This is a genomic window from Mesorhizobium sp. ORM8.1 (assembly GCF_053005525.2).
In genome coordinates this window covers 1,109,462-1,218,088 of the sequence record NZ_CM132600.1, presented here as the reverse complement: position 1 = coordinate 1,218,088, position 108,627 = coordinate 1,109,462, and the positions used below count along the sequence as shown (strand labels likewise).

The window sequence follows — 108,627 nt, the reverse complement described above, 5'->3', positions numbered from 1 at the left end:
GCGTCGCGTCTACGGCCATGGCGTGCGCTACTCGACCATCTACCTCGCCAACCAGGACCAGATCCGCGATCCTGACCGCATCTGGCCGGGCCAGGTGTTCAAGGTGCCCTCCAAGTCCAAGGAAGGCGAGGACGCCGACATGAAGTCCATGGGCGAGCAGGCAACCGGGGCGCCGACGAAGACGGAGTAGCGCTGCCTGATCTCCCCCTCGAGGGGAGATGGCCGCGGAGCGGCCAGAGGGGGCCCTCGCGCATGAAGCGCCAACGCCCTTGCTCGCAGATGGGTCGGCGCTCTACGTGAGACGACCCCCTCTGTCGCCTTCGGCGACATCTGCCCCTCAAGGGGAGATTGTCCGCGCTACCCATCCGCCTAGCTTGCCCAATCCCGCTCCATCGTCTATCGGCGATGGACGATGACCGAATCCCCTGAAGCCCGCTGCGGCAGCGACAGTCACGCCATGGCGCTCCGCCTGGCCGCGCTCTCGCATCCCGCACGTATCGAAATCCTGAAGCGGTTGTCGGCCAGCCACTGCTGTTCCTGCCGTGAAGTGGTCGATCACCTCGATCTCGCCCAGTCGACCGTCTCGCAGCATCTGAAAGTGCTGGTCGATGCCGGGCTTGTCCGCTTCGAGGCCGATCGGCAGCGCTCGCGCTATGCCGTCGACCATGCAGCGCTTGCCGGCGTGTCGGCCTCGCTGACCCAACTCGTCGCTACCTGCTGCGCGACTCCCGGATAGAGCATGATGTCATCCGAAAACCGCTCCGCACTTTTCGGCATCATGCTCTGCTGCCGCTGACACTCTCACCCAAAAGGCAAGACTAGTGGCCGAAAAGACCGTATCCGCCGAAGCCGACACGCTGACCACATTGCGCAATCTCTGGCCCTATATGTGGCCGGCCGACCGCGCCGATCTCCGAGCCCGCGTCACCTGGGCGACCTTGCTCCTGGTCGTCGCCAAGGTGACGCTGGTCGCCGGTCCGTATTTCTTCAAATGGGCGACCGACGCGCTGGCCCACGCGTCGAAAACGCCGCCGCCGCTGCCGGCCTTCCTGCTGGCGCCGGTAGCGCTGGTCATCGCCTACAATGTGCTGCGTCTGATCCAGCTCGGCTTCAACCAGCTGCGCGACGCGCTGTTTGCCCGTGTCGGCCAGTATGCGGTGCGCCAGCTCGCCTTCCGCACCTTCGTCCATATGCACCAGCTGTCGCTGCGCTTCCATCTCGAGCGCCGCACCGGCGGCCTGTCGCGCATCATCGAGCGCGGCACCAAGGGCATCGAGACGATCGTGCGCTTCATCATGCTGAACACGGCGCCGACCATCCTCGAATTCGCGCTGACGGCCGGCATCTTCGCCTTCACCTATGGCTGGAGATACGTGGCCGTGGTCGCCGTTACCGTCGCGCTCTATGTCTGGTTCACCGTCAAGGCGAGCGACTGGCGCATCTCGATCCGCCGCGACATGAACGACAGCGACACCGACGCCAACACCAAGGCGATCGACTCGCTGCTCAATTTCGAGACGGTCAAATATTTCACCAACGAAGCCATGGAGGCCGCGCGCTTCGACCGCTCGATGGCGCGCTACGAGAGCGCCGCCACGAAGACCTGGACCTCGCTCGGCTGGCTGAACTTCGGCCAGGGCGTCATCTTCGGGGTGGGCACCGTCGTCGTCATGTGCATGTCGGCGCTGGAAGTGCAGGCCGGCACGCAGACGGTTGGCGATTTCGTCTTCATCAACGCCATGCTGATGCAGCTTTCGGTGCCGCTCAACTTCATCGGTTTCATCTATCGCGAAATCCGCCAGGGCCTGACCGATATCGAGCATATGTTCGACCTGCTCGACGTGCCCCAGGAGATCGTCGACAAGCCGGATGCCATGCCGTTGAAGGTGAGCGCCGGCAAGGTCGAGTTCCGCGACGTGCATTTCTCCTACGACGCGAACCGCAAGATCCTGAAAGGCGTCTCCTTCGAGGTGCCGGCCGGCAAGACGGTGGCGATCGTCGGCCCGTCCGGCGCCGGCAAGTCGACCATCTCCAGGCTTCTGTTCCGCTTCTACGACGTGCAGTCCGGCCATGTGCTGATCGACGGCCAGGATGTCCGCGATGTCACGCAGGCGAGCCTGCGCGCCGTGCTCGGCATGGTGCCGCAGGACACCGTGCTGTTCAACGACACGATTGCCTACAACATCCGCTACGGCCGCGTCGGCGCCAGCGAGGACGAGGTGCGCAAGGCGGCCGAGCTCGCCCAGATCGGGCCGTTCATCGACAAGCTGCCCGAAGGCTACCGTTCGATGGTCGGCGAGCGCGGCCTGAAACTGTCCGGCGGCGAGAAGCAGCGCGTGGCGATCGCCCGCACCATCCTCAAGGCGCCGCCGATCCTGATGCTGGACGAGGCGACCTCGGCGCTCGACAGCCACACCGAGCAGGAAATCCAGGCAGCCCTCGACCTCGTCAGCAAGGGCCGCACCACCATCGTCATCGCCCACCGGCTGTCGACGGTGATCTCGGCCGACGAGATCATCGTGCTGAAGGACGGCCAGATCGCCGAGCGCGGCACCCACGCCGCGCTGCTCGCCAGGCACGGCCTTTACGCCTCGATGTGGGACCGCCAGCGCGAAGCCACAGAAGCCGAAGAACGCCTGCGCATCGCGAGGAGGGCGACGAGCTGGGCGTTGTCGTACGGAGACGCACGTCGGAGGTGAGCTAGCGCTTCTTCCTTCTCCCTTGTGGGAGAAGGTGTCGCCGCAGGCGACGGATGAGGGGTGTTCCAGGGAACGCCAACGCCTCACTCCGCTGGAACACCCCTCATCCGTCTCGGCGCTAGCGCGCCGATCCACCTTCTCCCACAAGGGAAGAAGGAAGAGGCGCCCGCCAAAAATCCCCCTTGACCTCAACTTACCTTGAGCTTGCAAACCGACTCCGAGCCGCCTGCCAAGCAAGCAAAAATCGGAGATGAATGAAAATGACCACAAACAATCACCACAACGGCAGCGTCTTCCGGGTCGACAAGTTCGTCGTGCTTGCGCAGGCGCGCGACGAGATTCTCGCCAGGGTATTTCAGACGCATGAGCTGTTGCGCCGGCAGGAGGGCTTCGTGCGCGACTATTTGCTCGAGCAATTCTCCGGCCCGGGCGAGTTCAACCTCGTCACCATGGTCGAATGGGAAAGCCAGGAGGCGGTCGACAAGGTCGTGCCGATCGTCAAGGCCGCGCATGAGCGCATCGCCTTCAGTCCGCAGGAGACGCTCCAGCGCCTCGGCGTGAAAGCCGACATCGCCAACTATCAGCGTGTGCCGGAGGTATAAGAGGGCCATCCGGCTCCCGGCGAAGCCACCGCGACGCTCAGCACCTGGCCGGTGCGGGCGTCGCTCACCATGTGCTCGAAGCCACGCCATTCGGCTGCGAGGATGAACAGGGTGCGGCCGTCGGCGCCACCCAGCATACAGGCAAAGCAGCCGCGATCGACTTCGACCCGATCGACTTTCGCACCGCCCTCACGCACCCTCACGCAGTGCTTGTTGGGAACATCCGCGTACCAGACCGCCCCTTCGGCATCGAGACAGATGCCATCGGGATAATCGTTGCCGAGATCGGCCCACACGCGCCGGTTGGCCAGGGTGCCATCGCCAACGATGTCGAAAGCGGTCAGCCGGTTGGCATGGGATTCGGCAATGATCAGTGTCTTGTTGTCAGCACTCACCGCCATGCCGTTGGCAAACGCGATATCCTCGGCCACCTGCTGGACCCTGCCATCATGCGTGATCAGCACGATAGTGCCGGGGCCAAAATGTTCGCCCGACGCCGGTGCCGGCCCACCGCCATTGACATAGATGTTGCCGCGCCCATCGACGACGATCTCGTTCCATGGACTTTTCGATGATTGCCTAAGATCGGCATGTGTGACGAGCGTTCCGTCCGCTTCCTGCCTGAGCAGAAGGCCTTGCCGACCGCAGATCGCCAGCAGCCGCCCGTCGGGCAGCCAGTCGATCGAATAGGGCAGGACCGCCGGCGCCGTGAGCATGATCTTGCGGTTGCCGTCGGCATCGATCGCGATGATCTCGCCGGTACCCCAGTTGCAGACCCACAGGCGTCCGTCATGCCAGCGCGGCGATTCGCCGAAAGCAAGTCCCTCGGTGATGAGATTGGCTTTCTTGGCGCTGTTTGAGGACGACATTTGGCTGGCTCCGTGGGCGGTTGTCCAGCCTAGGACGGGTGAGACGGGCAGGTTCCTACATCCCGCACCGAAAGTCATGACTATCAGCAACGACACCGCCTCAGCCGTACCTCCCCATTGTTGCGTTGCGGGCAGGGGGCTTTCCGCTATTGAGGCGCAACCTGAAACAGGGACCTGCCCCAAGCCCTATGAGCCTTCTCGACTCGGTCAAGAATACCTTCGTTCCGATCCATCGCGAGGATATCCCTTCATCGCCGCCTTCGGCGCGGCGACGCTGTTTCTCGGTTATTTCTCCTCGGTCCTGTTCTGGATCGGCCTGATCCTGACCGCCTGGTGCGTCTATTTCTACCGCGATCCCGAGCGCGTCACACCGGTCGACGACCGGCTGGTGGTGAGCCCGGCCGACGGTGTGATCTCGGCGGTCGGTCCGGCCGTGCCGCCGAGCGAGCTCGGCCTGGGCTCTGGCGAGATGACCCGCATCTCGGTGTTCATGAACGTGTTTTCCTGCCACATCAACCGCGCCCCGGTGCGCGGCCGCATCACGCGCATCGAGCACAAGCCTGGCAAGTTCCTTAATGCCGAGCTCGACAAGGCAAGCTCTGAGAATGAGCGCAACGGCCTGGTCATCGACAGCCCGAACGGCACGATCGTCGCCGTGCAGATCGCCGGCCTGGTCGCGCGCCGCATCGTCTGCTGGGCCGAGCAAGGCGGCAACATCGCCATTGGCGAGCGCTTCGGCCTGATCCGCTTCGGCTCGCGCGTCGACGTCTTCCTGCCCAAGAATGCCGTGCCGCGCGTCGCGGTCGGCCAGACGGCGGTGGGCGGCGAGACCGTGCTGGCCGAATTCGGCGGCACTGCGGTCACGCCACTGGTCAGGGTTTCCTGAACGGTGGGCGCGCCCTTCAAGAAATTCGAGGCTCATGCCAGCGGCGGTCCGCGCATCCGCGAGATCCCGATGCGCATGGTGCTGCCCAATCTGGTCACGGTGCTTGCCATCTGCGCCGGTCTTTCCGGCATCCGCTTCGCCTTCGAGAACCGCTTCGAGACGGCGGTGGTCATGGTGCTGCTCGCCGCTTTCCTCGACGGCATCGACGGGCGGCTGGCGCGCATGCTGAAGGCCACCTCGAAATTCGGCGCGCAGATGGATTCGCTGGCCGACATCGTCAATTTCGGCGTGGCGCCGGCGCTGGTGCTCTATGCCTTCCTGCTCGACCGCGCCGGATCGCCGGGCTGGATCGCGGCACTTCTGTTCACCATCGCCTGCGGCATGCGGCTTGCCCGCTTCAATGTGCTGGCCGAAGATCATGACCAGCCGGCATGGCAGACCGAGTATTTCGTCGGCGTGCCGGCGCCGGCGGGCGCGGTGCTGGTCATGCTGCCACTCTATCTGTCGTTCCTGCGATTGGGCATCGAGCCAAGCCGTTCCGCCGCCTTCATCGCTACCGGTTTCACCGTGCTGGTCGCCTTCCTGCTGGTCAGCCGGTTGCCGGTCTATTCCGGCAAGAGCGTCAAGGTACCGGGTGACAGGGTATTGCCGATCATCCTTGGCGTCGTGCTCTACATCCTCTTGCTGATGACCTATCCCTGGTACACGCTGACGGCGTCGGTCGCCGGCTATCTCTTGTTCCTGCCGTTCTCGGTGCGCGCCTATTCCAAGCGGGCGAAGCTCGAAGGCGAGAAGGTACCGCCCTCGGATATCGGTTAGGGTTGCAGTCCGCGCAGCAGCAGATCGCTCCACGCCAACGCGAAGCGTTGGTCGCTGATATTGATCGCGCGCTCGCCCCAGATCGCTTCAAAGACGCGAAACATGGCGACGCTGCCGACGATGACGGCGGCCACGGCTTGGCTGTCATGCGGGCGTAGCGCGCCGCTCTCCTGATGCTCTCGCAGCCACTCCGCGACGGCGAGATAAGTCCTTTGCATGATCTCGCCCCGCGCCGTGGCTTTCAGGTCCGGGAAATGATCCAGATCGCGCCACAGGATCCTGAGCACGTCACGGTTGGCGCCGAGCCGCGCCAGCATGCCCTCGACGAGCTGCCGCGCTTTTTGGTCTATCGGCAACGATGTCTTATCAAGCTCCATCTGCCCCTCACGCGCGATGTCGACAAACTGGTCGATCGCCTCGGTGAGCAGCGCCTCTTTTGACGGGTAGTGCTTATAGAGAGCGCCGGAACCTCGCGACAGCCCCGCCGCGGCCTGTATCTCGGGAATGCTGGTGCGGTCGTATCCGCGATCGGCAAACAGCCGAATGGCCTCACGAAGGATCCGTTCGCGTCCGTTTGAGGGCGGCTTCATTGGCCTGTCCTTATCTTGCTCTGTCTCGCTGGACTCACGTCCGACGTTCGTGCTCTGAAAGCCAGTCCATCCAGCGTCTTTTGCCCAGGCGCTCGGCCGTCTCGACCAAACCCATGGCAAGACTCATCTTCCGGCTGACCGGTAGCGGCACGATGAGACGCCGGAGGCCCAGCGCATCTCGATATCGCCTGCCGAAGGTTGAGAACGGCATCACGTCAGGGCCTCCGATCTCCGGCCGCATACCGCGTTTCCCGTCATCGACGGCTTGGGCGATGTAGGTGGCGACATCGCGCGTATCGACCGGGTTCGACGGTGACGTCGGCAGTGGCCAAACCGGCAGCCATCTCAACCCACCGAGCATCTTTGCCAGAAGGTAGTAAAATGGCGTTGCCCGGATGACGGACCACGAAAGCGGCGACGCGCGCACCAAGCGCTCGCCCGCCAGCTTCACCTGGCTGTAGGGCAGGGTGCTGCCTTCCAGGCCGACGATCGACACGAAGATGAAATGGGCAACACCAGCTCGTTGCGAAGCGGCAAGCAGCTGCCGCGTCCCGTCGACATCGACATCGGGAGGACTGGAGAAGAAATCGACGAGCCGCATGCCTCGCTTGGCGATGGGCGACAGCGTCGCGGCATGCACGACGGTGTCTATGCCACGCAGCGCGTCCTCCAGACCGTCCCCGGTTGCCAGATCGCCGATTGCCCACTCGACGGACGTGTCTGGTTGCGCTTTTCTGACCAGCAGCCTGACGTCATGCCCCGAATTCGTCAGGGCCGGCACCAGATCACGCCCGAGGTGCCCGGTGCCACCGGTGACAAGGATCTTTGCCATAGCCTCTTCCTCGCGGTTGCAAGCTTGTTAGTGAGTAAATGGTCACTCACCTCATTTGTTCCTCGCGGTAGCATGCGGCATGGAGGCTTGGCCGAGGCCGCATCGGCTAGAGCAATTCCAGGAAAAGCGTGAGCGGTTAAGTTCGGCGGCTTCGCCCAGAATTGCGTAAAAACAAAGAGATAAAGCCGTTCGCCGTTTTCGTGAACGGTGAAACGCGCCAGGTATCCAAAACCCGGCGGCGAAATGGCGTGTCAGGCCGCCACCCCCAGCCCCAGGCGATCGATCGCCAGCTTGCGCGCCGAGACGTAATCCGTCTTGCCGGAGCCCAGCACCGGGATCTCGTCCACCTTGATGATGTCGTTGGGCACCATTAGTTCCGCAGCACCTGCTTTCTTGCCGAACTGGCGCAATTCCTCGGCGCTGGCATCGTCGGCGGTGGTGACCAGCACGATGCGCTCGCCGCGCCTTTTGTCGGGCACCGCAACCGCCGCGTGACGCTCTTCCGGCCACAGCGACTGGACAAGCATTTCGACCGCGCCCAGCGACACCATCTCGCCGGCGATCTTGGCGAAGCGTTTTGCCCGGCCGCGGATGGTGATGAAGCCGTCGCGGTCGACGGTGACGATGTCGCCGGTGTCGTGCCAGCCTTCCAGCGGCTGCAATTCGCCGGGACGGTCGGCGGTCATGTAACCCATCATCAGGTTCGGCCCGTCGAGCCATAGCCGGCCGCCTTCGCTGATGCCCTCGATCGGCTCGAGCTTCATGCGGATCGCCGGCAGCGGCCGTCCGACTGTGCCGTCGCGGCCATGAATGGCGGTGTTGACCGCCACCACGGGCGCGGCCTCGGTCAACCCGAAACCTTCGACGATCGAAGCCTGGAAGCGGTCGCGATAGGTGCGCCGCGTTTCTGGCTTCACGGCCTCGGCGCCCGCCACCACGAAGCGCAGGCTGGAGAAGTCGCCGTCCTTGGCGGTGCGGGCATAATTGGCGAGGAACGTGTCGGTGCCGAACATCACGGTCGGCTTCACCTTGCGAGCGATCTCGGGGATGATCTTGTAGTGCAGCGGCGAGGGGTAGAGGAACAGCTTTACCCCCAGCACCAGCGGCAGGATGGTGCCGCCGGTCAGGCCGAAGGAATGGAACGCCGGCAGCACGTTGAGCAGGATGTCGGCCGGTGAGACCGAAACACGCGCCTCCGCCTGCATGACGTTGGCAAGCAGGTTGCGGTTGGACAGCACCACCGCCTTCGGCGTGCCCTCCGAGCCCGAGGTGAACAGGATAACGGCCGGCTTCGAGGCCTGCTGCCGCTGCAGCGGCAAGCGCCAGAACAGCGCGGCCGCGACCTTGTCCAGGCTCGTCACGCCGGCGCGGATATCCTCCAGCCAGAGCATTTTTGCCCCGCCCGCCTCGACGGCGGCGACGATGTCGTCGATGGCCGCTTTCTCGATGAAGGCGCGGGAGGAGACAACCGTCCGGATGACGGCGGTGCGGACCGCGGCGGTCACGCTGGCCGGCCCGGCGGTGTAGTTGATCATCGCTGCCACGCGGCCCGCCGAGATCAGGCCGACGAAAGTCAGCACCACGCCATTGGCATTGGGCAACAGCACGCCGACCGCTTCGCCGGGCGCCGTCACGGCCTCGAAGCGGCGGCCAAGCACCCGCGCGCCGATGAACATCTTGCGATAGCTCAGCGAACCGGAGATCACGTCCTCGATGATCGGTCGCGACGGGCCGATGCGGTCGGCGGCGTCGCGCATGGCGAGGAACAGGCCGCGGTCGAGATTGGTGCCGAAAAGCCGCGCCTCGGCGATACGGTCGAACAGCGCGTTGGTGTTGGAGGCCATGTCGGGATTGCGCGCCACCAGTTCGGCGATCGTCATCGGCTCCAGCACGCTGATCGACAGGCGCTGGAACCAGTGGCGCGGTGCTTTCTCCTTCGGCGTCAGCGACATCGGCAGGTCGCGCGCGCCGGCAACGAAGATCGGCACGATACGGGCGTCGGCCTGCATGGCGATACGGGTGACGGCGCGAAACAGCCGGAACGACTTCACGTCGGGCTCGACGTCGTCGGGCAGATAGACGGCAAGACGGCCTTTGCCTTTCAGCACCCGGACCAGGCGGCGGCTGACGAAGACATGCTCGGCGTTGAAAGCGATGGTGCGGCCAAGCTCCCGCCACGGCTCCAGCCAGGGCGATCGGGCGGAAGCCTCGTCCAGGATGTGCAGCGTGTCGTCGGGCAGCAGCGACAGCATCAGTGCCGGCTCCAGCCGCGACTGGTGCGAAATGACATATATGACCGGCGTCTTTGCGCCGCGGGCGATGCGGATGCGGTTGTCGTCAATGCGGTAGGCGAGCTTGAACGGCACGTGGAGCAGCGCCTGGGTAAAGCGCAGGTCGAGCCGGAAGGTCTCGATCGCGCCGATCAGCAGCCAGGCAAAGACAAGGCCCGCCAGCAGCGCCAGGGTCAGGATCATGCCGCTCTCTCCCAGTCTCCTCGACGCGGCTCTTGCGCGGCCGCTTCGGCGAAGAGGGTAGCGGAAGTGAAGGGAAGGTCAATGCGGGGGCGCGATCGCAGCGAGCGTCGATTCCAGGGCGGGAAAGTGATGGGCCGAGAGATTCGCTGTCATCACTTGAAAATTGGCGACACATGTCGTAAATAATATGACACATGACGGAGACGTAACCGTGGCCAATATCCCAATGGGGTTTGCCGAGGCTCCACGTATGGAGCCGGAGTTCGAACGCGTGATCGATCTGTTTGGCGGGCCGAAAATTCTCGGATTTTCCGTTTCCAGTCCGCTTGAGGCACATGAAATGATCCTGCACGGAATTCCAGGCCGGGCCTTGGAAAGCCTTGTCGGGCATCTGACCGTTATTGATCTTGCCGATGCTTTCCAGACGGCATTCGGCATGAGCGAGCGCACATTTCAGCGGCATAAATCGGATCACTCCAAGATCCTCAATAAGGAGCAAGGTTCAAGAACCTGGAATTTCGCCAGGATTCTCACGAAGGCCACGTCCGTTCTTGGAACGCAGGAAGAGGCCGAGAAGTGGATGATCCAGCCCGCGATGGGCTTGGACAATCGGCGACCGATTGATCTCTTGGCCACGGCGGCGGGCACTGCGCTTGTGCAGGAGTTTCTCGAGAGGCTCGACTACGGTGTCTACGCGTGACGCCGTTGCCGGGCTCTCTCGGAACAGGAAATGTCCTGGGCTGGAGACTTGACCACAAGCGCTTCAAGGCAACTTGGGACAGCGGTGAGGGGGCCTTCAAACTCGGAGGAAGGTGGAACAGCAAAGGTGTCAGGGCTGTGTACGCGTCCGTTGACCCTTCGACCGCGATTCTCGAGGTGGCTGTTCACAAGGGATTTCGGACGCTCGATACCGTTCGTCATGTGCTGACGGCATTTGACATCACCGATCCGTCAGAAATTCATGTCGCGGAGATCAACGATATTCCAAACGCAAACTGGCTGCGCCCCGGCATTCCCAGCGCGGGGCAACAGCAGTTTGGCGACAGTCTGCTGGCAAAGCATCCCTTGTTTCTCATTCCAAGCGCTGTATCCCAACACAGTTGGAACTTGGTGTTCGATCCGGGCCGAGCGGCCGGCCTTTACAGATTGCACCTCCAAGAGGATTTCGCGCTGGACACAAGGCTTCATCCTCCCGCGAGCTAGGCCCGGCTAGGAATGTCCTTCACGCCGCCTTCAATCGCCCGCTGATGAACCGGAACTCCTGCGTCTTGCCGCCATAGCCATAGGCCGCGGCCGGCACTTCGTGGACGAAGGCGTAGCTTTCCTCATGCACGCCGCCGAGCAGCCGGCCGAAGGCCTCGAAGATCGCCTTGAGATAGGCTTCGAGCTCGAGCTTGGTGTTGGTGCCGTCGACTACCTTGATGTCCAGCCAGAAGGTATTGGTGCCATGCTCGGCCAGCGACTTGCCGCCGGCGAACCAGTGTTCCGGGTCGACATAGTTGACGGCGACGGCTGTGATCGTCGGGTCCTTGCGCAGCTCCCTGGCCGTGATTTGGGTGATGTCCTTGGCAATAGCCGCGGACAGCTTGGCGTCCGGCTTGCCGGTGACGGCGATGGTGATGATCGGCATTTTTCTCTCCTTTGGTTTGGCGCGTCGCGCCTTCGATGGGGAGACATATGGGCCCATGCACGCATCAATAAAATCGAATTGTTTTTGACAAATACTTCGATAACATCGAAGTATGGAAATGCTCGATCCCGACCTGCTGAAAACCTTCCTGGCCTTTGTCGATGGCGGCTCGCTGGCGAGCGCGGCGTCCACTGTCGGCCGCACGCCGTCGGCGGTGACCGCGCAGATGCAGCGGCTGGAGGAGATCGTTGGTGAGCCGCTGCTGACGCCGCAGGGCAGGGGGCGCGGCCTGACGCCGGCCGGTGAGGACCTTGTCGGTCACGCCCGCCGCATCCTTGCCGTCCACACCGAGGCCTGGCTGGCGCTGAAGGGCGCGCGCGCCGGGGGCCGCATCGCCATCGGCACCACGCAGGACTTTGCCGATCACGGCCTGCCGGAGCTTTTGCGGGCCTTTGCCGCCAGCCATCCGCGTGTGCGCATCGAATTGCGCGTCGGCCGCTCCCAGGAGCTCGGCTCGGCGCTGCAAGCGGCCCAGCTCGACATCGCCATTCTCATGCGCCAGGCGCCGTCGCCCGATGAAGTGGCGCTGATCAGCGAATCGATGCTGTGGCTTTGCTCGGAAAAAGGGTTGGCAACGCGACAAGAGGTGCTGCCGCTGGCGCTGCTCGATCCCTATTGCGGCTTCAGGGAGGCCGCGCTCATGGCGCTCGACGCCGCCGGCCGCCGCTATCGCATCGCCGCCGGCAGCGCCAGCCTTGCCGGCCTGCGCACCGCGGTCAATGCCGGCATCGCGCTGACGCCGCGCACGCGGCGCTTTGCCCATTCGGGCATTGTGGAGGCGCCATACGAGCTCGACCTGCCGCCGCTGCCGATGGCCAATTTCGCCATCCGCCTCGCCCGAGAGGCCGAAACTCCGGCACGCGACCTTGCGGACCTGCTCGGCGGCGGCCTGGCGCCGTCCTGAAGAAAAAGCCGACCTTATGGGTCGGCTTCTAGTCGGACGGGTCGAGGGGTTTGGGGGGACTTGGGGGTGACCCGTCGATGCAATAATGCCTGGGCCGGATGATGGTTCCGTGACTGGCAAAATATTTTTACGAACGCGCCGATTTCGCCTTCCACCAGTCGCGTCCGGCGTGCGCAAACACCGCGCAAAGCACGATCGCGCCGCCGATGACGCTGGCCACGGGCGGGACTTCGCCGAGGAAAACCAGCGCAAACAAGATGGCGAAGGGCACTTCGGCCGAGCCGAGCAGGCCGGCCTCGGCGGCGGGAATGAGCCGCGAGCCTTCCGTCCACAGGATCGAGGCCAGCGCGAACGAGCAGCCGAAGGCGCCAAGCAGCGCCGCGTCGCGGCCCGAGACCGCCAGCGGATCGGTGACGAACCAGCCGAGCACGAACAGCAGGAAGGCCGACACCGCGCTGGCCCAGACGACGGGCGAGTGACGGAAGGCGCGCACCATAATCATGTAGAGCGCGCTGCCGGCGGTCATCAAAAGCGCCAGTCCGTCGCCGAACAGATGGCCGCTGCCGAAGCCGGCGCCGACCATGATGGCGACGCCGCAGAGCGACACGGCCGCCGCCAGCATCGTCTGCAGCCGGAATTTCTCGCCCACCAGAGGGAAGGCGAGCACGGCCGCGATGAACGGCGAGGTGGCGTAGATCACCGCGACATTGGCGACATAGGTGAATTTGAAGGCCGAGATGAAGGCGATGCTGGCCGCCGCGCCCTCGATCGCCAGCAGCCAGCCGCGCCAGCCGAGTCGCAGGCTTTCGCGCCCGCCCGAGCGACGCCGGCGCCACAGCACATAGAGGCTGATCAGGATCGAGCCGACGAAGCCGCGCCAGCAGGTGATGGTCAGCGGATCGGCATGGATCGACTTGGTCAGCACGCCGGTGAGCGCGAAGGCGATGGCCGAGGTCGACACCAGGATGATGCCGAGCGTCCGCTCCGCCGCCACGTCGGCGACAGCACTTGGCGCAAGCTTCTCCGGCATGTCCAGCATATCGGTCATGGCGACAGACTACCGCGTTGCTGCTGACAACCTTGCGTCATGAGTGGCTAGACCCGTTTGCGGAAACGTTCGTTGCCGACGATGAGCAGGCCGGCGCCGACGATCAGCATCGCGCCGATGAAAACCTCCCGGCGCGGCACGTCGCCCCAGATGGCGTAGCCCAGCGCGAAGGCCCAGATCAGCGAGGTGTACTCGAACGGCGCCACGATCGACACCGGCGCCCGCCGCATGCCTTCGAACAGCATGTATTGCGCGACGCCGCCGAGCGCGCCGACGCTGATCAGAAGCAGGAGCTGGCCGCCATCGGGCATGCGCCACCACAAGAGCGCGGGTACCGCCGAAAACAGCAGGAAATAGAAATTGTTGAGCACGAGCTGGATCATGGTGCGCTCCTGCATGGCGGTCTTGCGCAACAGAACCACGGCGATGCCCCACAACACGGCGGCCGCCAGCACCAGAAGCACCGGCACGGAGACGCCGAGCCGGGTCGGGTCGCAGGCGACGAACACGCCGACGAAGCCGATGAACACCGCGGTCCAGTGCAGCAGCGGCACCCTCTCGCCCAGGATCAGCACCGACAGCACGGTGACGATGATGGGTGCCGCGTAATAGATGGTGGTGAGCTCGGCGAGCTGCAGCGAGCGCGCGGCGTTGTAGTAGCAGAGCCAGGCGGCGAGCGTGAAGGCGCTGCGCACCAGCATCGGCTTGACGATCGACGAGTTGACCGTATCGGTAAACAGCCGCCTGCCGCCGATCGCGCCGCAGGCGACGAGCACGGTGACCGAGCGGAAGAACATGATCTGCCACACGCTCATGCCGACGACCAGAAGCTTGATCGAGGCGTCCTGCGCCGAAAACAGGAAATAGGCGACGGCCGTGAACAGGATGCCGGCCAGCACCCTTTCGCGGCTATCGAGGACGACGACATCGACCATGCGGCTTGCTTTGCGTGGGGCGGGCTCCGCCCCTGCTGGAGCCGCTGTCCCTGCTATACGGGCGAAAGCTTGCCTGGCGCTGCTCCAGCGTGGCGCTTGCGTTGGCGCAGGGAAGGCAACGAGCTGATCAGACCTTACTGCGTTGCCCGGTAGAGCTCCGAGGCCGCGTCCTTCAGCGCGCGCCGTCCGTCCGGCCGCAGGTACATCATATGCCCGCCGTCGAGCACGTCGAGCCGGATCGGCTTGGCGCCGATGAGCGTCGGGATCTGGTTCACTAGGTAGCGCGTGCCGAGATAGGGCGTGACGAGGTCGGTATAGCCATTGACGATGACGACGCCGAGCGATGGATTGAGCGCGCGTGCCCGCTGCAGATCGTTCATCACGCCGGCATAGCCTTGTCCTGAAGTGCCGTAGTCCCAATTGTGGCCGACATCGCCGCTGAGCAGCCGGTAGCTGACATCGGTGTGGTAGTTCAATTCGTCGTGCGCATAGGTGACGAAGGCCGAGGTAAGCGCCGGCACGCTGCGGTCGAGCACCGGATCGGGGCCGACCTCGCGGGCGCTCTCGGGCTCGATGTCGGCGCCGCCGACGGTGGCGTCGTAGGGGCTGAGCACCTTGCCCTTGGCGCGCTGGAATTCTTTCGCGAACAGCCCGATCGGCACACGGGCGAAATTGCGCTGGACGAGATCGAGCGGCAGACCGGTGATCTCGGCCACGCGCTCGCTCGCCAGCTTGCCGCCTTGCTCCAGCCCGCTGTTCAGCGCGCCCAGATAGTCGCCAAGCGCGTAATGCTCGATATCGGCGAGTTTGTCGCGTAATGCATCGCCGCTGACACCGTCGTTGCGGAGTTTTGCCGCCGCCAGCGAGGGCAGTTCGAGCGCCCAGTGCAATTGGTCGAACTGGTCCGGCCGCACCAGCATGAACTCCAGCGCCGGCGAGATCAGCACGATGCCGCTTGGGCTGAGGCCGACATCCTCCTGCAGCGTGCGTGCCAGGAGTGCGGCGCGGAACCCGCCATAGCTTTCGCCAGCGAGGAACAGCGGCGATCCGGTGCGGCCGTTCTGCGCCAAATAAAGGCGGATGAAGGCGCCGACCGAGCTGGCGTCCGCGTCGACGCCCCAGAACTCCTTGCCCTCATGCCCTGGCGCCTCGCGGCTGTAGCCGGTGCCGACCGGATCGACGAAGACAAGATCGCTCATGTCGAGCCAGCTGTCGGGATTGTCGATCAGCCTTTGCGGCGGCGGCAGGAACTCGCCGTTGGCCGAGGTCTGGACGATGCGCGGTCCGATCGCGCCCAGATGCAGATAGGCCGAGGCAGCACCCGGCCCGCCATTGAAGACGAAGGTGATCGGCCGGTCCTTCGCCGGCTGGCCCGGCTGCTGGGTATAGGCGACATAAAAGATCTCGGCGCTGACATCGCCCTTGGCCGACAACAGCGACAGCGTGCCGGTCTTGGCCTGGTAATCGAGCTTGCGGCCGGCAAGCGTGATCGAATGGCTGGTGACCTGCGGCGCCGGCAACAGCGACAGCACGCCGCCCTCGGGCGCCGGGCGTTCCGGTGTTTCGGCGGTAAGGGCCGGCTGGGCGAAGGCGACGAGCGTGAGAAGAACGAGGGGGACGAATTTGGATCGCATGACGGCTCCGGGGAATGACACCCGCAAGGTATGGCCGGGGCGGCCGATGTCAAAGGGCATCTCAAGGCTTCAGTTCCTCTCCCCCGCCAAAGGCGGGGAGAGGTGCCCGCGAAGCGGACGGGGAGGGGCTTTCGTAGGGCGTTCCCCCTCTCCGTCTCGGCTTCGCCGAGCCACCTCTCCTCCACTTCGTAGGGGCGAGGAACCCAAGCTGGAATGTGCTATCAACCACTAAGACGGTATCGAAAGGAACCCAAACAATGGACGCGACCGCACTCAAGACCATGCAGGCGCCGCTGAAGGATGCCTATCGCGAGGACGCCGCCAAGGCGCTGATCACGCTGAAAGCCCGCGGCACGCTCGACGACCAGTCGATCGCCTGCAAGGTCGAGACGGGCAGGGCGCTTAGCGTGGCCGGCCTGCATCCGGCAACAGGCGGTTCCGGCCTCGAACTGTGCTCCGGCGACATGCTGCTGGAGGCGCTTGTCGCCTGCGCTGGCGTGACTTTGAAAGCGGTGGCCACCGCGCTGGAGTTCAAGCTGGGCAATGCGACGGTCGAGGCCGAAGGCGACCTCGATTTTCGCGGTACGCTGGGTGTGGCCAAGGACGCGCCGGTCGGCTTTCGCGAAATCCGGCTTAAATTCGGCCTCGACACCGACGAGCCGCAGGAGCGCATCGATTCGCTGATCAAGCTCACCGAGCGCTATTGCGTGGTGTTCCAGACGATCAACAACAAGCCGGTGTTGAGTGTGAGCGCGGAGCGTTGAAGTGCTGATCGCCCCCTCCGAGGGGCAGGGCAATCGCATATGAGTTTTTACGAAGAGGACCCCCACCCTAACCCTCCCCACAAGGGGAGGAAACGCTGCCGCACGCCACCCTTTTTGGCGTCGAACCTAGGCGATTTGCGGAGATCGGCGCCTACCAAGTCTCCCTCCCCCTTGTGGGGAGGGATTAAGGGTGGGGGTCCTCTTCGTAAAAACTCACGATTGCCCTGCCCACAAGGGGGAGATCAGCAGCTTCGGGGCAGCCCTATTGCGCCGACGGCGTCTCCGCGTCCCCTTCATCGGTGAACGGCGAGGCGCTTGGCACGCATTGCACCGCCCAGCCCTGCGGTGTCGGCTGCTTCTGGTATTCGGTGACGGCGTTGGTGCACTGTTCGCGGGTGTCGAAGGTGCTGGGCAGCACCACCATGCCGCCTTGCGGGCCGGCGATCACCAGATACCAGACCAACGCCACGCTGGGAGTAGCAGCCATGGGGAATTCCTCGCTTTGCTTGATGTCGAAGTCGGATCGATCCTAGCAATTCCCCATCTGCGGCGAAAGCTGGCCGCGAGGAACGCTTCCGCCGCGCCGTTCACAGACCCGTGAACGCGGGGGACGCTACTCGGGCTGCCGGTAGGCGACGAACCGGTTGTGCTTGGCCTGGAAGATCAGCCCGGTTTCCTTCAGCTCGGGGCTGGCCAGCGGCACGATGCGCCGGGCGATCTCCGAAGGGTGCGGCAGCGTTTCCGGATCCTCGCCGGGCATCGCCTGCGCGCGCATGGCGGTGCGGGTGGCGCCGGGGTCGGCGGCATTGATCCTGAGCGGCAGGCTCTCGGTCTCATGCGCCCAGGAACGCATCATCGTCTCGACCGCGGCCTTGGAAGCCGCGTAAGGCGCCCAGAAAGCGCGCGCCGAATGCGCCGCGTTTGACGACAGGATAATGGCGCGGCCGGCGTCGGAGAGCCTAAGCAGCGGATCGACCGAGCGGATCAGCCGCCAAGTCGAGGTGACATTGATGGTCATCACCTTGTCGAAGGTCTTTGCCTCGACATGGCCGATCGGCGAGATGACGCCGAGCACGCCGGCATTGGCGACCAGTATGTCGAGCTTGCCCCAGCGCTCATGGATGGCGCCGCCCAGCCGGTCGATGCCGGGCATGTCGGCGAGGTCGAGCGGCACCAGCGTCGCCTGACCGCGGCCATCGGCCTTGATCTGGTCGTCGAGTTCTTCCAGCCCGCCAACGGTGCGCGCCACCGCCACCACATGCGCGCCGGCCGCGGCCAGTTCCCTGGCGATGAAATAGCCGATGCCGCGCGAGGCGCCGGTAACGACCGCCACGCGGCCGGAAAGGTCGAGGGTCATGCTGGAATTTCCGTAAAGAGCGACCTACACCCCGTTGTTCGCCAGCAGCGACAGCGTGCGCACATTGTCGTGGCCTTCGAAGTCGAGCAGGCGGGTGGGGTACTGTCCAGTGAAGCAGGCGTCGCAGAATTGCGGCTGCTCGTTGTCACGGCCGGCCTCGCCGACGGCGCGGTAGAGCCCGTCGATCGACAGGAAGCCGAGCGAATCGACGCGGATGAACTCGGCCATCTCCTCGACCGACATGCGCGACGCAAGCAGCTTCGATTTTTCCGGCGTGTCGACGCCGTAGAAGCACGACGCGCTGGTCGGCGGCGAGGCGATGCGCATATGCACTTCCCTGGCGCCGGCGTCGCGCACCATCTGCACGATCTTCTGGCTGGTGGTGCCGCGCACGATGGAATCGTCGACCAGCACCACGCGCTTGCCCTCGATCATGCGGCGGTTGGCGTTGTGCTTGAGCTTCACGCCCATGTGGCGGATCGAATCGCCGGGCTGGATGAAGGTGCGGCCGACATAATGGTTGCGGATGATGCCGAGCTCGAAAGGAATGCCCGCGGCCTGGGAAAAGCCGATCGCCGCCGGCGTGCCGGAATCCGGCACTGGTACCACGATGTCGGCCTCGACCGGGTTTTCCTGCGCCAGCTCCGCGCCGATGCGCTTGCGCACTTCATAGACATTGCGGCCTTCGACCGAGGAATCCGGCCGCGCGAAATAGACATATTCGAAAATGCAGAAGCGGGTCTTCTGCGGCTCGAACGGGAACAGGCTCTCGATGCCCTTGGCGGTGATCACCACCATCTCGCCGGGCTTCAGATCGCGCACGAAGCGGGCGCCGATGATGTCGAGCGCACAAGTTTCGGAGGCGAGGATCCAGGCGCCGTCGAGATCGCCAAGCACCAGCGGCCGGATGCCGAGCGGATCGCGGCAGCCGATCATCTTCTTGGCCGTCATCGCCACCAGCGAGAAGGCGCCCTCGACCTGGCGCACCGCATCGATGAAGCGGGAATTCAGGTCGCGCTCCTTGCTGGTCGCGACCAGATGCAGCAACGTTTCGGTGTCGGACGTGGACGAAAAAATCGCGCCTTGCTTCTGCAGGGCACGCTGCACCGTCATGGCGTTCGTGAGATTGCCGTTATGGGCGACCGCGAAGCCGCCATCGGCAAGCTCGGCGAAGAAAGGCTGGATGTTGCGCATGCCGGCGCCGCCGGTCGTGGCGTAGCGTGTGTGGCCGATGGCGCGGTTGCCTTGCAGGCTGTCGATGACGCGCTGCTTGGTGAACGTGTCGCCGATCAGGCCGACATGGCGTTCGACATGGAACTGCGTGCCGTCATAAGAAACGATGCCGGCCGCTTCCTGGCCGCGATGCTGTAGCGCGTGCAGGCCGAGTGTGACGATCGCCGCCGCGTCCTGGCGGCCGAAGATGCCGAACACGCCGCATTCGTCATGGAAATGGTCGTCGGCCTCGGCGGAAAGGACTTGGCCTCTATCTGCCGTTGAGTCTGCCATCTGGTGCTCAAGCTCCGCTAAAGCCGCCATATAATGTGATCGCCCGCCGAACGCAACGCACGCTTTCTTGCATTCACAAATTGGCCCAGTCGCCGGCGGGCGACGGCGAAATCAGTTTGCCGGCGCTGGAGCAGGGGCGGGTGCCGGAGTAGGCGCCGGAGTGGCCGGTGCCGGCTCGTTGTCGGCCGGAGCAGCGCCCTCGCTGTCGTCGGGCGCCGGGGCGTTGTCGTCGCCGGCTGCCGGCGGCTCTGCCGCGGGCTGGTCGCCCGTTGCCGGCACGCCTGCCTGCGGCGCGCCTTTGTGCGTGTATTTGTTGACCAGCTCTTCGGTATTTTCGGGCAGCACGCTTTCGAGCTTGGCGCCAATCGTCTCGAGCAACGGCCGCGATTTGGCGTTGGCGATCCAGGCGGGCGCCTTGGCGCCGGCCAGCCAGTTGAAGAACAACAGCGCCACCGCGACGACCAGGATGCCGCGCGCCGCGCCGTAGAGGAAGCCGAGCGTGCGATCGAGGGCGCCGATGCGCGAATCGATGATCCAGTCGGCGAGCTTCATGGTGATGACGGAGACGACGATCAGCGCGATGAGGAAGACGGCGCCGGCCGACGCGGCCATCGCGATCTTGTCGTTGTCGACATAGGGCTTAATGTAGGGCAGCACCGGCTTGTAGAAGAAGAACGCCGCCGCGGCCGCCGCCGCCCAGGATACGACCGAAAGCACTTCGCGAGAAAAACCGCGCACCATGGCAAGCATTGCCGAGACCAGGGTGAAGCCGACCAGGATTCCGTCAAGCAGCGTAATCGGCATGTTTTCGGCCCCACTCCGATCTCGTTTTCACGGCTCGTCGAGCCGTATCAGTCCCCCTCGTCGGCGCGGCTGCGCCGCGAGCCGGCTATGCGCGCCACAAGGTCGGCAAGCTCGGTGGGCCGGAACGCGCCGGCCCCGATCCCCCCGGCAACTTCCTCGCTGCCGAGCGGCAGCACCGCGCTTCCAAAACCCAGCTTTTCGGCTTCTTTGAGGCGCTGCTGCGCATGCGCAACCGGCCTCACCGCGCCCGATAGGCTGATTTCGCCGAAATAGACGCAATCGGCGGGAAGGGCAAGACCGGTGAGCGACGAAACCAGTGCAGCGGCGACCGCGAGGTCGGCGGCCGGCTCGCTGATCCGGTAGCCGCCGGCGACGTTGAGGTAGACATCATGCTGGCCGAAGCGCACGCCGCAATGCGCTTCCAGCACCGCAAGCACCATCGACAGCCGCGCGCCGTCCCAGCCGACGACGGCGCGGCGCGGCGTGCCGAGGGAGGATTGCGCGACCAGCGCCTGGATCTCGACCAGCACCGGCCGGGTACCCTCCATGCCGGCGAAAACCGCGGCGCCTGGCGATTTCGCGTGGCGTTCGCCCAGGAACAGTTCGGACGGGTTGGCGACTTCGCGCAGGCCCTTGTCCGACATTTCGAACACGCCGATCTCGTCGGTCGGCCCGAAACGGTTCTTCACCGTGCGCAGGATGCGGAAGTGGTGATTGCCTTCGCCCTCGAAGTAGAGCACGCCGTCGACCATGTGCTCAACGACACGCGGTCCGGCGATCTGGCCTTCCTTGGTGACATGGCCGACCAGCACGATCGCCGCGCCTGTGGATTTCGCATAGCGGATCATCGCCTGCGCGGACGCGCGCACCTGGGTGACGGTGCCCGGCGCCGAATCGGCAAGGTCGGTCCACAGCGTCTGGATGGAATCGAGGATGACGAGATCGGGTCGCTTGCCATCGGCTATGGTGGCAAGGATGTCCTCGACATTGGTTTCGGCGGCAAGCTCCACCGGTGCCCCGGCGACGCCGAGGCGCTGGGCTCTGAGCCTGATCTGCGCGACGGCCTCTTCGCCCGAGACATAGACGATGCGATGGCCTTTCGAGGCAAGTGCCGCGGCCGCTTGCGTAAGCAGCGTCGACTTGCCGATGCCGGGATCGCCGCCGACCAGCAGCGCCGAGCCGCGCACGAAACCGCCGCCGGTGGCGCGGTCGAGCTCGCCGATGCCCGACACGATGCGCGGCGCGTCCTCGATGTCGCCGGCAAGGCTGGTCAGCACCACGGCGCGGCCCTTGCGGGCGTTGCGGGTGTTGGCCGGCCCCGAGCCGATGCCGCCGGATGTGCCTTCCTCGACCAGCGTATTCCACTCGCCGCAGGCATCGCATTTGCCGGCCCAGCGCTGATGCACCGAGCCGCAACTCTGGCAAATGAACTGAACGCGCGATTTGGCCATTAGTGGCGGCCCGATATTGGATGGGCTGGCGGGACAGCGCCCCCTCTGTCCTGCCGGACATCTCCCCTCTGGGGGAGATCAGCAGTTTCGACGCTGCCGTCCATCCTGCGACGCCGGCGATTGGCGAAAGCCAAAATGATAGCCAATCTCCCCCTTGAGGGGGAGATGTCCGGGAGGACAGAGAGGAGGGTGACGGAATGAGGCCTTTCTCAAGCTCTACTCAAACCTCTCCGCGATATGATGCTCTTCAGCCAAATCGGAGAACCGCGTGAACTCGCCGTGGAAGGCGAGGCTGACCGAGCCGGTCGGCCCGTGGCGCTGCTTGGCCACGATGCACTCGGCCTTGCCGCGCATCTCGTTCATCTCGTTTTCCCATTTGACGTATTCCTCGGTGCCGAGCTTCGGCTCGCGGTTCTTGAGGTAGTATTCCTCGCGATAGACGAACAGCACCACGTCGGCGTCCTGCTCGATGGAGCCTGATTCACGCAGGTCCGAGAGCTGCGGGCGCTTGTCTTCGCGGCTTTCGACCTGACGCGACAGCTGCGACAGCGCGATGATCGGCACGCCGAGCTCTTTGGCCAGGGCCTTCAGGCCGGTGGTGATCTCGGTGATTTCCTGCACGCGGTTCTGCGAAGCCTTGGCGCTCGAGCCCTGCATCAGCTGGATATAGTCGATGACGATGAGGTCGAGGCCGCGCTGCCGCTTCAGGCGCCGCGCGCGGGCCGAAAGCTGCGCGATCGAGATGCCGCCGGTCTGGTCGATGAACAGGGGGATCTTCTGCATGGTCTGCGAGCAGGCGACGAGTTTTTCGAAATCCATCTCGGTGATCTCGCCGCGGCGGATTTTTGATGACGAGATTTCGGTCTGCTCGGAGATGATACGGGTGGCGAGCTGTTCCGATGACATTTCCAGCGAAAAGAAGCCGACGACGCCGCCATTGGCCGCCTTGAAGGAGCCGTCGGCCTGCTGGGCCGGCACATAGGCCTCGGCGATGTTGAAGGCGATGTTGGTGGCCAGCGAGGTCTTGCCCATGCCGGGGCGGCCGGCGAGCACGATCAGGTCGGATGGCTGCAACCCGCCCATGCGGCGGTCGAGGTCGCGCAGGCCCGTGGCGATGCCCGACAGATGGCCGTCGCGCATAAAGGCGGCATTGGCCATGTCGACGGCGGTCTTGACCGCATCGTTGAAGCTTTCGAAGCCGCCGTCGTAGCGGCCGGTCTCGGCCAGCTCGAACAGCCGCCGCTCGGCATCCTCGATCTGGTCGGAAGGCGACATGTCGACCGGCGCGTCATAGGCGATGTTGACCATGTCCTCGCCGACGGTGATCAGCGCGCGGCGCGTGGCAAGGTCGTAGATGGCGCGGCCATAGTCGGTGGCGTTGACGACGGTAACCGCTTCGACGGCAAGCCGCACGACATACTGCGCCACCGTCATCTCGCCGACCTTCTCGTCGGCCGGCAGGAAGGTCTTCAGCGTGATCGGCGTCGCGATCTTGCCCATGCGGATAAGCTCGGCCGCGACCTCGAAGATCCGGCGATGCAGCGGTTCATGGAAATGCGCCGGCTTCAGAAAATCCGAGACACGGTAGAAGGCGTCGTTGTTGACGAGGATGGCGCCGAGCAGCGCCTGCTCGGCCTCGATGTTGTTCGGTGCCTCGCGATAAAGCGGCGTTTCCGCCGCGCCGAATTTCCGTGCCGCCTCTGCCATGATGTCCCCGATTTCGATCCCGCTTTCTCGATATCAGAACGAGACGATTGGATGCTGACCTTTCTGCAACAGTGGGTTTCGAACCGGCCTTGATGCTCGCGATTCACAGGCGAAATTTTTTCGTGGAAAGAATCGCAGTTGACTCGAGATCGAAGACGAGAAGTTAGCGGTTCTCGAACGAGAACAAAACAGGAAAATGACATCTGTTCCGCACCGCCTTTACCCTTCGCGCGAGGTCTCGAAATGGATCCTCGGGTCTGCGCTTCCGCTGCGCTCCTGCTCCGCCCGTGGATGACGAGTTCGGGCGCTTCAGCTAATCTCCAAAGTTGCGATCGGCCATCGATGGCACAGCCGTCCTCGATACTGACGTTGTTCGGGTATGCTGCCCTATCCCAGCGTGTCGCCCCAATCCACCCGTCGCGCTGCCTTGAACGTCTCGCCGTCGCGCTTGCTGAACAGGCTCTCGCCGGCGCTGCCGTCTGGCTGGCAAAGCTTGAGCACGACCTTTCCGGACCCTGCTTTCGGCGGCGCGATCACCCGCGCCAGGCGCGCCGGCGCTGGCTGCCGCGAGGCGGCCAGATAGATGAACTTCTCGTCTTCCCACGGCACGTCGGCATCCTTGACCAGGCGGTGCAGGCGCGAGCGGGCGACGCGCCGCGCGAAATGGCACCAGTCGGGCGGCGTCAGCGGGCAGGGCGCCTGGTGCGGGCAGGGCGCCAGGAGATGCGCGCCTGCCTCGATCAGCTGTTGGCGGGCGGCCAGCACGCGCCGCCAGCCGGCCGGCGTGCCGGGTTCGACGATGAGCAACGTGTCGGCCGTCAGCCGCCAGAGCCGATCGATGAGCTTCGGCAGCGAGGCCGGCGCGACCTCATCCAGGACATAGGCGATGCCGACGATATCGGCGGGCTGAAGGCCGTCGAGATCGATGGTGGCGTCGCCGGCGATCCATTCCGTGCGGGCGATGACCGTGCCGGCCGCAAGCGATTGTCCGACCTTGCGCACGGCCGCACTTGCCTCGACCAGCACAGCCTGTTCCAGTTCCGGCCAGGCGTCGGTGGTGGCCCAAAGCATTGTGCCAGGCCCGGCGCCGATATCGAGCAGCGACTTCGGCTGGAAGTCCGGACGCGCTTCGACCAGCGAACTCAGGCTGGCGCGCACGGCGGCATAGGTGGCGGGCAGCCTCGTCGCCAGATAGGCCTTGACCGCCATGTCCTCGCCCATATGCGGGCGGCCGTCACGCAGTTCCGCGCGGTAGCGTTCCGAAAGGGTGCGCGCCGCCTGCTTCAACGCCGCTAGCGGGACTTTTTCGAGCAGGCCGTCGACGCCTTGCCGGAGCGGGGCGGGGAGTTCCATGGCTCAGGCTCCCTTAGAACCGGATGATTTCAGGTCTGTTCGACCTTAAATCTGAATCCGGTTCTAAATCAAAGATAGAGCATGATGTCGTCCGAAAACCGCTTCACACTTTTCGGCATCATGCTCTGGGCGCAAGCAGAATGACGGAGGTGCCGGCAATGCACAGCGCCGCCCCCGCCATGTCCCAGCGGTCGGGGGCACACCCTCGACCAGCCACAGCCAGCCGAGCGAAGCGGCGATGTAGATGCCGCCATAGGCGGCGTAGGCACGGCCGGCGGCGTTCGTGTCGACCAGCGACAGCAGGAAGCCGAACAGCGCCAGCGATACCAGGCCCGGGACAAGCCAGAGCGGCGACTTCTCCAGCCGCCACCAGGCCCAGAACGAAAAGCAGCCGGCAATCTCGGCAAGTGCGGCTGCGCTGTAGATGAGGTAGGTCATGAAAAAGGTCTCGCGAACGAGACCTTTTTCGTGTCGTCAAGCCGCAATGGCAAGCGGCAATGCGTAAAACTTACTCCACCGACTTGCGGCGGCGGGTCGACTTGGCGGCGGCTGCGGGCACTGCAGCAGGCTCTTCATGGCCGCGGTCGCGCAGTTCCAGCGCCTTCTCGCATTTGGCCATGTAGTCGCGCGTCACCGGCAGCGTGTCGTTCACCTTGGCGATCTGGAACTGGAAGATCACCAGGTCCTGCCAGCGGAAGGCGGCTTCGGACGCGGCGAGGTAGAACTCCCACATGCGGCAGAAGCGCTCGTCGTAGATCGCCTTGGCCTTGTCGCGGTTGACGGCGAAGCGCTGGCCCCAATGCTTGAGCGTGTCGGCGTAATGCAGCCGCAGGATTTCGACGTCGGTGACGACGAGGCCCGACTTCTCGATCGCTGGCAGCACTTCCGACATCGCCGGAACATAGCCGCCCGGGAAGATGTATTTGCGGATGAAGGCGCTGGTCGCCCAAGGCACGCCGGAGCGGCCGATGGTGTGCAAGAGCATCACGCCGTCGGGTTTCAGAAGTGTCGCCGCCTTGTCGAAGAAGGTGCGGAAGTGGTTGACGCCGACATGCTCGAACATGCCGACCGAGACGATGCGGTCGAAACGCTCGTTGATGGCGCGATAATCCTTGAGGTCGAAATGCACGCGGTCCTGCAGGCCTTGCGCATGCGCACGGTCGGTGGCGACGCCATGCTGCTCGGTCGACAGCGTCACGCCCTGCACGTCGACGTCGAAGGCCTTGGCGAGATAGAGGCCGAGGCCGCCCCAGCCGGAGCCGATGTCGAGCACGGTCTGGCCGGCCTTGAGCCTGAGCTTGGCGGCGATATGGCGCTTCTTGGCGAGCTGCGCCTCGTCCAGCGTCATGTCCGGCTGTTCGAAATAGGCGCAGGAATACTGCATGTCCTCATCAAGGAAGAGCTTGTAGAGCTCGCCCGACAGGTCGTAGTGGCGCTGCACGTTGCGGCGCGAGCGCGCGGCGGTGTTGATCTGCTGCAGCCGCCGGAAGGCATGACGCAGGCCCTCGATCGCCTTCGACCAGGTCACGTCGATGCCGCTCGAGCCCATATTCTGGAAGGCGATGCGCATCAGACCGAGAACGCCGCCTTCGATCACATCCAGTTCGCCGTCCATATAAGCTTCCGGCACCGCCAGCATCGGGTCGAAGGTGATGGCGCGCTCGGCATGCGCGGTCTTGATGTGGATATGCACCGGCTCGCCGCTGCCATCGCCGAATTTGTGTGTCGAGCCCTTAGGCCCTGTCACCTTGAGATTGCCGACATGCACGAGGCGTTCGAGAACGTGGTTCAGCAGGATATTCATAACCAAATGTCCCCTCAGACGGACCATCCGGCGACCGGACTGGAGTGCTGGATCAAAAGTGCTGCAGCGCATCGCCCGCGTCCAATCGACGCGCCACGCTGCAATGTGCACCAAGATATAGGGGTTCGAAAAGTTCCATTTGGCACAAAAAAGCCCGGGTCGGAGACCCGGGCGTTGGTCCAGAATAACCTGGAGACTTGCCGACCGGAGCCTTGCCCCGGCGGCACGCCTGAAATCAGGCGTTTTCTTCGCCGCCTTCGAACTCGGCGTTCGGGTCGAAGAAATTCTCCGGCCGGGCGTTGTCGTTGATGTCGTCGCCATAGATGGCTTCCGCGGTGGTCAGTTCCTCGCCCTTGGCCTGACGCTCGGCCTCTTCCGTCGAGCGGGCGATGTTGAGCGTCACGGTGACCTCGACTTCCGGATGCAGCGCGATCGCCACATTGGTCAGGCCGATGGTCTTGATCGGCTGGTTGAGCTCGATCTGGGTGCGGCTGACCGAGAAGCCCTCGGCGGTCAGAAGGTCGGCGATGTCGCGCGTCGACACCGAGCCGTAGAGCTGACCGGTCTCGCCGGCCGAACGCACCACGATGAAGCTCTTGCCGTCGAGCTTCTCGGCGACCTGGGTGGCTTCCGACTTGCGCTCGAGGTTGCGGGCTTCAAGCTGGGCGCGCTGGCCCTCGAACTTCTTCTTGTTGCCTTCGTTGGCGCGCAGCGCCTTGCCCTGCGGCAACAGGAAATTGCGGGCGAACCCATCCTTGACCTTGACGGTATCGCCCATCTGGCCGAGGCGGGAAATGCGCTCGAGGAGAATGACTTCCATGGTTTCGTTCCTTCTTGTCAGTGCCGTCGATCATTCGATCGACATTGAATGAATTGGAACAGGTCAGGAAGCTCGGTAAGGGCATCGCCCTCATTGTCGCTGTCCTGCCTGTCGCGGCAGTTAGAGGCCATCCGGCCCCAACTCGGGATTTGATATCTGCCCAACGCGCCCGTCGCGTTGGTGAAAAGCGGGCGGCGAGCCGCCCGCTTTGAGCCTAGGCCTTAGCGAACCACGTAAGGCAACAGGCCGAGGAAGCGGGCGCGCTTGATCGCCTTGGCGAGCTCGCGCTGCTTCTTCTGGCTGACGGCGGTGATGCGCGACGGCACGATCTTGCCGCGCTCGGAAATGTAGCGCTGCAGCAGACGCACGTCCTTGTAGTCGATCTTGGGCGCGTTGGCGCCGGAGAACGGGCAGGTCTTGCGGCGGCGATGGAACGGGCGCCGGGTCGGGATCTGGTTGATGTCGACCATTATTCTGCACCCCCTTCAAAGCCTTCGCGCGGACGGCGCGGGCCACGGTCGCCGCCGCCATCGCGGTCGCCGAAAGAACGCGGGCCACGGTCGCCACGGTCGCGATCGCCGAACGAACGCGGGCCGCGATCGCGGTCGCCGAAACCGCCGCGCTCGGAGCGCTCTTCGCGCTTCTGCATCATCGCCGAAGCGCCTTCCTCATGCGCCTCGACCTTGATGGTGAGGAAGCGAAGGACGTCTTCCGACAGACCCATCTGGCGCTCCATTTCGTTGAGCGCGGCCGGCGGGCAGGTGATGTCCATCAGCGTATAGTAAGCCTTCCGGTTCTTCTTGACCCGGTAGGTGAGGGACTTCAGTCCCCAGTTCTCGATCCGGCCGATCGATCCGCCATTCGCCGATATGACGCCCTTGTACTGTTCGACAAGCGCGTCAACCTGCTGCTGCGACAGGTCCTGCCGGGCAAGAAACACATGTTCGTAAAGAGCCATAATGTTTAAGTGCCTTTCTTCGTTTCTCTTACCGGCCCTCGCGGCTAAGCCTCTGCAACTTGTCTGACCCGGTCGCGAACGAGCGGAGAAGAAAGGAGCATCACGAGACGGTCGAGAGCGGAGACACGGGAGGCTGGAAGCGCTTGTCGCTTCGTGTCGTGGCTTTTTAAAACCACGGCCCTCCGTTCAGCCCCCAGCAAGGACCGGCAGATTGCGCGGGTCTATACAGCAATTTCAGCCGAAGGCAAGGCCAGGAGGCCACCAGGCACGGCTCTAACATGTCGCAGCCAATGCATGTCGCCCAAAAGCGACCTCGGTTTGGGAGAACGACATGCATTAAACAAAGACCTAAAGCGCGTCGCATGAGCCTGTTTCAGCGCAGAGCGCTTTAGGGAAAAACGCCAACCCTTCCAAACCGTCGAATTTATCGATTTGCTGTCGCCGCAGCCGCCCTATACCGACGCTTCGCCTTACAAGACGCATGGCGTCACCAAGGTTGTGATGCTTCTGACCGATGGCGAGAACGTCGTCTATGGCGCCTCGAACACGCCGCAGAAATCGGACTACACATCCTACAGCTATCTCGCCAGCGGCCGCTTCGGCTCGGAAAACCAGGCGTCGGCGGCGCGCAATGTCGACGGCTGGACCAAGGATGTCTGCACGCAGCTGAAAAACCAGGGCGTCCAGATCTACACGATGGTTTTGCAGGCCGACACCGCGGCCAACCGCTCGCTCTACAGCGGCTGCGCCTCCGACCCGAGCGACTATTACGCCGTCGAGGACCCGGCCAAACTGCCAAACGTGTTCCAGACGATCGCCAACAAGTTCTCCAGGCTGCAGCTTACAAATTGACGCTGGCCGGGGCAGAGATCAGCAGCGTTGGTCGAATCTTACAAATCCGTATGAAGCCGGTGAGGCGCCGGTAAAGTTAGTCCTTCACTGAGGTGTGGATTGAGAAACCGCGCATCAGGTGGTCCCCGTGTCGCCCGATCATTTGACGGCTGCTTCCACCGACGCACTCGGCAGAAATAGCGAAGAACAGGTGTCACTGCCTCGGCGCAAGAGCCCGCCGTCGCATCTGCGGCGCAGGCTGAACCGTTGGGTTCATAGTGTGAAGTGGTTCGCTCTTCGCCAGCTCAATCGTTGGGATCTCACAACCGTCAGGCGCAAGCTCGACTGTGAACCCTTTGCCCAGATACTGAACCGATATCCAGACATGCCGCTCAAGATCGTTCGTCCCTATTTGACACTGGGATTGAGGCGCAGACATCGTGTCGCGGCGTTGTTGGGTCACTACGATGTTGCGAGCCGGTTGCTATCCGACACCGCATTGATCGAAAGCCATACCGACGGCCTGGAATTGTATGTCGCCACGACCGCTGCGGGGTCAGTTGCGGCGAAACTCACCGGTCAGGGCGGTCTCCATCGGGAAGGGGAGTGGCGCTTTGTCCTTTGTCTGGACGAACGGCCAATCGCTGAAATGGGTGTGGCAATCGTGCAGAAGTCGTTGCTGCACATCAAGGGCATTGGGGATATTCTGCTGATTGGGGCCCTTAAGGCTGCTTCACCCGCTGGAGAAGGCCTTCGCGATGCTCGCATTTTGACAAGCGCCATGGAGGGAATGCGGCCAAAAACGCTTCTTCTTCTGGTTGCGCAGGCAACGGCAAAATCCTTAGGCCTTTCCGGCCTGGCTGCTGTGTCGAACGCTGGCCATGTTTTTGCGGCCGACTACAGTTTGCGCCGCCGAATCTCCGCTGACTATGATGGGTTCTGGAAAGAGTCCGGGGGATATAGGATTAACCCCAAGATCTTCGCTTTGCCCATGGCAAAGGCGCAGCGTGATCCTGCCGAGTACAAGCCAAACAAGCGGTCACAGGTTCGCAGGCGGCAGTGCTTGGAGAATGAAATCACGCAAACAGTGCGGACCGCGGTGATGTCCTTGCGCCGGAAATAGTGGATTCGGCGATGCGAGCGCCTCGAACACGCCGGGCGTCCAGATCTACGCCATGGTGCTGCAGGCCGACACCGCGGCCAACCGCTCACTCTACAGCGGCTGCGCCTCCGACCCGAGCGACTATTACGCCGTCGAGGACCCGTCCAAACTGCCAAACGTGTTCCAGACGATCGCCAACAACTTCTCCAGGCTGCAGCTTGCCAACTGACGAGCGGCGGCTTTTGCAGCAGCCGCTGTCCGTTTGAAAGGGAGGCGGCGTGGCCGCCTCCGGGTTCAATTTCAGATGTGGCTGGGCCGGGCCGTCCAGGTGGATGGCGGGACGGCTCCGTCCTCGATGAGGATGTCCTTGCGGCGGGCAAAGGCGACGAAGACACCTCTTGCGGTCTCAGCGTCGATTTCTCCGACCAGGGCGGCCTTGCAGGCGCGGATGGCCGCTTTCTGTTCGGGGCTGTTGCCGCACCAGTCGATGGCGAACTGGTAAGCTTCGACGACGGTGTTCAATTGACGGGGAAAGCCCAGCCCGACCCAAACGCGGATGGGCTTTTCGAAGGGTTTGGAAAGCATCGCAACCTCCCTTGCCTCGCTGCCCTAGACAGTCGCTCCGCCGCCATGCCCGCCCTTGCCTATCATCCAGGGCAAGGTCGTGGTCACGTCCTCGAGGATGCGGGCTGCTTTCGCGAAACCGCTGAACGCATCCCTGGCCGCGGAAAGTGGATAGTCGCTGTCAAAGGCTCGCTGGCAGGCGCGCAATGCGGTTTGATGGATCGGGCCGCGTCTGTTCCTCGGCCATTCGTAAAGGAATTCCAGGGCGTCCTCGAGACACGCGATCTCCTGGATAAGGCTGTCGCCGCTTTTGATGAAGACAGGATTGTCGAACATCCGACCGTTCATAGGATCCTCCAAGTCGAACGAACTGTTGCGTTTCGGATTGGCAAGGAACCGGCAGCGGTTCCTGCCCGGCAGCGATATGGGTTTGTGGTTGCTGCTCGTCAAGACCCCACAGATAGCGACATCGGCGAGGTCGTCTCGCACCCGCAAAACAGGCGAGTTGCTATCTGATCTTGATGACGACCTTGCCCTTGGCACGTCCTGTTTCGACGTAAGCCAGAGCCTCGTTGGTCGCTTCGAAGGGAAAGATCCGATCCACGACCGGGCGGATCGCCCCGGATTCAATGAGGGCGGCGATCTTGCCCAACTGATCGCCCTGTGCCCACATCAACAGAAAAGAATAATGCACGCCGCGATGCTTTGCCTTGGTCCGAATCCTGCGGCTCAATAGCCGCAATATCAGCCTCAGCACCAGGTTCAGCCCCTGCTTCCTGCCGAATTCCGGGTCGGGCGGACCGGAGATGGAGATGAGCTTGCCGCCCGGCTTCAGCACGTTCAGCGACTTTTCAAGCGCCTTGGCGTCCTGGCTGTTCAGGACGACGTCGTAGCCCGACAGGACTTTTTCGAAGTCATCCTTCCTGTAGTCGACGACGACGTCGGCGCCGAGGCCCTTGACCAGACTGGCGCTTGCCGCGCTCGCCGTCGTCGCGACGGTCGCGCCGAGATGCTTTGCCAACTGGATGGCGAATGTCCCCACGCCGCCGGAGCCGGCTTGGACGAAGACCTTTTGCCCTTTCCTCAAACCCGCCCTTTCGATCAGCGCCTGCCAGGCGGTCAGCCCGACCAGCGGGATAGAGGCGGCCTCTTCCATGCTGAGGTTTTGAGGCTTCAAGGCGACATCGGCTTCATCGATGGCGATGAATTCGGCGAATGTCCCGATGCGGCCATCGCGCGGCCGCGCATAGACATTGTCGCCAGCTTTGAATTTGCGGACTTTCGATCCCACGCGCACAACCGTCCCGGCCACGTCGTGGCCCAGGATGAACGGTCTGCGATAGGGCAGGATGAGCTTGAACTCTCCGGCTCTGACCTTGGAATCGACCAGGTTCACCCCAGCGGCATGGACCTCGACCAGGACATCATTGTCCCCGACCTCCGGCTCCGGCATCTCGGCCAGGCGGAGCGGATCCTTCTTGCTATATTTATCGACGACGAATGCCTTCATGGCAGTGACTTTCTGAAACAGATCCTGGTGTGTCGCATATGTGTGGAAACCTCTGCCTCGCTGTTGTTCAGGCCGGTAACCGGAACTGTTTGCGCAAGCTCTTGTCGAATATCGCAGCTGGGGCAAAGCGGCGCAGGAGGCTGACCTGCCGCGCGGCCTTGCCGGCCGTGTAGCGCCGTCGCGGCTGGGCATCGGTCGCCGCCTTGACGACCACCTGCGCGACCACCTCCGGACGATCGGCTTTGGGCATCACATCGCTCAACAGCGCCTTGAACCCGGCTCGGGCCCGATCGTATTCCTTCAACAGAGCATCCGGTTCGATGCCGTTCTGGTCGAAGACGGTACGCACGAATGCCGGCTCAATGACCGAGACGCGAATATTGAAGGCACGAACCTCGTGATCGAGCGATTCCGAATAACCTTCGAGCGCGTGCTTGACCGCCGAATAGTAGGCTGAATACGGTGCGGGTACGAGGCCCAACACCGAGCCGATGTTGACGATGCGTCCCTCGCCACGCTGCCGCATCGACGGCAACACGGCATTGGTCATGCGGATGACGCCGAACAAATTGACGTCGAACAGGGCCTGCACCTGGGCAACCGACGATTCTTCCGCGCCGCCAAGCAGGCCGACACCGGCATTGTTGACCAGCAGATCGATCCGGCCGGTCTGCGAAAGCACCGTTGAAACGAGCGCGGCGACCGCCTCGCCGTCGGTTACGTCGCAAACCAGCATGATCACCCCGTCCGGGTCGTTGCCGACAGCGCGGCGGCTTGTCCCGAAGACGGTAAATCCTGCCCGCGCCAGTGCCTCGGCGCTGGCGCGGCCGATGCCCGAGGAGGCTCCGGTCACAATGGCGGTCTTGCCGGAATTCATGGTCATTTCGTGCTCCAAAATCGTGAGGGCTAGTTTTTTCGTTTCGGTTGAATTACACTCGTAATATCACATTATACTTATAATGCAATAGGCGAAAGGAAATGCCACCATGCGCTATGAAAAGGGCCGGAAGGACGCGTCACGCGGCCGGATCGTGGAGGTCGCCGCCGAGCACTTTCGCGGTGACGGCATAGCCGCGTCGGGGCTCGCAAAAATCATGAGCGACGCCGGGCTGACGAACGGAGCCTTCTATCCGCACTTTGAATCCAAGGCGGCACTTGTCCGCGAAACGGTGGCGTCGGCTCTGGAGGATCAATCGGACCAGATACGGGAAGCATTGGCCTCAGGCGGTCTGACGACGGCGATCGAAACTTATCTTTCGGCGGCGCACCGGGACGACCCCGGAAAGGGCTGTGCTTCGGCCGCGTTGCTCCCGGAAATCGCGCGTGAGCCCGTGGAAACGCGTCAGCTCTATACCGAGCGTTTGCTGACCCTGGTGCGCCAGGTGTCGGCGTATCTGCCGCCGCAAACCTCTGATCCGGACGGTGTTGCGTTCGGTGTATTTGCGACCCTCATCGGCGCGCTTCAAATGGCCCGCGCCGTTGAAGGGACGGAGTTGTCGGATCGCATACTGGCGGCGGGCAAATACGCGGCACAGACCTTGATCCAGTCGGTTGGGGGCGAGGCGTCCTCCTAAAGGCAGAGTTCCTGTTGACGACTGGAGCGGTTCACCGTTTCACGGAAACGGCGAACCGCTCTATCGCTTTGTTTTTAACGCAATCCCGGACGGAAAACCGTTTCATACTTTTCCTGGAATTGCCCTCGCGCTTTCGCTTCAGGCGGAAGCAGCGACTGCCGAGGCGAAGTCGCGATATGGGCGCAGTGGGCGGCCCAGGAGCGCAGTCAGGCGCTCGACGTCGCCGGCCTCGGGCAGCATGCCATCGATCAAGAAGCGCTCGCCCATCAGGCGCATGTCGTAGGCCATCCAGGCGGGCAGGAACTGCTTCAGATTTTGCTCAAAGCCCTCGGCGTTGTCGCCGCCATAATTGATCGGGCGGGCGAGCACGTCGGACCAGATGGCGGCGATATCCGTCCCGGTCAGTGTCTGTGGGCCGACGAGATTGATCCGGTCGAGCGCGAGCGGCTCCGCGGAGCGTTCGCGGCGCAGCAGCTCAAGGGCGGCGATCTCGGCGATATCACGGACGTCGATCATGGCGAGACCTTTGGCGCCGATCGGCATCGGGTAGGTGCCGTAGCCGGTGATGACGTCTTCGATCGTCAGATCGTTCTGCATGAAGTAGGCCGGGCGCAGGATCGTAGCTTTGAAATCCATCTGCTCGATCATTCGCTCGACGCCGAACTTGCCCGCGAAATGCGGCACGTTCACATAGACGTCGGCGTGGATCACCGACAGATAGACGATGCGCTCGATGCCGGCCGACCGGGCGACGTTCAGCGCGATCAATGCTTGGGTGAATTCGTCCGGCACCACGGCGTTCAAGAGGAACAGGGTGGAAATGCCGGACATGGCTTTGCGCAGTGAATCGACATCGAGAAAGTCGCCTTGCGCGACGGATACGCCTGCCGGGAAGCTGGCCTTCGAAGGATCGCGAACGAGCGCACGGACATCGGCCCCACGCCTGACGAGGTGTTCGACGACTTGGCGGCCGATATTGCCGGTGGCGCCGGTAACGAGAATGGTCATGAATTTCTCCTGTTGGGTTGCTTGACACGCCCAATATGTGTGGCTCACAAACAACCAAACAGACGGAAATTTTAGACGAGCCGTCTCACTGGTGGAACACTCATGGATCTTCTTGCCCTCGCCGATTTCAACCTCGTTGCCCGCCATGGTGGCTTCGGCAAAGCGGCAAGGGCCACTGGCCGGCCTAAGGCAACACTGTCCCGGCGCGTTGGAGAATTGGAAAGCAGCCTCGATCTGCGCCTGTTTGAACGGGGTGCGCGTAACCTGAAGCTTACCGAGGAAGGACGGGCGCTGTTCGAGCGGACGGGAGCGTTGCTTGCTGAACTGGACGAGACGGCTTCGGCGATTGCCTCGGGCGGTCAAAGACCCAAGGGCAGACTACGGATCAGCGCACCGTTGCATTTTTCGCAGACCGCAATGGGCAGGATCGCCGCGGGGTTTGCGCTCAAGTACCCGGAGGTGAGGCTGGAGGTTACGACCGAAGACCGGCATGTCGACATGATCGAGGAAGGCTACGACCTGGTGATCCGAGTCAATCCGGATCCCGACGAAAGCCTGGTCGGACGGGCGTTTCTCCGCGACCGCCTGGTCGTCGTGGCAAGCCCCGACCTTCCTCGCACGACCGGTGGTCGCGCCGCTCCTGGCGTTGCACTTGGTACAGGCGAGCGGCAAACGTGGCACGTGAAGACACAAGGTGGCCGGTCGACAATTACCGTCGAACCTGTCCTCGCTTTGTCAACGCTGATCATGGTGCGGGATGCCGTGCGAGCCGGCGTCGGTGCGGGGCGTCTTCCTATTTCGCTGGTGAGCCACGACCTGGCCGGCGGCACACTGGTGAATTGGGGGGATATTGACGCTCCCGAGATCGCTCTATGGACGCTCTATCCATCCCGGCGGCTGCTCAGCGCGCGCGTGTCGGCGTTCCTGGATTTTCTGAAACAGGCCTTCCCGACTGGAACGCCGGACGAACTGGCCGCCTATATTGGCAGGTGAGGCTCGATACGTGTCCAGCCCGTGCTCCGGGGCAGATGAACGACCTTGCGCAGAGCTTGAGCCGGAAGGTCTCGAAAAAGGCGAGGTGAGCGCTCAGTCGCCGGTGGACGGGCGAGCGGCCGACACCTGCTGAGCTGCCAGGAACATCAACGCTGAGGCGGCAGTCCGTCGATTCCAGCCGGCGGCTTCGGCCATGTCGAGCAGCCCTGCCAGCTTCGGCTGCAGCACGCTGCGGCATTCGTTTTCATAAGCCAAGAATTCCTTTGCCTGATGTGTTGGTGCCGGCAGGGGTGCGAGATCAGCCGTTGCATCCATGTTTACCTCCGCTCTATTCAAGTGAGGCCCGCTCCCCCGGGGAGCGGGCGGGTCTTGCCGTAGGTTCAGACAGTCAGTTCAGAAGTCCATGCCGGCGCCGGCGGGCATTGCCGGGGCGGCCTCCTTCTTCGGCTTCTCTGCCACCATTGCCTCGGTCGTCACCAGCAGGCCGGCGACGGAAGCTGCGTCCTGCAGCGCCGTGCGCACAACCTTGGCCGGGTCGATGACGCCCTGGCTGTAGAGATCGCCGAACTCATTGGTCTGGGCATTCCAGCCCCAGCCGAACTCATTCTTCTCGCGCAGCTTGCCGACGATGATCGAACCTTCGGCACCGGCATTCTCGGCGATCTGGCGCACCGGCGTTTCGATCGCGCGGCGCACGATCTCGATGCCGGTCTTCTGGTCGGCATTGTCAGTCTGGATGGCGTCGAGCGCCCTGGCGGCCCGAAGCAGCGCGACGCCGCCTCCGGGCAGCACGCCTTCCTCAACCGCCGCGCGGGTGGCATGAAGCGCGTCGTCGACGCGATCCTTGCGCTCCTTGACCTCGACTTCGGTCGAGCCGCCGACGCGGATCACCGCCACTCCGCCGGCAAGCTTGGCCAGCCGTTCCTGTAACTTCTCGCGATCGTAGTCGGAGGTGGTCTCCTCGATCTGCGCCTTGATCTGCGCGACCCGGCCCTGGATCTCTTCCTTGCGGCCTACACCATCGACAATGGTGGTGTTCTCCTTCTCGATCACCACTTTCTTGGCGCGGCCCAGCATCTGCAGCGTCACATTCTCCAGCTTGATGCCGAGATCTTCGGAGATCGCGGTGCCGCCGGTGAGGATGGCGATGTCTTCCAGCATGGCCTTGCGGCGGTCGCCAAAGCCGGGCGCCTTGACGGCCGCGACCTTGAGGCCGCCGCGCAGCTTGTTGACCACCAGCGTGGCGAGCGCCTCGCCTTCGACATCCTCGGCGATGATCAGCAGCGGCTTACCCGACTGTACCGCTGCTTCGAGCACCGGAAGCAGCGCCTGCAGGTTGGAGAGCTTCTTCTCGTGGATCAGCACATAGGGCTCGTCGAGCTCAACGCGCATCTTGTCCTGGTTGGTGACGAAATAGGGGCTGAGATAGCCGCGGTCGAACTGCATGCCCTCGACCACTTCAAGTTCGGTCTCGGCGGTCTTGGCCTCCTCGACTGTGATCACGCCCTCATTGCCGACCTTCTCCATCGCCTCGGCGAGGAAACGGCCGATCTCGGCGTCGCCATTGGCCGAGATGGTGCCGACCTGCGCAATCTCGTCGTTCCTGGTTACATCGCGGGCATTGGCCTTCAGCTCGGCCACCACCGCCTCGACCGCTCTGTCGATGCCGCGCTTCAGGTCCATCGGGTTCATGCCCGAGGCAACCGCCTTGGCGCCTTCCCTGACGATGGCCTGGGCAAGAACGGTCGCCGTCGTGGTGCCGTCGCCGGCAATGTCACTGGTCTTGGACGCCACTTCGCGCACCATCTGCGCGCCCATGTTCTCGAACTTGTCCTCGAGCTCGATCTCCTTGGCGACGGTGACGCCGTCCTTGGTGATGCGCGGCGCGCCGAACGACTTGTCGATCACCACGTTGCGCCCCTTGGGGCCGAGCGTCACCTTCACTGCGTTGGCGAGGATGTCGACGCCGCGCAGCATCTTCTCGCGCGCTTCGGTATGGAATTTCACCTCTTTGGCAGCCATGGATCACTCCTTCATCTAGGCAGCATTCGTTGACTGATTGGATTTCGAAGAAGCCGTCAGGCGGCTTTCCTCACCTGCGCGGTTTGCTCGATCACGCCCATCACGTCGCTTTCCTTCATGATGAGCAGATCCTGGCCGTCGAGTCGGATCTCGGTGCCCGACCACTTGCCGAACAGGATATGGTCGCCGACCTTGACGTCGAGTTCGGTCAGCTTGCCGCTGTCGTCGCGCGCGCCAGGCCCGACGGCGAGCACTTCGCCTTCCTGCGGTTTCTCCTTGGCGGTATCGGGAATGATAATGCCGCCCGAGGTCTTTTCCTCGGCTTCGACGCGGCGGACCAGGATACGGTCATGCAGTGGACGGAATGCCATTTCGTTCTCCTTGTGGACAAACATGTTTCCCTCCGCACCGGATCGGCGATATCGGGCCGGTGCGAACGCTGCGACCCTTGTTCAGGCATCGCGCGCGCATATCGAGCTAGTTTGCCCTTTTTCCGTTTCAAGAGCCCGGCCCAAAAATTTTAGCACTCACCCATCACGAGTGCCAAAAGCCTGTTAACGCAGGCCTATTTCGCCTGGCACGGGAGCTGCCGCTTGAATTTTCCGACACCATCCACGAAATTATCCTCTGCCGGCGCCATCGCGGGCGCCGGAACCGCTTGCCCTCTCAACTTGCCCTCTCAAGGAGTTGTTTGCAGACGGAGCACATCGATGGAACGACAGACTTTTACACCGATCACTTCCGCCCCGGCCGCCGACACATCAGACCTCTCAGACCTCGCGCTTGGCCGCCTGCTCCAGCCGGCCAGCCATTTCAACCATCCCGACGAGGTGCTGAGCGACGATATGCTCGACCTGCAGGAAAAGCGCGCCATCCTGTCATCCTGGGCGTCGGATGCCTGCGCCGTCTATTCCGTGCCGGCGCTACGCCAACCGCCGGGCGCCAGCCAGCCCGTGTCGTTCGACGAGATCATGGATGCTTTGTTCAAGCTCGACGGCGACGTCTCGGCGCCACGCCAGGCGGCCGGCGAGTTCCCCCACCTCTTCGACAGGCTTGTCGCCTGATACCTGACAGGAAGGAGAAACGAATGGTTGCGAGCGTCACCAAGGAATTCCGCCTCCAGATGGAAGGCTATGGTCTGACCACGGCGGAAATCCATTATCGTCTGCCCGACCATCCGAGCCTGCTTCAGCTCTATGTCTGGCAGGACTACGACCTTGCGCCCGACTTTCCCGAACTTTACGGGTTTCTCTCCTTCTGGGAACGCGAACTCGAAGGCCCGCTGCACTCGGTTCGCGTCGCCCACCATCGGCTGATCCGGCCTTCGGAATGGCGGGCCGTCGACGGTATCATATCGATCCACTAAGAAGACTTCCGGCTCGCCATGCGAATTGGTTTCACAGTCGACTTATGGCGCGAACTCGGCTTGGAGTTTTTAACAGCCAGCATTCTGAGGCCAGCCATATCCGCTTCCGACCGACGATTCAGAAACTGACACCGCGGTTCAACGGCGTCCGATGCCTGATCGTCTTGGGCGGTGGCCACAATGTCTACCGGCACCCGCCCTTGCTCAGCTCGTATGGGCGACGAGCTTGTCCACCGTCTCGGGGAAGAAATCCGGCGCCGAATTACGCTTGCCGAACATCATGTCGTACTGGATGAGCCGGAAATCGTTGATCTTCGGGTCGATCTGCTTTTGCCGCGCCCAGTCCGGCGTCGCTTCGCCTGTGGGCGACAGGAGAAGATTGCGGTCGACCACGCGGTAGTGTTCGCGCAGCGCGCCGAGGAAGCCGGTGTAGTAGGGGTGGGTGATCCCCGCCGTGGTCAGGATGTGGTAGGGCAGGAAGGCCGGGCTCACCGAGCCGATGTTCTCGACCGGACCGGAGCGGTTCGACCAGATGACCAGCGGCGTGTCGTGGTGATCGACGGCGGCCTCGGCCGTCGGCTCCTTGCGCGGCGCGACATTGTCCTTGAGGAAGCCGGTCTCGACATAGACCGGTCCGAGCGGCGGCAGGTGGTCGCCGAAGAAGGTGAGGATCGTCGGCCGCTGGCGCGCCTTCGCCCAGTCGATCAGCCGCTGCAGGCCATGGTCGGCGTCGGCCGAGCCTTCGGCGTAGGAGAGCAGCGATTCCCGCGCCCACGGGCTGATCGGCGCATCGACCGAATGCGTCGGATTGCTGTAGCGATAGGGCTCGTAAGGTCCGTGATTCTGCAGGCTGACTGCAAAAAGAACACCGGATCGTCGCTGGCATCGGCCTCGCGGATGATCTCGTCGGTCATCGCCGCGTCGGAGGCCAGCGGCCCGCGCTTTTCCATCGGCGGCAGCGTCTCTTCCGACTTGAAGTCCTTGAAGCCGAAATCGGCATAGACGGCGCCACGGTTCCAGAACCAGTTGGTGCCGGGATGAATGGCGCGCGCATTATAACCTTCGCTCTTCAGGAAGGTCGCCAGCGACGGCGTCGGCGTGCGCACATATTGCTGGTAGGGAATCGAGCCCGCTGGCAGGAAGGCGTTGGAAAAGCCGGTCAGCGCCTCGAATTCGATGTTGGCGGTCATGCCGCCGAATTCGGGCGAAAACATCGAGCCGGAGCGCAAGGCGCGCATCGTCGGGATCGGATCGGGCTTGATGGTGACGCCGGGAAGCTGCGTCGGGTCCCAGAAGGATCTCGCTCATCACCACGATGATGTCGGGCTTCTCGTCAGGCACTGATGCCACGACGTCCGGGCGTGCGATCGCGGCCATCGTCTTGTCGGAATAGCCGGGCGGCGCCGAGACATGCGCCATCGGCACGTTCATCGCGAAGGCCAGCGCAAAGCCGTTGGACGCGTAGTTCTCCTTCTGGTCCCACATGATCGGGATGATCTGCAGCCGGTCGCGCGTCCACGAGAAGGTGGCGTAGTCCATGATCGAGACGAAGAAGGCGAGCAGCGGCACGGCCAGCGCCAGCCGCGCCAGCCGGCCCTTGCGGCCGAGGATCGGCACGCGCCGGCGCCACAACCGCCAGCCATAAATGAGCAATATAAGGCCGCCGCCGATGCCCAAGACAAGCATCACCGCGGTCCAGGGCGCTCGCGCACCAGTAGCGGCATCAGCGCCATGATCTGGCGGGCAAACAGGAAGTCGGTCGGATAGAGCGGATCGCCGAGATAATGCGACTTTTGGTGGCCGACAAAAGCCAGTGCCAACGTCAGCGGCGCCACGATCATCAGGCTTTGATAGCTGCGGCCGAGAATGGCGTCGAGCCCGACCATGACCAGCGCGAAGACGATGATCGTGGTCCAGCCGGGCTTGAAGGGCTGCAGGAAGAAATCGACCGTGCCGAAGAAGTCGCCGCGCACGATCCATTCGACAGCAAACACAAGCAGCGCGGCGGCAAGAAGCGTCGCCAGGCCATAACGCACGGTCGGCCACGGCCGGCCAGGCAGATAGCCGGTGGACGGATCGTCTTCCAAAAACTGCGGCACGGGCTTGGCCGCGCCTTTCCTGATCCTTGCCACTCTACTCCCCGAGCCCCCGCTACGCGGCTTCCACTCGCGTCACGGTTCTGTCATCGAATTGTCACGCAAAGCTAGCGCCTGTTGCGGAAATAAGAAGAGCCAGCAAACGATTCGTGAGCGCTTTTCATCAGGTGTGATCGCCAAAAAGCCTTTTGGAACAGTAAGTCAGCCGGCTTTTGCGGGTTGAAATAGCGGCGGAATGGGCGCCTGCGGGCTTGACTTGGCCGTCCGCCTTGCGCCAGAGGCAATGAAAATCAGCCTCTGGAGAGACCAAAATGGCCGTCGCATTCACCTTTCCGGGCCAGGGCAGCCAGGCCGTCGGCATGGGCAAGGACCTTGCCGATGCGTTCCCCGAAGCACGCCGCGTCTTCGAGGAAGTCGATGCGGCTCTGGACGAAAACCTGTCGAAGCTGGTCTGGGCAGGGCCGGAAGAGACGCTGACGCTGACCGCCAATGCCCAGCCGGCGCTGATGGCGGTGTCGCTGGCGGCGATGCGGGCGCTGGAAGCGCGCGGCTTTTCGCTGAAGGACAAGGTCGCCTATGTCGCCGGACATTCGCTGGGCGAATATTCGGCGCTTGCCACGGCCGGCTTCGTTTCGGTCGGGGATGCGGCGAAACTGCTACGCACGCGCGGCAATGCCATGCAGGCCGCGGTGCCGGCTGGCGAGGGCGCCATGGCCGCGATCATCGGCCTTGAGCAGGCCGATGTCGAAGCCGCCTGCGCCGAGGCCGCCAAGGGCTTGGCCAACGGTTCAGTCTGCCAGGTCGCCAACGATAATGGCGGCGGCCAACTGGTGATTTCCGGCGCCAAGGCGGCGGTCGAGCTGGCGGCGAAGCTGTGCACCGAAAAGGGCGCCAAGCGCGCGTTGATGCTGCAGGTTTCGGCGCCTTTCCATTCGGCGCTGATGATGCCGGCCGCCGACATCATGCGCGAGGCTCTGGCCGGCGTGGCGAAGAGTGCGCCTGTGGTCCCGGTCGTTTCCAACGTCACCGTGACGCCGACCAGCGACCCGGACGAGATCGCCCGGCGCCTGGTCGATCAGATAACCGGCCGCGTGCGCTGGCGCGAGACGGTGGAGTGGTTCGGCGCCAGTGGGGTGTCGAGCCTCTACGAAGTCGGCGCCGGCAAGGTGCTGTCGGGCCTGGCGCGCCGCATCAACCGCGACATCGCCACCAGCGCCATCGGCACGGCGGCCGAAGTCGAGGCGGCGCTGGCCGCGCTTGGTTGACAGTCTAGGCTGACAGGCTGGCGATTTGACGGCACCTGTGGCAAGGGTGCGCTCTGAGATCAGGAGACAAAAATGTTCGAACTGACCGGCCGCAAGGCGCTCGTCACCGGCGCATCGGGAGGCATCGGCGAGGCGATCGCCAGGGTGTTGCACAGCCAGGGCGCCATCGTTGGCCTGCACGGCACGCGCGTCGAGAAGCTGGAAACGCTGGCCAATGAGCTTGGCGAGCGCGTAAAATTGTTTCCGGCGGATCTGACGAACCGCGACGCGGTCAAGGCGCTCGGCCAAAAGGCGGAAGCAGAGCTCGAAGGCGTCGACATTCTGGTCAACAATGCCGGCATCACCAAGGACGGCCTGTTCGTGCGCATGTCTGACGCCGACTGGGATTCCGTGATCGAGGTCAACCTGACCGCCGTTTTTCGCCTTACCCGCGAGCTGACCCATCCGATGATGCGCCGCCGCCATGGCCGCATCATCAACATCACTTCGGTGGTCGGCGTCACCGGCAATCCCGGCCAGACCAATTACTGCGCCTCCAAGGCCGGCATGATCGGCTTTTCCAAGTCGCTGGCGCAGGAGATCGCCACCCGCAACATCACCGTCAACTGCGTCGCCCCGGGCTTCATCGAATCGGCCATGACCGACAAGCTCAACGACAAGCAGAAGGACGCGATCATGGCCGCGATCCCGACCCGGCGCATGGGCACCAGCGTTGAAGTGGCGTCGGCGGTTGCCTATCTCGCCTCCAACGAAGCGGCCTATGTCACCGGCCAGACCATTCATGTGAACGGTGGCATGGCGATGATCTAGGGTATGCCGATATTCAGGTGATGCCGGCCTGCAAATGATGGATTTCTGCGCTTCCGGTGCTCACGGACCCAAATGTCCGCTCCGCTCCGGTTCTCGAAATCCACCATTTTCGACGCGGCCTGACCTGAATCTCGACACGCCCTGCCGACCAAGGCTGGGCGCCTGTGAAAACAGCCATTTCGGCTTGGACGCCCGGCTTTTTCGTGTAATGCGGCCCGCAACCCGGCGGTTCGGGCAAAAACCGGTCCTGTGGCGTTGCGTTTCCCGCAAGACCATCTTTCAGCTTGATTAGCGGCATTCCGCCCGCTAACGAAGATAGACAACATAAGACGAGGATTGCCCCAAATGAGTGACACCGCAGAGCGCGTCAAGAAGATCGTCATCGAGCATCTGGGCGTCGATGCCGACAAGGTGACGGAGCAGGCGAGCTTCATCGACGATCTGGGCGCGGACAGCCTCGACACGGTCGAACTCGTCATGGCGTTCGAAGAAGAGTTCGGCGTCGAGATTCCGGACGACGCCGCCGAGACCATTCTGACCGTCGGCGATGCCGTGAAGTACATCGACAAGGCCTCGGCCTGAGCCTTTCTGCAGGCATCACCGGGGAGCACCTGCGATGAGGCGTGTCGTCGTCACGGGCCTTGGCCTGCTTTCGCCATTTGGCATGGGCGTCGAGCACAGCTGGCGGGAACTTCTCTCCGGCCGCAGCGCCTGCCGTCGCATCACCGAATTCGAGGTGGACGATCTTGCCTGCAAGATCGCCCATATCATTCCACGCGGCGACGGCTCCAACGGCACCTTCAATCCGGAGGCCGTGCTCGAGCCGAAGGAACTGCGCAAGATCGGCGACTTCATCCTTTATGGCATCGCGGCGGCCGACGAGGCGATGGCCGATTCCGGCTGGAAGCCGCAGACGCATGAGGATCAATGCGCCACCGGCGTGCTGATCGGCTCCGGCATCGGCGGCATCGACGGCATTGCCGAAAACGCGATGATCCTGAAGGAGCGCGGCCCGCGCCGCATCAGCCCCTTCTTCATTCCCGGACAGATCATCAACCTGGTCTCCGGCCAGGTCTCCATCCGCCACGGGCTGAAAGGCCCGAACCATGCGGTCGTCACCGCCTGCTCGACCGGCGCGCATGCAATTGGCGATGCCGCCCGGCTGATCATGTGGGGCGACGCCGACGTCATGGTGGCTGGCGGCGCCGAAGCGCCGGTCACCCGGCTGTCGATCGCCGGCTTTGCCGCCTGCCGGGCGCTTTCGACCGACCGCAACGACACGCCCGAGACCGCTTCGCGTCCCTATGACCGCGACCGCGACGGCTTCGTCATGGGCGAGGGCGCGGGCGTGGTTGTCCTGGAAGAACTGGAACACGCCAAGGCGCGCGGCGCCAAGATCTATGCCGAGGTCACCGGCTATGGCCTGACCGGCGACGCCTATCACATCACCGCTCCGGCCGAGGACGGCGACGGCGCGTTCCGCTGCATGACGGCGGCGCTGAACCGCGCCAAGCTTACGGCCGCCGACATCGACTACATCAACGCGCACGGCACCTCGACCATGGCCGACACGATCGAGCTCGGCGCCGTCGAGCGGCTGGCCGGCAATGCGGCCTCGAAGATATCGATGTCGTCGACCAAGTCGTCGATCGGCCATCTCCTGGGTGCGGCGGGTGCGGCGGAAGCGATCTTCTCGATCCTCGCCATCCGCGACAACATCGCGCCTGCCACCATCAATCTCGACAATCCAGAACGCGAGACGGCAATCGATCTCGTGCCGAACAAGCCACGCCAGCGCCAGATCGATGTCGCGCTGTCGAACTCCTTCGGCTTTGGCGGCACCAACGCATCGCTCGTGTTCCAGCGTTACAGTGGCTGAGCAGCCAGGCAGGGCATCCCGGCAAAATTGCGCAGCGGTTTTCCGCCCGGGATTGCCCAGAAACAGACAGCCGACCGGCAGTCCGCCAACTGCCGTCATTTTTGCCAAATTCGCCCCTAGCTTTGCCGCGGGGGATTCGTTGCAAGATCAGACGGTAGGGCCATGAACACAAATCCAGGCGGCGGCGGGGATTTCGGACGGCAAGGCACAAAGGGGCCTATCGTGCCCAAGACCGCGGCCGAGGCGCTGCGTCCGGAGGCCGGCACGCCACCGCCGCCGTCAAAGCGCTCGCGTGCTTCGCGCAGCCAGGTCGTCGTGTTCCTGAACTTCTTCCTCTCGGTGGTCATCCTGCTCGTGCTCGCCTCGGGCGCCGCGCTCTATTTCGGCATGCAGGCCTTCACCGAGGCCGGTCCGTCCGCCAATGGCGACACCTTCATGATCAAGCCGAACACCGGCGTGCAGGAGATCGCCGACCAGCTCGAGCGCCGCAACCTGATCAGCGATGCCCGCATCTTCAGGATGGGTGTGCGCGCCGCCGGCAATGAAACGGCGCTGAAGGCCGGCGAATATGCCATCAAGCCGCGCGCTTCGATGCGCGACATCATGGATCTGTTCAAGAGCGGCAAGTCGGTGATGTACTCGCTGACCATCCCGGAAGGGCTGACGGTCGAGCAGGCGCTGCAGCGCGTCGCCGATCAGGAGGCGCTGACCGGCGACATGCCGGCCACCTTGCCGCCAGAGGGCAGCGTTTCCACCGACACGTTGCGCTTCACCCGTGGCGCCACCAGGCAGCAGATGGTCGACAAGCTGGTCGCCGACCAGAAGAAGCTGGTCGATGACGTCTGGTCGCACCGCGCGCCCGACCTGCCGATCGCCAACATCGATGATTTCGTCACCCTTGCCTCGATCGTCGAAAAGGAAACGGGCCGAAGCGACGAGCGCTCGCGCGTCGCCGCCGTGTTCCTCAACCGCCTGGCCAAGGGCATGCGGCTGCAGTCCGATCCGACCATCATCTACGGTCTGTTCGGCGGCAAGGGCAAACCCGCGGACCGGCCGATCTACCAGTCCGATATCGAGAAGCAGACGCCCTACAATACCTATCTGATCAAGGGCCTGCCGCCGACGCCGATCGCCTGCCCAGGCCGCGCGGCACTGGAAGCGGTCGCCAACCCGTCGAAGACCGACGATCTCTATTTCGTCGCCGACGGCAATGGCGGCCATGTCTTTGCCGCGACGCTGGAAGAGCATAACCAGAATGTCGCCCGCTACCGGGCGGCACAGAAGAAGCAGGCCGATGCGGCCGCCAAGGCTTCCGGCCAGACGACGGCGCCCGCCGCTCCCGACGGCAATGCCGATGGCAACGACGCCGGAGGCGACAGCGGCGAGAATGGCGATGCCGGCGGCGACGCCGCGCAATAGGCAACGCCATCTTCAGCTTGCCGGCTCGCGTCCTTTGACGCGAGCCGATATTCATGTTTTTAGGGAACATCCGAGCCAGGCCAACGGTCTGGCGACGTTGGGCGCGCAGCGTTTGAACTGCGACAGGGGATGACACGCACAATGAAACTGCAAAGCATGACCGGCTTCGCGCGGTCCGTCGCCGAAAGCGACGGAACCTCGATCGCGTGGGAGGTGAAGTCGGTGAACGGCAAGAGCGTCGAGGTCAGGCTGCGGCTGCCGCCAGGTTTCGACCGGCTGGAGACCGCCGTCCGGCAGACGGTTCAAAGCGCTTCGCGCGCGGCAATTTCCAGGCGGCATTGACGGTCGGCCGCGCCGCTGCCAGGCAAGTGCTGCCGGTGGTCAACGAGGTGTTCCTCAAGGACCTGGCGGGCTTGGCCAAGCGCTTGCAGGAGCAGTACGGCATCGAGCCCGCCACTGCCGACGGGCTCTTGTCGCTGCGCGGCGTGCTCGACATTCCCGAGGCCGTCGAGACCGAGGAGGAGCGGGCGGCGCTTGACGCCGCGATCCTGACGGCGCTCGACGCGGCGCTCAACGGGCTAGAGCAGGCAAGGCGCGGCGAAGGCGCGGCGCTGGGCGCGCTGCTGGCCGGCCATATCGATGCCATCGAGGCGCTGACGCTGAAGGCCGAGGCCGACCCCTCGCGCGAGCCGGCCGCAATCCGCGAGCGCATCGCCGAGCAGGTGCGGCTCCTGATGGACGCCTCGGCCAATCTCGATGCCGCCAGGCTGCATCAGGAGGCGGCCTTCCTCGCCACCAAGGCCGACATCCGCGAGGAGATCGACAGGCTGAAGACCCATGTCGCGTCCGGGCGGGCGCTGCTCGGCGGCGATAGCGCCGTCGGCCGCAAGCTCGATTTTCTGGCGCAGGAATTCAACCGCGAATCGAATACGCTGTGCTCCAAGTCGAACGCCGCCGCGGTCACCGCGATCGGGCTGGAACTCAAGGCGGTGGTCGATCAGTTTCGCGAACAGGTCCAGAATCTGGAGTGACGGGAATGGTTGCCAAGGAGCCGATGGCTGCCCGGAATCTGGGGTCCCGCATCCGCCGCCGCGGATTGATGCTCGTGCTGTCGTCGCCGTCGGGCGCCGGCAAGTCGACGATCGCGCGCAATCTACTGGAAAGCGATTCAAGCCTGGAGCTGTCGGTCTCCGTCACCACAAGGCCGCGCCGCGGCTCCGAGATCGAGGGCGTCCACTATCATTTCCGCACCATGCGCGAGTTCGAGCGGCTGCGCGATTCCGACGCGCTGCTCGAATGGGCGCAGGTGCACGGTAATTGCTACGCCACGCCGCGCGAACCGGCGGAGCTGGCGTTGGCTCAAGGGCGCGACATGCTGTTCGACATCGACTGGCAAGGCGCCCAGCAGCTCAAGGAGAAGATGCGCGCCGACATCGTCTCGATCTTCATCCTCCCGCCGTCGATGAAGGAATTGAAGGCGCGCCTCAAGCGCCGCGCCGAGGACCAGGAATCCGTCATAGAGACCAGGCTGAAGAACGCCCGTCTCGAGATCGAACATTGGAAGGAATACGACTTCGTCATCGTCAACGACGATCTCGACCGCGCCTTCGCCGAGGTCCGGGCAATCGTCGCCGCCGAACGGCTTCGGCGCGACAGGCGGCCTGGTCTGTTCGATTTCGTGTCGGGATTGCTCGACGAGAAGACGCAGTGAGGTTCGTCCTCGTTAGGATTTTCCGATATCCAAGATGAGGCGTGCTAGTGGCGCCTCATCGCCGGCAAAGCTCTCGATCATCGCATCCAGAACACGTTCTCGTCCGAGCACATCGGCATTGAACGAGAAGCCCGCGTTTTCCATCAACATTGCGAGGAAGGCGAGCTGCGTACGGCCGTTGCCCTCCCGGAAGGGATGTACTGCATTGATTTCGGCAAAGATATGTGCCGAACGAACCGCAAAATCCGCCAGATCGATCTCGCGAAGATAGTCGGCTTCGGCCAGTTCCTCGAAGATCCTGTGCATCTCCGGATCAATATATTCCGGATAACAGAACCAGTTGCCGCCTTTGCCGATGCGGATGGCGCGAGCATTGCCGGCCCATTCATAGACATCCTGAAAGAGGTGGCGATGGACCGCTTTGTAGTGTTCGTAGTCCAGAACACCGGCGGGCATTCGTTCGTCGGCTCGGGTCAAGAACAGTGCTAACTCGAATTCATCGAGTTCGGCTTGGTTCTCAATGTTCAGCTTGTTGCGAAGAACGGTTGTGCCCGCGTAGCAAAGAGGATCCGCTTCGGCCGCGTAGACCACCCGCTGCCCCTATTTCTTGAGGCGTGCCTGTTTCAAGATCAATGCCCTGCGTTCGTCGCCGCTCAGTCCTTTGGCACGGCTATCGCTCAAGATGGCACCCATGCGGGGCGACAATTCAAGGCCTTCGACAGCGCTGATCTTTTTCCCCTTGTCGCTGGTCAAGACGAACTGACCAGTTTTGCTCAAGCGGTTGGCGGCAGCTTTGTTTTTCATACGGTCACATTATCATATACGGCCGTTTTCGGGCAATTGACCGCATCACAACTTGATCCCATCGACCAGAATGAGGTTGCGGCTGAGCGCTGCATCGCGGACCTCGAGCGCGGCAGCGTATTCGTCGGAGCGATACCAGCGCCGCGCGGTTTCAATGTCGGGAAATTCGACGACGATCAGCGGGCCGGGTTTCCAATTGCCCTCCAGCGTCTCTACCTCGCCGCCACGAACCAGGTAGCGCCCGCCATGCTGTGCGATGGAGGCGGCTGCGCGGGTTCGATAGATTTCGATTGTTTCTTCGTCGCGGATCGTGACGTCGGAAATGACATAGGCAGGCATCGCAGGCTCCAGGCTGTTTCGCCTGCCTATCTATGTCGTAAGTTTCTGGATTCCAGCGTCGCGGCGGCGGCGATCAAACCGCGTTGGTCAGCCGCACGAATTCCGCGACGCTGAGCGTCTCGGCGCGGCGCGTCGGGTCGATGCCGGCGCGGGCGAGCAACGCCTCGCCGCCCATGCTTTTCACGCTTTGCCTGAGCATCTTGCGGCGCTGGCCGAAGGCGGCCTCCGTCATCCGGCCGAGCTTCCTGACGTCGACGGGCAGGGGCGTGGCGCGCGGCACCAGATGCACGACCGAGGAGGTGACCTTGGGTGGCGGCGTGAAGGCCTGCGGCGGCACGTCGAAGGCGATCCTGGCCTCGGTGCGCCAGCCAGCGAGCACGCCGAGCCGGCCATAGGCATCGCTCTGCGGGCCGGCGGTGATGCGCTCGGCCACCTCGCGCTGGAACATCAGCGTCATCGACCTGTAGAAGGGCGGCCAGTCGGCCACCGTCAGCCAGCGGATCAGAAGCTCGGTGCCGATATTGTAGGGCAGGTTGGCGACGATCTTGACCGGAGCGCCGTTCGCCGTGGCGGCAAGTGCCGCAAAATCCGTCTTCAGCGCATCGCCGGGAATGATCTCCAGCCGGCCCGGATAGTGGTTGGAGACTTCGGCAAGCGCCTCCAGGCAGCGCTCGTCGCGCTCGATGGCGATGACGCGACGCGCGCCGTTGAACAGCAGCGCCCTGGTCAGCCCGCCTGGACCTGGACCGACCTCGATCACCGTCGCATCGTCGAGATCGCCCGCCGCACGCGCGATTTTACTCGTCAAATTGAGGTCGAGCAGAAAATTCTGGCCGAGCGCTTTCTTTGCCTGCAGGCCGTGGCGCTCGATCACCGCGCGCAGGGGCGGCAAGCCGTCGATGGTCGTGCGCCCCTCGTTCACATCAAGTCCTCATGCGGCCGCGGCCCGGCGGCCGCTGTCGGCCAGCCGGCGCGCCAACCGCAGCGCCGCGATCAGGCTGTCGGCGCGCGCAATGCCCCTGCCGGCAATGTCGAAGGCGGTGCCATGATCGGGGGAGGTGCGGATGAAGGGCAGGCCGAGCGTGACATTGACGGCCTCGTCGAAGGCCAGCGTCTTGGCCGGGATCAGCGCCTGGTCATGATACATGCAGAGCGCGGCGTCATAGGAAGCCCGCGCGTGTGGATGGAACATCGTGTCGGCGGGCAGCGGTCCGATCGCATCGATGCCTTCGGCCCTGAGCATCTCGACGGCCGGCTGGACGATGGCCAGATCCTCCGATCCCATCGCACCGCCTTCGCCGGCATGCGGGTTGAGCCCGGCAATGGCAAGCCTTGGCCGCGCGATGCCGAAGCGGTCGCGAAGGTCGGCGGCGGTGATGCGCGCCGTGGTGACGATAAGCTCCGTTGTCAGCCGCTTCGGCACATCCGCCAACGGGATATGTATGGTCACCGGAACGGTGCGCAGTTCGGGCCCGGCCAAGAGCATCACCGGCACCACGTCGGCGCCGGTGTGGCGCGAGGCCAGATGCGCCAGATATTCGGTGTGGCCGGGAAAGCCGAAGCCAGCGTCATAAAGCGGCTTCTTGGCGATCGGGCAGGTGACTATTGCCGCGGCGCTGCCGGCGAAACAGTCGGCGACGGCGCGGTCGATGGCCTCGATGGTGCCGGCCGCATTGGCTCGATCCGGCTCTCCGGGGCTGTCGACATGGCGGGCATAGAGCGGCACGATAGGCAGCGCCCGGGCGAAATCATGCGCCGCTTGCCCCGGCACGGTCTCGGTGATTGTCACTGCGGCGCCGATCCGGCGCGCCCGCGCCTCGATCAGATCGGGGTCGGCGAGCAGGTAGAAGGGCGGCACGCCGGCGCTGTCGCCCGCCTGCCAGGCGGCGATGGCGATCTCCGGTCCGATACCAGAAGGATCGCCGACACTGAGCGCCAGCGGCGTATCGGTCTTGCTCATCTTATGCCGTTTGCGCCAGGCCGCCCGTTTCGCCAGGAGTGGCGTTAAATCAAAGAGTGGTTCGACGTTTTCGCGAAACGGTGACCCACCCTAGCGCTCAACGATCTTGGCGCTCTTGCGCAGTTCGTCGACATATTTCTTGCTGAGCGCGTCGGCGTCCTTGTCGTTGCTGCCTTCGGCCTGGAACACCATCTGCGCGGCTTTGTCGTCGGAAACCTCGCGCGAGGAGCAGATGCCGATGAATTCGACGCCGCGGTCCGTCTCGCGCGTCACCGTCGCGCCGCCGACCTTGGTCGCCTTGATCTGCTCGGCCCAGTCCGGTGGTAATTGCGGCGCCAGCACGCGGCCGAGATCGCGCACGGTGACGTCGATCAGCCCCTTGGCGAATTCGCGCGTGGTGGCGCAGCCGTTGAAGCGGGCGCGCATGGCGTCAGCCTCGCGCTTGCGCTTGGCAAGCGTGGCGGCGCGCTCGGAAGCCGGCACCACGAAGATCACCTGCTGCAGCATATATTCCATGGCGGTCGGCTTGGAGCCGCCCTTGTCGAGCATGCGCCGCACAGCGTCCTGTTCGGTCACCGCGCCGCCGTCACCCGAACGATAGCGGGCGCTGAGCGCCTGGTTCCAGGCCATCTGCGCGCGGATGAATTCCTTGAAATGCTCCTTGGTGACGCCCGACTGCGCCATCACGGCGTCGAGCTTGGCCAGCGGCATCTTGTTGCCCGAGGCGAAGCGCTGGTAGGCGGCGTCGACCTGCTGATCGCCGATGCGGATGCCGAGCCGCTTGGCCTCGGCCAGCCGCAGCGTCTGGTCGATCATCTCCTGGCCGGCATCACCCTTCTTGTGCTGCAGCTTCAAAAAAGCCGCGCGGTGCTGGATGTCGCCAGTGGTGATCGGTATGTTGTTGACGATATATTTGACCCCGCTGGCGAATGCGGGCGGCGTCATCGCCGCCATCGAAACCGAGGTCGCCGCCACCAGCAGCGCGAAGCCTGCTGAAAACAGGTATTTCCTCATATCACCTTCCCATTTTCCCACCACGATGGCGCCGCACGTCCTCCGAACGTATGCGCTATGTGGTCAACCGCATGCCAATCTTATGCGGCGAAACGATGTCGCCGGCATTTGGCCTGAGAATCAAGTCATTTTCGGAGGATCACACGCCAAATCAAGGCCCGCGGCTTCAATTCGACTTCGACTGGAACGTATCGACCGCGCTGCTTGAGGAGCCGAAATCGCCAAGCGTGCGGAACGACAGGTTGAAGCCGATATTCTGCGACACTGCCTTGGTGACGATATCGCGCGTCTGCGAGTAGGTCATGATGTAGGTGAAGCAGGAATCGTTGTAGGCAAAGCCGACGCCGTCATTGACCAGGACGTTCTGTTCGAGGTCGTAGGTGCCGGTGCCAAACAGCCGCCAGTTCTGGCTGAGATGCGCCGAGGCGCCGAGCGTGAGCTCGTGGCGATCTGTGGTGAAGCCGTAGAGCGGCTGCGCCTGGATGAAGGCGTATTTGGCGCTGAGCGATATCGGCAGGCCGGAATAAGCGGCCTTCACTTCGGTGCGCCTGACCTCGAAACTCTGTTCGTCGAAACGGCCGCTGACCGAGCCGGAGAAGCCGCTTGGGCTGTTGAAGCCGATCAGGCCGACATAGTCGGACTTGGTCGTCTGCAGGCCCGAATAGGCGCCGACATTCACCAGATCCGGCGCGTCGAAGGAGTTCTCCCCGCCGAGCTGATAGGACTGGCCGAAGATCGCATTGGTGCCCCAGCCGCTGTCATAGGCGCCGGAGTAGCGGAAACCGACATTGGCGCGGGTGCCGCCTTCGATGCGGTCATAGCCTGAGAACTTATCGCGCTCGAACAGCGTGGTGGCGTCGAAGACGAAGCTCTGCGCGTCCTCGTTCGGAATGGCCAGCCCGCCGACATACTGCTCGTTCGGACGCACGAAGACCTGCGCGGTCGGCTCGAGGACGTGGCTGGAATTTGCCATCGAGAACAGAAGCGGCCAGCTCGCTTCCAGGCCGAGCGTCGCCATGTAGCGGGCAAGCGAAGTGCGCATATCCGCGTCTTCGCCGAGATTCGTCGCCATCTGGTTGACGGCCGCGACCGACGCTGAATTGGCGTTGACATAGCCTGCGTCGCCTCGGAATGCGAGCAACGGCGTCAGTTGCAGGCCATCATCGGTTGTGAAGGTGCGCTTCCATTCGGCCTCCGCGGTCAGCCGGCTGGACTGGCCTTCGATGCCGCGCACATTGTTGATGGAGGTCGGAACCGCGCTATTGGACAGCACCGCGTCCAACCGGTCGCGGCTGATGACGCGGGCATTGACGTTGAACGACAACTGGCCGCCGGCCACCGACATATCGGGGATATAAGCATAGTCCAAGGACGGCAGCACCCAGGGCTGCTTGGCCGCGCGCGCCGTCGGATCGCTGGACAGCGTGTCTTCCTGCACCTCGAAGCGCATCGCGCGAACGTCGAAATAATTGCGGTCGTGCAGTCCTGTCAGATAGATCGACGACTGGTGGACGGTGTTGGTGTAGCCGTCGATGTTGTAGGTGCGCGAAAAGTTCTTGTCGGTCTGCAACAGCACGTCCCAACCGACGTTCCAGCGCTCGTTGATGGCGAACTGGCCCTTGGTGCCCATCATGCCGCGGAACTTGTTCGGATCTCCTTTATCGCCGGAATCGACGACCCGCCGGCCGGAATCGATGAATGCGTTGGGATCGTTCTGGTTGATGCCGGCGATCTTCAGCGTGTACTGGCCGTTGTTGAAGCGCTGGCGCCACTCGGCCTCGCCCATGAAGCCTTGCTTGGTGTAGCCGCTGCCGGTGACGGTCAGGTCATAGGTCGGGGAGAGCGCGAAATAATAGGGTATTTTGACGCCGGTGCCGAGATGGTTGTTGAAGACGAGACCTGGCAGCAGGAAGCCGCTCTTGCGCTTTACCGTCGGGTCGGCGATCTCGAAGGCCGGCAGATAGGCGAGCGGGAAACCGAAGAATTCGAAATTCGCGTTCTCGAAGCGGACGGTTTTCTTCTCGCCGTTCCAGATGATCTTGCGCGCCTTGACGCGCCAGGTCGGCGCTGAGTTCGGCTTGTCCTCGCAGGGCTCGCAGGCGGTGTAGACGCCATTGTGGAAGGTGGTCAGCACACCGCCCATGCGCTCGGCGCTCTCGGCGGCGAAATACGCCTTGTCGATCGTCTCGACGCGCAACGCGTTGACGAAGCCGTCGGCGAAATCGTCGGTGATGTCGATATGCTCGGAATTGACCTTGGTGCCGTCGCTGTTGATCAGCTCGACCGCGCCGCTTGCGACCAGGCGCTTGGTGTCGCGGTTGTAGACCACGCGCTGGGCGACGAGCTTGTTGCCGCCATAGTCGATCTGCACGGCGCCGACGGCAGTCACCGTATGCTTGTCGTTGTCATAGACGAGCGTATCGGCGGCCAGCAGCATCTGCGAGCCGGATGGGACGGGCGCGGCAGTGATCTGCTGTGCCAGCGCCGGTACCGTTGGTACCACGCAAGCAAACAGACATGCCAAGGCGGACGCCCCATAGAGGCGTGCCAAACCGGCCTGCCTATGGCTGCGCAAAACCGCCTCCCTCACTAGCCGTCTTCCTTGTATAGCAGGAATGTCACCCCAAAGAACATAGCCACGACAACCGGAACCCATGCAGCCACCACTGTAGGCACGAATCCGGCGACACCGAATGCCTTGACCAGTACCGAAACGACATAAAGCAGAAAGCCGGCCACGACGCCACCCAGAATCATCGTCGCCGACTGCCCCATCCGCGCAAATCGCATTGAAACTGTTGCCGCAATCAGCGTCATGGCGACGAGCAGGAACGGCAACGCCACCAGCGAATCAAACTGCATGGCGAAGGCATTTGCCTTGAGCCCGAAGGAGCGGGCAACCTCGATCTTGCGCGGCAGCTCGTAGAAGGGGATGGTTTCCGGGCGCGCCAGCCGCTCCTGCACGAATTCGGGCCGCAGATTGGTCGCCACCTTGTCGGATGGCAGCGTCTGGATATTGCCGCCCTTGAAGATCTTGACGTCCTGCAATTCCCAGTAGCCGTCGCGCAGGAAGGCCTTGGCGGCATCCTTGCGTTCGGCGATGTTGCCCTGCGGGTCGAGGATAAAAAACACCGCGTCCGCCATCTCCAGCCCCTGATTGAGGATGGCGCGGGCGCCGATGATGGTGTCGCCGGATTCGGTTTTCTGCCTGAGCCAGGGTGTCTCGGTGGTGGTGACGGTGCTCGATTTGCCGGCCCTGAGCTCGTTTTCCATCTGCTCCGACCAGGAAAAGCCGTGCGCGGCGATCGGGTTGATCACGGCGACCGACAGCACGCCGAACATCAGCGCGCCGATGCAGCAGGGAAACAGGAATTGCCAGGCCGAGACCCCGGCCGAGCGCGCGATCACCAGCTCGTAGCGGCGGTTGAGCGAAACCAGCGTCGCCATTGCCGAGAACAGCCCGACGAATGGCACCGTCTGCAGCATGATCATCGGCATCCTGAGCGCCGAAATGGCGAAAGCCGTGCCGTAGGTGAAGCCCGGAATTCCGGTGGTGCGGCCGGAAAGCTCGGTGAAGTCGATCAGGAACACCAGCGCCAAAAGGCCGAGGAAGAACCAGAAGGTGATGGTGACGTAGCGGAAGAAGAAATAGCGGCCCAGTGTCCAGCCCATCGTCAGGCTCCCTGGCCGGAAGTGCGCCGGACGAACCAGAGCTTCAACGCCGCCCAGTTGCTGCTGGCGCGGCCGGCGAGATTGGTGAGCCAGTCGGTCCAGGCCGCGGGTAATTCCATGCTGCGCGAAGACACGATGAACCAGACCGAAACGATGGAGGCGATGAGCGGTATGACGTAAAGCAGGTAGATGAAGTACCAGACCTTGTCGGCTTTGCCGGCGGCGAAGAAGCCCAGCCACCGCACGAACAGCGCGATCGAGATTGCCGTGATCAATGGATTGATGCGTGCCTCGCGGTGCGATCGCGCGTCGCCGGCGACCGCCAGCGCGATCAGCGCGAACACCAGCGAATAGGACCATTCGGCGAACCGCTGGTTGAGCTCGGCCCGGTAGCTGCCCGGCTCGCGCTGGAACATCTTGTCGTTGGGATCCGGATTGAGCAGATATTGCGTCGTCCGATCCTTGGGCAGAAGCGTGATGTCGTTCGCCGCCGACATGAAGGCAGACATGTCGAAGGCATAGGAGGTGAAGCGGATGACGGAGAGGTCGCCGGCCACCGATTTGCGGTTGATGACGCCATCATTCATCATCAACACCTTCTCGCCCTTCTGTTCGACGATGCTGCCGCTCTTGGCGTAGTAGGTGAGGCTGGCGCCTTCCTCGCGCGAATCGGCGACGAAGATGCCGCCCAGCCTGTTGCCGGGAAGCCGCTCGCCGATCTGCAGATAGAGCCCTTCGTCAATCTTGCGGAACGTGCCCTCCTGGATGATCAGCGACAAAAGATCGGCGCGCGAAGCCGCGACCAGTTGGCGGTTCTTCTGCCTGGCATAAGGGTCGATGCCGTTGTCGACGATGAAGGAAAAGGCGCAAGCCGCGATCGCCAGCAAAAGGATCGGTCGGGCGATCGTCCAGCGCGACGCGCCGGCGGCGCTGAGCACCGCCAGTTCCGAATCGGTGTTCATGACGCTCAGCGTCTGCGCCACCGCAACCACCAGCGCGAACGGCACCACGATCGGTATGATCGAAGGGATGATGAGCGCCGCGACCTCGAAGAAAGTCAGCGCCGACTGGCCATTGTCAGTGACGAGGTCGATCTTGGCCAGCACCTGTGTGGTCCACACGATCGCCAGCGTCCAGACCAGCGCCGCAAGGAACATCGTCAGCGCGCGGCGCATGATGTAGCGTTCAACGACCTTCATGAAGGCTTTTCTCGATTTTGCCGAACGGCATCATGCCCGCCGACAAAATAGTGATCCGGCGGCGCGCGCACAACTGGGTCATCGGCGGCTTCTTCCGGTTTGTCGCCCCACACCGCGTGCCCCGGCGCGGCGGAGTGTCCGCGCCAATGGATAAGAAATGCAAAACATTGATGGTTAACAGCAGGTTGCGGCAAGAAACTAAGGTCGTGCCGAGGCGAATCCTTTGTCGTCGACGGCTCTGATATAGACAGCGATTTTGGTCAAAGTCTTGCCAAATGGGTGAAAACGACCAAATGTCGCGCACGCTTGCCAAACCTCTTGCACGACCTCTTGCACGCTAAAAATTCCCTTTGCCGGCACCTTACGGCCATCCCCGAAAGCAGGACCTGATGACGTTGAGACCCACCATTGCCTTCGCCAAATTCGCCGCGCCCAAAAAAGGCAGCGCCTTCGTGTTTGCGGCCGACGGCGGCGGGCTTGGCGAAGCCGCGCTGGCCTGCGATCCTGCCGGCGCGCTGGCCCGCGCCTTTCCGGTAGCCGATTTCTCCGGCAAGTTCGCAAGTTCGGCCGAGGTGCTGGCGCCGCAAGGCTCCTCCCTCGACCGGCTGGTGGCGATCGGCGCCGGCAAGGCGGCAAGCCTCGATGATTACGGCTGGCTGAAGCTCGGCGGCGCCGTTGCCGCTTCGCTGCGCAAGGCGAGCGAAGTTGCCGTCATCCTCGACCTGCCGGACTTGCAGCCCGACGGGCGCCAGGCGGCGAGCCTTGCCGCGGGCATTCTGCTGCGCAGCTATTCCTTCGACAAATACAAGACCAGGAAGGACAAGGACGACGGGCAGTCTGATGCAAAGGGGACCGACTCAAAGGGGCTGATGCCAAGAAGGCCGACGCGGCAAAGCCCGCCAAGGTAACGATCCACTGTGCCGACCCGGCCGCCGCGAAAAAGGCTTTCACCGATGAGGTGGCTGTGATCGACGGCGTGCTTCTGGCGCGCGATCTCGTCAACGAGCCGGCCAATGCGCTCGGTCCCATCGAATTCGCTGACCGCGCCAGGCAGTTGGAAGCCCTCGGCGTCGAGGTCGAGATCCTCACCGAAAAGGAGATGAAGAAGCTCGGCATGGGTTCGCTGCTCGGCGTCGCTCAAGGGTCGCCGCGCGGCGCCCGTATGGCCGTCATGCGCTGGAATGGCGGCAAGGCCAAGGACGCGCCTGTCGCCTTCGTCGGCAAGGGCGTCACCTTCGACACCGGCGGCAATTCGATGAAGCCGGCCTCCGGCATGGAGGACATGAAGGGCGATATGGGCGGTGCTGCCGCCGTCACCGGGCTGATGCATGCGCTGGCCGCGCGCAAGGCCAAGGCCAACGTCGTCGGCGTCATCGGCCTGGTCGAGAACGCCGTCGACGGCCACGCCCAGCGCCCCGGCGACATCGTCACCTCGATGTCGGGCCAGACCATCGAGGTGCTCAACACCGACGCCGAAGGCCGCCTCGTGCTGGCCGATGCGCTCTGGTACACCAACGATCGCTTCAAGCCGAAATTCATGGTCAACTTGGCGACGCTGACCGGCGCCATCATGGTCGCGCTTGGACAGCATCACGCCGGCCTGTTCTCCAACAATGACGAACTCGCCGGCCGGCTGTTCAACGCCGGTCAGGTGAGCCAGGAGCGGCTGTGGCGCATGCCGCTTGGCCCCGAATACGACAAGCTGATCGATTCCAAGAATGCCGACATGAAGAACATCGGTGGCCGCTATGGCGGTGCCATCATTGCCGCGCAGTTCCTGCAGCGCTTCGTCAAGGATACGCCCTGGGCGCATCTCGACATCGCCGGCACCGCGATGGGCGCGCCGTCGAGCGAGATCAACCAGTCCTGGGGTTCGGGCTTCGGCGTGCGTCTTCTAGACCGGCTTGTGCGCGATCACTACGAGGGGTAGGGCTTCCAGGGATGGCCGACATCCTGTTCTACCACCTGACCGAATCGACGCTGGAAGAAGCGCTGCCGGGCCTGCTCGAGCGCAGCGTCGACCGCGGTTGGCATGTGGTGGTGCAGACCGGCACCGAGGAGCGGCGCGACGCGCTCGACCAGCATCTTTGGATTTTTCGCGACGATTCCTTCCTGGCGCATGCCACCGACCGCGAGGCTCATCCGGCCGAGCAGCCGATCCTGCTCACCACGGGCGATGGCAATGCCAACGCCGCGCAGATCCGCTTCCTGGTCGACGGCGCGGCGCCGCCCGAGCTTTCAGGCTACGAGCGAGCGGTTTTCCTGTTCGACGGCCACGACACCGCGCAACTCGAAGGCGCGCGCACGCACTGGAAGACGCTGAAGGATGCCGGCCACGCCGTGACCTACTGGCAGCAGACGCCCGATCGCCGCTGGGAGCGCAAGGCTTAGAGCAGTGTGAAACGGTCGGCTCGGCGACTTCGCCGCAGCCTTTCGTCCGGAATTGCGTCAAAACAGGAGATGAGGCCGCCTGGTCGGGCGTGCGGTCGCTTACCAGGGCGCTCTAGTATCTTGCCTCGATCCGCTTCTGCTTCCGGGTGACGTAGTCGCCATATTTTACTTTCTTGAATTCATCCCCCGGTTGCGGTGCGAGCTCCTGAACACGTACCAGTCACCGTCCGGCAATCTGCGCTGGTAGATCACCCTACCTGCCTGGCGGTGTTCGAAGCAGCTCAGAGAGCTCTTGGCGCCCCAGGCGCCGTGCCACGTCGCGCGAAAGCATAGCTTTCCGCCACCGGGCATGAACCATGTGCCCTCGCCATAGCCCTGCTTGCCCTTGTCGGAGGTCCAGGCGTCGAATGCCCGCTGCTTGACGGCAAAGAACCCGGCGCCGTTCTTGCCCCACAGCCAAGAATGGTTCTGATAGATGTCGTAGACGCCCGCGTCGGGAACGACACTTGCCTTTTGCGCCTGCTCGGCGATCCGGGTTGCCGTCTTGGCCATTGCAGGAGCCTGCAAGGCGACAACAAAAACAGAGCAAACGATGGCTGCTCCGACCAACTTCCCCAATACCCGTTTCACAACTCTACTCCGCTTCTGATTTACGCCACGCCGAACGTCTCCAGGGTTCCCCCTGGAAGCGATCGCTTCTGAACTGAAAGCTGGAACCGTCCCGGTCAAAGCCGGGACGCATGGTTTTTGCGCGCTTTACGGCAGGACGTGCTGGGTAACCCGCCAGTCGGGCATCCCGTAGCCCCCCAGCCACGGCCACACTTCCTTCTGGTTGAAGTAGACGACCGAGGTCAGAGCCGGAAACTCCGCATAGGACTTGCGCGAGTCGTCGGCCCATTTCGCCACGTATTCCTGCTTCCCGACATAGCCGAGCTCGGCCACGATCACAGGCTTGTTGAAGTTCGCCACGCGGTCGTAGCCCGGCTTCAGCGTCTCTTCAAAGGTACGGTCGCGGCCGACTTCGTCATTGTCCTTCTTCTGCAGGCCGAACACCGACAGACCGATCACATCGACATAGTCGTCGCCGGGATAGTACTTCTCAAGGCCCTCGATACCCTTGGGCGACCACATGTATTTCGCGGCGGGCGCTACCTTGCGGCAAACATCGACTTCCCGCTTGTAGGCGGCTATCCAGTCCTTGGGAGCCCAGTTGGCCCAGGTGAAGCGGCCGTTCTTGTCTTCCATTTCCTGCGCCCAGCGGATGGTGACCGGGCTCTTCATCTGTCCGGCCAGGCTGCAGATCGCCTGCATGTTGGCGTCATATTTGCCGCTCAATATGCCATTGCGCAGTTCGGGCGGCGTGATGCGCCAGTCCTTGGACCAGGTCCAAGGCTCGATGGTGATCAGGAGCGAGCGGCCGCGCTGGAGAGCGTAGGCGTCTGCCAGTGGCAGCGTCGATAGATCGACGTCTTCCCAGGGCAAGAACAGCTCCTCGATGCTCGCCGACTTGTCGTTGGTGAAATCCCCATAGGGGTCGTAGGAACCAAACGCCGACGCCGCCGAATTCGTTTGTACCGGATCCGTGCCGGCGGGCGATCCCGCAGAAGCCGGCATGGCAAGGCCGCCGATCAGCAACGCTGACCACAAAGCAGTGAAGTATCTCATATCCGCCTCCTTGCTTCGACATTGCAACCTATGTCGAAGCGCCGCGCGTTCCGGTGTCACCGGCGCGCGAACCCACCAATCGGTCGGCCGACGTGAACCGCGGGTTTCTGAGCGACTGGGACGGGCGCATTCTACGCAGGGCCATCCACAAAGGTGCTCTCTCGAAGGTCTTGAAGCCCCAGAGAGAAGGTCGCCGCGATACTCACAAATTCGCGTCAACGTTACGATATTAACCCTTGCTGATATAAGGGCCTATGACACGTTGAAGTCAAGCGCAATTAACGGTTACTTAACCGTGTTGCTCTTGACAGGGTTAACGGGCACGGGCTGCCAGCCTGACTTTCGGGCGGGTGAGCGGCGCCTTCGAAGCCGGCGAAGGATCGCTGGCCTGGTCGTCGCGATTGCGGCAAAGGGCTGTGAAGTCAAGGCCTTAGGTTAACCAGTTCTGAAGAGGCTTGGTTAACGCAAGCTTAATCCGGTTGACTTCGTATTAGCATGCGCTGATTCTATAGCCGGGTTAGTTCAGCCGGTTTAGCCGGGTGCGCAAGGCGGCGGGTAGCATGGGCGTGTCACTGGATGCCGGCGTTGTCGGCGGCAAAACGGAGCCATTGGGCAAGCCGGATCTGGCGTCGACCGGCATGGGCCCCGAAGGCCCTTACCTTGTGCCGGTACTCACCGGTCGCCAGCAACTGATCCTGTGGCTTGGTCTCGCCTTCTGGTTCGTCACGCTTGCCGTCTTCTGGTCCTGGTGGCTGCAACCCGCCCATGTCGAGCACGTTGGGCCATATGCCTTCGCCACGATCGTGCTGGCATGGCTGACGCTGATGCCGATGTATTTCCTGCTCAACGTGCATGCATCCAGGAAGCCGTCGAAGCTGCACGTCATTCCGGAGGGCTCCCGCGTTGCCATGGTGGTTACCAAGGCGCCGTCCGAGCCGTTCGCCGTCGTTCAGCGCACGCTGGAGGCGATGCTGGCGCAAGATTATCCGCACGATACCTGGCTTGCCGACGAGAATCCATCGGAGGCGACGGTTCAATGGTGCAATGCCAATGGCGTGCTGATTTCGACCAGGCGAGGGCGCGAGGATTATCACCGCAAGACCTGGCCGCGCCGGACCCGCTGCAAGGAAGGCAATCTCGCCTTCTTCTACGATCACTACGGCTATGAGCGCTACGACTTCGTCGCTCAGATGGATGCCGATCATGTGCCGTCGCCGACCTATCTGAGAGAAATCCTGTATCCCTTCGCCGACCCTGCCGTGGGCTATGTCTCGGCGCCCAGCATCTGCGACAACAATGCCGATGAAAGCTGGGCCGCGCGCGGACGGCTGTTCCCGGAGGGCATGTTCCATGGTCCCTTGCAGTCCGGCCACACCGGCGGCGGCGCCCCGCTATGCATCGGGTCGCACTATGCCGTAAGGACGAGAGCGCTGCGCGAAGCAGGCGGCCTTGGCCCGGAGCTGGCGGAAGATCATTCCACCTCTATGCTGATCAATGCCGCCGGATGGCGCGGCGTGCACGCAATCGACGCCATCGCCAACGGCGATGGTCCACAGACCTTTGCCGACCTCGTCACCCAGGAGTTCCAGTGGTCGCGCAGCCTGGTGACAATCCTGCTTGAATACACGCCGCGGTATTTTCACAAGCTGCCGCCACGGCTGAAGTTCCAGTTCCTGTTCTGTCAGCTTTGGTATCCGCTGTTCGCGGTCTTCGCGCTGATGATGTACGTCATGCCGATCTATGCGCTGTTTACGGGGCGCAACTTTGCCAATGTCATGTATGGCGAGTTTGTCTGCTACTATCTGCCGAACTCCGTGGCGCTGGTCGGATTGGTCATCATGCTGAAGGCCTTCGGCCTGTCGCGGCCGATGACGGCGAAAACGCTGAGTTGGGAAGGCACGCTGTTCCTGTTCTTTGCGCGCTGGCCATGGGTCCTGTGGGGCACGCTGTCGGCAATCCGGGACTACGTCACCAAGTCCTTTGTCGACTTCCGGGTCACGCCGAAGGGCAGTGGCCCGAAAAATCTGCTGCCGGCACGCGTCTTCACGCCTTATGTGGCGCTGGCGGTTGGCGCGGCGCTGCCGGTGCTTGTGGTGAAACATCCATTCGATGCCACGGGTTTCTATTGGTTCGCAACCTTCAACGCGTTCCTTTACGGTTTGCTGGTGCTGGTCATCATCACAAAGCACATCGCTGAAAACAGAATCTCGCTGCGCGCCAACGCTGCAAGATTTGCCCTGCACGCCTCATTGGCACTGGTTGCGCTTGGGGTCCCCGCGGCTGGGTTCTACGATCGCGGGCTTGAGGGCATCTATGGTCTGCAGCAGGGCGCCGGCGGCCTGCGTATCGTCAGGATTGCCTACGTTGTTTCCGGCGCCGGCATGGGCGATATCGGCTCCCGGAATTTCTATTTTGATCCGGGCTGGGACGACAAAAATATCAGCAGATAAACCACGCATCTGTGTCCGGAGCAGGCATCCGGTCCGCCCGGCGTTGCTTTGCACTGCCGAATTAGTTCAAATTTTAGTCGTATCCGATGCGGTGCTGAAATTCACTGCTCATCATATCGTTTGCGCGAATTTTAATAAATCTCCTCTAATATTAAACCACGATGTGAACGGTATACACCGTTTACGCGGTGCGGAAACAAAAGAAAGATAAAATAATTCCCCACCTCAGCAACGTGTATTCAGTGTCAGGGGACGGCAATGAACAATCTAACGAATGATGCAGTGGCCATCGGCAAAAGATATTCTCACGTTTTTGCAGCGATTGTACTTGTATCGATGGTGTCTGGATGCCAGAGCATGGACGCGATGAAGACAGCCTCCATCAGCGCCAAAACGGCAATGCAGGCAACCGGCAAGAAGGTGCATTACGTCAAGAAGCAGCGGCTTCACCGGGTCCACCGCACGAAGCTGATTCAGACAAGCAGCGTGACCCGCGTCAGGGAAGAAGCCTACTCGATCTTCGTGCGGCCGCAGCGCGTTCGCACGCCGGCGCCGGTCAAGGTTTCGTACACTCTGGGCAGCGCCGGTCCGCTGATCGGCCATTCGCCGTGGATTTGCGGCCCAAGCGGCTTTGGCCAACGTGCCAGCTGCCGTTCGCGTTACTAAAGCCGCCCAGGAGAAGTGTGAGATTGCCTTCCGCTCGAAGCTGCGAGCGGCGGGCTATTCTATAGACTGAGCGGTCGTCGCAACACTCGGCGGGCCTCGGCCTCGCGCCGATAGCCGATCCCGCCCGATTCGCAATATTGGCGCCTGCGGCCCGGGTGCAAGTCTCGTACCGGCGTGTTCTAGCCGCCTTGCGGCAGTTGACATCGCCGTTCCCGCGACTGTTAATTGTTCGCATGGTTGTCAACGCGCTGGTGGCGTTGTCTGGGGCTGGACAAACATGCCAACGCCAATTTCGCAGACAGTTCTGATCCGATTGCCGCCGCCTGGTTTTGGCCGTCGACGGCGCAAGCAGCCCCGCGGGTCCGCAAGTCGCGCGCTGCTTGTGGTCCTGCTGGCTTTGTGCGGCCAGTTGGCGTTGTCTGGGGGAGTGGCGCATGCGGCAACAGCCAAGGCCGGCACACCTGCGCAGGCTGATGCCGTCGGTGTGCCAACGGCCTATGAGCTGTCACTTTTCTACGCCGACCGTACATGGATATGGAAGGACGGAGCGGCCTATTTCGGTCAAAACGGTCGGGCTCTCCGGGCCTGGACGTCGGGGGCGGATTCTGCCTCTGTGGCCGAAGGCAAATGGCTCGTGACGAATGACGGCAAGATGTGCATGGATCTCGTCTGGCGGGGCAAGAGCTACACCGGCAAGCTGCAACGCACATGCTATAGCCATCGTGTCAACGGCGGCAACATCGAGCAGCGCAAGGACCCGGACGGCGCGTGGTACAGTTTCAAGCGATCTCCCGAGGGGCCTGCCGACGAATATCGGAACTTTCAGACAGGCGACACCAAGGGCGCGGAGCTCGAAGAGACGCGCAAGCTGGTCGAATCCAAAATTAGAGCAATTCCAGGAAAAGCGTGATCGGTTTTCCGTTCGGAATTGCGTAAAAACAAAGAGTTAGAGCGCTTCGCCGTTTCCATGAAACGGTGAAACGCTGTAGGTCGGGGCCGCGCTGAGAAGGCGCTTTGAAGGAATTCTCGACACGACGCGGTGACGTGGTCCGATTTTCAATTGATTGCATTTAATTATGCCACGAGACGTTGGGTCTTCGGCAGGACTAGTTTAATGAGGTGTGTCTAATATTCCTGTGCATATGGGCGGCGGCGGGTACACATGCGATGGGGGCATGGTATGTCGAATTCTCGCCTTGGCCTATACCTGACAACAACAGGGGACATGCGATGGGCAATTCCGCAATAGGTATATTTCGCATATGTAAGTATAGTATAACTATTGTTGCAGCTCTATCGGCTATGGTTATGGTATCTGGGTGTCAGAGTCTGGATACGACAGAAACACATTCACTCCTAAAGCCTGCGGTATACTTTCTCGGCGATGCTAGCCAGCCGGCTCAAGTCGCATTCATGCCTCGGTCGCCTAGAATCGATCAGCCGATTGAGACGATGACGAATACCCTCATGACGACGACCGAAGGCGTTCACCCTTTCGTCACGCGGCAACCGGTCAAAACCCCCACCGCTGCGCTGGTCAACGCTGCTTTCAATGTCGGCGACGATGGACCGCTTGTGGGCAATTCGCCCTATATCTGCAGTCCAAGCGGATTTGGCCAGCTCGCGAACTGCCACGCCCGCCTTTATTGATCCATTGGCGATTGATCTATTGGGCGCCGAGGGGGACTGCCGCTGCCGTCCCGATGGGTGGCGGCCTGTCCGGACTCGCCTCCAGGCCGAAAAATGGGGCAGCTGTCCTGACGATTGTATCGATGTCGGAAAGCTCCGGCACAAAGCCAAGTAGCTCGTGGGCGCTGCCCGGATCGGCGTAGAGTTCGGCCGGATCTCCCGCGCGCCTGGTTCTGAAGACCGCCGGAACCGGTCTTGAGGTTACGCGGCTGACCGCCTGGACAATCTCCTTGATGGACACGCCTCGTCCGGTGCCGAGGTTGACCGCCAGGCTTTGTCCGCCTCTTTCGAGATGTTCGAGCGCCTTCAGATGCGCGCGGGCAAGGTCGCTCACATGGATATAGTCGCGCACGCAGGTGCCGTCCGGTGTGTCGTAGTCGGTGCCGAAAACCTCGATTTCGTCGATCAAACCCGATGCCGCCATCAGTACCCGGGGAACCAGATGTGTCTCCGGCGAGTGCCATTCCCCGATCTGTCCGTCGGGATCGGCGCCGCAGGCGTTGAAATAGCGCAAGATGGCGTACTTCATGCCATAGGCGGCGGCATAGTCGCCGATGATCTGCTCGCCCATCAGCTTGCTGCGCCCATAGGGGCTGATCGGATTTTGCGACGAAGTCTCGTGCACCGGCAGCATCTCGGGCACGCCATAGGTCGCGCAGCTCGAGGAGAAGATGATGTTCGTGATCGCCGCGGCGCGGGCCGCGTCGAGCACCGCGACTGTACCGGCAACGTTGGTCGAGTAATACTCGGCCGGTTCGTGAACGGATTCACCGACATAGGCCAGCGCCGCGAAATGGATGATCGCCCTCGGCCGATATCTGCCGATCGCCTCGTCCAGCGCGTGTCTGTCCCGGATATCGCCCACGAAAAGCGGGCCCCAGGCCACGGCTTTCTCGTTGCCGCGGCTTAGATTGTCGTAGACAACCGGGAGGTACCCTGCCGCCGCCAGGCGTTTGCAGGTGTGGCTGCCGATGAAGCCGGCGCCGCCCGTCACCAGTATGGCGGGCGATGTCACGATGCCGCTGCGCCCCTGGCGGGTCGGCTGCCGTAGAGCAAGGCGTCGAAATACTCCACGGTGCGCGCAAGCCCCTGGCTCAGGCCGATCGTCGGCTCCCAGCCGAGATGTTGCCTGGCGAAGGAGATGTCGGGTCGGCGCTGTCTGGGGTCGTCGACGGGCAGCGGCCGGTGCACGATCCGCGACCGCGAGTTCGTGTAGTCGACGACCAGCCTGGCCAGGTCCATGACGGTGAATTCGGCCGGGTTGCCGAGATTGACCGGATGCGCAGGCGGTGTCGGAGTCCTCATCAGCTTGATAAAGCCCTCGATCAGGTCGTCCACGTAGCAGAACGATCGGGTCTGCATGCCGCTGCCATAGACAGTCAGGTCGTCGCCATGCAGCGCCTGGACGATGAAGTTGGACACCACGCGGCCATCGTCGGGCTGCATACGGCGGCCATAGGTGTTGAATATCCGCGCGACACGGATATCGATGCCGAACGTCCGCGAATAGTCGAAGAACAGGGTCTCGGCCGAACGCTTGCCCTCGTCGTAACAGGACCGGGGACCGTGCGTGTTGACGTTGCCGAAATAACTCTCCGGCTGGGGATGAACCAACGGGTCGCCATAGACCTCGGAGGTGGAGGCCTGGAAGATCTTGGCGTTGTTGCGCCGCGCGAGCTCGAGAAGGTTGAGCGAGCCGAACACACTGGTTTTGAATGTGTGAATCGGATCGGCCTGATAGTGCGGCGGCGAGGCAGGGCAGGCGAGGTTGTAGATTTCCTCGACCGGGATGTCCTCGGGCAACGCGTCGACGACATCGTGCTCGATGCATCTGAATGCCGGATGGCTTTGGATCGCGTTTAGATTGTATCTCTTGCCGGTGTGGAAGTTGTCGAGCGCGATGACTTCGTAGCCGTCTGCCAATAGCCGTTCGCACAGATGCGAACCCAGAAATCCCGCTCCGCCTGCGACCAGGGCGCGATGCCGGCGCTTGACGGTACCGTGGATCCCATCCCGAAGTTTCAGAACCTTGATGACCTTACTCATTGTGTTCCCCTTACGCCCTGCGCACACCACCGACCCGGGCAGGACAAAGCGCCGCCCGGCCACGTCCCTGCGGACATGACACAACCGTCCGCTCGCGCGGATTCGCTATTTCTGACGTGCGCTAATTGCTTTTGAGCTCGCAGGACCAATGCCGTGCGGCTTATCTCTGCCGCTTAGCATTTCAGAGACCTGGAATTCTTGAGGGTACCTAAGCTGCCACCGCCATGCTCGCCCAAATTGCACATCCCAACGGTTGCAAAATATACCTGTGGAGACGGCAGTCAACTAAATTAGCAATTCGTTAACCACAAACATTTGTGAGTGGTTAATCATAGCTCCGGAGCCGTGGTCTCGCGTGCCTGGCTCTCTGTCTCGCGGTCTGGCGCTGGAATTGAATATCTTAAGTTGTATGAAATACAAATATGCGCAAGAAAAATTGAAGAGCATGCCTATGAGCAGGATCAGAACATCATAAGAAAGACGTATATAATCAAAATAATAGATAGTTATACTGTAATTGCAAAAAGTCTACTGTTGTGGTAACCGATGCCGATCCCCGCTGGGGTTGTAAGGTGCATAAAAAGGCGCTGGACTGACTAAACGGCGCCTTCGGCCCTGAGGTGAAGCCACAGCGCTTCTGCCACCGGCCCATGCGGTTTGTCGCGCCGACGCACCGCGGCCACGGTCTCCATACGTCCAGGGATATGCCGGCCGGCGATTGAAGTCAGTCGTCCGTCGCGCAACTCGTCCGCGATCAGCCATTGCGGCAGATGGCCCCAGGCCAGACCATGCAGGATCAGTTCCTTCTTCATCATATGGTCCGGCACCGAGCAGGAATGCGCGCCGTCGATGACGAAGAAGTTCTCGGATGACGGTCGCCGCGCCGTATCGCGGATGACGCATTGTATGAACGGCCGCATTGTCACCGGCGTGAGGTAGGGCCCGACATCGAAGGGCAGGAAGCCCGGCGCCACCACCGGCACGAAGGCGACCTGGCTGAGGTCGATCCGTTCGAGGCGCGGGTCGGATGGGTTGGCGCGATGGAAGACGAGATCAGCTTCGCCGTCCATCAACCGCTCGACCGGACCGCTGACCGCCTCATAATCGAGATGCAGGCGCGTGCGCGGCCGCTCGGCAAAGAAGCGGCTGAGCAGGCCGAGGACTTTCGGTCGCGGACAGACATCGCCCATGACGATGCGCAGGATCGTTTCCTCACCGCTCGCCAGCTGGCCGGCATAGTCCTGGAGATGCTCGAAGTCGCGCAACGCCAGTTGCGCGCGGCCGTGGAAGAGCCGGCCTTCTTCGGTCAGGCTCACCCGGTACCCGCCTCGGTCGAACAAGGTGAGGCCGAGCTGCTGTTCCAGCCGTGCGACGGCGGCAAAGACGGAAGGATGGGTGCGATGCAGGACGCCGGCCGCGGCCTGAAAGCTGCCCTGCGTGGCGACGGCGTCGAAACATCTCAGATCGTGAAGCTTCAGCCCATCCACAGTCGTAGAATCCTACAGAGATTGTCAAATCATAGTAATTTTATCCGATAATCACCAGGCCTAGCTTTGCCTCAACGCAAACGGCGCGACGCGCCGAACAGATGAGGCTCATGATGACCGACACACTTCACTTCACGGCGGGCGATGGCGCCCGCATCGCTTACAGGTTCGACGGTCCGCAAGACCGTCCCGTGCTGATGCTCTCCAATTCCATCGCCACGACATTCCACATGTGGGACGGCCAGGTTCCGGAACTGGCCAAGTCCTTCCGGGTGCTGCGCTATGACTTTCGCGGCCATGGCGGGTCGGACGCGCCGGCCGGCGCTTACTCGCTCGACCGTTTTGGCCGCGATGTGCTTGAACTCCTCGATTTCCTCGACATTTCGCGCGTGCATTTCCTGGGACTGTCGCTGGGCGGGTTCGTCGGCCAGTGGCTGGGCGTCCACGCGCCCGAGCGCATCGAACGGCTGATCCTGTCCAACACCTCGCCGCATCTCGGCCCGGCATCCTATTTCGACGAGCAGATAAGCAATGCGCTTGCGGCCAGCGACCTGTCGGCGACGGCGGACATGTTCATGCGCAACTGGTTCCCGCCCGCCATGCTTGCCGGTCGCAACGGCACCGTCGAGGAATTCCGCGCGGCGATCCTCGCCATGTCGCCGCAAGGGCTGGCGGGCTGTTTCGCCGCCGTGCGCGACAGCGACCTGCGCCGCCCGATTGCGCTCATCAACGCCCCGACGCTGGTCATCGGCGGCATCGATGACAAGGTGACGCTCGCGAGCCACAGCGAAGCGATTGCCGAGACGGTTCCCGGCGCCGAGCTTTTGTTGCTTCCCGGCGTCCATCTGCTCAATGTCGAGCGTCCGGTGGAATTCATGGCGGCGGTAACGCGGTTTTTGCACAAGCGCTGATCAAGGCTGCCCGAGCTGCATGAGCTTCGCGAACATCGCTATCGACCGTTTTTTGCGCTAGATAGGGTCGAGCTCGCGCAACGGGGTGAGGATGCGGATCAGGATCGTCGGAACCGGCAGGGCGGTGCCGGCTGAGCGGGTGACGACACGTGCGCTGGAGGAAAGGCTGGGTCTCGGCCAGGGTGCGCTCGAAACCGTCACCGGCGTCGTCGAGCGCTATGTCTGCGCGGCTGAATCGCAGATCGATCTCGCCTGCGCCGCCGCGCATCTGGCGCTTGAGGACGCGGGTATCGAGGCCGAGGCCGTCGATCTGATCATCGGCGGCTGCGGCGTGCCTTACCAGCCATTGCCGGCAACCGCGCCGCTGGTCATGCAGCGTCTCGGCGTTGCCGACGGTTCGGCCGCGGCCTTCGACGTCAACAGCACCTGCCTCGGCTTTCTGACCGCCTTCGAGACCGCCGGCCGCATGATCGAGGCCGGGCAATGCGAGACAGCGCTGGTGTTCTCCTCGGAGATCGCCTCGCGCGCGCTGCCATGGCAGGACGCACCGGAGATCGCCGCGCTCTTCGGCGATGGCGCGGCGGCAGCGGTGCTGCGCCGGGCCGAACCCGGCGAGGGCAAGGTCGCGGCAAGCCTGATGCGCACTTACCCATCCGCCTGGGAGGCTTGCGGCATCGGTTCGGGCGGCACGCGTTTCGATTTCAGCAAGGAGCCGGAGACCTTCGCCGAGCACAGCCTGTTTCATATGGACGGCAAGGAACTGTTCCGCCTGACCTCGCGCCACTTCAACGGCTTCGTCGATGCGTTGCTTGAGCGCGCCGGCTGGCGGCAGGAGGATGTCGATTTCGTCGTGCCGCATCAGGCAAGCCCATTCGCGCTGGCGCATATGGCGCGCCAGACCGGCTTCGCGCCGGAAAAGCTGGTCGATATTGGCGCCCATTTCGGCAACCAGATCGCCGCCTCCATTCCTTTTGCGCTCGATGTGGCGCGCCGCGACGGCCGTGTGGCGGCAGGCATGAAGCTGCTTCTTCTCGGCACCTCGGCCGGCGTTTCGTTCGGCGGCATGGCGCTGGAAATCTGACGATGACCGTGCTCGTCACCGGCGCCAGCGGTTTTCTCGGCTCGCATGTGCTCGAGCGGCTGGCTTCCATGGGCGTGCGGGCGGTCGGGCTCGGCCGCGATGCCGAGCGCTGCGCCGCCTTGCAGCGGGCCGGCCATGCGGTGATACGCCACGACCTGTCATTGCCATTCGATGCGACGCCGGTCGCGCGGCTCGCCAAGGTGGAAAAGATCATCCACTGCGCCGCGCTCTCGTCGCCCTTCGGACGGCTGAAAGATTTCGTCGCGGCCAATGTCGCTGCAACGCAAAACCTCACCGGTTTTGCAAAGTGGCAGGATGTCGACCGCTTCGTCCACATTTCCAGTCCGTCGGTGTGCTTTGCGTTTCGCGACCAGCTTGGCCTGAGCGAGGACGCCGCACTGCCGGAGCCGGTCAACCACTATGCCCGCACCAAGCACGCGGCGGAGGCGATCGTGCTTGGTGCGCCCGAAATCCATCCCGTCGTGCTGCGGCCGCGCGGCATCTATGGCGCCGGCGACCGTGCGCTGCTGCCGCGATTGATCAAGGCGGCGGCAAGCCGGCCGCTGCCGGTGTTTCGCGGCGGCCGTGCGGCCATCGACCTGACGCATATCGACGATGTCGTCGATGCGGTAATCGCTGCCCTTACCGCGCCCATTGAGGCCGAAGGGCAAATCTTCAATGTGTCGGGCGGAGAGATGTTGCCCGTGCGCCGCATTGCCGACGAAGCTTGCGCCCGCGCCGGCCTCAAACCGCGCTGGCGGCCGATGCCGCTCGTGCCGGCGATGCTGGTCGCAGGCCTGATGGAAGCCGCGGCGATCAGACTGCCGGGTCGGCCAGAGCCGCCGGTCACCCGCTATGGGCTCGGTCTCTTCGCCTATGCGCAAAGCCTCGACCTTTCCAAGGCGAAACGCGTGCTCGGCTGGGCGCCGAAAATCGCGTTCGAACAAGGGCTTGATCGCACTTTTGTCGCGAGAGAACCGGCATGAGGATCGTCTTTGCCAACAGCGCCTGGGTGAGTGCCGCCGAACGGCTCATCCTGCGCGGTGGCGCTTGGCAAAGCGTGCGGCTGCGCGTCCGCTACGGGCTGATCTTTCATCCCACTGCAGGTCCGGTTCTGGTCGACACCGGCTACACGCCGGAGGCGCTGGCGGGCGCGGGCCGTGGCCGGATGCTGCGCCTTTACGGTGCGCTGCTGAAGCCCGATCTCAACGCCCCCGAACAGGTGCTGCCGGTGTTGAAGCGCTTCGGCGTGTCGCCGGATGACATCGGCGCCGTCATCGTCACCCATTTCCATGCCGACCACATTTCCGGCCTGTCGCTGTTTCGCAATGCCCGCTTCATCGCCAGCGACGCCGCCTGGGCGCGCGTCAAGGCGCGCACGGCAGGGCGGAATCTGCGCCACGGCATCTTCACCGAACTCTTTCCCGCCGACTTCGAGGCCCGGCTCGAGGGTATCTCAGCCAAGCCCAGGACCGAGCCTCGTGGCGACATTCTTGGCGGCGCCGATCTCTTCGGCGACGGCAGCGTGGTCGCGGTCGATCTGCCGGGACATGCCGACGGCCAGTTCGGCCTGCTCTTTGCGGGTGAGCCGCGGCCGCTGCTTTATGCCGTCGATGTGCAATGGCTGCTCAAGGCTTTGTCCGAAAACCGCACACCCGGCTTCCCGGCGACGCTTATCGCCGAGGATGCCGGGGCGATCGAGTCGACCAGCGCCATGCTGCGGCGCTTCATGGCGACGGGCGGCGAGGTGATGCTCTGCCACGATCCTGCGCCGACAGCCTATGATCTCGCGCCTGGGGAGGCCGGATGAGCGGCCTGGCGGAAGCAGTCGGCTCCTTCGCCTTGACGCGTTGGGTTTCGCGCAAGAGCCGAGCGGATTTCGCGCGCTGGCAGAGGGCTGCCTTACGCCGCTTCCTCGATCGCGACCTGCCGCGCGCACCGTTCTACGGCAAGGCGCCGGCGCGCCTGAGCGACCTGCCGGTCACCGACAAGGCGCTGGTGATGGCGCGTTTCGCGGACTTCAACATCCACGGTCTCACCGCGACACAGGCCTGGGCGGCCCAGGACGGCGACGGCCGCGTCGGCGCGCTGACGGTCGGTGCCAGCACCGGCACCTCCGGCAATCGCGGCCTGTTCGTCATTTCCGAAGCGGAAAAATACCGTTGGCTCGGAACGATCCTGGCCAAGGCGGCGCCCGATCTTTGTGGAGCGGCATGCGTGTCGCAATCATCCTGCCGCAGAACACTGGGCTTTACGACAGCGCCCGCAAATCGCGGCTGGTCAAGCTCGCCTTCTTCGACCTGACGCGCGGGCCGGAAAGCTGGCGTGGCGCGCTCGAAGCCTTCGATCCGACGGTGATCGTCGCGCCACCGAAAATCCTGCGCCATGTCGCGGCCGAACGCTTCCAGCTTCGGCCGAGGCGCGTCTTCTGCGCCGCCGAAACGCTCGATCCCGTCGACCGGACGATCATCGAGGCCTTCTTCCAGCTGCCGCTCGACCAGATCTACATGGCGACCGAAGGCCTGTTCGCGGTGACCTGCCGTCACGGGGGCTGCATCTCGCGGAAGACTCCGTCTTCTTCGAATTCGAGCCGGCGGCCGAGGGTCTGGTGACGCCGCTGGTCACTGCTTTCCGCCGCCGGACACAGATCATGGCGCGCTACCGGATGAACGACCTGCTGCGCTTGTCCGAAAAACCTTGCCGCTGCGGCTCGTCGCTGCGCTGCGTCGACGAGATTGTCGGCCGCATGGACGACGTTTTTCGCCTTCAATCGGCTAACGGGCCGATCCTCGTCACGCCCGATGTGCTGCGCAACGCCGTGCTCAAGGCCGACCGCCGCATCGACGATTTCCGTCTCGTCCAGACCAGGCCGGACGCGATCGAGCTCAAGCTTGCGCCGACCCTCGCCGATGACGCGGCGGTCGCTGCGCGCAATGCGGTGCAATCACTGCTGGACGTGCGACAGGCGTTCGCCAACGTCACGCTCATCCGCGCGCCATTGCCGCTGGAAACAGGCCGCAAACTGCGCCGCGTCGAATGCCGGCTGGAGCACGCGCCATGAGGGGCGCGGCTGCTATCGCCGAAAAGACTCAACAACAGGCTGACCGGGTCGAGAACAGGCCGGCCAAGGTCGAGGCGTTTGTAAGCCTTTTCAAGGAGATACCGGTGTGCGATCTTGTCGCCAACCTGATCACGAAGGTTGAGATTTTCGAGGTTGCCGGGCGGACTTTCCCGTTGACGCTCAACGACGCCTCCGAAGCACCGAATTGTTACATCTGCAGCCCGTCCAGCGCCTATATCGACTATGCCAAGGACGAGACGCGCAACTTCGCCGCTCACCCATTGTTGCGACGCGCGCTCAAGGCGCTGCTCAGCGCCTGCGCGCCGCTGGTGCGGGCAAGCGGCCTCGATCATCAGGCGCAGGTCAACAACTGGCTTTACTCGACCAATCCGATGCCGCTGCTCGACCGGCAGACCGTCGCGGCACTTCGTTCTTCATTGGTCGCGCGCTTTCCCGACCGCGCCATCGTCATCCGCTCGCTGAACGAGATCGCTGACCCCGCGACGATTGCTGCCTTGAAGGCGGAAGGTTTTCGCATGCTGGCCGCGCGGCAGGTCTACATCTTCGCCGACCGAAGTGCTGTGCCCGCCATGACCAGTGATATGAAGCGCGACCGCAAGCAACTCCGCGTCACGCCCTTCGAGCGGGTCGGCGATGGCGACTTCACCGAGGCCGACTATGCCCGTGCGCAAACTCTCTACACCATGCTCTATCTCGACAAATACACGCCGCTCAATCCGCACTACACGGCACGCTATATCGCCGAGATGCACCGGCGCGGCATCATCAGCCTTGCCGGTCTGCGCCGTCCAGGTGGCGACCTCGTCGCCGTCACCGGCCTGTTCGAAAATGGCGGCACGCTGACGCAGCCGATCGTCGGCTACGACACCAGCCTGCCGGTAGGCAAGGGGCTCTACCGCATGGCGATGGCAATGGCGCAGGATCACGCCACGGCGCGCGGCCTGTTCTTCAACATGAGCGCGGGTGCGGCCGATTTCAAACGCCGGCGCGGCGCGGTCCCCGCGATCGAATACAATGCCGTTTATGCCGGGCATCTGCCGCCCCGACGGCGCGTGGCGATCCGCATCATGGAGACCGTGCTGGCGCTCGTCGGCATTCCTTTGCTGAAAAGGTTCGAGCTGTGAGTGAGGGCCGGGATCACAGGAAAGATGTCTGGCAGGCCGTGGCGCTGTCGGCCGATATCGGCAAGCGACCGAAACGCATCCTGTTCGATGGCCAGCCCGTCGTGCTGTTCCGCTCCGCGCAAGGCATTGCCGCGCTGTTTGACCGCTGCCCGCACCGGTTGGTCGAGCTCTCGACCGGCAAAATTGTCGGCGGCGAGATCGAATGCCCCTATCATGGTTGGCGCTACGACAGCGGGGGCGTTGCACCGCCATTCCCGGCCATGTCGGCGACATGCCGCATTACCGCGTCCGCAATTATGCCGCGATCGGGCGCGACGGCGTCGTCTTCATCTCCTCCGGCGCGCCGCAGGGCGAACCCTATCTGCACTGCATGCAGGACAAGGAAATCATCGTGCGGCGGGTGCGCTCATCGACGCAGTCGACGGTGATCGATGCGGCCGAAAACATCCTCGACGCCACCCACACCCATTTCACCCACAAAGGCCTGCTGCGTGGCTTGAGCGCCAAGCGCCATCTGGTGCGGGTCGAGGTGACGGGCGGCGAAGGCTGGGTCGAGGCCCGCTACACCGGCGAGGATCGCCAGCAGGGCCTGATCAGCCGGCTGCTGGAGGGCGAGCGCGCCAAAACCATCGGCCGCTTCCGCCATCCCGGCATCGCCGAGCTGGAATATTGGGGCAAGGACGGACTGGTTTTAGCCACCACGTTCCACCTGCGCCAGGCGGATGAGCGCACCGTCGAAGGCGTCGGCTGGTTGATCGGCCGCCGCCAGGGCCTGCTCGGCGAGCTCAAGGCGCTGGCGTTCAAGCCATTGTTCAACATCGCGCTCCAGCAGGACCGACGCGTGCTGAAATCGGCGAGCGACAACGCCCATTTCGCGCCGCAAGCTCTGCCGGTGATCGGCCCGCTGGACTTCCTGCGCCGCGACATTGCGGCGATCATGGAGGGCAAGATGCCGCCGGCGGCGAGTGAGCCGAGGGTGCATCAGATTGAGTTGTGAACTATAGTTCACATATCTTGATTTGAAGATTTTCGTGAATTATAGTTCACACATGATCGAAGTCCGGCAAACTCCCGATTTCACCAACTGGTTGGAAGGGCTTCGCGATACTGCGGCTCGCCTGCGTATCGTCGCCCGTATCCGTCGGATTGAAATCGGCAACGTCGGTGATGTTAAGTACTTCTATGGCATCGGCGAACTCCGGATCGACCACGGCCCGGGTTACCGTGTTTACTTCGTGAAAGCTGGGAATGCGGTGATCATCCTGCTCTGCGGTGGCGATAAGTCCAGCCAGAGACACGACATCGCCAAAGCGAAACAGATGGCAAAGGAGATATGATGATGCCTCTCGAAACCACACGCTTCGATATCCTCGATCATCTGAAAACTCCGGAAGATCGCTTGGCCTATATCGAGGCTGCCTTCGAGGACGGGGATCCTGCACTCATCACGCACGCCCTGGGTGACGTAGCGCGTTCCATAGGCATGACAGCAGTCGCGAAGGAGGCCGGCGTTACGCGCGAGGCGCTTTACAAAGCTCTGAGCGAGAAGGGCGACCCGCGCCTCAGCACGCTGCTGGGCGTCACCAAGGCGCTGGGCTTGCAACTTGAAGTCAAGCCGATCGGCCCTGGCTCGCTTGGGGCTTGAAGCGCCTCAACCGGGCCCATTCCACTCGATATCCCGTGTCGACGCCGCTTGCAGGCTGATGCATTGCCGCAGGGCCACGCCTGCGATCTCGGCCAGCGCCAGCCATTGCGACTTCACTGGCGTGCTATCGCCCGGCCAATCCAGCAATTCCTGGCCTTTGCGCATCGCCTTTCGGAACTCACCCAACTCACCCGCGCGCAAAGCCACGGGCAGCCCATAAATCCACATGGCGACCCGCACCGTTTGCGGCATGATCACGTCCGGCCTGGCCTCCGCGCCGTCGCCAAGCACAGCATCGGCAAAGCGTGCCGGATCGCGGAAGAAATGCAGGCCGCTCACCGCGCGTGGATTGCATTCGAGCGGCAGCACGCGGCCACCCGCCTCGCGCATCAGGTCGAAGGAGATCTGGCCGGTCCATGCGGTGCCGGCGACGATACGCTCGACCAGTGCCCGCGCGGCATCGTCCTCGACCCGCTCGAAGAAGATGCCGGCGCCTTTGCCTGCACGATAGCGCGAGCGGTAGAGCGCCAGCGCCTTGAGCCTACCCTCGCGCGCCACCGCGTAGGCGCTGATCTCTTCGCCCTCGATGAAACGCTGCGCCACCCAGGGCATGGCGGGCGAGGGGACAATGGCGTCGAGCGTTTCCGGTGCAGGCGCTATCAGCACATGGCTGGCAAAGCGCGACCAGGCCGGCTTGAACACCAGGCCGCGAGAGTTGCCACGCGCCGCTTCGACATCGCCGCGCGAGCTGAGCAGCGTCGTCTCCGGCACCTCCGCGCCAAGGCGCTCGGCAAGCCGGATGAAGCTGTGCTTGTTGTGAACCTCGGCCAGAACATCGATGCCGGGCGCGAACAATCGCGCAGGCATCGTTCGGCCGCGCCAGGCGAGCGCAAGATAAAACACTTCCTCGCAGGTCGGGATGACCAGCGCGACGCCTTCCGCGCGGATCAGCGCCTCGACCGCCTCGGCATAGGCTTGGCGTTCGAAGCGCGGTGGCGGCAGCCGATGGTAGCGCGCGCACGCCTTGCTGGCGGCGGCAATCGGCCGCGCCGGCGTGTCGGCCAGAACCACGCGGGCGCCGGCGCCGTGCAGCAGCCGCGCCAGATGCAGCGCCACCGGCGCGCGCGCGCCTGTGATGAGGATGGTTCTGTCAGCACCCGGCATCGGTTGTTCGCGGTCGCTCCCGTCGCGAAAACCGTTGCGCGGAATCAATGCCGTTGGCAACGATGCCGAGCAGGCCGGATCACTTCCGGCGCGACTTCGGCTTTTCGATCGCCGGCTTGTCCGGCCAGTGCCAGCCATCGCCCGCGCCATGCGCCGGCTGCGGCCGCGCCACATAAGCGAGCGCGCCGTTGGACTCGAGATAGATGCGCGATAGCATTTCGGCGAGCACACCCGACGTCACCGCCTGCAGCCCGGCGATCACTAGGAAGAATCCGGTGATGAGCATCGGCCTGGTGCCGATGTCCTGGCCCCAGAAAACCTTGATCGCGAACAGATAGGCCAGGATCAGCGAGCCGAGCACGCCGAGCACGATGCCGATGCCGCCGAAGAAATGGCCGGGCCTTGTGCGGTAGCGCATGAAGAAGAACATGAAGACGAGGTCGAGCACGACGCGGAAGGTGCGCGAGATGCCGTATTTCGACTGGCCGTGGATACGGGCGTGGTGCGTCACCACTTCCTCCGAGATGCGGCGCGGCGTCGTCACCGTCGCCAGCCATGCGGGGATGAAGCGGTGCATCTCGCCATAAAGCCGCACGCTGCGGATGACGCTGCCGCGGAACACTTTCAGGCTGCAGCCATAATCGTTGAGCCGCACACCGGTGACCCGCGCGATAAGCCGGTTGGCGATGCGCGACGGCAGGCGGCGCATCCAGAACCCCTCCTGGCGGTCCTTGCGCCAGCCGGCGACGAGGTCGAGATCTTCGGTCAAAAGGCGATAGACCATGCGCGGAATGTCGAACGGGTCGTTCTGCAGGTCGCCGTCGAGCGTCGCGATGACATCGCCGCGCGCCGCATCGAGGCCGGCCTGCATGGCGGCGGTCTGCTTGTAGTTGCGCACCAGCTCGACGCCATGCACATGCGGCCCGTACACTGCGGCGAACCTGCGGATTTCGGCCGGCGTCGCATCCGTGCTGCCGTCGTCGACCAGCACCACTTCCCAGGGCTGGCTGTAGTTTTCCATCGCCTGGTGGATGCGCACCAGCAACGGCTCGACATTGTCGGCCTCGTTGTACATCGGGATGACGATGGAGAGCTTGTGCTCGGGCATGATGGCGCCCTCGGGCAATCCCGATGCGGGAATGGGAAGCACGTTCATGGCGGTCATTTCCTTGCCGGTCCGGCCGCCGGTGTTTCCGGCAGCGTCGATTTGAGGGGAACAGCCAGGCGATCGCCCCGGTAGCGACGGCCGAGCAGAAGATGAAGAGGTGAAGCGCAAGCGCCGCCTGCAGGCCCTCTTTCATGGCGATGCCGGAATAAAGCAATGCCGCGGCCGCGCCCGCTTCATAGGTGCCGAAACCGGCGACACCCTGCACCGGCAGGATGGCGGCGGCCTCGGCGCCGACGGCGCCCGGGAATGCGGTCTGGAAGGAGGTGTGGCGCAGCATGGCGAGCAGCCAGCCCTGCACGGCAAGCTTCAGCGTCCAGTTGGCGACCGTCCACCACCAGCCGTAGCGGGAGCGCCCCGTGGCCTCGGTGAAGATGTCGCGCAGACGCCCAAGCTTCGACACGATCTTGCCGCGCCCGCTCCAGTCATGCGGCGCGCGCGCCCAGCGCGGCAGATACCAGGCGGCGGCGACCAGCGCCGCGATGCCGGCGGCCCTGAGCGCCGGGTGCAGGCCGGGCCACACCAGGCAAGCGAGCACGCCGACGACGAAGGCGTCTTGCAGCCGGAACCACAAGAGCGAGGCGCTGGCGCGCACGATCGAAATGCCGAACACCTGACGCAACAGGATCGGAAAGGCGGTCTCGCCGCCGCGGAACGGCACCACATTGATCATCGCGTTGTGGATCAGGATGACGCGCAGCGTGGCGCCGAAGCGGCCGTTGATGTCGTCGCGAAATTCGTCGCAGACGCGCAGCGCCCTGAGCACATAAGTGACGAACAGCGCCACCGTCACCGCCGCGAAGGCGCCGGGCGTGATGCTGGCGAAGGCATTGCCGACCATCTTCCAGCGCGAGTCGCTGACCAGCCATGCCAGCAGCGCCAGGGTGACGATTATCGATATCGCTCGCTTCAACCAGGTCTCCAAAGGGTTCGCCCGTCCGGACGAAGGCTGTTCCTATAGAGCAGCGGCCGCGGCGAATCCACATGCTTGGTTGAGGCGTTGAACGCGACCCCAATGGCTGTCATGGATGGACGAGCGATCGCCCGTCCATCCATGAACTGAGCGCTCACTGCCCGCCCATGTCCTTCTTGAACTGATTGAAGTCGACCTGCATGCCGTTGAAGATGGTGCTCCAATGCCTCGTCAGCGCCGCCATGGCGACCGCCTCCTGGATTTCCTCGACGGTGGCGCCGGCGCGCTTTGCGTCCTCGGTGTCCGACCAGATGCAGTAGCTGCAAGGAATCTGCGCCGCGACCGCCAGCGAGATCAGCGATTTCTCTTTCGGCGTCAGCGCCGTCTTGTCGCTGAGCTCAATGGCCTTGACCTCGGCCCACGCGCCGGGCAGACCGGCTTTCGGGAATTGTTTCACGAAGCCGGGCACGCCGCCCATCGTCGACTGGATGTCCTTGAGCGCGGCGTCATAATCATCGGCCCTGGAAGGCGAGGCAGCCAGTACGGCGGCGGCAAACAAGCCCGCGGCGGCGATGAGCGAGGTGGAACGAAGGCAGGAATGCATGGTTGAAGCGATGCGAATGACTGACATGATGTTCTCCTCTGGTTTTTGTTAGCCTTACGATGTAAGGTGTGTGGAAAATGAACCTTACAGTGTAAGTTGTCAAGCGGCGCCATGGATGCATCGAGCAAAAAAAAGCGAACCCGCGGAAAACTCTCCCGCGAGATGATCGAGGACGCCGCCTATGAGGTGATCGAACGGGAAGGGCTTGCCGGCTTTTCGATGCGCAAGCTTGCCGCGGCGCTCGGCTGCGAGGCGATGAGCATCTACCATCACTTCCCCTCGCAGGCGCATCTCTACGAAGCGTTGGTCGACCGGCTCTTTGGCTCGCTTGAGGTGCCGGATCCGGAATTGCCATGGCGGCAGAGGATGCGCATGGCGGTGCTGGACTACCGCCGGGTCGGACGTGAGCATCCGGCGTTCGCCGCGTATTTCCTGACCTACCGCATGAATTCACCTGCCTGTCTTGGCTATCTGGACCGTATCGTCGGCCTGTTCAATGACGGCGGATTTGATCGAGAGATGGCCGCCAGGCTGTTTCGCGTCGTTGGTTACTATCTAAGCGGCGCAGTGCTGGACGAGACTTTGGGCTATGCCAAAGGTCCGTCGGCCGTCACGATGGTCAGCGACGAACAGCTTGGCCGCGACTTTCCAAACGTCGCCGCCGCCGGCCGCTTTTTCGCCCAAGCGGAATTCGACAAGACCTTCGATCTCGGCCTCGAAATGCTGCTGGACGAAATGGAGCGCATCCGTGACGGTGCAAATGCAAGCTAAAGCAATTCCAGGAAAAGTGTGTCGCGGTTTTCCGTCCGGAATTGCGTCAAGACAAAGAGCAATTCCAGGAAAAGTGTGTCGCGGTTTTTCGTCCGGAACTGCGTCAGGACAAAGGGCTGGAGCGGTTCGCCGTTTCCCTGAAACGGTGAAACGCTCCAGCTGCAAGGTTCGTCTCTGAATGCGCTTTCTGTCCATTCTTGTCCTGATCGCCGGCGCCGCCATCGGCATCTTCTACCCTTGGGCGATGAGCAATTTCTCCGGCCACGCGATCGGCATGTACCGGGTCTATGAAAGCGGTCGTTTCCGGCCGTTGACGGTGCAACTCACGGCAAATGATGCGCCCGTTCGCGTGCTCGTCGATCTCACCGCGCGGGCCGAACGCATCGCCGGCCAGCAGCGCACGCTGCTGACGCTGACGGCGGCCGGCGGCGGGCGTACAGTGCTCGCCTCGACGCTGTCCTTCAACCACACCGACAATCCGCGCCAGGTCAGCCCGCAACTGCCCGACAAGATCTTTCGCGACGAGGCCGGCGTGATCGGGACCGTCACGCCCGGCCCATACCTCTTCACCGTCGGCCCAGGCGATGCCGACGGTATCGATATGCGCGCGGTCGACCTGATCCTGCGCGCCGGCGCCGGTTCGATCGACGAAAAAATGCGGCTGGCGGGCTATGCGCTCATGGGCATCGGCCTGGTCGGGTTCGTGCTTTCGCTCGTATTCGGCCGCGGCGCGAGCCGCCCGCAGAACCCCAACTCGCAGCCGCCGCCACCGCGCTGGGGCCGCAACGGATCGTCCAAATGAACTACCGTCACGCCTATCACGCCGGCAATTTCGCCGATGTCGTCAAGCACGCGGTGCTTGCCCGCCTGGTCGACTATCTGAAGCAGAAGGACAAGGCTTTTCGCGTTGTCGATACCCATGCCGGCATCGGCCGTTACAATCTCGCCTCGGTCGAGGCCGGCAAGACAGGTGAGTGGCAGGGCGGCATCGGCCGGGTGTTCGAGGCCAAGCTCGAAGCGAAAGCGGCGGCGCTGCTTGAGCCCTATCTGGAGGCGGTGCGGGCGCTGAACCCGGATGGCAATCTCCGGCGCTATCCCGGCTCGCCGCTGATCGTGCGCCATCTCCTGCGCAACCAGGATCGGTTGACGGCGATCGAATTGCATCGCGAAGACGTCGAGCGGCTGAAATCGGTCCTAGCCGATGATTTCCAGGCAAGGGTGATCGAGCTCGACGGCTGGCTGGCGCTCGGCGCGCATCTGCCGCCCAAGGAAAAGCGCGGCATGGTGCTTATCGACCCGCCATTCGAGGAGCAGGGTGAGTTCCCGCGCCTCGTCGACGGCCTGCAAAAGGCGTACCGGCGCTGGCCGGGCGGCATCTATGCGCTCTGGTATCCGATCAAGGACCGCAAGGCGGTGAACGCCTTCCGCGCGGCGCTGAAAGAAGCGGGTATTCCCAAAATCCTCGACATCGCCTTCGACATTCGACCGGCGTCGAACGAGCCCAGCCTCGACGGCAGCGGGCTGGTGGTGGTCAATCCGCCCTATACGCTGGAAGGCGAATTGCGGCTGCTGCTGCCGGCGCTGCACAAGCTGCTTGCCGTGGGGCCGTCACGCTGGACAATGGATTGGCTGGCCGGCGAATAGGGCGGCGACCGCAGTTCAGCCAGGCCGCGCGACGCTGTCCGCCAGCGCTGCGGGCGTGACGCCGGTCAGCCTGCGGCTTTCGCGGATCAGATGCGCCTGGTCGGCATAGCCGGCCTCGATCGCAAGCTGCGCAGTCGAGGCATCGCCTGATAGTCTTTGCAAGCGCCGGAAGCGATGGAAGCGCAGGATGCGATCGAGCGTCTTCGGGCCATAGCCGAAGGCATCCTCGAATCGTCGCCTCAGCGTGCGCTCGCTCATGACAAGACGGCCAAGCAGGAAGGGAACCAGCGGCGTTTCCGGTGGCAGGCCGTCGTCGATGGCCGTGAAGGCCCGGCCCATCTGAGGGTCGAGCGCCGCGCGCCCTTGCGTGTGCAGGCCGATGGTTTCTTCGAGCTGCCGCACCGTGTCGGCGAGGTCGGGCGTTGCCTTGATGCGGTCCGACAGCTCGCGGCTGCGCGTGCCCCACAAATCTTCAAGCGCGAACCGCCCGCCGACGATCTCGCCGGCCGGCACGCCGAGCCAGCCGGCGGCGGCGCCGGGCCGGAAGCGAAAGCCGATGACGGTGGCGCCGGCGGCGGGCCGCTCGATCTGCGGTTCCTTGTCAGGGCCGGCGACCCGGAAGCGACCGTCGATCCATTGCAGGTCGATGGTCGCGTCGGGCGTGATCACGATGGGTGGGGCATCGCCGTCGTCCATGCGGTGGACCCAGACAGCGGAAAAGATGCTGGCCAAGCCGGCTGCCGCTGGCCTTTCCCTGAAGAAGCCTGTGCTTTGCGCCAGGACCGCTTCCATCTCGTCTCCGGTTTCGTCGGCTCTGTGCTCAGCCGGATCGCTTCGTCGACCATTTTGGCCGAAATCTTCAAGGCCTGCGGTCTCTGCCGTGGCAAAAACAGCCCCAGCTTGATGGCGTCTCGGGCGCCGTCGCTGGACCACATCCTCCGGACGTGGTCACGAATATAGAAAGGAGTGAGGAAAATGAAAGCGCGCATCACCGTGCTGACGCTCGGCGTCGACGATCTCGAAGCGTCGTTGAAATTCTACCGTGACGGCCTCGGCCTGCCGACCGAAGGCATCATCGGCCGCGAGTTCGAGCATGGCGCCGTCGCCTTCTTCGATCTCGCCGGCGGCCTGAAGTTCGCCATCTTCGAACGCGCCAACATCGCCCACGATGCGGGCGTACCGCAAAGCGGCCGCAGCCCAACCGAGTTGACCATCGGCCACAATGTCGGCAGCGAGAAAGAGGTGGATGCCGTGATGGCTCAGGCAATCACGGCCGGCGCGCGCGTGGTCAAGCCGGCGCAAAAGACCTTCTGGGGCGGCTATGCCGGCTATTTCCAGGATCCCGACGATCATCTGTGGGAAGTCGTCTACAACCCGGCCTTCGTCCCGGAGTGAAGCAAAACACTGCGTCGAAAGGAGGTCGTCATGCATGTCGCATTCATCCAAGCGCTTGGCGCTCTCCTTCTCGGCGGCGTGTTCGTCTCTGCCGGCATCGAGCATTTCGTGAAATTCAAGGCGATGCGCGACTACCTGGCGAGCCGGAAGGTCCGGGCTCCGGCGCTGATGCTCGCTGCCGGATCGGCGATCGAAATCTTCGCCGGCCTGATGCTTGCGCTCGGTTTCGCGCCGCCTTTCGCGGCCGGAGCGCTGGCCGTTTTCACCTTGGCGGCGAATTTCATGCTGCTGCGCTTCTGGACCGCCGAGGAGCCGGAGCGGCAGGTGCAGCGCAATGCATTCCTTATCAATTTCGCCGTCATCGGCGGACTGCTGCTTGCCGCAGCTGCGTAGTTAGCCGGCCGTGCCTGGAACGAAATTTGTCAGAAACCATTGTTTTCGCACCCGCTTGACCGCCGCCAAGCGAGATCCGCACAGTGCGCACAACCGACCTTGAGAGGCTGTCATGACTCGCTTCGCCCATTCCGCTCTTGCTGCGCTGCTTGCGCTGTCCACCCCGTTTGCCGCTCCGCTGGGTTTCACCCGGGCGGCGCAGGCCGCCGACCTGTCCACCTACACCCAGGATGACGGCAGCGTCTGCGGCGAAAGCTGGGTGCTGAGCAAGATCACCGACCGCTTCTCCTACCAGGTGCATCACGTGCCGCATTTGCCGGATGTCGCGATCACCGATTTCCGCAACATCCGCCAGCATCGCTATGAGCCGTCCAGCGACGAATGGCCGATCGGCCGCCACTATTGCCGCGCCACCGTCAATCTGTCGGACGGCCGCGACCGCTCTATCTTCTACCTGATCGAGGAAGGCCAGGGCTTTGCCTCGATCGGCGACAATGTCGAGTTCTGCGTCTCCGGCTTCGACCGCTGGCTGGTCTATAACGGCCGCTGCCGCGTGCTCAGATAATCGATGCTCGCCGGTAGACAGTTGAGGTAGGCGCTCTACGGCGCCCCTCTCTGTCCTGCCAGACAATCTCCCCCACGAGGGGGAGATTGGCAGCTTCGGCGCCCCGCTTTCCTTTTGGACGTTTGAGATTGGCGAAAGCCGGCGCGCCATCTGATCTCCCCCTTGTGGGGGAGATGCCCGGCAGGGCAGAGGGGGGCGCTGTCCCGCCGGCCTATCTCTCTTGCTTCTCAGGTGCCATCGCCCCCAGCCCGCCCCAGCAGCAACGCGCGCTCCTTCTCATTGCCGGTCAGTTCAGCCGCGCGACGAAACTCCGCGCGGGCTTCTTCCAGCCGCCCAAGCCGCTCCAGCATTTCGCCGCGCACGGTGGGCAACAGATGCGTGTCCTTGAGCCGCGGCTCGTCGCGCAGTGTGTCGGCGACCGCCAGGCCCTGCGCCGCGCCGAAAGCCATGCCGACGGCGACCGCGCGGTTGACCTCGACGACGGGCGAGGGCGCGGCAAGTGCCAGCGCCTGGTAATAGGCGGCAATGGCGATCCAGTCGGTATCGGCGACACTTGCCGCGCGGGCGTGGCATGCGGCGATCATCGCCTGCAGTTGGTAGGGGCCGGGTGTCGGCGCGAGCTTCATGGCGCGGTTGAGCCCGTCGAGGCCGCGACGGATCAGCGACCAGTCCCAGCGGCCGCGGTCCTGGTCGAGCAACAGGATCGGATTGCCGGCTTTGTCGGTGCGGGCGGCAAAGCGCGACGCGTTGAGCTCCATCAGGCTAAGCAGCCCGAGCGCTTCCGGCTCGTCCGGCATCAGCGACGCCAGCAGTCGGCCGAGGCGCATCGCCTCGTTGCTCAGATCCGCGCGCAGCCAGTCCGGGCCGGAGGACGCGACATAGCCTTCGTTGAAGATCAGGTAGACCACCTCGAGCACGGCGCCCAGGCGCTTGGCTCGTTCTTCGCCGCGCGGCGTATCGAACGGGATCTCGGCGTTGCGCAGCGCCCGCTTGGCGCGCACGATGCGCTGGGCGACGGTGGCCTCCGGCACCAGGAAGGCGCGGGCGATCTCGGGCGTCGACAGGCCGCCCAGCATGCGCAGCGCCAGCGCCACGCGCTGCTCGGCCGGCAGCACCGGATGACAAGCGGTGAAGATCAGCCGCAGCAGATCGTCGTCGATATCCTCGTCCAGCGCCGCCTCGATGTCGGGCATCCGGCTTTCCAGTTCGGCGAGATCGATTGCAAGCTGCTGGTGCTTGCCGTCGATCCGCACGGTGCGGCGCAGCCGGTCGAGCGCCCGGTTGGTGGCCACGCGTGTCAACCAGGCAGCTGGATTGTCCGGGATGCCGTCCCTGGGCCAGCGCTCCAGCGCCAGCAGGAAAGCATCCTGCACCAGCTCCTCGGCCAGCCCGACATCACGCAGGGTGCGCGTCAGCCTGGCGGCGAGTTTTGGGTGCTCGATCCGCCAGACCGCTTCCAGATTTGCCGTCGCGGTCAATCCTTAAGCTCTCTGAAGCCTTCGGTTGCCTTCTGGACGTCCTCGGGAAAATCGCTCATCTCGAACACCTGGCGGACCTCGATGATGTCATTTTCGCCGGCCGGGCAGCGGCGCGCCCATTCGACGGCTTCCTCGCGCGAGCGCACGTCGATCACCCAGTAGCCGCCGAGCACTTCCTTGACTTCGGCGAAGGGGCCGTCGGTGACAGCCGGCTTGCCGCCCTTGAAGCTGACCCGCGCGCCGGAGGCCGGCGGATGCAGTCCGTCGAGCGCCAGCAGCACGCCGGCCCGCTTCAGCTCTTCATTGTATTTCATCATCGTCGCCACGGCTTCGGCTTCGGGCCTGACGTCGGGAGCTGCGGTCGCGTAGCCGCCGGGGATCATCAGCATCATGAAGCGCATCGGTATTTTCCTTCGGTTGGTTGTTGCGATGATACGACGAACAGGCGTCGGCTGAATCGACAACGCCGTGAAAATTTAAGTTCGAATTGACAACACACGGTTGGGCTCATGGTGCGCGTGGGCGTCATCGCGAGGATCGTCGGCGCTGTTGATGTCGCGGCGATCCCAAACGGCGACAGCAACGTGACCGCCACCGCTCCGGCTGGTCCTCGTCAGCGTGTCGCGGGAGACAGATAGGCCGAGATCAGCTCGATGAGTTGCTTCTGCAGGTCTGGCGCTTCGAGCATGTCGCGGCGCGCCGCATTGTGGATCACGCCCTCGATCGCCGAGGACAGCACGCGCGCCATCGTCTCGGTGTCTTTGAGGCGCCTGCGATACTGCGCCACCGCCGCCGTGTAATGTTCGAGGTAACGCGCCTGGAACGAGGCATGCGCGGCGCGCGAGCCGCGGTCGCCGGGCGCCTCGTCGAGCAGCACCTGGTGCAGCGTCGGATGTATCGAGTGCGCCGCGATCATGCCGCGCACCAGCTCGCGCGCGAACTGCCTGAGCGGCTTGCGATCCGCCGCCGCTTCGCGAATCACCGACAGCACCTGATCGAAGTGGCGACGCCGAATCGCCTCGACCAAAGCGAGCTTGTCGGGGAAGTATTGATAGAGCGAGCCGATGCTGACACCCGCGGCCTCGGCGACCTTGTTGGTGCTGAAGCCCGCCCAGCCAAGCTCGCTCAGAACGCGAGCACCGGCCTCGATGATCGCCTCGACGGTAGCGATTGAACGCGCCTGGCGCGGCGCCTTGCGCATGCGCGGAGCTGGCTTTGCAATGCGAGTAGACATCCTGGCCGGTTCCCCGAGAATATAAACAGGATACTCACATTCAATTCCAATGCAATTCCAGGAAAAGCGGCGCGGCTTTGCGCCCGCAATTGCCCGGACGAACGGAGACCGCCGATGAGCGCCAAGACCTTGCTGAAAAGCCTGCTTGTCTATCAGGGATGGGCGAATGACGAGCTCCTGGAAAAGCTCGCAGGTCTCGATCCTTCGAGCAACGCGGAAGCGCGTCATGCGGCGATCCGGCTGATGAACCACATCCATGTCGTGTCTCGGATCTTCGCCGCGCATCTGACCGGCGTCGCCCATGGCTATGCGAGCGACAACACCGAGGAGACGCCGGCGCCGGCCGCGCTGCGCACGGCGATGACTGCCGCCGATCGCTGGTATCTCGACTATCTCGAAACCGTTTCGGAACAAGCGCTTGCGGAACCGGTCGCCTTTACCTTCACCGATGGCGACAAGGGCTGCATGACCAGGCAGGAGATGCTGACGCATGTCGTCCTGCACGGCGGCTACCATCGCGGCGAGATCGGCCGCATCCTGGCCCAGATCGCGGTCTCGCCGCCCTGGGATACTTATGCCGTTTATCTGCACAAGGCTGAACCGGCGCGCCGCCTGGCCGGTGCGCGCGAGGCTGCGCAGGCCATAGTTTGAAGCCGACGAATGTGAGCATAAGGCTCACTTTGCAACGCCAAGCTTTCGTTGCGACGACATCTCCGACTTGGGCCGGTTAACCTGCAGATATTGTCACTGGACAAGATCAAGTCGGCGTTGCCGGGCCAGTTGTCTATTGCGAGCGAACAGCTCACATTCTGTGATCAAGATCTTCCGGCTTGCGGATGGATGATCCGACGATAGAAGGCGCAGGAAAATCTCTCCTTCAGGCCGCCATTTGGAAAGTGATAGATTCGCTCACAATTTTGCGATGACATGCATGATCGTGCGTCTCGTGTAACCAAAATTCAATAACTGAAATTCATTGTGTTGCTTCGCTGGCTAGACAGTCGCGAGTCAGATATGCATGAACACGCCGGGTCACTCATGACCTTAGGCAAAACGCAAGGGGCATCGCATGGCAAAGACGACAACCAAGGCGCCGGCGGCGAAAGCGCCGGCAAAGAAGCCGGCAGCTAAGGCTGCCGCGAAACCTGCAGTGAAGAAGGCAGCGGCCCCGAAGCCCGCCGCCAAGGCTCCGGCCAAGGCAGCAGCAAAGCCGGCGGCCAAGAAGCCGGTAGCGAAGGCAGCAGCCAAGCCAGCCGTCAAGGCAGCGGCGAAGCCCGCGGCCAAGGCAGCGGCAAAGCCCGCCGCCAAGAAGCCGGCCCCCAAGGCTGCGGCCAAGCCCGCCGCCAAGGCTCCGATGAAAGCCGCCGCCGCCAAGGCGCCGGCTGCAGTGAAGAAGGCAGCTCCGGCAAAGAAGCCGGCCGCCAAGAAGTAATCGCGTAGCCTCGTGCCGCTGGCTGCGACAGGTGAGGCTGGGCGCCGTCGGCACCCCTCTCGCCAGTTCGGCATGACAGCGGGCGAAGCTGGAGCGCACGCTCCTCCTAAAGCTCTCGGAAATTTTGCTGCCAAGCAAAACTTCCGGGAGCTTTTTCGTTGCCGTGGTGCGCCAGGCGAATTCTGTAGATGCAGTGGCCGCCTTGTTTCGCGGCGCTGGCCGTTGCCCTTCAGACCGTGATCGGTCAACAGTGTCGGCAAACAACCAGGGACCGATCATGCCCAAGCTGCTCTACGCCTCCACCTCTCCCTATAGTTCGAAGGTCCGCATGGCCGCCGCCCATGCCGGCGTCGCCATCGACCTCGTGCCGGTCAAGACCGAGGACAAGCCGGCCGAGCTGATCACCGCCAATCCGTTGGGCAAGATCCCGACGCTGGTGCTCGACGACGGCCGCACGGTCCACGACAGCCGCGCCATCACCCAACATCTCAACCGATTGTCGAAGAACGCGCTCTTCCCGCGCAATTCCGACAAGCGGCTCGAAGCCGAAGTCCTTGAGGCTCTGGCCGACGGCATATGCGATTGCGCGCTGTCGATGGTCTATGAGCGGCGCACGCGGCCCGAGAGTTTTGTCTATCAGCCCTGGCTCGACCGGCAGTGGAGCAAGATCACCGCAGCACTCGACCTGCTCAACGCCAATCCCCCAAAGCTGCCGAAGAAGATCACCGCCGGCCAGATAGCGCTGCGCGCCTGCCTCGGCTATCTCGCGCTGCGTTTTTCGGGCCAATGGGAAAAGGGCCGCGGCCGGCTGGTGCGCTGGGCCGCGCGGTTTGATGAGAAGTTTCCCGAGCTGAAGGGCTGTGTGCCGGCGTGATTACAGCTGATCTCCCCCTTGTGGGGAGATGCCCGGTCCACCCTCCGAAGCTGCAGCGCAGCTGCTGCGGAGGACGGGCAGGGCAGAGGAGGGCGCTGTCCCGCCGGCCTTTCGGTGTCTGGGGCCAACCAAACACCGTCGATGAAAGTTCTACCTACCAAAGGTTCTACCTACCAAAGGCCGCGTTCCTTCGCGCCCCCTCAGGCAAGGGATAGCGCGGACGCAAAAAAAAGCCGGGCGCGAGGCCCGGCTTTTCCGTGTCTTGTCTCTAAAGACTTAGAACTTCATACCGACGCCGAAGGTGACGCGGTTGTCCGAGGACTTGACCTTGCCCTCGTCGCCGAAGCTGTGGCTGCCGAAGTCGGTGTAGCGGTATTCGACGCGGCCGAACACGTTGTCCGTGATCTTGATGTCGGTACCGGCGCCGGCGGTCCAGCCGACAACGCCCTTGCTGTCGCTGACGCCAGTGAAGCTGTCCTCGATCTTCTGGTTCTTGGCGGCAACACCGCCCGTGCCGTAGAGCAGGATTTCCGGGGTCACGGCATAGCCGAGACGGGCGCGCAGCGAGCCTTCGAGACCCGACTTGGCGTCGATGCCGTTGCTGGAACCCTTGGTGCCGTTGTAGCCGAGGTCGGCTTCAGCGCCGTAGACGAAGTTTTCCTGCTGCCAGTTGTAGCCGCCGAAAACGCCGCCGACGAAGCCCTTGGTCTTCACGTTGACGCCCTGGTCCTTGGCGTTGGCGTGACCGCCGAAGCCGTAGCCGAGGCTAATACCGGCATAGGGGCCGGCCCAGGCAGCGACTGGGAGTTCGGCAGCCGGGGCGGGAGCCGGGGGCTCTTCCGAAACGACGTCGGCCGCAAACGCGGTGCCGGCGAAGGCGAACAGCCCGAGCGCGGCGGCGAGCGGCGCGAATTTAAGATTGGTCTTCATTATATACTCCTTAAGCCACAAGACACTTAGGCTTGTTGTTCTTGAACGCCCCGGCCCGTCCGGGGGATAAACGAGCCTGGCGCTCTACGGTTCCAAATGTCGTGTTGAAATACGGCTGAAGCGAACCTGAACTTGGGTCATTCCCTGGCGCGAATGAGGCCGAAACTTGATGTTGCATCTTCGCAACAGCGAAATGTCAGCAGGCTAACTATGTTGCGCTGCACACCGCTTGGTTCAAGGGATGTCGCGACCTATATTGCGATGACGCCGCGCCCGAATCCGAGCCCAAAAATGACGCGTCCGGGCCGCTTCGCCACATTCCTGCCCTAGGTGGAAATGGCATTTAACGCTTGGTCGGTCTTATTGTGCCGACTTCGCGGAATCGTGAAGCCGATTGAGGATTGACAGCATGACCAAAGCCGCCGCCGTCGCGCTGGTGACGGGTGGAGCCAAAAGGATCGGCAAGGCGATCGTCGAGGACCTTGCCGCGCATGGCTTTGCCGTTGCCATCCACGCCAATCGCTCCGGCGCTGAGGCCGAGGCTCTGGCGAACAAAATCAAGGGCGAGGGCGGCCGCGCCGCTGTGATCGCCGCCGATCTCACCGACATGGATGCCGTGGGTGACCTCGTCGGCCAGTCGGAGGCAGCGCTTGGGCCGATCACGCTGCTCGTCAACAACGCCTCTTTATTCGTTGACGACAGTGTCGAGGATTTCGACTGGCAGGCCTGGGACCGCCATTTCGCCATCCATGTGAAGACCCCGGCGCTGCTGGCGCAGAATTTTGCCCGAGCCTTGCCTGAGCGTGAGGAGGGCCTGATCGTTAACATCATTGACCAGCGCGTCTGGCGGCCGACGCCGCGCTATTTCTCTTATGCGCTGTCGAAATCGGCGCTGTGGACGCAGACCGAGATGCTGGCGCAGGCGCTCGGCCCCCGCATCCGCGTCAACGCCATCGGTCCCGGGCCGACGCTGAAGAACAAGCGCCAGGAGGACCGTGACTTCGACAGGCAGGTCGAGGGGCTAATCTTGAAGCGCGGCCCGCAATTGTCGGAATTCGGCGCCACAATCCGCTATCTTTGGCAGGCGCGCTCGGTCACCGGCCAGATGATCGCGCTCGATGGCGGCCAGCATCTTGCATGGCAGACGCCCGATGTGACAGGCATGGTGGAATGAGTCCCACAACCCGGAAACACAGAAGCGGCGGCCCGGCTGACGACATGCCGCCCGATGTCGACCCCGATATGGACATCGAGGACGAGGCGGCTGAGGAGATCGTCGAACCGGAAGCTGTGCTCGCCGGTCCCGATGTCGCCTTCACGGCCATCGACTGGACGCCGCATGCCGGCGATGCCGACGGCATGCTCGGCGCCGAGGTGATCCAGACGTTGGTCAAGCGGCTGCCCAATCAGCCCGGCGTCTACCGCATGATGAACGCCGCCGGCGACGTGCTCTATGTTGGCAAGGCGCGCAGCCTGAAGAAGCGCGTCACCAACTACGCGCAGGGGCGCTTCCACACCGCCCGCATCGGCCGCATGGTGCGCGAGACCTCGACGATGGAGTTCGTCGTCACCCGCACCGAGATCGAGGCGCTGTTGCTCGAGGCCAACCTCATCAAGCGGCTGCGGCCTCGCTTCAACGTCTTGATGCGGGACGACAAATCGTTTCCCTACATCCTGTTGACCGGCGACCATGTTTCGCCCGGCATCTACAAGCATCGCGGCGCGCGCTCGCGCAAGGGCGACTATTTCGGGCCGTTTGCGTCGGCCGGCGCGGTCGGCCGCACCATCAATTCGCTGCAACGCGCCTTCCTGCTGCGCAGCTGCACCAACTCTTTCTACGAAAACCGCACAAGGCCCTGCCTGCTCTACCAGATCAAGCGTTGCGCCGGGCCGTGCACCGGCGAGATCTCGCATGAGGGTTATGCCGAACTGGTTTCCGAGGCGAAGGATTTCCTCTCCGGCCGCAGCCAGAAGGTCAAGACCGAGATCTCGGCTGCCATGCAGCAGGCCTCCGAAGAGCTCGACTTCGAACGCGCCGCGATCTATCGCGACCGCCTTGCGGCGCTCTCGCATGTGCAGAGCCATCAGGGCATCAACCCGCAGACGGTGGAGGAGGCGGATGTCTTTGCCATCCACCAGGAGGGCGGCCAGGTCTGCATCCAGGTGTTCTTCTTCCGCACCGGCCAGAACTGGGGCAACCGCGCCTATTTCCCCAAGGCCGATCCGGCGCTGGAAGCATCGGAGGTGCTGGGCTCGTTCCTGGCGCAGTTTTATGACGACAAGGTGCCGGCGCGCACGCTGCTCTTGTCCCAGACCGCGCAGGAACAGGAATTGCTCGCCGAGGCGCTGTCCACCCATGCCGGCCGCAAGGTAGCGATCTCGGTTCCGCAACGCGGCGAGAAGAAGGACCTGACCGACAATGCGCTGCAGAATGCGCGCGAGGCGCTCGGCCGCCGGCTGGCCGAAACCTCGACGCAGGGGCGGCTGCTCACCGGCTTCGCCGAGACCTTCGGCTTGGAAAAGCCGCCGACGCGCATTGAGGTCTACGACAACTCGCACATCATGGGCACCAACGCGGTCGGCGCCATGGTCGTCGCCGGCCCGGAAGGGTTCGTGAAGAACCAGTACCGCAAGTTCAACATCCGCTCGACCGACATCACGCCAGGTGACGATTTCGGCATGATGCGCGAGGTGATGCAGCGGCGTTTTTCGCGCTTGCTGCGCGAGCATGGCGACGAGCAGAAATCTTCCGCTGTGGAAGGCGCTGAGCCTCAGGACGACGCCGACGAGGATCTGGTCACCGGCAATGGCGGCTTCCCGGCCTGGCCGGACGTGATCCTGATCGACGGCGGCCAGGGCCAGATGACGGCGGTGCGCCAGATCCTCGCCGATCTCGGTATCGAGGACCGGGTCGTGGCCATCGGCATTGCCAAGGGGCCGGACCGCGACGCCGGCCGCGAGCGCTTCTTCGTCAGGGGCAGGGACTCCTTCATGCTGCCGGTGCGCGATCCGGTGCTCTATTTCGTCCAGCGCCTGCGCGACGAGGTGCACCGTTTCGCCATCGGCTCGCACCGGGCGCGGCGCAAGAAGGAGATGGTGAAAAGCCCGCTCGACGAGATCGCCGGCATCGGCCCCGGCCGCAAGCGGGCGCTGCTGCTTGCCTTCGGCACCGCCAAGGCGGTCAGCCGCGCCGCGGTCGAGGACCTGGTCAAGGTCGACGGCATTTCCGAGCACGTGGCCAAGCTGGTCTACAATCATTTTCATGAGAGCTGAGGATAGGGTCGTGCGCAGGGGATCCTGCGACATCACGCCATTTTTCCCTGGTCAATCGAATCTCGCCTGTTGACCCCCTACATTGGCTTCTGATTTGAGTACGACAGACGCAGGAGTTTCCCGAGACGACATGGCCCAGCGCGCGTTCAACCTGCCGAATAGCCTCACCTACGCCCGCATCGTCGCGGTGCCGCTGGTCGTGCTGTGCTTTTTCCTCGAGGGCCATCTGAAGTCGTCCGACTTCGCCCGCTGGTCGGCGCTGGTCATTTTCCTGCTCGCCTCGATCACCGATTACTTCGACGGCTATTTTGCGCGCGCCTGGCAGCAGACCTCCAACATCGGCAAGATGCTGGATCCGATCGCCGACAAATTGCTGGTCGCCACCTGCCTGCTGCTCTTGGCAGCCGACACCGACCGCCATGCCGGTATTGCCGGCTGGTCGCTGTGGGCGGCGATCATCATCCTGTGCCGCGAAATCCTGGTTTCGGGCCTGCGCGAATATCTGGCGGCGCTGAAGGTCTCGGTGCCGGTCACCCAGCTCGCCAAGTGGAAGACCACCATCCAGATGGTCGCCATCGCCTTCCTGCTCGCCGGTCCCGCCGGCGACAAGATCTTTCCGCTGACCACGCAGACCGGCCTGGTGCTGCTGTGGGTCGCGGCGCTCGTAACGCTTTACACCGGTTACGACTATTTCCGAGCCGGCCTGAAGCACATCATGGACGAGTGAGATGTCGACGAAGCTCATCTATTTCGCCTGGGTGCGCGAGCGCATCGGCAAGCCGGAAGAGGACGTCGAGCTGCCCGCCGGCATCGAAACGGTGGCCGACCTGTTGCGCTGGCTGAAAGCGCGCGGCGAGGAATATGAGCACGCGCTGCAATATCCCGAGGTCATCCGCGTCGCCATCAACCAGGAACATGTCGGCCACCGCGAGAAGATCGCGGGCGCGCGCGAGATCGCGCTGTTTCCGCCGATGACCGGGGGCTGAGATGGCCGGCGCGGTCGTGCCCGCCATCCGCATCCAGCGCGAGGATTTCGACGTCGCCGCCGAGATTGCGGCGCTGACCGGAGGCCGCACCGACATCGGCGCCGTCGTCACCTTCTCCGGCCTGTGCCGCGACGAGCAAGGCACGCTCTCGGCGCTGGAGCTCGAGCATTACCCCGGCATGGCCGAGGCCGAGATCGGCCGCATCGCGGCGGAAGCCGCCGGGCGTTGGCCATTGCAGGGACTGACCGTCATCCACCGTCATGGCAAGATAGCGCCTGGCGAAAATATCGTGCTGGTGGTGGCGGCCTCCGCCCACCGGCAGGCGGCCTTCGAGGCGGCGAATTTCCTGATGGACTATCTGAAGTCGCGCGCCCCCTTCTGGAAGAAGGAGCATCTTGTGGATGGCTCCGAGGGCGGCTGGGTCGAGGCCAAGGAGGCCGACGACAAGGCGGCCGGCCGCTGGACGAAATCCAGCAAATAACATCCCCGCGCCATCGAACGACCGCAATCCGACCCAAGCTTGCTCATCGGTTTGATTGGCTTGGCGGAGCAATCCCGTGCTGGACAGGATCGCGGAGTTCTTCATCTTCGGGCTGGTGCCGTTGGTGGTCGGCGTGCTTGCCGTGCCGGAGCTCACCAATGCCGGCGAAAAGACGATTGCCGGCGAGGTGACTTACCGCGAGCGCATCGCGCTGCCGCCCGATGCCGTGCTCATGGTGGAACTCGCCGACATCTCGCTGGCCGACAGGCCGCCAGCCGTGATCGCCAAGCGTAGAACGGCGCCCGCCGGGCAGGTGCCGATCGGGTTCGAGATCGGCTTCGACCCCAAGGCGATCGAGCAGGGCCGGATCTATACGCTGCAGGCGCGCATCGTCGTCGGGGAGCGGTTGCTGTTCGTGCCCGACGGACGCCACCTCATCGATCCGCTCAACGCCAGGCCGATGACGATCGCGATGATACGAGCCGATTGACCGCCTTGAGGTGACCGTTTAGCGTCCTCAAAAATGGGGATGGGGTTCCCCCGAAACCGCCCTTTGGGGCCGATGACTCCTGCCAGGCGTGCTTGCGCGCGGCAGGATTTGTTTTTGCCGCTCGCATCGTGCCTGACTGGAGCAATTCCAGGAAAAGTGCACTGCGGTTTTCCGTTCGGAACTGCGAAAATAGATATGCAACGTGATTCCCGCTTGGGAACCGCATTTGGAAAGGCATGTGAAGCGATGACCCTTGCGGCTTGCGCCCTGGTCCTGATCGGCGGCTTCTTCGGCGGCATTTCCCGCTTCTTCCTGTCGGGCCTTGTCGGCCGCAGCGTCGGCGAGACCTTTCCCTGGGGTACGCTCCTGGTCAACGTCTCCGGCGCCGTCGCCATCGGCGCCTTCGCCGGCGCCGCGCGGGTTCATGGCGGCATCTTCGCCGGTGACCTCTTCCGCGACCTGATCGTCGTCGGCCTGTTCGGCGGCTACACCACGGTCTCCTCCTTCTGCCTGCAGACGCTGAACCTCGCGCTCGAAGGCGAGGGGCGTCTGGCGACCTTCAACGTCGTCGCCTCGGCGGCATTGAGCGTGCTTGCCGTCGCCTTCGGCTTCTGGGCCGTCCTCTGGGTGGTTGGTTCAACCACCTGGGTGGTTGGTTCAACCATCTGGATGGCGGGCTAACATGATGGCGACAAACGACAGGCAGACGGCGTTGCGCCTCTATATGGCGGTCGGCTGCGGCGCTGCGATCGGCTCGCTGGCGCGTTTCCTGTCCGGCTATGTCATCGTCTCGGCGCTCGGCCTGAACGCGTTTTATTCGACTGGCTTCGTCAACGTCGTCGGTTCTTGGCTGATCATGTTCTTCGCCACGCTGACCCGGCCAGAGGGCCGCCTGATGATCGGACCGGCCGGCCGCGTTTTCGTCATGGCCGGCTTCTGCGGCGGCCTCACCACCTTCTCGGCGATGAGCCTCGACACCTTCATTCTTTTGCTTGAGGGCGACGTTGGGCTGGCGGCGACCTATCTTGTCAGTGTGGTTGGCTTGTCGCTCGTTTCCGCGTGGCTGGGTTACGTCATCGCCGCCAGGATCAACCGTTAAACAGGGAGGAAGACATGGAACTTCCCTCGCAATGCGTGCTGCTCAGGATCTTTTTCGGCGAGGACGACAGGTCGGCCGACGGCAGGCCGCTGCATGAGGCGATCGTGATCAAGGCGCGCGAGACTGGCATGGCGGGCGCCACCGTGCTGAGAGGTCCGCTCGGTTTCGGCCGCTCCAGCTTGCTTCACACCGCCAAGATCCTGCGGCTGTCGCAGGACCTGCCGATCGTCGTCGAGATCGTCGACGCGCCGGAAAAGATCGACGCGCTGATCCCTGAGATCAAGGCGTTGACCAACAGCTGCCTGATCACCAAGGAAAAGGTCGAGGTCATCCGCTACGGGGAAGGTGAATAGGGCAGTAGGGCAGTAGGGCAGTAGGAATATGTCGGCGCCGATCCGAGCTCTCCTACTGCCCTGGCTCAAACACCGCCCCATAGTGATAGGGCGGCACATCGATAAGCGCCGTCAGCCGCAGGCCGCCTGCTTCGGCGTCCGCGATAGTCTGCTCCGGCGAGAGCCGGAGCTCGGTTTTCGGCCCTCGCGGCTCGCCCAGCACCGTCGTCGTCTCGCGCTGACGCTGGTGCCAGTTGACGATCACGAAGCGCCCCGCCGAGGAAAGGACTGCGGCGACTGCGCGCGCCAGTCGCGGGCGGTCGGGCACGCCATGGAAGGCATTGGCCATGAAGATGAAGTCGGCGGGCCGCGATACCAGGCCGGCAAGCCCATAGGCATCACCTGCGACGAATTCGCAATTGGTGATGCCGCACCCGGCAAGCCGGCGGCGGGCGAGGTCGATCTGCCCGGCATCGATATCGATGGCGGTGACATGCTCGGCAAGCCGCGCCATCGGCAGCGTGAACCAGCCGTCGCCGCAACAGAGGTCGACCGCGTCCAGGGCCGGCCTGAAACCTGTTGCCGCGAGCACGCCGGCGGGATCGGGCCACAGCGCCTCCCACCAGGTTGCGGACGGCATCTCCGTGCCCTGGAAGAAACCGGGAATGGTGCTGGTCATGGCCGAAGGCATCTCCCATCCGCGGGAAGCGGAAAGGCCAATTTAATCCATGCCGCCAGAAAACAGGCGGCAGAAGCGACATTTCATAAGAAACAAGGACCTGGAACGGGCCAGGGCCTTCGATCCCGTTGGCTACCGCATGCGGCGCAGGCGCCTGCTGATCGTGTCCTCATCGAAGATGCCGGCGGAAAAGAGCCTCATGGCCTCGACTGCCAGGGCCGAGGCCTCGGCACTGCCGACGCATATGCCGCGTTCTTCGCAAACCTGGTCATAGATACGCTTCAGCAGGACGAGATCGTCCGGATATGCGGCGTCGCTGTATGAAGCATGAGCATTGAGCATTCTCTCCTCCCTGCTCTGGGGCGGAAGCGCGATCGTCGGCCGCGATCGGTGACGCCCAGGTCGATTTTGCCGATTCCGAAACCTAGGGTGTCGACTTGGCGAGACCATACCCGTCAAGCAAAAAAACGGCCCGGTCGAACCGGGCCGTTTTGATCCGTCAAAAACCGAAGCTTGCGGCTCAGCCGACGATCTCGGTGTCGGAGAACCAGTACTTGATCTCCTGCGCGGCCGTCTCGGCGGCGTCCGAGCCATGCACCGAGTTCTCGCCGATCGACAGCGCATGCACCTTGCGGATGGTGCCTTCGGCGGCGTTGGCCGGGTTGGTGGCGCCCATCACTTCGCGATTGCGGGCAATGGCGTTCTCGCCTTCCAGCACCTGGACGATCGTCGGAGCCGACGACATGAATTCAACCAGTTCGCCGAAGAACGGACGGTCCTTGTGGACGGCGTAAAAACCTTCCGCCTCGCGGCGGCTCATCCACACGCGGCGCGAAGCGATGACGCGCAGGCCGGCGTCTTCCAGCATCTTGGTGATGGCGCCGGTGAGGTTGCGCCGGGTTGCGTCCGGCTTGATCATCGAAAAAGTGCGTTCGAGCGCCATGTGTCGTCCTTGTTGTGGAATTGGAGTGGCGGGCTCTATACAAGCCGCCCGACGCCTTGCCAAGGGGAGGGCGGCATCTGGCCATGCGACGTTGTTTGCGGGATAATTAGACGGCTGCGTTGGCGCCGGCCTGTGAATGCCGGCGCCCGTGGCGGCGGAGTTCGCGGCTATGCACTGGCCTTATTTCAGACGTGGCGACATTGCCGGCATTCTTTTGATGGCCGCGGTTTTTGCCGTGCTCGGCTACGCGCTGCTGTTTCATCCCCAGCGCGATCAGAATTTCGGTTTTGGCCCCGAATGGCAATGCACGCCCATGGGGAGGGGCGACCCGATCTGCGTCAAGCTGGTCGACAAGAATGAGACAAAGTAGCTGGCGAGATCACGCCGCTGCCTCGACCTCCCTGCCGATCCCGCCATGCAGGTCGAGGCAGCGCTCGAACCATTGCGCGACGCGGTCGCTGCCGTCGAGCAGCTTGTAGGGCGAAGCGACGCGGCCCCATTGCAACGCGCCGAAGACGATGTAATCGGCAAACAGCGGCGCCTCGCCGCCGAGGAAAGGCTGCAGGCCGAGCGTCGCGCGCAGCGGCTCCAGCGAGGCGCGGAAGGCGGAAAGTCCGGCGTCGCGGTCCGCGATAACCTCTTCCAGGGGCTTGCCGTAACGCTGCTCGCGGCTTTCGCGGAAATAGACGGCGTTGACCTCGTCCTGCATCGCATGCAGGTCGGTCAGCGCCACCGTCGCGACATAGGGGTGGATGGTGAGTTGCGACCAGCGCTCGATGAAGCGCGCCATCGCCTTGCCGCCTTCGCCGCCGAACAGCGTCGGCCGGTCCGGATAGGCTTCGTCGAGATAGAGCGCGATGGCGAAGGAATCGGTCACCACGCGCTCGCCATCGCGGATCACCGGCACCGTCTTCGACACGCCGCCTTCGACCTTGGGCACCTCCAGGAAGCGGGTCGGCACCTTGATGGCGGTAAGCCCTTTATGGGCGAGCGCCATCTTGGTCTTCCAGCAATGCGGGCTGAAAGGACGGGCGACGTCATGGCCGACGAGGTCATAAAGCACAATGGTCATTGGCGGGTCCGTTGCTGCGGGTTACGAAGGGCCGGGATTCGGTTGTGAGCGGTGGAAGAATGAAACAGCATTTCATGATGTTCGCGACCTATAATCAATGGGCCAACGGCCGTCTTTATGATGCCGTGGCCGATCTTGACGAGGAGGAGCTTGGCCGCGACGTCGGCGCGTTCTTCGGCTCGATGCTGGGCACGCTCAACCACCTGCTTGCCGCCGACCGCGTCTGGATGAAGCGTTTCACCGGCGAGGGCGACGCGCCTTCCAACACGGCGGCCATCCTCTACCGCGGTTTGCCGGCCCTGAAACTGGCGCGCGAGGCCGAGGACAAGAGGATCGTCGATTGGTTGGACGGCATGAGCGACAAGGCTCTCGCCGGCCGGTTCTCCTATACGACGCTAACCGACATGCGCACCGTCTCGCAGCGGTTGTCGCCGGCACTCGGCCATTTCTTCAACCATCAGACCCATCATCGCGGCCAGGCGCACATGGTTCTCACGGTGCTCGGCCGGCCGTCGGTGCCGCTCGACCTGATGCTGTTCCAGCGCTCGGAGGAAGGGCGCGCTTACGCCTGACGAGCACGTCTCGAGAAATTCGCATGCATGTCGCCCAAAACTGCGCAGCTTTTTTGGGACAACGACATGCATCAAGCAAAAGACTAACACATGATCCGCGCCAAGGTTCGGCAGCGATCATGTGTCAGGTCCTGAGTGCCATGCCGTTTCCCGCTGCCGCGTGAGGCGGCACCGGCAACGGCTCAGCCGGGAGTGTCGGACCAGCCGTGAGGCTCTGCGGCACTCTCCTACCGCGTCGCCGACCCGGCTGGCGGCGCGCTGACGAGAACCTCCGGCCAGTCGGAAAGCCTGGTGGGCTTTCTGGCGTCGTTGGCTTTCCGGTTGTGCCGGGCCGTGCGGGTGCTGGGGTGGGAATTAACCAAGTTGGCGGGCCAGCACGTGTATTAGCAGTTCGTTTGCCTTCTCGCGCCAAAATGGACATGACGCAACGGGAGCAATGGCATGCGCATCGATTTGTCCCCGACGAGCTGGGGCAGGGTCGTGGTGGTCACCGCCGCCGGCACCGCCTTTTTCATTGCCACGGCCTTCTTCGTCGATTCCTTCAATTTCCCCTCGCTGTCGCCGCAGGCGCTGCGTTGGGCGCAGCTCACGGATCTCTTCCTGCCATTGATCCTCGGCGGCTCCTTCCTGTCCTTCCTGATGTGGAAGCTGCGCCAGCTGGCGGTCGCCCAGAAGGAGCTCAGCGTCATTGCCGCGACCGACAGCCTGACGACGGTTTTCAACCGCGGCGCCTTCTCGATGCTGGTCGAGGCCTATCTCGACCAGGCGCACCGCCATGCGGTCGCCGACACCGGCGCGCTGCTGATCGTTGATGCCGACCACTTCAAGTCGATCAACGACCGCCTCGGTCACGATTGCGGCGACCAGGCGCTCAAGCTGATCGCCACGACGATCAAGGGGCAACTGCATGGCGCCGACATCGTCGGCCGCATTGGCGGCGAGGAGTTCGCGGTCTTCCTTCCCGGCGCCGATGCCGCACGTTCGTTCCTGGTCGCCGAATCCATCAGGCGGCGCATCCGTGAGGCCGAGTTCGCGCCCGACGGCCGGCGCTGCCCGCTCTCGGTCAGCATCGGCGGCATCGCTTTCAGCGGACCCACCACCTATGCCAGCATGTTCCAGATTGCCGACCGGCACCTTTACAAGGCCAAGTCCAACGGCCGCGACCAGGTGAGCTTCGAAAGCTTCAACCCACGCAACGGGCATCCCGGCGACGCCTTGCGCGTGGTCCACTAGGGCTATTGACGCCGCCTCGCGAGCGGTGGCTTGGCGTTTTCGGTTCTTACGGACCAACTGCCCGCAATGGTCAGCGATGACCACGATTGAGCAGCGGCCGGTGCTGGCGGATCAGCTGGCGCTCGACATCGAGATAGGGCCTGACCAGGCCTGCCGCCGTCAGCGTCGGCTCCGGCCGGTGCACCACCGCCGTCAGCATGCCGTGCTCGGTGAGCAGGCCGAGCCATTTCAGCGCCTCCCATTTCGGTGTCGCGCCGCCGCGCCCGGTGAGGCTGCGGTTGATATAGCCCGGATAGGAAAGCAGACGCTTGCCGGCCGACGCGCCGCAAGTGCCGATCCTCACGGGCTTGCCGTCGGCGGTGATCCACGCGTAGACGGCTTCGCCGAACTCGCAAATTTTCTGGTCGGTTATGGTCACCCGGATCGACGATTTGTCCCGGCTGAGCCGCATTTCCGCCGCCGGCTTGAACTGCTCGCGATCGAGAAACATTCGCTCTCCCAATGTATGTCGCCCAGAAGTGCGCAGCGGCTCTGGGACAACGACATGCATCAAAACAAAGACTTGAAGCGTGTCCGCAACTGGCATGAGCAACGCGAACGGTCCGTGCGGTGTTTCACGCAGCGGTCGAAAAAGTTTCACGGGATTCCCTGACAGCGGCGCGCTGTGAGAATGCAAGGCACATCATCAACCGTCCATTCATCCCTTCACCGCTAGTGTTGGCGGCTGATCCTGGCCAAAACTCGCGAGTGACCGTGTTCGCTTTCATCGACTTCAAGGCGGTGCTGATCATCGCCCTCATCTTCATTCCGCTGGAGCATTTGCTGCCGCTGCATCGTGAGCAGTCGCTAACGCGCAAACACTGGCTGAACGACGTCTTCTGGATGCTTTTCAACGGCATCCTCATCAAATTGGGCATGCTGGTGGTGGTCGGTACCGTGATGCTGTCGATCGCGGGTGTCGTTCCGGAAGCCGTCGCTGCTACGGTTCAATCGCAGCCGGTCTGGCTGCAGGTGGTCGAGGTTCTGCTGATTGCCGATACGGGTTTCTATCTTGCGCACCGTACCTTCCACGCGATACCGTTCCTGTGGCGTTTCCACGCCGTCCATCACTCGATCGAGGAGATGGACTGGCTTGCCGCGCACCGCGTGCATCCAGTGGACCAGGTCCTGACCAAAGCGGCCTCATATATTCCGGTGTTCGCGCTGGGTTTTTCCACCGAGGCGTTTCTGATCTATGCGCTGATCTATCACTGGCAGTCCGTATTCATCCACACGAACACCCGCATCAAATTCGGGCCCCTGAAATTGCTTCTCGCCTCGCCGCAGTTCCACCACTGGCATCATGCCAACGAGCCTCAGGCCTATGACAAGAATTTCGCGGCACAGCTGCCGTTCATCGACCTGATCGGCGGCACCTTGTTCATGCCGGAGCACATGCCGAAGAAATACGGCGTCGACGAGCCGGTGCCGCAGCTCTACCACCAGCAGCTCATCTATCCGTTTGTCGCCGATACCGAGCCGGCCGCGCCCATCGCCGAGGCAGCGCCGGCCGCCGCCAAGGCGGAATAGCATAAAACCCGCCGAACGTCGGCGGGCTCTGCAGCGCATCTGCCGAGACTCACGCTCAGGCGGCAAAACCGCCATAACCGCGTGCCACCGGCTTCACCGAAATGATCGGCTGCTCGGCGGGCCACAGCACGCCTGCCGTCACCGCGAAGGTGATCAGCGCATCGCGTGCCGCTTCAGCGGAGATTTCACCCGCACGCGCGGCCTCGCAGGCCTTTACAGCGGCGCCGTAGCTGAGGCGCCGGCGCGACGGCGGGAATTCGGTCAACAAGTCGTGCATGTCGGACAGCGAGGCAATCATGCGCTTGTGGCCAGCGCCGACGCTGACGGCGACCGGAGTGAAGAACATCCTGTCGTACATTCGGACCTCGTCAATTGGCTGCGCGGGATGGCGGGGCTGTCATCCTGCGGTCTGGTGGGACGCGCTGACAACGCATCGTGCGCCGAGAGGTTCCGCACATGTCGACTTTTCTCAGGCAGAGGCCCGCCTGGCCATCGCACAACAAGGGGTCGGGCCGCTGCCTGTGCCGGCAACGGCTCGATCCGAAACGTCAGTTCGCAAACCTACCAGTCATTGCCCCTGCAGACCTTGACCTCGCGGATCACCGGGCGCCCGTGATGCCAACGCTTCTCGATCTGTATGCGGCATCTGCGATCGTGCCAGCGGTCGCGGTCCCGCCAGCGGTCGCGGTCGCGCCAGTGGTCGCGGTCTCGATGGTGGTGGCGCCAGTAGCGTTCATCATGGCGCATATTGTCGTTGTCCGTGGTGATCACCAGGCTTGCCGCCTTCGACGGCACGGACATCGCCGGGAGAGCCGAAATGGACATTGCAGCCGCAATGGCTGCGAGCATAAGGGTCTTCATAAATCCCACTCCTCTGACTGGAACCAGCTAACAAAAAAGTTCTTACGGGAATAAAGTTCTGACGGGAAAAGCTTTCGCGCCGTGGAAGGTTCCATGGCGTCTTTTGGAAAAATGACTGGCCGCATTCTCGGGAATGGTTACCGGGACGATCGCAAGTGTTTGCCGGCGGGACTGAAAGTCCGAACAAATACAGCGCGTTGCCCAGCTTCGGCGCGGCCGTGATTGTTGATTGGCGACTTATTTCCACATGCCGCGCATGCGCGCGCCGAGATCGACCTTGACCCCCGGCCTCTGGCGCGGGTCGTCCTTGAGGGCCGCACTTGCCCAGGACGACTGCTCGAAGGCCGAAAGCATCGAAGCGGGGATGAAGCGGGTGCGCGAAGCATAGACATGGCGGTCGCCGCGCGCCGGCTGGTTGTGCGGATAAAAGCGCTGCGGCACCACCAGATGCAGGCTGTCCTTGGCCCGCGTCATCGCTACATAGAGCAGCCGGCGCTCTTCCTCGATATCTTCCTTGGTGCCGACGCCGAGATCGGCCGGAATGCAGCCGTCGACGGTGTTGAGCACAAACACGTTCTTCCATTCCTGGCCCTTGGCCGAATGGATGGTCGACAGGATGAGATAGTCCTCGTCGCGATGCGGCGGTCCGGCCTGGTCGCTGGTGGCGTCCGGCGGATCGAGCGTCAGCTCGGTCAGGAAACGTTCGCGTGACGGATAGCCGGCCGCGATCTGCTCGAGCTGCAAGAGGTCGGCGCGCCGCGTGATCGCGTCCTCATGGATGCGCTCCATATGCGGCTCGTACCACAGCCTGATCCGCTCCAGGTCGGCCGGCCATTTGGGGCCGGTGCGCAGCCCGCTGTAGATGTCGAGGAACACCGGCCAGTCCCCAGCCGCGCGCTGCGGCGGCCGGAAGCGGGCAAGGCCCAGCGTCTCGTCCAGCGACGTCGCCATCGCCTCGACGATCTGCGAGGCGGCCGAAGGGCCGATCCCCGGCATCAATTGCAGGACGCGAAAACCGGCGACGCGGTCGCGCGGATTCTCGGCGAAGCGCAGCATCGCCAGCATGTCCTTGACATGCGCGGCGTCGAGGAATTTCAGGCCGCCGAATTTGACGAACGGTATGTTGCGGCGCGTCAGCTCCACTTCCAGCGGGCCGCTGTGGCTGGAGGTGCGGAACAGCACCGCCTGCGCCTTCAGCGCCGTGCCGGCCTCGCGCTCGGCAAGGATCGCCTGGCAGACGTAGTTGGCCTGTTCGCCCTCGTCGCGCACGCTGACCAGCTGCGGCTTGTGCGACGACCGGCGCTCGGTCCAGAGGTTCTTGGTGAAACGCTCGCTGGCCTCGCCGATCACCTTGTTGGCGGCGGCCAGGATCGTCTCGGTCGAGCGGTAATTGCGCTCCAGCATGACGATCTCGGCGCCTTGCGCGAACTGCTTTGGGAAATCGAGGATGTTGCGAACTTCCGCGGCGCGGAAGGAATAGATCGACTGCGCGTCGTCGCCGACCACGGTCAGGCCCGCGCCGTCCGGTTTCAGCGCCAGCAGGATCGAGGCCTGCAGCCGGTTGGTGTCCTGGTATTCGTCGACAAGCACATGGTCGAAGCGCGAGGAAAGATGCGCCGCGATCTCCGGCTCCGCCGCCATCTGCGCCCAGTAGAGCAGGAGGTCGTCGTAATCGAGCACGTTCTGCGCCTGCTTGGCCTCGACATAGGCCGCGAACAGCGCCTTGAGCTGCTCCGCCCAGGCCGCGCACCAGGGGAAGGCGGCGCCCAGCACTTCGCCCAATGGCGCCTGCGCGTTCACCGCGCGCGAATAGATCTGCAGGCAGGTGCCCTTTGTCGGGAAGCGGCTTTCGGTCCTGGAAAACCCCAGCTCGTGCCGGGCAAGGTTCATCAGGTCGGCCGAATCCTCGCGGTCGTGGATGGTGAAGGCCGCAGCGAGGCCGATCTGCTCGGCATAGTCGCGCAACAGCCGGGCGCCGATGCCATGGAACGTGCCGGCCCAGGCCAGCGCATCGGCGATGATGGCGGCGTCGCGGCCCAACACCTCGCCGGCGATGCGCTCGACGCGCTTGGCCATCTCGGACGCCGCGCGGCGCGAGAAGGTCATCAACAGGATGCGGCGCGGATCGGCGCCCTTGACGATCAGATGCGCCACGCGATGCGCCAGCGTGTTGGTCTTGCCGGAGCCGGCGCCGGCGATCACCAGCAGAGGCGCCGCCACCTTGCCGTCGCCATGCATCACCGCCAGCCGCTGCTCGTCGTTCAGCCGGATAAGGTAAGCGGGTGCTTCAAAGGACGAATCACGGGCGGCAAGGTTCATCGCCCATCAAGCATCGTTTCCGCTTTGTTCGCAACGGGATAAAGCCGGTCTCCTTGCACCGGCGATTCGCGAAACCCGATACGACAGCCAATCTCCCCCTCGTGGGGGAGATGCCCGGCAGGGCAGAGAGGGGCGCTGTCCCGCCGGCATAGGGTCAATGGCCAAGCGTATCGCGATCGATGGAGTCAACAGGCTTGGTCCAGACTAAAAGTGGCAAGGCCGAGATCTTTCGCGCCCCTCTCTATCCTGCCGGCCATTTCCCACGAGGGGAAGAT

General features: G+C 63.5%; 118 protein-coding genes, 7 pseudogenes and 1 riboswitch (1 of these 126 running past the window's edge). Of the genes and pseudogenes, 64 read left to right on the top strand and 61 right to left on the bottom strand.

The features are described from left to right. The 4 genes and pseudogenes from ACVDG8_RS06460 to ACVDG8_RS06445 all read left to right on the top strand — a co-directional run. Positions 1-190 carry the 3' portion of a LysM peptidoglycan-binding domain-containing protein gene (locus ACVDG8_RS06460; RefSeq protein ID WP_447253971.1) on the top strand. 1,313 nt of this gene lie to the left of the window's left edge, so the window shows 190 of its 1,503 coding nt (coding positions 1,314-1,503); its start codon lies beyond the left edge, outside the window; its stop codon occupies positions 188-190. Positions 191-412: 222 nt separating this feature from the next. Continuing rightward, on the top strand, positions 413-736 hold the full coding sequence (locus tag ACVDG8_RS06455) for an ArsR/SmtB family transcription factor (protein ID WP_447253970.1): 324 nt from the start codon (positions 413-415) through the stop codon (positions 734-736). A gap of 85 nt (positions 737-821) precedes the next feature. Further along, positions 822-2,704, top strand: a pseudogene (locus tag ACVDG8_RS06450) (ABCB family ABC transporter ATP-binding protein/permease). Between the two features lie 255 nt (positions 2,705-2,959). After that, positions 2,960-3,301, top strand: coding sequence for an antibiotic biosynthesis monooxygenase (locus ACVDG8_RS06445; protein WP_447253968.1), 342 nt, complete (start codon positions 2,960-2,962; stop codon positions 3,299-3,301). Here the strand turns inward: ACVDG8_RS06445 and ACVDG8_RS06440 are convergent. Beyond that, positions 3,280-4,170 carry an SMP-30/gluconolactonase/LRE family protein gene (locus tag ACVDG8_RS06440; RefSeq protein WP_447253967.1) on the bottom strand — a complete coding sequence of 297 codons (891 nt, stop codon included), beginning with the start codon at positions 4,168-4,170 and terminating at the stop codon, positions 3,280-3,282. The two genes, ACVDG8_RS06445 and ACVDG8_RS06440, sit on opposite strands and share 22 nt — an antisense overlap. A gap of 188 nt (positions 4,171-4,358) precedes the next feature. On the opposite strand from ACVDG8_RS06440, the pseudogene ACVDG8_RS06435 reads away from it, so the two are divergent. Then, positions 4,359-5,056: pseudogene (locus tag ACVDG8_RS06435) on the top strand (phosphatidylserine decarboxylase). 3 nt (positions 5,057-5,059) lie between these two features. Continuing rightward, on the top strand, positions 5,060-5,875 hold the full coding sequence (gene pssA / locus ACVDG8_RS06430) for a CDP-diacylglycerol--serine O-phosphatidyltransferase (protein ID WP_447253966.1): 816 nt from the start codon (positions 5,060-5,062) through the stop codon (positions 5,873-5,875). On the opposite strand, the gene ACVDG8_RS06425 is transcribed toward pssA, so the two are convergent. The 3 genes from ACVDG8_RS06425 to ACVDG8_RS06415 all read right to left on the bottom strand — a co-directional run bounded on the left by ACVDG8_RS06425 (position 5,872) and on the right by ACVDG8_RS06415 (position 9,771). Further along, a complete protein-coding gene (locus ACVDG8_RS06425) occupies positions 5,872-6,465 on the bottom strand; it encodes a TetR/AcrR family transcriptional regulator (protein WP_447253965.1) in 594 nt (197 codons plus the stop codon). The genes pssA and ACVDG8_RS06425 overlap by 4 nt on opposite strands. A 34-nt stretch (positions 6,466-6,499) precedes the next feature. Then, positions 6,500-7,297 carry an SDR family oxidoreductase gene (locus ACVDG8_RS06420; protein WP_447253964.1) on the bottom strand — a complete coding sequence of 266 codons (798 nt, stop codon included), beginning with the start codon at positions 7,295-7,297 and terminating at the stop codon, positions 6,500-6,502. A 251-nt stretch (positions 7,298-7,548) separates the two neighbouring features. After that, on the bottom strand, positions 7,549-9,771 hold the full coding sequence (locus tag ACVDG8_RS06415) for an AMP-binding protein (protein ID WP_447253963.1): 2,223 nt from the start codon (positions 9,769-9,771) through the stop codon (positions 7,549-7,551). A gap of 211 nt (positions 9,772-9,982) precedes the next feature. On the opposite strand from ACVDG8_RS06415, the gene parS reads away from it, so the two are divergent. Together parS and ACVDG8_RS06405 are read left to right on the top strand one after the other, a co-directional pair. Further along, positions 9,983-10,471 carry a type II RES/Xre toxin-antitoxin system antitoxin gene (gene parS, locus ACVDG8_RS06410; protein ID WP_447253962.1) on the top strand — a complete coding sequence of 163 codons (489 nt, stop codon included), beginning with the start codon at positions 9,983-9,985 and terminating at the stop codon, positions 10,469-10,471. Further along, positions 10,468-10,974, top strand: a complete 507-nt coding sequence (locus ACVDG8_RS06405) for an RES family NAD+ phosphorylase (RefSeq protein WP_447253961.1) — start codon at positions 10,468-10,470, stop codon at positions 10,972-10,974. Before parS ends, ACVDG8_RS06405 begins: the two co-directional genes overlap by 4 nt. 19 nt (positions 10,975-10,993) lie before the next feature. Here ACVDG8_RS06405 and ACVDG8_RS06400 read toward each other — a convergent pair whose 3' ends face one another. Next, on the bottom strand, positions 10,994-11,401 hold the full coding sequence (locus ACVDG8_RS06400) for a tautomerase family protein (RefSeq protein WP_447253960.1): 408 nt from the start codon (positions 11,399-11,401) through the stop codon (positions 10,994-10,996). A gap of 112 nt (positions 11,402-11,513) precedes the next feature. Here ACVDG8_RS06400 and ACVDG8_RS06395 point away from each other — a divergent pair, with 112 nt between their 5' ends. Then, positions 11,514-12,365: a LysR substrate-binding domain-containing protein gene (locus tag ACVDG8_RS06395; protein WP_447253959.1), complete on the top strand. Its 852-nt coding sequence runs from the start codon at positions 11,514-11,516 to the stop codon at positions 12,363-12,365. 127 nt (positions 12,366-12,492) lie between these two features. Here the strand turns inward: ACVDG8_RS06395 and ACVDG8_RS06390 are convergent, their stop codons facing one another. The 3 genes from ACVDG8_RS06390 to ACVDG8_RS06380 form a co-directional block, all read right to left on the bottom strand. Further along, positions 12,493-13,404 (bottom strand): DMT family transporter, encoded by a 912-nt coding sequence (locus ACVDG8_RS06390; protein WP_447257246.1) that lies wholly within the window; start codon positions 13,402-13,404, stop codon positions 12,493-12,495. 56 nt (positions 13,405-13,460) lie between these two features. Beyond that, complete coding sequence (locus tag ACVDG8_RS06385) at positions 13,461-14,348, bottom strand: DMT family transporter (RefSeq protein WP_447253958.1); 888 nt, start codon at positions 14,346-14,348, stop codon at positions 13,461-13,463. A gap of 134 nt (positions 14,349-14,482) precedes the next feature. Further along, positions 14,483-15,982, bottom strand: a complete 1,500-nt coding sequence (locus ACVDG8_RS06380) for a S10 family peptidase (RefSeq protein WP_447253957.1) — start codon at positions 15,980-15,982, stop codon at positions 14,483-14,485. 257 nt (positions 15,983-16,239) lie between these two features. On the opposite strand from ACVDG8_RS06380, the gene ACVDG8_RS06375 reads away from it, so the two are divergent. Continuing rightward, the gene (locus ACVDG8_RS06375) at positions 16,240-16,746 is read left to right on the top strand and encodes an OsmC family protein (RefSeq protein ID WP_447253956.1); all 507 of its coding nucleotides are present in this window, start codon (positions 16,240-16,242) and stop codon (positions 16,744-16,746) included. Positions 16,747-17,008: 262 nt separating this feature from the next. Here ACVDG8_RS06375 and ACVDG8_RS06370 read toward each other — a convergent pair whose 3' ends face one another. The 12 genes and pseudogenes from ACVDG8_RS06370 to rpsF all read right to left on the bottom strand — a co-directional run bounded on the left by ACVDG8_RS06370 (position 17,009) and on the right by rpsF (position 28,506). Further along, positions 17,009-17,233, bottom strand: a complete 225-nt coding sequence (locus ACVDG8_RS06370) for a hypothetical protein (RefSeq protein ID WP_027165524.1) — start codon at positions 17,231-17,233, stop codon at positions 17,009-17,011. Between the two features lie 126 nt (positions 17,234-17,359). Then, the gene (locus ACVDG8_RS06365) at positions 17,360-18,103 is read right to left on the bottom strand and encodes an SDR family NAD(P)-dependent oxidoreductase (RefSeq protein ID WP_447253955.1); all 744 of its coding nucleotides are present in this window, start codon (positions 18,101-18,103) and stop codon (positions 17,360-17,362) included. A 24-nt stretch (positions 18,104-18,127) separates the two neighbouring features. Continuing rightward, positions 18,128-19,609, bottom strand: a complete 1,482-nt coding sequence (purF, locus tag ACVDG8_RS06360) for an amidophosphoribosyltransferase (protein WP_447253954.1) — start codon at positions 19,607-19,609, stop codon at positions 18,128-18,130. Positions 19,610-19,720: 111 nt separating this feature from the next. Beyond that, positions 19,721-20,413 (bottom strand): CvpA family protein, encoded by a 693-nt coding sequence (locus ACVDG8_RS06355; RefSeq protein ID WP_447253953.1) that lies wholly within the window; start codon positions 20,411-20,413, stop codon positions 19,721-19,723. A gap of 47 nt (positions 20,414-20,460) precedes the next feature. Continuing rightward, the gene (gene radA, locus ACVDG8_RS06350) at positions 20,461-21,864 is read right to left on the bottom strand and encodes a DNA repair protein RadA (protein WP_447253952.1); all 1,404 of its coding nucleotides are present in this window, start codon (positions 21,862-21,864) and stop codon (positions 20,461-20,463) included. A gap of 216 nt (positions 21,865-22,080) precedes the next feature. Further along, entirely contained in the window at positions 22,081-23,571 is a 1,491-nt protein-coding gene (locus tag ACVDG8_RS06345) for a replicative DNA helicase (protein ID WP_447253951.1), read from the bottom strand. Between the two features lie 387 nt (positions 23,572-23,958). Next, the gene (locus ACVDG8_RS06340; protein ID WP_447253950.1) at positions 23,959-24,924 is read right to left on the bottom strand and encodes a small ribosomal subunit Rsm22 family protein; all 966 of its coding nucleotides are present in this window, start codon (positions 24,922-24,924) and stop codon (positions 23,959-23,961) included. Positions 24,925-25,042: 118 nt separating this feature from the next. After that, a pseudogene (locus ACVDG8_RS06335) lies at positions 25,043-25,362 on the bottom strand (YnfA family protein). A gap of 70 nt (positions 25,363-25,432) precedes the next feature. After that, positions 25,433-26,728 (bottom strand): class I SAM-dependent methyltransferase, encoded by a 1,296-nt coding sequence (locus tag ACVDG8_RS06330; RefSeq protein ID WP_447253948.1) that lies wholly within the window; start codon positions 26,726-26,728, stop codon positions 25,433-25,435. Between the two features lie 235 nt (positions 26,729-26,963). Then, on the bottom strand, positions 26,964-27,548 hold the full coding sequence (gene rplI / locus ACVDG8_RS06325) for a 50S ribosomal protein L9 (RefSeq protein ID WP_447253947.1): 585 nt from the start codon (positions 27,546-27,548) through the stop codon (positions 26,964-26,966). A 221-nt stretch (positions 27,549-27,769) separates the two neighbouring features. Further along, positions 27,770-28,018 (bottom strand): 30S ribosomal protein S18, encoded by a 249-nt coding sequence (rpsR, locus tag ACVDG8_RS06320; RefSeq protein WP_006203718.1) that lies wholly within the window; start codon positions 28,016-28,018, stop codon positions 27,770-27,772. After that, positions 28,018-28,506, bottom strand: coding sequence for a 30S ribosomal protein S6 (gene rpsF, locus ACVDG8_RS06315; RefSeq protein ID WP_455707596.1), 489 nt, complete (start codon positions 28,504-28,506; stop codon positions 28,018-28,020). The genes rpsR and rpsF overlap by 1 nt, the downstream gene beginning before the upstream one ends. 432 nt (positions 28,507-28,938) lie before the next feature. On the opposite strand from rpsF, the gene ACVDG8_RS06310 reads away from it, so the two are divergent. The 3 genes from ACVDG8_RS06310 to ACVDG8_RS06300 all read left to right on the top strand — a co-directional run bounded on the left by ACVDG8_RS06310 (position 28,939) and on the right by ACVDG8_RS06300 (position 30,668). Further along, entirely contained in the window at positions 28,939-29,358 is a 420-nt protein-coding gene (locus tag ACVDG8_RS06310; protein WP_447253945.1) for a hypothetical protein, read from the top strand. 127 nt (positions 29,359-29,485) lie between these two features. Then, positions 29,486-30,460, top strand: coding sequence for a VirK/YbjX family protein (locus tag ACVDG8_RS06305; protein ID WP_447253944.1), 975 nt, complete (start codon positions 29,486-29,488; stop codon positions 30,458-30,460). 52 nt (positions 30,461-30,512) lie between these two features. Next, positions 30,513-30,668 (top strand): hypothetical protein, encoded by a 156-nt coding sequence (locus ACVDG8_RS06300; protein ID WP_447253943.1) that lies wholly within the window; start codon positions 30,513-30,515, stop codon positions 30,666-30,668. Between the two features lie 71 nt (positions 30,669-30,739). Here the strand turns inward: ACVDG8_RS06300 and ACVDG8_RS06295 are convergent, their stop codons facing one another. From ACVDG8_RS06295 to ACVDG8_RS06280, 4 genes are all read right to left on the bottom strand, one after another. Continuing rightward, on the bottom strand, positions 30,740-31,024 hold the full coding sequence (locus ACVDG8_RS06295; protein ID WP_447253942.1) for a DUF982 domain-containing protein: 285 nt from the start codon (positions 31,022-31,024) through the stop codon (positions 30,740-30,742). Between the two features lie 24 nt (positions 31,025-31,048). After that, the gene (locus ACVDG8_RS06290; protein ID WP_447253941.1) at positions 31,049-31,351 is read right to left on the bottom strand and encodes a DUF982 domain-containing protein; all 303 of its coding nucleotides are present in this window, start codon (positions 31,349-31,351) and stop codon (positions 31,049-31,051) included. A 160-nt stretch (positions 31,352-31,511) separates the two neighbouring features. Then, entirely contained in the window at positions 31,512-32,513 is a 1,002-nt protein-coding gene (locus ACVDG8_RS06285) for an NADP-dependent oxidoreductase (protein ID WP_447253940.1), read from the bottom strand. 67 nt (positions 32,514-32,580) lie between these two features. Next, positions 32,581-33,396, bottom strand: coding sequence for an oxidoreductase (locus ACVDG8_RS06280; protein ID WP_447253939.1), 816 nt, complete (start codon positions 33,394-33,396; stop codon positions 32,581-32,583). 103 nt (positions 33,397-33,499) lie between these two features. On the opposite strand from ACVDG8_RS06280, the gene ACVDG8_RS06275 reads away from it, so the two are divergent. Continuing rightward, positions 33,500-34,087 (top strand): TetR/AcrR family transcriptional regulator, encoded by a 588-nt coding sequence (locus tag ACVDG8_RS06275; protein WP_447253938.1) that lies wholly within the window; start codon positions 33,500-33,502, stop codon positions 34,085-34,087. A gap of 138 nt (positions 34,088-34,225) precedes the next feature. On the opposite strand, the gene ACVDG8_RS06270 is transcribed toward ACVDG8_RS06275, so the two are convergent. Beyond that, positions 34,226-35,095 carry an NmrA/HSCARG family protein gene (locus tag ACVDG8_RS06270; protein ID WP_447257245.1) on the bottom strand — a complete coding sequence of 290 codons (870 nt, stop codon included), beginning with the start codon at positions 35,093-35,095 and terminating at the stop codon, positions 34,226-34,228. Positions 35,096-35,197: 102 nt separating this feature from the next. On the opposite strand from ACVDG8_RS06270, the gene ACVDG8_RS06265 reads away from it, so the two are divergent. After that, entirely contained in the window at positions 35,198-36,088 is an 891-nt protein-coding gene (locus tag ACVDG8_RS06265; protein ID WP_447253937.1) for a LysR family transcriptional regulator, read from the top strand. A 93-nt stretch (positions 36,089-36,181) separates the two neighbouring features. On the opposite strand, the gene ACVDG8_RS06260 is transcribed toward ACVDG8_RS06265, so the two are convergent. The 3 genes from ACVDG8_RS06260 to ACVDG8_RS06250 form a co-directional block, all read right to left on the bottom strand. Beyond that, entirely contained in the window at positions 36,182-36,403 is a 222-nt protein-coding gene (locus ACVDG8_RS06260) for a hypothetical protein (protein ID WP_447253936.1), read from the bottom strand. 78 nt (positions 36,404-36,481) lie between these two features. Beyond that, the gene (gene groL / locus ACVDG8_RS06255; protein ID WP_447253935.1) at positions 36,482-38,110 is read right to left on the bottom strand and encodes a chaperonin GroEL; all 1,629 of its coding nucleotides are present in this window, start codon (positions 38,108-38,110) and stop codon (positions 36,482-36,484) included. A 56-nt stretch (positions 38,111-38,166) separates the two neighbouring features. Next, complete coding sequence (locus ACVDG8_RS06250) at positions 38,167-38,481, bottom strand: co-chaperone GroES (RefSeq protein WP_447253934.1); 315 nt, start codon at positions 38,479-38,481, stop codon at positions 38,167-38,169. A gap of 339 nt (positions 38,482-38,820) precedes the next feature. Here ACVDG8_RS06250 and ACVDG8_RS06245 point away from each other — a divergent pair, with 339 nt between their 5' ends. Both ACVDG8_RS06245 and ACVDG8_RS06240 read left to right on the top strand, forming a co-directional pair. Then, on the top strand, positions 38,821-39,174 hold the full coding sequence (locus ACVDG8_RS06245; RefSeq protein ID WP_447253933.1) for a hypothetical protein: 354 nt from the start codon (positions 38,821-38,823) through the stop codon (positions 39,172-39,174). Between the two features lie 23 nt (positions 39,175-39,197). Next, complete coding sequence (locus ACVDG8_RS06240) at positions 39,198-39,476, top strand: usg protein (protein WP_447253932.1); 279 nt, start codon at positions 39,198-39,200, stop codon at positions 39,474-39,476. A 204-nt stretch (positions 39,477-39,680) separates the two neighbouring features. On the opposite strand, the pseudogene ACVDG8_RS06235 reads toward ACVDG8_RS06240, so the two are convergent. Then, a pseudogene (locus tag ACVDG8_RS06235) lies at positions 39,681-41,608 on the bottom strand (LTA synthase family protein). Positions 41,609-41,883: 275 nt separating this feature from the next. Between ACVDG8_RS06235 and fabD the strand changes: the two are divergent. The 7 genes and pseudogenes from fabD to gmk all read left to right on the top strand — a co-directional run bounded on the left by fabD (position 41,884) and on the right by gmk (position 48,656). Beyond that, positions 41,884-42,837, top strand: a complete 954-nt coding sequence (gene fabD, locus ACVDG8_RS06230; RefSeq protein WP_447253931.1) for an ACP S-malonyltransferase — start codon at positions 41,884-41,886, stop codon at positions 42,835-42,837. Positions 42,838-42,909: 72 nt separating this feature from the next. Then, entirely contained in the window at positions 42,910-43,647 is a 738-nt protein-coding gene (gene fabG, locus ACVDG8_RS06225) for a 3-oxoacyl-[acyl-carrier-protein] reductase (RefSeq protein ID WP_447253930.1), read from the top strand. A gap of 345 nt (positions 43,648-43,992) precedes the next feature. Further along, a complete protein-coding gene (locus tag ACVDG8_RS06220) occupies positions 43,993-44,229 on the top strand; it encodes an acyl carrier protein (protein WP_006203723.1) in 237 nt (78 codons plus the stop codon). 34 nt (positions 44,230-44,263) lie between these two features. Continuing rightward, positions 44,264-45,526 (top strand): beta-ketoacyl-ACP synthase II, encoded by a 1,263-nt coding sequence (gene fabF, locus ACVDG8_RS06215; protein ID WP_447253929.1) that lies wholly within the window; start codon positions 44,264-44,266, stop codon positions 45,524-45,526. A 162-nt stretch (positions 45,527-45,688) separates the two neighbouring features. Next, positions 45,689-46,945, top strand: coding sequence for an endolytic transglycosylase MltG (mltG, locus tag ACVDG8_RS06210; RefSeq protein ID WP_447253928.1), 1,257 nt, complete (start codon positions 45,689-45,691; stop codon positions 46,943-46,945). A 141-nt stretch (positions 46,946-47,086) separates the two neighbouring features. Further along, positions 47,087-47,976: pseudogene (locus ACVDG8_RS06205) on the top strand (YicC/YloC family endoribonuclease). Between the two features lie 23 nt (positions 47,977-47,999). Next, a complete protein-coding gene (gene gmk, locus ACVDG8_RS06200; protein ID WP_447257244.1) occupies positions 48,000-48,656 on the top strand; it encodes a guanylate kinase in 657 nt (218 codons plus the stop codon). A gap of 12 nt (positions 48,657-48,668) precedes the next feature. Here gmk and ACVDG8_RS06195 read toward each other — a convergent pair whose 3' ends face one another. The 10 genes from ACVDG8_RS06195 to ACVDG8_RS06150 form a co-directional block, all read right to left on the bottom strand. Next, positions 48,669-49,247 carry a Fic/DOC family protein gene (locus tag ACVDG8_RS06195; RefSeq protein WP_447253926.1) on the bottom strand — a complete coding sequence of 193 codons (579 nt, stop codon included), beginning with the start codon at positions 49,245-49,247 and terminating at the stop codon, positions 48,669-48,671. 9 nt (positions 49,248-49,256) lie between these two features. Continuing rightward, complete coding sequence (locus tag ACVDG8_RS06190; RefSeq protein ID WP_447253925.1) at positions 49,257-49,460, bottom strand: hypothetical protein; 204 nt, start codon at positions 49,458-49,460, stop codon at positions 49,257-49,259. A gap of 45 nt (positions 49,461-49,505) precedes the next feature. Next, positions 49,506-49,799, bottom strand: a complete 294-nt coding sequence (locus ACVDG8_RS06185; protein WP_447253924.1) for a DUF1330 domain-containing protein — start codon at positions 49,797-49,799, stop codon at positions 49,506-49,508. Between the two features lie 73 nt (positions 49,800-49,872). Then, positions 49,873-50,721: a 16S rRNA (adenine(1518)-N(6)/adenine(1519)-N(6))-dimethyltransferase RsmA gene (gene rsmA, locus ACVDG8_RS06180; RefSeq protein WP_455707595.1), complete on the bottom strand. Its 849-nt coding sequence runs from the start codon at positions 50,719-50,721 to the stop codon at positions 49,873-49,875. Positions 50,722-50,730: 9 nt separating this feature from the next. Next, a complete protein-coding gene (gene pdxA / locus ACVDG8_RS06175) occupies positions 50,731-51,759 on the bottom strand; it encodes a 4-hydroxythreonine-4-phosphate dehydrogenase PdxA (RefSeq protein ID WP_447253923.1) in 1,029 nt (342 codons plus the stop codon). Between the two features lie 90 nt (positions 51,760-51,849). Then, positions 51,850-52,773 carry a peptidylprolyl isomerase gene (locus ACVDG8_RS06170; protein ID WP_447253922.1) on the bottom strand — a complete coding sequence of 308 codons (924 nt, stop codon included), beginning with the start codon at positions 52,771-52,773 and terminating at the stop codon, positions 51,850-51,852. Between the two features lie 166 nt (positions 52,774-52,939). After that, the gene (locus tag ACVDG8_RS06165) at positions 52,940-55,363 is read right to left on the bottom strand and encodes an LPS-assembly protein LptD (RefSeq protein WP_447253921.1); all 2,424 of its coding nucleotides are present in this window, start codon (positions 55,361-55,363) and stop codon (positions 52,940-52,942) included. Then, entirely contained in the window at positions 55,363-56,445 is a 1,083-nt protein-coding gene (gene lptG, locus ACVDG8_RS06160) for an LPS export ABC transporter permease LptG (RefSeq protein ID WP_447253920.1), read from the bottom strand. Before lptG ends, ACVDG8_RS06165 begins: the two co-directional genes overlap by 1 nt. A 2-nt stretch (positions 56,446-56,447) precedes the next feature. Beyond that, positions 56,448-57,644: an LPS export ABC transporter permease LptF gene (lptF, locus tag ACVDG8_RS06155; RefSeq protein ID WP_447253919.1), complete on the bottom strand. Its 1,197-nt coding sequence runs from the start codon at positions 57,642-57,644 to the stop codon at positions 56,448-56,450. Continuing rightward, a complete protein-coding gene (locus ACVDG8_RS06150; RefSeq protein WP_447253918.1) occupies positions 57,631-57,948 on the bottom strand; it encodes a hypothetical protein in 318 nt (105 codons plus the stop codon). The genes lptF and ACVDG8_RS06150 overlap by 14 nt, the downstream gene beginning before the upstream one ends. 85 nt (positions 57,949-58,033) lie before the next feature. On the opposite strand from ACVDG8_RS06150, the pseudogene ACVDG8_RS06145 reads away from it, so the two are divergent. Next, positions 58,034-59,574, top strand: a pseudogene (locus ACVDG8_RS06145) (leucyl aminopeptidase). 11 nt (positions 59,575-59,585) lie between these two features. Then, a complete protein-coding gene (locus ACVDG8_RS06140) occupies positions 59,586-60,035 on the top strand; it encodes a DNA polymerase III subunit chi (protein WP_447253917.1) in 450 nt (149 codons plus the stop codon). Between the two features lie 165 nt (positions 60,036-60,200). Here ACVDG8_RS06140 and ACVDG8_RS06135 read toward each other — a convergent pair whose 3' ends face one another. Continuing rightward, complete coding sequence (locus ACVDG8_RS06135) at positions 60,201-60,587, bottom strand: DUF995 domain-containing protein (protein WP_455707594.1); 387 nt, start codon at positions 60,585-60,587, stop codon at positions 60,201-60,203. Positions 60,588-60,791: 204 nt separating this feature from the next. Further along, entirely contained in the window at positions 60,792-61,700 is a 909-nt protein-coding gene (locus tag ACVDG8_RS06130; protein WP_447253915.1) for a glycoside hydrolase family 26 protein, read from the bottom strand. A 638-nt stretch (positions 61,701-62,338) separates the two neighbouring features. Here ACVDG8_RS06130 and ACVDG8_RS06125 point away from each other — a divergent pair. The 4 genes from ACVDG8_RS06125 (at position 62,339) to ACVDG8_RS06110 (ending at position 66,466) form a co-directional block, all read left to right on the top strand. Beyond that, the gene (locus tag ACVDG8_RS06125) at positions 62,339-64,150 is read left to right on the top strand and encodes a glycosyltransferase family 2 protein (protein WP_447257243.1); all 1,812 of its coding nucleotides are present in this window, start codon (positions 62,339-62,341) and stop codon (positions 64,148-64,150) included. 357 nt (positions 64,151-64,507) lie between these two features. Beyond that, on the top strand, positions 64,508-64,816 hold the full coding sequence (locus ACVDG8_RS06120; RefSeq protein ID WP_455707593.1) for a hypothetical protein: 309 nt from the start codon (positions 64,508-64,510) through the stop codon (positions 64,814-64,816). A gap of 382 nt (positions 64,817-65,198) precedes the next feature. Further along, positions 65,199-65,726, top strand: a complete 528-nt coding sequence (locus ACVDG8_RS06115) for a DUF995 domain-containing protein (RefSeq protein ID WP_455707592.1) — start codon at positions 65,199-65,201, stop codon at positions 65,724-65,726. 557 nt (positions 65,727-66,283) lie between these two features. After that, positions 66,284-66,466, top strand: a complete 183-nt coding sequence (locus ACVDG8_RS06110; RefSeq protein WP_447253912.1) for a hypothetical protein — start codon at positions 66,284-66,286, stop codon at positions 66,464-66,466. Between the two features lie 16 nt (positions 66,467-66,482). Here ACVDG8_RS06110 and galE read toward each other — a convergent pair whose 3' ends face one another. The 3 genes from galE to ACVDG8_RS06095 form a co-directional block, all read right to left on the bottom strand. Beyond that, positions 66,483-67,520 carry a UDP-glucose 4-epimerase GalE gene (gene galE, locus ACVDG8_RS06105; RefSeq protein WP_447253911.1) on the bottom strand — a complete coding sequence of 346 codons (1,038 nt, stop codon included), beginning with the start codon at positions 67,518-67,520 and terminating at the stop codon, positions 66,483-66,485. Continuing rightward, complete coding sequence (locus ACVDG8_RS06100; RefSeq protein WP_447253910.1) at positions 67,517-68,551, bottom strand: UDP-glucuronic acid decarboxylase family protein; 1,035 nt, start codon at positions 68,549-68,551, stop codon at positions 67,517-67,519. The genes galE and ACVDG8_RS06100 overlap by 4 nt, the downstream gene beginning before the upstream one ends. A 596-nt stretch (positions 68,552-69,147) precedes the next feature. Beyond that, positions 69,148-70,038, bottom strand: coding sequence for a LysR family transcriptional regulator (locus ACVDG8_RS06095; RefSeq protein WP_447253909.1), 891 nt, complete (start codon positions 70,036-70,038; stop codon positions 69,148-69,150). A gap of 113 nt (positions 70,039-70,151) precedes the next feature. On the opposite strand from ACVDG8_RS06095, the gene ACVDG8_RS06090 reads away from it, so the two are divergent. The 12 genes from ACVDG8_RS06090 (at position 70,152) to ACVDG8_RS06035 (ending at position 77,881) form a co-directional block, all read left to right on the top strand. After that, entirely contained in the window at positions 70,152-70,949 is a 798-nt protein-coding gene (locus tag ACVDG8_RS06090) for an alpha/beta fold hydrolase (protein ID WP_447253908.1), read from the top strand. 91 nt (positions 70,950-71,040) lie between these two features. Further along, positions 71,041-72,030 (top strand): 3-oxoacyl-ACP synthase III family protein, encoded by a 990-nt coding sequence (locus ACVDG8_RS06085; RefSeq protein WP_447253907.1) that lies wholly within the window; start codon positions 71,041-71,043, stop codon positions 72,028-72,030. Between the two features lie 2 nt (positions 72,031-72,032). Continuing rightward, entirely contained in the window at positions 72,033-73,016 is a 984-nt protein-coding gene (locus tag ACVDG8_RS06080; RefSeq protein ID WP_447253906.1) for an NAD-dependent epimerase/dehydratase family protein, read from the top strand. Next, positions 73,013-73,840 carry an MBL fold metallo-hydrolase gene (locus tag ACVDG8_RS06075; RefSeq protein WP_447253905.1) on the top strand — a complete coding sequence of 276 codons (828 nt, stop codon included), beginning with the start codon at positions 73,013-73,015 and terminating at the stop codon, positions 73,838-73,840. Before ACVDG8_RS06080 ends, ACVDG8_RS06075 begins: the two co-directional genes overlap by 4 nt. Beyond that, positions 73,837-74,334: a hypothetical protein gene (locus tag ACVDG8_RS06070; RefSeq protein ID WP_455707591.1), complete on the top strand. Its 498-nt coding sequence runs from the start codon at positions 73,837-73,839 to the stop codon at positions 74,332-74,334. The genes ACVDG8_RS06075 and ACVDG8_RS06070 overlap by 4 nt, the downstream gene beginning before the upstream one ends. Continuing rightward, positions 74,244-74,642, top strand: a complete 399-nt coding sequence (locus ACVDG8_RS06065; protein WP_455707590.1) for a hypothetical protein — start codon at positions 74,244-74,246, stop codon at positions 74,640-74,642. Before ACVDG8_RS06070 ends, ACVDG8_RS06065 begins: the two co-directional genes overlap by 91 nt. After that, entirely contained in the window at positions 74,639-75,091 is a 453-nt protein-coding gene (locus ACVDG8_RS06060; RefSeq protein WP_447253903.1) for a hypothetical protein, read from the top strand. Before ACVDG8_RS06065 ends, ACVDG8_RS06060 begins: the two co-directional genes overlap by 4 nt. Further along, on the top strand, positions 75,088-76,236 hold the full coding sequence (locus ACVDG8_RS06055; protein ID WP_447253902.1) for a GNAT family N-acetyltransferase: 1,149 nt from the start codon (positions 75,088-75,090) through the stop codon (positions 76,234-76,236). The genes ACVDG8_RS06060 and ACVDG8_RS06055 overlap by 4 nt, the downstream gene beginning before the upstream one ends. After that, positions 76,233-76,664 carry a Rieske 2Fe-2S domain-containing protein gene (locus ACVDG8_RS06050; RefSeq protein WP_455707589.1) on the top strand — a complete coding sequence of 144 codons (432 nt, stop codon included), beginning with the start codon at positions 76,233-76,235 and terminating at the stop codon, positions 76,662-76,664. Before ACVDG8_RS06055 ends, ACVDG8_RS06050 begins: the two co-directional genes overlap by 4 nt. Further along, positions 76,628-77,233, top strand: coding sequence for a hypothetical protein (locus tag ACVDG8_RS06045; RefSeq protein WP_455707588.1), 606 nt, complete (start codon positions 76,628-76,630; stop codon positions 77,231-77,233). Before ACVDG8_RS06050 ends, ACVDG8_RS06045 begins: the two co-directional genes overlap by 37 nt. Positions 77,234-77,285: 52 nt before the next feature. Next, complete coding sequence (locus ACVDG8_RS06040; RefSeq protein WP_447253900.1) at positions 77,286-77,573, top strand: type II toxin-antitoxin system RelE/ParE family toxin; 288 nt, start codon at positions 77,286-77,288, stop codon at positions 77,571-77,573. A 2-nt stretch (positions 77,574-77,575) separates the two neighbouring features. After that, entirely contained in the window at positions 77,576-77,881 is a 306-nt protein-coding gene (locus ACVDG8_RS06035) for an addiction module antidote protein (protein WP_447257242.1), read from the top strand. Positions 77,882-77,887: 6 nt separating this feature from the next. On the opposite strand, the gene ACVDG8_RS06030 is transcribed toward ACVDG8_RS06035, so the two are convergent. The 4 genes and pseudogenes from ACVDG8_RS06030 to ACVDG8_RS06015 all read right to left on the bottom strand — a co-directional run bounded on the left by ACVDG8_RS06030 (position 77,888) and on the right by ACVDG8_RS06015 (position 81,754). Next, the gene (locus tag ACVDG8_RS06030; RefSeq protein WP_447253899.1) at positions 77,888-79,045 is read right to left on the bottom strand and encodes an ATP-grasp domain-containing protein; all 1,158 of its coding nucleotides are present in this window, start codon (positions 79,043-79,045) and stop codon (positions 77,888-77,890) included. Positions 79,046-79,124: 79 nt separating this feature from the next. After that, positions 79,125-80,201: a glycosyltransferase family 2 protein gene (locus ACVDG8_RS06025; RefSeq protein WP_447253898.1), complete on the bottom strand. Its 1,077-nt coding sequence runs from the start codon at positions 80,199-80,201 to the stop codon at positions 79,125-79,127. Between the two features lie 142 nt (positions 80,202-80,343). Then, positions 80,344-81,123: pseudogene (locus ACVDG8_RS06020) on the bottom strand (lysylphosphatidylglycerol synthase domain-containing protein); the annotation flags it as partial. Between the two features lie 154 nt (positions 81,124-81,277). Continuing rightward, a complete protein-coding gene (locus ACVDG8_RS06015; protein ID WP_447253896.1) occupies positions 81,278-81,754 on the bottom strand; it encodes a carboxymuconolactone decarboxylase family protein in 477 nt (158 codons plus the stop codon). 135 nt (positions 81,755-81,889) lie between these two features. Between ACVDG8_RS06015 and ACVDG8_RS06010 the strand changes: the two genes are divergently transcribed. From ACVDG8_RS06010 to ACVDG8_RS06000, 3 genes are all read left to right on the top strand, one after another. Next, a complete protein-coding gene (locus tag ACVDG8_RS06010; protein ID WP_447253895.1) occupies positions 81,890-82,498 on the top strand; it encodes a TetR/AcrR family transcriptional regulator in 609 nt (202 codons plus the stop codon). A 178-nt stretch (positions 82,499-82,676) separates the two neighbouring features. Next, entirely contained in the window at positions 82,677-83,300 is a 624-nt protein-coding gene (locus tag ACVDG8_RS06005) for a hypothetical protein (RefSeq protein WP_447253894.1), read from the top strand. Further along, positions 83,297-84,142, top strand: a complete 846-nt coding sequence (locus tag ACVDG8_RS06000) for a 23S rRNA (adenine(2030)-N(6))-methyltransferase RlmJ (protein ID WP_447253893.1) — start codon at positions 83,297-83,299, stop codon at positions 84,140-84,142. Before ACVDG8_RS06005 ends, ACVDG8_RS06000 begins: the two co-directional genes overlap by 4 nt. Before the next feature lie 15 nt (positions 84,143-84,157). Here the strand turns inward: ACVDG8_RS06000 and ACVDG8_RS05995 are convergent, their stop codons facing one another. Then, a complete protein-coding gene (locus ACVDG8_RS05995; protein WP_447253892.1) occupies positions 84,158-84,934 on the bottom strand; it encodes a helix-turn-helix domain-containing protein in 777 nt (258 codons plus the stop codon). Between the two features lie 183 nt (positions 84,935-85,117). Here ACVDG8_RS05995 and ACVDG8_RS05990 point away from each other — a divergent pair, with 183 nt between their 5' ends. The 3 genes from ACVDG8_RS05990 (at position 85,118) to ACVDG8_RS05980 (ending at position 86,495) form a co-directional block, all read left to right on the top strand. Continuing rightward, positions 85,118-85,537: a VOC family protein gene (locus tag ACVDG8_RS05990; protein WP_447253891.1), complete on the top strand. Its 420-nt coding sequence runs from the start codon at positions 85,118-85,120 to the stop codon at positions 85,535-85,537. 30 nt (positions 85,538-85,567) lie between these two features. Then, positions 85,568-85,930, top strand: a complete 363-nt coding sequence (locus ACVDG8_RS05985) for a DoxX family membrane protein (protein WP_447253890.1) — start codon at positions 85,568-85,570, stop codon at positions 85,928-85,930. Between the two features lie 112 nt (positions 85,931-86,042). Beyond that, positions 86,043-86,495, top strand: coding sequence for a hypothetical protein (locus tag ACVDG8_RS05980; RefSeq protein ID WP_447253889.1), 453 nt, complete (start codon positions 86,043-86,045; stop codon positions 86,493-86,495). A gap of 227 nt (positions 86,496-86,722) precedes the next feature. Here the strand turns inward: ACVDG8_RS05980 and ACVDG8_RS05975 are convergent, their stop codons facing one another. The 3 genes from ACVDG8_RS05975 to ACVDG8_RS05965 all read right to left on the bottom strand — a co-directional run bounded on the left by ACVDG8_RS05975 (position 86,723) and on the right by ACVDG8_RS05965 (position 89,174). Further along, entirely contained in the window at positions 86,723-87,973 is a 1,251-nt protein-coding gene (locus ACVDG8_RS05975; RefSeq protein ID WP_447253888.1) for an RNA polymerase sigma factor, read from the bottom strand. Next, positions 87,970-88,374: a YciI family protein gene (locus tag ACVDG8_RS05970; protein WP_447253887.1), complete on the bottom strand. Its 405-nt coding sequence runs from the start codon at positions 88,372-88,374 to the stop codon at positions 87,970-87,972. Before ACVDG8_RS05970 ends, ACVDG8_RS05975 begins: the two co-directional genes overlap by 4 nt. A gap of 212 nt (positions 88,375-88,586) precedes the next feature. Then, a complete protein-coding gene (locus tag ACVDG8_RS05965; RefSeq protein ID WP_447257241.1) occupies positions 88,587-89,174 on the bottom strand; it encodes a TetR/AcrR family transcriptional regulator in 588 nt (195 codons plus the stop codon). A 147-nt stretch (positions 89,175-89,321) separates the two neighbouring features. Here ACVDG8_RS05965 and ACVDG8_RS05960 point away from each other — a divergent pair, with 147 nt between their 5' ends. The 3 genes from ACVDG8_RS05960 to ACVDG8_RS05950 all read left to right on the top strand — a co-directional run bounded on the left by ACVDG8_RS05960 (position 89,322) and on the right by ACVDG8_RS05950 (position 91,513). Continuing rightward, positions 89,322-89,858, top strand: coding sequence for a DinB family protein (locus ACVDG8_RS05960; RefSeq protein ID WP_447253886.1), 537 nt, complete (start codon positions 89,322-89,324; stop codon positions 89,856-89,858). 418 nt (positions 89,859-90,276) lie between these two features. Continuing rightward, the gene (locus ACVDG8_RS05955) at positions 90,277-90,639 is read left to right on the top strand and encodes a hypothetical protein (RefSeq protein ID WP_455707587.1); all 363 of its coding nucleotides are present in this window, start codon (positions 90,277-90,279) and stop codon (positions 90,637-90,639) included. A gap of 277 nt (positions 90,640-90,916) precedes the next feature. After that, a complete protein-coding gene (locus tag ACVDG8_RS05950; protein ID WP_447253884.1) occupies positions 90,917-91,513 on the top strand; it encodes a glutathione S-transferase in 597 nt (198 codons plus the stop codon). A 276-nt stretch (positions 91,514-91,789) separates the two neighbouring features. Here ACVDG8_RS05950 and ACVDG8_RS05945 read toward each other — a convergent pair whose 3' ends face one another. Continuing rightward, positions 91,790-92,443: an outer membrane protein gene (locus tag ACVDG8_RS05945; RefSeq protein ID WP_447253883.1), complete on the bottom strand. Its 654-nt coding sequence runs from the start codon at positions 92,441-92,443 to the stop codon at positions 91,790-91,792. A gap of 409 nt (positions 92,444-92,852) precedes the next feature. Here ACVDG8_RS05945 and ACVDG8_RS05940 point away from each other — a divergent pair, with 409 nt between their 5' ends. The 9 genes from ACVDG8_RS05940 (at position 92,853) to ACVDG8_RS05900 (ending at position 99,125) form a co-directional block, all read left to right on the top strand. After that, positions 92,853-93,617 carry an SDR family oxidoreductase gene (locus tag ACVDG8_RS05940; RefSeq protein WP_447253882.1) on the top strand — a complete coding sequence of 255 codons (765 nt, stop codon included), beginning with the start codon at positions 92,853-92,855 and terminating at the stop codon, positions 93,615-93,617. Then, on the top strand, positions 93,614-95,716 hold the full coding sequence (gene uvrC / locus ACVDG8_RS05935; RefSeq protein WP_447253881.1) for an excinuclease ABC subunit UvrC: 2,103 nt from the start codon (positions 93,614-93,616) through the stop codon (positions 95,714-95,716). The genes ACVDG8_RS05940 and uvrC overlap by 4 nt, the downstream gene beginning before the upstream one ends. A gap of 130 nt (positions 95,717-95,846) precedes the next feature. Continuing rightward, positions 95,847-96,443 (top strand): CDP-diacylglycerol--glycerol-3-phosphate 3-phosphatidyltransferase, encoded by a 597-nt coding sequence (gene pgsA, locus ACVDG8_RS05930; RefSeq protein WP_447253880.1) that lies wholly within the window; start codon positions 95,847-95,849, stop codon positions 96,441-96,443. 1 nt (position 96,444) lies between these two features. Further along, complete coding sequence (gene moaD / locus ACVDG8_RS05925) at positions 96,445-96,702, top strand: molybdopterin converting factor subunit 1 (RefSeq protein WP_447253879.1); 258 nt, start codon at positions 96,445-96,447, stop codon at positions 96,700-96,702. A gap of 1 nt (position 96,703) precedes the next feature. Next, positions 96,704-97,183 (top strand): molybdenum cofactor biosynthesis protein MoaE, encoded by a 480-nt coding sequence (locus tag ACVDG8_RS05920; RefSeq protein ID WP_447253878.1) that lies wholly within the window; start codon positions 96,704-96,706, stop codon positions 97,181-97,183. Positions 97,184-97,259: 76 nt separating this feature from the next. After that, a complete protein-coding gene (locus tag ACVDG8_RS05915) occupies positions 97,260-97,673 on the top strand; it encodes a YbaY family lipoprotein (protein ID WP_447253877.1) in 414 nt (137 codons plus the stop codon). A gap of 26 nt (positions 97,674-97,699) precedes the next feature. Beyond that, positions 97,700-97,762, top strand: a riboswitch (Fluoride riboswitch). Between the two features lie 157 nt (positions 97,763-97,919). Beyond that, positions 97,920-98,354, top strand: a complete 435-nt coding sequence (crcB, locus tag ACVDG8_RS05910; RefSeq protein WP_447253876.1) for a fluoride efflux transporter CrcB — start codon at positions 97,920-97,922, stop codon at positions 98,352-98,354. Positions 98,355-98,358: 4 nt separating this feature from the next. Beyond that, a complete protein-coding gene (gene crcB, locus ACVDG8_RS05905) occupies positions 98,359-98,772 on the top strand; it encodes a fluoride efflux transporter CrcB (protein WP_447257240.1) in 414 nt (137 codons plus the stop codon). A 14-nt stretch (positions 98,773-98,786) separates the two neighbouring features. Then, positions 98,787-99,125, top strand: a complete 339-nt coding sequence (locus ACVDG8_RS05900; RefSeq protein WP_447253875.1) for a DUF190 domain-containing protein — start codon at positions 98,787-98,789, stop codon at positions 99,123-99,125. A 52-nt stretch (positions 99,126-99,177) separates the two neighbouring features. On the opposite strand, the gene ACVDG8_RS05895 is transcribed toward ACVDG8_RS05900, so the two are convergent. The 3 genes from ACVDG8_RS05895 to ndk all read right to left on the bottom strand — a co-directional run bounded on the left by ACVDG8_RS05895 (position 99,178) and on the right by ndk (position 100,726). Further along, the gene (locus tag ACVDG8_RS05895) at positions 99,178-99,783 is read right to left on the bottom strand and encodes a class I SAM-dependent methyltransferase (RefSeq protein ID WP_447253874.1); all 606 of its coding nucleotides are present in this window, start codon (positions 99,781-99,783) and stop codon (positions 99,178-99,180) included. A gap of 132 nt (positions 99,784-99,915) precedes the next feature. After that, on the bottom strand, positions 99,916-100,125 hold the full coding sequence (locus tag ACVDG8_RS05890; protein ID WP_447253873.1) for a hypothetical protein: 210 nt from the start codon (positions 100,123-100,125) through the stop codon (positions 99,916-99,918). A 178-nt stretch (positions 100,126-100,303) separates the two neighbouring features. Continuing rightward, positions 100,304-100,726 (bottom strand): nucleoside-diphosphate kinase, encoded by a 423-nt coding sequence (gene ndk, locus ACVDG8_RS05885; RefSeq protein ID WP_447253872.1) that lies wholly within the window; start codon positions 100,724-100,726, stop codon positions 100,304-100,306. 136 nt (positions 100,727-100,862) lie between these two features. On the opposite strand from ndk, the gene ACVDG8_RS05880 reads away from it, so the two are divergent. Next, on the top strand, positions 100,863-101,096 hold the full coding sequence (locus tag ACVDG8_RS05880) for a hypothetical protein (protein ID WP_447253871.1): 234 nt from the start codon (positions 100,863-100,865) through the stop codon (positions 101,094-101,096). Positions 101,097-101,105: 9 nt separating this feature from the next. On the opposite strand, the gene ACVDG8_RS05875 is transcribed toward ACVDG8_RS05880, so the two are convergent. Next, positions 101,106-101,798 (bottom strand): glutathione S-transferase family protein, encoded by a 693-nt coding sequence (locus tag ACVDG8_RS05875; protein ID WP_447253870.1) that lies wholly within the window; start codon positions 101,796-101,798, stop codon positions 101,106-101,108. Positions 101,799-101,857: 59 nt separating this feature from the next. Here ACVDG8_RS05875 and ACVDG8_RS05870 point away from each other — a divergent pair, with 59 nt between their 5' ends. Then, positions 101,858-102,370: a DinB family protein gene (locus ACVDG8_RS05870; protein WP_447253869.1), complete on the top strand. Its 513-nt coding sequence runs from the start codon at positions 101,858-101,860 to the stop codon at positions 102,368-102,370. A 441-nt stretch (positions 102,371-102,811) separates the two neighbouring features. Continuing rightward, the gene (locus ACVDG8_RS05865) at positions 102,812-103,603 is read left to right on the top strand and encodes a GGDEF domain-containing protein (protein ID WP_447253868.1); all 792 of its coding nucleotides are present in this window, start codon (positions 102,812-102,814) and stop codon (positions 103,601-103,603) included. Between the two features lie 70 nt (positions 103,604-103,673). On the opposite strand, the gene ACVDG8_RS05860 is transcribed toward ACVDG8_RS05865, so the two are convergent. After that, positions 103,674-104,093, bottom strand: coding sequence for a hypothetical protein (locus ACVDG8_RS05860; RefSeq protein WP_447253867.1), 420 nt, complete (start codon positions 104,091-104,093; stop codon positions 103,674-103,676). Between the two features lie 263 nt (positions 104,094-104,356). Between ACVDG8_RS05860 and ACVDG8_RS05855 the strand changes: the two genes are divergently transcribed. After that, the gene (locus tag ACVDG8_RS05855; protein WP_447253866.1) at positions 104,357-105,172 is read left to right on the top strand and encodes a sterol desaturase family protein; all 816 of its coding nucleotides are present in this window, start codon (positions 104,357-104,359) and stop codon (positions 105,170-105,172) included. Between the two features lie 55 nt (positions 105,173-105,227). Here the strand turns inward: ACVDG8_RS05855 and ACVDG8_RS05850 are convergent, their stop codons facing one another. From ACVDG8_RS05850 to ACVDG8_RS05840, 3 genes are all read right to left on the bottom strand, one after another. Then, positions 105,228-105,530 carry a DUF982 domain-containing protein gene (locus tag ACVDG8_RS05850; RefSeq protein ID WP_447253865.1) on the bottom strand — a complete coding sequence of 101 codons (303 nt, stop codon included), beginning with the start codon at positions 105,528-105,530 and terminating at the stop codon, positions 105,228-105,230. A 203-nt stretch (positions 105,531-105,733) separates the two neighbouring features. Then, positions 105,734-106,033, bottom strand: coding sequence for a hypothetical protein (locus ACVDG8_RS05845; protein ID WP_447253864.1), 300 nt, complete (start codon positions 106,031-106,033; stop codon positions 105,734-105,736). 237 nt (positions 106,034-106,270) lie between these two features. Beyond that, positions 106,271-108,352, bottom strand: a complete 2,082-nt coding sequence (locus tag ACVDG8_RS05840; protein WP_447253863.1) for an ATP-dependent helicase — start codon at positions 108,350-108,352, stop codon at positions 106,271-106,273. Positions 108,353-108,627: the final 275 nt, after the last annotated feature.

Excerpts from the sequence above, each read along its gene's own strand:
- ACVDG8_RS06455 (WP_447253970.1), top strand. The coding sequence starts at position 413 with ATGACCGAATCCCCTGAAGCCCGCTGCGGCAGCGACAGTCACGCCATG.
- ACVDG8_RS06445 (WP_447253968.1), top strand. The coding sequence starts at position 2,960 with ATGACCACAAACAATCACCACAACGGCAGCGTCTTCCGGGTCGACAAG.
- ACVDG8_RS06440 (WP_447253967.1), bottom strand. The coding sequence starts at position 4,170 with ATGTCGTCCTCAAACAGCGCCAAGAAAGCCAATCTCATCACCGAGGGA.
- ACVDG8_RS06425 (WP_447253965.1), bottom strand. The coding sequence starts at position 6,465 with ATGAAGCCGCCCTCAAACGGACGCGAACGGATCCTTCGTGAGGCCATT.
- ACVDG8_RS06420 (WP_447253964.1), bottom strand. The coding sequence starts at position 7,297 with ATGGCAAAGATCCTTGTCACCGGTGGCACCGGGCACCTCGGGCGTGAT.
- ACVDG8_RS06415 (WP_447253963.1), bottom strand. The coding sequence starts at position 9,771 with ATGATCCTGACCCTGGCGCTGCTGGCGGGCCTTGTCTTTGCCTGGCTG.
- ACVDG8_RS06400 (WP_447253960.1), bottom strand. The coding sequence starts at position 11,401 with ATGCCGATCATCACCATCGCCGTCACCGGCAAGCCGGACGCCAAGCTG.
- ACVDG8_RS06395 (WP_447253959.1), top strand. The coding sequence starts at position 11,514 with ATGGAAATGCTCGATCCCGACCTGCTGAAAACCTTCCTGGCCTTTGTC.
- ACVDG8_RS06390 (WP_447257246.1), bottom strand. The coding sequence starts at position 13,404 with ATGCTGGACATGCCGGAGAAGCTTGCGCCAAGTGCTGTCGCCGACGTG.
- ACVDG8_RS06385 (WP_447253958.1), bottom strand. The coding sequence starts at position 14,348 with ATGGTCGATGTCGTCGTCCTCGATAGCCGCGAAAGGGTGCTGGCCGGC.
- ACVDG8_RS06380 (WP_447253957.1), bottom strand. The coding sequence starts at position 15,982 with ATGCGATCCAAATTCGTCCCCCTCGTTCTTCTCACGCTCGTCGCCTTC.
- ACVDG8_RS06375 (WP_447253956.1), top strand. The coding sequence starts at position 16,240 with ATGGACGCGACCGCACTCAAGACCATGCAGGCGCCGCTGAAGGATGCC.
- ACVDG8_RS06370 (WP_027165524.1), bottom strand. The coding sequence starts at position 17,233 with ATGGCTGCTACTCCCAGCGTGGCGTTGGTCTGGTATCTGGTGATCGCC.
- ACVDG8_RS06365 (WP_447253955.1), bottom strand. The coding sequence starts at position 18,103 with ATGACCCTCGACCTTTCCGGCCGCGTGGCGGTCGTTACCGGCGCCTCG.
- purF (WP_447253954.1), bottom strand. The coding sequence starts at position 19,609 with ATGGCAGACTCAACGGCAGATAGAGGCCAAGTCCTTTCCGCCGAGGCC.
- ACVDG8_RS06355 (WP_447253953.1), bottom strand. The coding sequence starts at position 20,413 with ATGCCGATTACGCTGCTTGACGGAATCCTGGTCGGCTTCACCCTGGTC.
- radA (WP_447253952.1), bottom strand. The coding sequence starts at position 21,864 with ATGGCCAAATCGCGCGTTCAGTTCATTTGCCAGAGTTGCGGCTCGGTG.
- ACVDG8_RS06345 (WP_447253951.1), bottom strand. The coding sequence starts at position 23,571 with ATGGCAGAGGCGGCACGGAAATTCGGCGCGGCGGAAACGCCGCTTTAT.
- ACVDG8_RS06340 (WP_447253950.1), bottom strand. The coding sequence starts at position 24,924 with ATGGAACTCCCCGCCCCGCTCCGGCAAGGCGTCGACGGCCTGCTCGAA.
- ACVDG8_RS06330 (WP_447253948.1), bottom strand. The coding sequence starts at position 26,728 with ATGAATATCCTGCTGAACCACGTTCTCGAACGCCTCGTGCATGTCGGC.
- rplI (WP_447253947.1), bottom strand. The coding sequence starts at position 27,548 with ATGGAAGTCATTCTCCTCGAGCGCATTTCCCGCCTCGGCCAGATGGGC.
- rpsR (WP_006203718.1), bottom strand. The coding sequence starts at position 28,018 with ATGGTCGACATCAACCAGATCCCGACCCGGCGCCCGTTCCATCGCCGC.
- rpsF (WP_455707596.1), bottom strand. The coding sequence starts at position 28,506 with ATGGCTCTTTACGAACATGTGTTTCTTGCCCGGCAGGACCTGTCGCAG.
- ACVDG8_RS06300 (WP_447253943.1), top strand. The coding sequence starts at position 30,513 with ATGGTGCTGCAGGCCGACACCGCGGCCAACCGCTCACTCTACAGCGGC.
- ACVDG8_RS06295 (WP_447253942.1), bottom strand. The coding sequence starts at position 31,024 with ATGCTTTCCAAACCCTTCGAAAAGCCCATCCGCGTTTGGGTCGGGCTG.
- ACVDG8_RS06290 (WP_447253941.1), bottom strand. The coding sequence starts at position 31,351 with ATGAACGGTCGGATGTTCGACAATCCTGTCTTCATCAAAAGCGGCGAC.
- ACVDG8_RS06285 (WP_447253940.1), bottom strand. The coding sequence starts at position 32,513 with ATGAAGGCATTCGTCGTCGATAAATATAGCAAGAAGGATCCGCTCCGC.
- ACVDG8_RS06280 (WP_447253939.1), bottom strand. The coding sequence starts at position 33,396 with ATGACCATGAATTCCGGCAAGACCGCCATTGTGACCGGAGCCTCCTCG.
- ACVDG8_RS06275 (WP_447253938.1), top strand. The coding sequence starts at position 33,500 with ATGCGCTATGAAAAGGGCCGGAAGGACGCGTCACGCGGCCGGATCGTG.
- ACVDG8_RS06270 (WP_447257245.1), bottom strand. The coding sequence starts at position 35,095 with ATGACCATTCTCGTTACCGGCGCCACCGGCAATATCGGCCGCCAAGTC.
- ACVDG8_RS06265 (WP_447253937.1), top strand. The coding sequence starts at position 35,198 with ATGGATCTTCTTGCCCTCGCCGATTTCAACCTCGTTGCCCGCCATGGT.
- ACVDG8_RS06260 (WP_447253936.1), bottom strand. The coding sequence starts at position 36,403 with ATGGATGCAACGGCTGATCTCGCACCCCTGCCGGCACCAACACATCAG.
- groL (WP_447253935.1), bottom strand. The coding sequence starts at position 38,110 with ATGGCTGCCAAAGAGGTGAAATTCCATACCGAAGCGCGCGAGAAGATG.
- ACVDG8_RS06250 (WP_447253934.1), bottom strand. The coding sequence starts at position 38,481 with ATGGCATTCCGTCCACTGCATGACCGTATCCTGGTCCGCCGCGTCGAA.
- ACVDG8_RS06245 (WP_447253933.1), top strand. The coding sequence starts at position 38,821 with ATGGAACGACAGACTTTTACACCGATCACTTCCGCCCCGGCCGCCGAC.
- ACVDG8_RS06240 (WP_447253932.1), top strand. The coding sequence starts at position 39,198 with ATGGTTGCGAGCGTCACCAAGGAATTCCGCCTCCAGATGGAAGGCTAT.
- fabD (WP_447253931.1), top strand. The coding sequence starts at position 41,884 with ATGGCCGTCGCATTCACCTTTCCGGGCCAGGGCAGCCAGGCCGTCGGC.
- fabG (WP_447253930.1), top strand. The coding sequence starts at position 42,910 with ATGTTCGAACTGACCGGCCGCAAGGCGCTCGTCACCGGCGCATCGGGA.
- ACVDG8_RS06220 (WP_006203723.1), top strand. The coding sequence starts at position 43,993 with ATGAGTGACACCGCAGAGCGCGTCAAGAAGATCGTCATCGAGCATCTG.
- fabF (WP_447253929.1), top strand. The coding sequence starts at position 44,264 with ATGAGGCGTGTCGTCGTCACGGGCCTTGGCCTGCTTTCGCCATTTGGC.
- mltG (WP_447253928.1), top strand. The coding sequence starts at position 45,689 with ATGAACACAAATCCAGGCGGCGGCGGGGATTTCGGACGGCAAGGCACA.
- gmk (WP_447257244.1), top strand. The coding sequence starts at position 48,000 with ATGGCTGCCCGGAATCTGGGGTCCCGCATCCGCCGCCGCGGATTGATG.
- ACVDG8_RS06190 (WP_447253925.1), bottom strand. The coding sequence starts at position 49,460 with ATGAAAAACAAAGCTGCCGCCAACCGCTTGAGCAAAACTGGTCAGTTC.
- ACVDG8_RS06185 (WP_447253924.1), bottom strand. The coding sequence starts at position 49,799 with ATGCCTGCCTATGTCATTTCCGACGTCACGATCCGCGACGAAGAAACA.
- pdxA (WP_447253923.1), bottom strand. The coding sequence starts at position 51,759 with ATGAGCAAGACCGATACGCCGCTGGCGCTCAGTGTCGGCGATCCTTCT.
- ACVDG8_RS06170 (WP_447253922.1), bottom strand. The coding sequence starts at position 52,773 with ATGAGGAAATACCTGTTTTCAGCAGGCTTCGCGCTGCTGGTGGCGGCG.
- lptG (WP_447253920.1), bottom strand. The coding sequence starts at position 56,445 with ATGGGCTGGACACTGGGCCGCTATTTCTTCTTCCGCTACGTCACCATC.
- lptF (WP_447253919.1), bottom strand. The coding sequence starts at position 57,644 with ATGAAGGTCGTTGAACGCTACATCATGCGCCGCGCGCTGACGATGTTC.
- ACVDG8_RS06140 (WP_447253917.1), top strand. The coding sequence starts at position 59,586 with ATGGCCGACATCCTGTTCTACCACCTGACCGAATCGACGCTGGAAGAA.
- ACVDG8_RS06135 (WP_455707594.1), bottom strand. The coding sequence starts at position 60,587 with ATGGCCAAGACGGCAACCCGGATCGCCGAGCAGGCGCAAAAGGCAAGT.
- ACVDG8_RS06130 (WP_447253915.1), bottom strand. The coding sequence starts at position 61,700 with ATGAGATACTTCACTGCTTTGTGGTCAGCGTTGCTGATCGGCGGCCTT.
- ACVDG8_RS06125 (WP_447257243.1), top strand. The coding sequence starts at position 62,339 with ATGGGCCCCGAAGGCCCTTACCTTGTGCCGGTACTCACCGGTCGCCAG.
- ACVDG8_RS06120 (WP_455707593.1), top strand. The coding sequence starts at position 64,508 with ATGGACGCGATGAAGACAGCCTCCATCAGCGCCAAAACGGCAATGCAG.
- ACVDG8_RS06110 (WP_447253912.1), top strand. The coding sequence starts at position 66,284 with ATGACGACGACCGAAGGCGTTCACCCTTTCGTCACGCGGCAACCGGTC.
- ACVDG8_RS06100 (WP_447253910.1), bottom strand. The coding sequence starts at position 68,551 with ATGAGTAAGGTCATCAAGGTTCTGAAACTTCGGGATGGGATCCACGGT.
- ACVDG8_RS06090 (WP_447253908.1), top strand. The coding sequence starts at position 70,152 with ATGACCGACACACTTCACTTCACGGCGGGCGATGGCGCCCGCATCGCT.
- ACVDG8_RS06085 (WP_447253907.1), top strand. The coding sequence starts at position 71,041 with ATGCGGATCAGGATCGTCGGAACCGGCAGGGCGGTGCCGGCTGAGCGG.
- ACVDG8_RS06080 (WP_447253906.1), top strand. The coding sequence starts at position 72,033 with ATGACCGTGCTCGTCACCGGCGCCAGCGGTTTTCTCGGCTCGCATGTG.
- ACVDG8_RS06075 (WP_447253905.1), top strand. The coding sequence starts at position 73,013 with ATGAGGATCGTCTTTGCCAACAGCGCCTGGGTGAGTGCCGCCGAACGG.
- ACVDG8_RS06070 (WP_455707591.1), top strand. The coding sequence starts at position 73,837 with ATGAGCGGCCTGGCGGAAGCAGTCGGCTCCTTCGCCTTGACGCGTTGG.
- ACVDG8_RS06065 (WP_455707590.1), top strand. The coding sequence starts at position 74,244 with ATGCGTGTCGCAATCATCCTGCCGCAGAACACTGGGCTTTACGACAGC.
- ACVDG8_RS06055 (WP_447253902.1), top strand. The coding sequence starts at position 75,088 with ATGAGGGGCGCGGCTGCTATCGCCGAAAAGACTCAACAACAGGCTGAC.
- ACVDG8_RS06040 (WP_447253900.1), top strand. The coding sequence starts at position 77,286 with ATGATCGAAGTCCGGCAAACTCCCGATTTCACCAACTGGTTGGAAGGG.
- ACVDG8_RS06035 (WP_447257242.1), top strand. The coding sequence starts at position 77,576 with ATGCCTCTCGAAACCACACGCTTCGATATCCTCGATCATCTGAAAACT.
- ACVDG8_RS06030 (WP_447253899.1), bottom strand. The coding sequence starts at position 79,045 with ATGCCGGGTGCTGACAGAACCATCCTCATCACAGGCGCGCGCGCGCCG.
- ACVDG8_RS06025 (WP_447253898.1), bottom strand. The coding sequence starts at position 80,201 with ATGAACGTGCTTCCCATTCCCGCATCGGGATTGCCCGAGGGCGCCATC.
- ACVDG8_RS06015 (WP_447253896.1), bottom strand. The coding sequence starts at position 81,754 with ATGTCAGTCATTCGCATCGCTTCAACCATGCATTCCTGCCTTCGTTCC.
- ACVDG8_RS06010 (WP_447253895.1), top strand. The coding sequence starts at position 81,890 with ATGATCGAGGACGCCGCCTATGAGGTGATCGAACGGGAAGGGCTTGCC.
- ACVDG8_RS06005 (WP_447253894.1), top strand. The coding sequence starts at position 82,677 with ATGCGCTTTCTGTCCATTCTTGTCCTGATCGCCGGCGCCGCCATCGGC.
- ACVDG8_RS06000 (WP_447253893.1), top strand. The coding sequence starts at position 83,297 with ATGAACTACCGTCACGCCTATCACGCCGGCAATTTCGCCGATGTCGTC.
- ACVDG8_RS05995 (WP_447253892.1), bottom strand. The coding sequence starts at position 84,934 with ATGGAAGCGGTCCTGGCGCAAAGCACAGGCTTCTTCAGGGAAAGGCCA.
- ACVDG8_RS05990 (WP_447253891.1), top strand. The coding sequence starts at position 85,118 with ATGAAAGCGCGCATCACCGTGCTGACGCTCGGCGTCGACGATCTCGAA.
- ACVDG8_RS05985 (WP_447253890.1), top strand. The coding sequence starts at position 85,568 with ATGCATGTCGCATTCATCCAAGCGCTTGGCGCTCTCCTTCTCGGCGGC.
- ACVDG8_RS05980 (WP_447253889.1), top strand. The coding sequence starts at position 86,043 with ATGACTCGCTTCGCCCATTCCGCTCTTGCTGCGCTGCTTGCGCTGTCC.
- ACVDG8_RS05970 (WP_447253887.1), bottom strand. The coding sequence starts at position 88,374 with ATGCGCTTCATGATGCTGATGATCCCCGGCGGCTACGCGACCGCAGCT.
- ACVDG8_RS05965 (WP_447257241.1), bottom strand. The coding sequence starts at position 89,174 with ATGCGCAAGGCGCCGCGCCAGGCGCGTTCAATCGCTACCGTCGAGGCG.
- ACVDG8_RS05960 (WP_447253886.1), top strand. The coding sequence starts at position 89,322 with ATGAGCGCCAAGACCTTGCTGAAAAGCCTGCTTGTCTATCAGGGATGG.
- ACVDG8_RS05955 (WP_455707587.1), top strand. The coding sequence starts at position 90,277 with ATGGCAAAGACGACAACCAAGGCGCCGGCGGCGAAAGCGCCGGCAAAG.
- ACVDG8_RS05950 (WP_447253884.1), top strand. The coding sequence starts at position 90,917 with ATGCCCAAGCTGCTCTACGCCTCCACCTCTCCCTATAGTTCGAAGGTC.
- ACVDG8_RS05945 (WP_447253883.1), bottom strand. The coding sequence starts at position 92,443 with ATGAAGACCAATCTTAAATTCGCGCCGCTCGCCGCCGCGCTCGGGCTG.
- ACVDG8_RS05940 (WP_447253882.1), top strand. The coding sequence starts at position 92,853 with ATGACCAAAGCCGCCGCCGTCGCGCTGGTGACGGGTGGAGCCAAAAGG.
- uvrC (WP_447253881.1), top strand. The coding sequence starts at position 93,614 with ATGAGTCCCACAACCCGGAAACACAGAAGCGGCGGCCCGGCTGACGAC.
- pgsA (WP_447253880.1), top strand. The coding sequence starts at position 95,847 with ATGGCCCAGCGCGCGTTCAACCTGCCGAATAGCCTCACCTACGCCCGC.
- moaD (WP_447253879.1), top strand. The coding sequence starts at position 96,445 with ATGTCGACGAAGCTCATCTATTTCGCCTGGGTGCGCGAGCGCATCGGC.
- ACVDG8_RS05920 (WP_447253878.1), top strand. The coding sequence starts at position 96,704 with ATGGCCGGCGCGGTCGTGCCCGCCATCCGCATCCAGCGCGAGGATTTC.
- crcB (WP_447253876.1), top strand. The coding sequence starts at position 97,920 with ATGACCCTTGCGGCTTGCGCCCTGGTCCTGATCGGCGGCTTCTTCGGC.
- crcB (WP_447257240.1), top strand. The coding sequence starts at position 98,359 with ATGGCGACAAACGACAGGCAGACGGCGTTGCGCCTCTATATGGCGGTC.
- ACVDG8_RS05900 (WP_447253875.1), top strand. The coding sequence starts at position 98,787 with ATGGAACTTCCCTCGCAATGCGTGCTGCTCAGGATCTTTTTCGGCGAG.
- ACVDG8_RS05895 (WP_447253874.1), bottom strand. The coding sequence starts at position 99,783 with ATGACCAGCACCATTCCCGGTTTCTTCCAGGGCACGGAGATGCCGTCC.
- ACVDG8_RS05890 (WP_447253873.1), bottom strand. The coding sequence starts at position 100,125 with ATGCTCAATGCTCATGCTTCATACAGCGACGCCGCATATCCGGACGAT.
- ndk (WP_447253872.1), bottom strand. The coding sequence starts at position 100,726 with ATGGCGCTCGAACGCACTTTTTCGATGATCAAGCCGGACGCAACCCGG.
- ACVDG8_RS05880 (WP_447253871.1), top strand. The coding sequence starts at position 100,863 with ATGCCGGCGCCCGTGGCGGCGGAGTTCGCGGCTATGCACTGGCCTTAT.
- ACVDG8_RS05875 (WP_447253870.1), bottom strand. The coding sequence starts at position 101,798 with ATGACCATTGTGCTTTATGACCTCGTCGGCCATGACGTCGCCCGTCCT.
- ACVDG8_RS05870 (WP_447253869.1), top strand. The coding sequence starts at position 101,858 with ATGAAACAGCATTTCATGATGTTCGCGACCTATAATCAATGGGCCAAC.
- ACVDG8_RS05865 (WP_447253868.1), top strand. The coding sequence starts at position 102,812 with ATGCGCATCGATTTGTCCCCGACGAGCTGGGGCAGGGTCGTGGTGGTC.
- ACVDG8_RS05860 (WP_447253867.1), bottom strand. The coding sequence starts at position 104,093 with ATGTTTCTCGATCGCGAGCAGTTCAAGCCGGCGGCGGAAATGCGGCTC.
- ACVDG8_RS05850 (WP_447253865.1), bottom strand. The coding sequence starts at position 105,530 with ATGTACGACAGGATGTTCTTCACTCCGGTCGCCGTCAGCGTCGGCGCT.
- ACVDG8_RS05845 (WP_447253864.1), bottom strand. The coding sequence starts at position 106,033 with ATGAAGACCCTTATGCTCGCAGCCATTGCGGCTGCAATGTCCATTTCG.
- ACVDG8_RS05840 (WP_447253863.1), bottom strand. The coding sequence starts at position 108,352 with ATGAACCTTGCCGCCCGTGATTCGTCCTTTGAAGCACCCGCTTACCTT.